Below are 105,799 nucleotides of genomic sequence, written 5' to 3'. Positions count from 1 at the left end.
CAACACCACCTCTCCGACATACACTTCCCACTCGCGGGCCGTTCGCATGTTCGCCTCCGTTGGTTGGTCCCAATTAGAGGTTTAACTGCGGACGGCCCGCATAGCATCTACAGTCGGGCTTCGCTGCGCGTTGGCGAAGCCCCATAGGGTGCGTCTTGGACGCACCGATACGGGCGTTCGGACGGTACGCCCGGTGCGGCGAGCCGCACCCTATGAACGTCTTCTCGGCGCCCGAAGGTCGCTTTCGCTGTTCCGACTCCGGCCTTTCCCGGCGCCCGGTCACTCCGGGCGCCGGTACAATGGCGGTTTTTCCGAGCGCCGCGGAGCCGCCATGTCCGACCACAGCCTGACCGCCCTCTCCCCGGCCGACGGCCGCTACGCAGGCAAGGTCCACGCCCTGCGCCCGGTTTTCTCCGAGTACGGGCTGATCCGGGCCCGCATCCGGGTCGAGGTCGAGTGGCTCATCGCCCTCGCTGCCGAGCCGAAGATCAGCGAGCTGCCGGCGTTCTCCGACGCTGCCGTCCAGCACCTGCGTCAGCTTGCCGACGGTTTCTCGGTGGCCGACGCCGAGCGGGTCAAGGAGATCGAGCGCACCACCAACCACGATGTCAAGGCGGTCGAGTACTTCCTCAAGGAGCGCCTCGAGGGCCATGCCGAGATCGGCCCGGCGCGGGAGTTCATCCACTTCGCCTGCACCTCCGAGGACATCAACAACCTCAGCTATTCGCTGATGCTGCGCGAGGGCCGCGACAGCGTCCTGCTGCCGGCGCTGGACCGGGTCATCGACACCCTGCGCGGCATGGCCCACGACCACTCGCGGCTGCCGATGCTCTCGCGCACCCACGGCCAGACCGCCTCGCCGACTACCGTGGGCAAGGAGATCGCCAATGTCGTCGCCCGCTTCAGCCGCCAGCGCAGGCAACTGGCAGCGGTTGAGCTGCAGGGCAAGATCAACGGCGCCGTGGGCAACTTCAACGCCCATGTCGTCGCCTATCCGGAGGTCGACTGGCCGGCGCTGGCCGAGCGCTTCGTCACCTCGCTGGGGCTGCACTACAACCCTTACACCACGCAGATCGAGCCGCATGACTGCATCGCTGAAACCTGCGACGCCCTGCGCCGCATCGGCGTCATCGGCATCGACCTGTGCCGCGACATCTGGGGCTATATCTCGCTGGGCTACTTCAAGCAGGCGGTGAAAGCCGGCGAGGTCGGCTCCTCGACCATGCCGCACAAGGTCAATCCGATCGACTTCGAGAACGCGGAAGGCAACTTCGGGCTTGGCAACGCGCTCTGCGAGCACTTCTCGATGAAGCTGCCGATCAGCCGCTGGCAGCGTGACCTCACCGACTCCACCGTGCTGCGCGCCCTCGGCATGGCCTTTGCCCACCAGCTGATCGCCCTGGAGGCGCTCTCGCGCGGCCTCGGCAAGCTCAACGTCAACCCCGAGCGCCTGGCCGCCGACCTCGACGCCGCATGGGAAGTGCTGGCCGAGCCGGTGCAGACGGTGATGCGCCGCTACGGCCTGCCCAATCCCTACGAGCAGCTCAAGGCGTTGACCCGCGGCCAGGGCATCGAGCCCAAGGCCCTGCGCGACTTCATCGCCGGGCTGTCGATCCCGGTCGAAGCCAAGGAGCGGCTGCTGGACATGAGCCCCGCCGACTACACCGGCCTCGCCGGTCGCTTCGCGGGAACCGTGTGAGGTGAAGGGCGCCCTGCCGATCGAGGTCCGGGCCGGCAAGCACGGCGTGCTAGGCATGCCGGCGTCGCGCTTCCTCGCCGACTACTGGCAGCGCCACCCCCTGCTGGTCCGCGGCGCCTTCGCGCCCTGGGATGACCCATTGACGCCTGAGGACCTCGCCGGCCTCGCCTGCGAGGAGCTGGCCCTCGCCCGGCTGATCCGCCTTGATCGCGAGCGCGATGACTGGCAGGTCGAGCAGGGCCCGTTCGAGGAAGACCGCTTCCCCGGCCTGCCCGACCACGACTGGACCCTGCTGGTGCAGGACGTCGACAAGTGGGACCCCGACGTCGCCGCCCTGCTCGGCCCCTTCGGCTTCCTGCCGCGCTGGCGGCTGGACGACGTGATGGTCAGCTTCGCCGCACGGGGCGGATCGGTCGGCGCGCACACCGACCACTACGATGTGTTCCTGATCCAGGGCCGCGGCCGGCGGCGCTGGCAGATCGACGCGCGTGCCGACGCTGCCCAGGCCATGCGCGAGGGCCAGGCACTCAAGCTGCTGCAGCGCTTCGACCCCAGTCACGACTGGGTGCTGGAGCCCGGCGACATGCTTTACCTGCCGCCCGAGGTACCGCACTTCGGCGAGGCGCTGGATGCCTGCATGACCTTCTCGGTCGGGCTGCGCGCGCCTTCCGATGCCGAGCTGCTCGCCGACCTCGCCGACCAGCTCGCCCAGGACGAGGACGGCAGCCGGCGCTATGCCGACCCGGGCCGCCCGCCGGCGCGCGACCCGGGCCTGGTCGATGACGACGCCATTGCGCGGCTGCGCGAGCGGCTGCGCAACATGGTGGAACTCGATGATGAGGCACTGGCCACCTGGTTCGGCGGCATGATCACCCGCTACCGCTCGCCCGGACTTGCTGCCGCGCCGCCGCGCAAGCTCGGCGAGGCCCAGCTGCTGCAGCGCCTGCAGCGCGGCGACCGACTGCGCCCGCACCCGTTCGCGCGCCTGGCCTGGGTGCGCCACGGCCGCGCGGCGTTGGCCTTTGCCGATGGCGAGTCGCTTCCCTGCGACCGCAGCGGCGCCAGCCGTCTGTGCAGCGGCGAGCCCCTGGCGCTGGCCGACTACGAGGCGCTGAGCCCGGCCGCCCGGACGCTTGCCCGTGAATGGCTCAATGCAGGCAAACTGGTCATCGAGCGAGAACGGGGAGCGGGCTGATGGGCGAGATCGCGGGCGGATTCTTCGTCGAACCGGCGGATCCGGCGCGCGATCGCAGCGCCATCGTCGGTCTCCGCGAACGGGTATTCCGCGCCGAACTGGGCGCCGGCGACGAGGTGCTCTGGGATGCCGACGACCCGCACTGCGGACATGTGCTGGCCCGCGAGGACGGCGGCCAGGCCATCGGCTGCGGCCGGCTGGCTGCGAATGGCGGAATCGGCCGGCTCGCCGTGCAGCGCGACTGGCGCGGCCGCGGCGTCGGCAGCGCCCTGCTGGTCAGCCTGATCGATCTTGCCCGCCAGCGGCGGATGCCGCAGGTGCACCTGCATTCCGAGCCGGAGGCGCGGCCGTTCTACCTGCGACACGGATTCGCCACGACCGGCGAGGTGCTCGAGGAAGCCGGCATCCTTCACCATACCCTGCGCCTCGACCTGAAGGACTCGCCGCCTCTGTACCGCAGCGCCCCACCACGCGGCGCGGAATCCGAGGAGATCGAGCTGGACGGGCTCGCCGCCTGCCGCGACGCCCTCGGTGTCCTCCTCCATGATGCCCGGCGGCAGCTCTACATCCACACCCGCGCGCTTGAGCGCGAGCTGTTCTCCGGCGAGCCCCTGATGCAGGAAGTGCGGCGCATCGCGACCGCGGGTCGCGGCGCCGAGATCCGCATCCTGGTGCAGGATCCGGACACCGCCCTGCACGATGGCGCCCCCCTGCTGGCGCTGGCCCAGCGCCTGTCGAGCAGCCTGCTGCTGCGCCAGCCCATGGAAGAGGTGGAATCGCCCTTCGCCGGCGCCTACGTGCTCAACGACGCCGGTGGCCTGCTGTTCCGGCCGATCGGCAGCCGCTTCGAGGGCTGCTTCCAGCGCCACGCACCCGGGCGCCACCGCCAGCTGATGGAACACTTCCGCCAGGCCTGGGATCGCGCCAGCGCCGCCGGCAGCCTGCGCGCGCAGTCCTTGTAGGGAAGGGGCTGGGAGCGGGACGCAGGACGCGGAATCGTGTAATGAAGTGGATCCCCGCTTTCGCGTAGGTGACGAAGCGGTGCCGGACGCGGCGGCACGCCCCTTCGTCTCCCGCCTCAACCTGCCGGCGATCAGGTCCTATCCGCCCCGCCTCACCCGCATGCGAAGCTCCGGGGCGCCGCAGAACAGCCGTGCGCCCTGAGGTATCGAAGGGCGAACCGACAGCCTGCCCCGGCGCATCCATCCAGTGCCCACCCCTCCCGCCCCCATCGACCAGGCCACCACAGGGCCCGTCCGGCAGGACGCCACCCAGATCGAGTTCGAATAGGAACCAAACCTGAAGCCACGGGTGGTGCCGTGGAACCGTTCATCCCCGCTATAATCGCGGGCCCCGACGCCAGCCGCTGGCGACACCCTTCCTCCCACAGGACCCGGTACTGCCCCAGACCACCGGGCAAGGCGAATCGTGAACAGCCTGATCAAGCAGTTTCTGCAGACTTCGCACATCTCCGGCGGCAATGCCGCCTTCGTCGAACTGCTCTACGAACGCTACCTGGTCGACCCGACCAGCGTGGATCCGGCCTGGAAAGCCTATTTCGACGAACTGGGCGGCCGCGAGGGGGGCGACGTGCCCCACGGTCCGATCATGGAGCAGGTCGCCCGGGCCGGCCGCCAGCGTCGCGGCATCGCCGTCGCCGGCGCCGTAGACAACGAGGCCGCCCGCAAGCAGGGCGCGGTGCTCAAGCTGGTCACCGCCTACCGCTCGCGCGGCCATCTGCAGGCCGACACCGACCCGCTGGGCATGGCCACCAAGCTGAGCGCGCCGGATCTCGGCCTGGACTTCCACGGCCTGACCGAGGCCGATCTCGACACCGAGTACAGCACCAACACCTTCGGCGGTCCCGAGCGGATGCGCCTGCGCGACCTGCTCGGCCATCTGAAGGCCACCTACTGCGGCCCGATCGGCGCCGAGTTCATGCACATCTCGGTGGCCGAGGAGCGCCGCTGGGTCTACGAGCGCCTCGAGCGCGCCGGCGGAAGCTACGGCCTCGACAAGGCCGCCAAGCGCCGCGTGCTTGAGAAGCTGACCGCAGCCGAGGGGCTTGAGCGCTACCTGCATACCCGGTACGTCGGCCAGAAGCGCTTCTCGCTGGAAGGCGGCGAGAGCCTGATTCCGCTGATGGACGAACTGATCCGTCGCGCCGGCAGTGGCGGCGCCCGGGAGCTGGTCATCGGCATGGCCCACCGCGGCCGCATCAACGTGCTGATCAACACCCTCGGCAAGTCGGCGCAGATGCTCTTCGACGAATTCGAGGGCAAGGGCAAGCACGACGCCCCGCTCGACCCGGCCCACTCCGGTGACGTGAAGTACCACATGGGCTTCTCCTCCGATGTCGCCACCCCCGGTGGCCCGGTGCATCTGGCCCTTGGCTTCAATCCCTCGCACCTCGAGATCGTCGACCCGGTGATCACCGGCAGCGTGAAGGCGCGCCAGACCCGCCGCGTCGATACCGATCGCAAGCTGGTCATTCCGGTGCTGATCCACGGCGATGCGGCGTTCGCCGGCCAGGGCGTGGTGATGGAGCTGTTCCAGATGTCGCAGGCCCGCGGCTTCGCGGTCGGCGGCACCGTGCATGTGGTGATCAACAACCAGGTCGGCTTCACCACCTCGCGCCCCGACGACGCCCGCTCCACCCTGTACTGCACCGACCCGGCCAAGATGGTCGGCGCCCCGGTGCTGCACGTGAACGGGGACGACCCCGAGGCGGTCCTGTTCTGCGCCCAGCTGGCGCTGGACTTCCGCCAGACCTTCAAGAAGGACGTGGTCATCGACCTCGTCTGCTACCGCAAGCACGGCCACAACGAGGCCGACGAGCCGGCCGCGACCCAACCGCTGATGTACCAGAACATCCGCCAGCGCAAGTCGACCCGCGAGAAGTACGCCGAGCGGCTGGCCAGCGGCGGCATCGTCAGCGCCGATGACAGCAAGCGCATGGTCGACGACTACCGCGAGCGGATGGACCGCGGCGAGGGCGTGGTCGAGCTGGTTTCCGGAGTCATCGACGAGTTTGCCGTCGACTGGACGCCCTACCTGCACGGCTCGCTCGAGGCCGAGATCGACACCCGCGTACAGAAGGAGTCGCTGGTCCGCCTGGCGCAGAAGATCAACACCCTGCCCGAGGGGACCACCCCGCATTCCCGCGTCGGCAAGGTCTACGAGGACCGCCTGAAGATGGCCGCCGGCGAGATCCCGATGGACTGGGGATTCGCCGAGACCCTCGCCTACGCCACCCTGCTGCGCGAGAATTACAAGCTGCGCCTGGTCGGCCAGGATGCCGGCCGCGGCACCTTCTTCCATCGCCACGCCGTGGTCCACGACCAGAAGACCGGCGAGGCGCTGATGCCGCTGCGTGAGCTGGTCAGCAACCCGACCCACGCCACGATCATCGACTCGCTGCTCAGCGAGGAGGCGGTCATGGCTTTCGAGTATGGCTACGCCACCGCCGACCCGACCACGCTGAACATCTGGGAAGGCCAGTTCGGCGACTTCGCCAACGGGGCCCAGGTGGTCATCGACCAGTTCATCACGTCGGGCGAGGCCAAGTGGGGCCGGCTCTGCGGGCTGGTGCTGTTCCTGCCGCACGGCTACGAAGGCCAGGGGCCGGAGCACAGCTCGGCGCGCCTCGAACGCTTCCTGCAGCTGTGCGCGCTGAACAACGTCCAGGTCTGCACCCCGACCACGCCGGCGCAGATGTTCCACATGCTGCGCAGGCAGATGAAGTTCGCGACGCGCAAGCCGCTGATCGTGATGACTCCGAAGTCGATGCTGCGCCACAAGCTGTCGGTGTCGAGCATGGACGACCTGGCCGAGGGCCGCTTCCAGCGGATCATCCCCGACTCGCGTCTTAGCGAGGCCAAGAAGGCCAAGCGCGTCGTGCTCTGCGCCGGCAAGGTCTACTACGACCTGCTGGAAGAGGCCGACAAGCGCGAACTCAAGGATGTGGCCATCGTCCGCGTCGAGCAGCTTTTCCCCTTCCCGCGCGAGGAACTGGTCGAGGAACTCAAGCGACTCGGCAGCGCCAAGGAAGTGGTCTGGTGCCAGGAAGAGCCGCGGAACCAGGGCGCCTGGTACCAGATCCAGCACCATCTGCGCTTCTGCCTGCAGGGCAAGCAGAAGCTGTCCTATGCCGGGCGCGTCCGTTCGCCGGCGCCGGCCTGCGGACACTTCGCAACCCACGTCAAGGAACAGGCCGCCCTCGTCGACGCTGCACTGGCCCAACCGCAGGAAGGCGACATTCCCGCCGAGTGAGCCGGCGGCCCACCCCACACGTTTCGTCCGGCCGGCTTGGCCGCACTCCCCCTCCCGTTGAGGAAAGCGATCCATGAGCATCGAAGTCAAAGTCCCAGTGCTGCCCGAGTCGGTGTCCGACGCCGTCATTGCCGCCTGGCACAAGAAGGTCGGCGACGCGGTCAAGCGCGACGAAAACCTGCTCGACCTGGAGACGGACAAGGTGGTGCTCGAAGTGCCGGCCCCGGTTGACGGCGTGATCGAGGAAATCCTCTTCGAAAGCGGCGACACCGTGACCAGCCAGCAGGTGGTGGCGAAGATCAAGGAAGGCGCGGCGGCTTCCAAGTCGGAGTCGAAGTCGGAGTCCAAAGACGACGACAAGAAATCCGATGCGAAGAAGGACGACGGCAAGTCGTCCGAGTCGAAGAAAGAGGCCGCCAAGCCGGCCAGCAAGGCCGACACCTCCGAGCTCTCTCCTGCCGGCCGCCGCGTTGCCGAGCAGCACGACATCGACCCGTCCAAGGTCGAGGGCACCGGCCGCGGTGGCCGGGTCACCAAGGAAGACCTGGTCAACAGCATGAAGAGCCCGGCCCAGGCCGAGGCCCCGTCGAGCGCCGGCGGCGCGCGCCCGGAGCAGCGCGTGGCGATGACCCGCATGCGCGCCCGCATCGCCGAGCGCATGATGCAGTCGAAGAACTCGATCGCCATGCTGACCTCGTTCAACGAGGTCAACCTCGGCCCGGTCATGAAGATGCGCAAGGCCCTGCAGGAACAGTTCGAGAAGACCCATGGCGTGCGCCTGGGCTTCATGAGCTTCTTCGCCAAGGCCGCGGCCAACGCGCTGCAGCGCCACCCGATCGTCAATGCCAGCGCCGACGGCAACGACATCATCTACCACGGCTATGCCGACATCTCGATCGCCGTCTCCACCGAGAAGGGCCTGGTGACCCCGGTGCTGCGCAACGTCGAGCAGATGAGCTTTGCCGAGGTCGAGAAGTCGATCGCCGACTACGCCGAAGCCGCGCGCAAGGGTGGGCTGAAGCTGGAAGACCTGCAGGGCGGCACCTTCACCATCACCAATGGCGGCACCTTCGGCTCGCTGATGTCGACCCCGATCGTCAACCCGCCGCAGTCGGCCATCCTCGGCATGCATGCCATCAAGGAGCGCCCGATCGTCGAGAACGGCCAGGTCGTTGCAGCGCCGATGATGTACATCGCCCTGTCCTATGACCATCGCATCATCGACGGCAAGGACGCGGTGCTGTTCCTGGTCGATATCAAGAACCAGCTGGAGAATCCGGCCAAGATGCTGCTTGGGCTCTAGCGAGCCCGGTGATTCGTGATTCGTGATTGGTGATTCGCAAGAGCGCACACCGGTCAGGCTCGCGAACACGCCTTTGACGAATCACGAATCACCAATCACGAATCACGGACACGATTGAAATGAGCGAGCAAAACTACGACCTGATCGTCATTGGCGCCGGCCCCGGCGGCTACGTGGCGGCCATCCGCGCGGCACAGCTGGGCATGAAGGTGGCCTGCATCGACGCCACCCGCGGCAAGGCCGACGGCAAGATGGCCCTTGGCGGCACCTGCCTCAACGTCGGCTGCATCCCGTCCAAGGCCCTGCTCGACTCCTCAAGGCAGTTCCACAACCTGACCCACATGTTCGGCGACCACGGGATCAGCGCGAAGGACGCGAAGATCGACGTCGGCACGATGATCGGCCGCAAGGACAAGATCGTTAAGCAGTTCAACGGTGGCGTGGCCCAGCTGTTCAAGGCCAACAAGGTCACCGCGATCCATGGCCACGCGACCCTGCACAAGGACCGCAAGGTCACGGTGAAGGACTTCGACGGCAAGGAATCGAGCTATACCGCCACCAACATCATCCTGGCCTCGGGCTCGGTGCCGATCGAGCTGCCGTTCGCCAGATTCGACGGCAAGCACGTGGTCGACAACGAAGGCGCGCTGGACTTCGACGAAGTGCCCAAGCGCTTCGGCGTGATCGGCGCCGGCGTCATCGGCCTCGAACTGGGTTCGGTGTGGAAGCGCCTCGGCAGCGAGGTGACCATCCTCGAAGCCCTGCCCGACTTCCTCGCCGCCGCCGATGCCGACATCGCCAAGGCCGCCCAGCGCGAGTTCAAGAAGCAGGGCCTGAACATCCACCTCGGCGCCAAGGTCACCAAGGTCGAGGTCAAGAAGAAGGAAGTGCACGTCACCTACGAGGACGGCAAGGGCGAGCAGAGCGTCGTGGTCGACAAGCTGCTGGTCTCGGTCGGCCGCCGTGCCTTTACCAAGGACCTGCTGGCCGACGACTGCGGCGTGAAGCTGACCGACCGCGGCATGATCGAGGTCGACGACCACTGCCATACCGGCGTCGACGGCGTCTGGGCGATCGGCGACTGCGTGCGCGGTCCGATGCTTGCCCACAAGGCCAGCGAGGAAGGCATCGCCGTGGCCGAGATGATCGCCGGCCTGCCCGGCCACATCGACTTCAACACCGTGCCGTGGGTCATCTACACCGAGCCCGAGGTGGCCTGGGTCGGCCGCACCGAGAAGCAGTGCAAGGACGAGGGCATCCCCTACAAGACCGGCAGCTTCCCCTTCGCCGCCATCGGTCGCGCCGTGGCGATGAACGAGACCGCAGGCATGGTCAAGGTGATCGCCCACGCCGAAACCGACCGCATCCTCGGCATGCACCTGTGCGGCGCCAACGTCTCCGAGCTGGTCCACGAGGGCGTCGTCGCCATGGAGTTCAAGGGCTCCGCCGAAGACCTCGCGCGCATCTGCCACGCCCATCCGACGCTGTCGGAGGCCGTCCACGAGGCGGCGCTGGCCGTCGACAAGCGGGCGATTCACAAGGCCAACTGACGTTGGCCCGTGATTGGTGATTCGTGATTCGTGATTCGTGATTCGTGATTCGTGATTCGCAAGAGCCGGGCGTCTGTCGGCATCCCTCGCGATCGACGCAGAACGAAAGCGAAACGCCTCCCGCGAACAGCCCCTTGGGTGGTCAAGAGAGCCCGCTTCAAACGAATCACCAATCACGAATCACGAATCACGAATCACGGCTCTCAAGCATGAAATCCCTCTGCGTCTACTGCGGCTCCAACGCCGGCAATGATCCGAAGTTCGCCGAGGCGGCGGTGGAGCTGGGGGGGCGTATCGCGGCCGAAGGCATGGGCCTGGTGTACGGCGGCGGCAATGTCGGCCTGATGGGCATCGTCGCCGACGCCGTGCTGGCGGGTGGTGGCGAGGTCACCGGGGTGATTCCCGAGCATCTGATGAAGTGGGAGGTCGCGCACAAGGGCCTGACCCGCCTCGAGGTGGTCGGCTCGATGCACGAGCGCAAGCGGCGCATGTTCGATCTCTCCGACGGCTTCGTCGCCCTGCCCGGCGGTTTCGGCACGCTGGATGAGATGTTCGAGATGCTCACCTGGCGCCAGCTCGGCCTCGGTGACCGCCCCTGCGCCTTCTTCGATGTCGATGGCTTCTACGACCCATTGATCGCCATGCTTGATCGCATGGTCGACACCCGCTTCCTCCACCCCGACCAGCGCCAGGATCTCTGGCACGGCCAGGACATGGACGCCCTGTTCGACTGGCTGCGCACCTACCGCCCGGCCCAGGCCGACAAGTGGATGGACGAGAAGCGCCGCGGCGACCTGCGCTGAGTCCCCCTGCCGAAGGATCTCTTCGGGCGCATAGCAGACATTCATAGGGTGCGGCTGGCCGCACCGGGCGTACCGTCCGAACGCCCGTGTCGGTGCGTCCAAGACGCACCCTATGGGGCTTCGCTGACGCCCAACGAGGTTCGACTGTGGGAGTGCCCTTGGGCGCGACCGCGGAGTTCCGCTCTGGCCGCGGTCTGTAGTGAATCCGTAGCGCTCCGGTCGCGCCCAAGGGCCCTCCAACAATTCGACTGCAGCAAGGCCTGCTTTGCGGCGCAAACTGGACCCTGCGGCACGGTTGCATGTATGAGCCAGCTTGCTGGCGATCGTCCCGTCCGGGGCAACTATCGCCAGCAAGCTGGCTCCTACATTCGGGTTTTGCGGTACGTCTGCTTCGCGCCCATTATTCGCCTTGCTGCGACGTCGCGGGAAACGCCCGCTTGGACGCGTTGCGCCATGGCGATTCCCGGTCAGGCGCCTACTATTTGCCGATGGATGCGACGGCCTCGCGATTGTCGACGGGGTCGGTGAGCGGAACGAAGTCGCTGCGCGGACGCGTCCAGCGTCCCCCGTTGCCGCCGGGATAGGTAAGGTCGGACTCGATCACCAGCTGCCCAGGCGTGCGGAAATGCAGCAGCGCGCTGCCGGCAGGCTGCGAGGTCACCGGGTTGGCGACGGCGTCGCAGTCGGGGCAGAAGCCGGTGAAGCTCGACAGCGGCATGCGCAGGGCATCGTCGGCCGGGCCCTGGCCCAGCGCCCAGCGCAGCACGCCACCTGCGTCGTAGTAGTACAGCGCCATCGCGGTCACCTCGCCGCGCCGGGCAATCGATGCGCCGTTTCCGGGCTCGCCGGGCGGGAACCAGGATCCGGTTACTTCGACCCTGGCCTCGCTGCCGCCGAAGTCCAGCGCCCGGATCGGCTCGCTGCTGCCCATGCTGCCGTCGAACTGCCAGAGCAGGGTGGCGGCCGTATCTGACTGGAATTCGATCGACACCTCGCCGACCCGGGTGTTGGTGATCGTGCCGTCCTGGGTGTTGCGGGTTGCGGTGAGCAGCTCGGCCTGCCAGCGCCGCCCGGTCAGCGGGCCGGCGGCAAGGTAGGCGATCGGCTCGCCGTTCTGCTGGTAGGTGTACCAGAGCAGGGTCAGCACGTTGCCGCTGGTCTGGATGTCCAGACCATGGCCGTCGCGCTCGGGCTGCCAGAAGCCGCGCCAGGGATTCACACCCTGCTCCACCGGACCGACATCGCAGCGCGCCGTGGCGCCCTCGGTGAGGGTCTGCGGACGCGGCGCACCGCGCTGATCGACCGCGCCGCAGCCTTCCGAACTGTCGAGCAGCACGCCGGACGGCATCCGCCAGGCCAAATCCGGGCCGCTGCGCGCGGCCACCTCGACCGGCACGCTGCGGTCGGTCGGAGTGGGATCGAAGCAGCGCGTCAGGCGGCGGTTGAAGACATTGAAGCCGACGCTGCGCACGCCATCGCAGTCCGCCAGCGGCTGGGTCACCGGACCGCCCGCGTCGTAGAGCACGCTACCGCCGATCGACGCCCGTCCGCGGATGAACCAGAACGTCAGCGGATCGTAGGCCACCTCGCGCAGGCTGGACTCGACGTCGCGGCCGGTCATCAGCAGCGCGGCAAAGCCGTCCTGGGGCAGGGGCGCCATGCGCTCAATGTCGAGATAGCTGCTCGACTCGATGTCCGCCGAGGCCACTTCCAGGGCGCCGAAGTCACCGGCGCGGCCGAGACTTGAGATCGCCGAATCGATCAGCGCCGACTGGCGCATTTCGAGCCGCCCCACGCCGCGCGCGGCCGGTCCCTCGGCATCGCGCATCACCACCCGGTGCAGGGTGAGGTCCTGGCCCTCGGCATCGACCAGCAGGGTGCGCACCGCGTCCGGTCGCTCGCCAGTCAGGCTCAGGTCACGCAGTTCCACCTTGCCGCTGCCCTGCAGCCGGGCAAGGCTGCAGGCGCTGCCACCGGGGACGAGCCGGGCGCGGTTGCCGTGGACCACCAGCGGCGCCTGCATGTCGAACTGCTGGCAGACGGTGAGCAGGTTGGTCGGGCCGACATAGTCCTTCCCACCATCGAGCACCAGCTCGCGCAGAGCAGCCGTGCCCTCGGCGACGCGCTGCAGGCCACGGCGGGCGTCCTCATACTCGCGCACCACCACCTGGCCCGGACGGTCATTATCCAGCACCTGCACCTCACCGGAGAACAGCAGGGCATCGGTCGAACCCTCCGGCTCGACCTGCCAGGACAGGCTGCGATCGCCCTCGGCCAACACATCATCTTCCACCGGCAGGGCGAGCAGGCGCTCGCCGGATTCGCCGCTGGCCCAGCTCACGCTGGCCTCGGCGAAGCCGCCTACCCGTCCCTTCACCTGCAGGGCACCGCCCGCATCGCTGGCCGGGCGCAGCAGGCGCAGGCGGAGGCGGTCGCCCTCTCCCACCACGCTTGCCGGCTCGACGGCCAGGCTCAAGGCCGCAGGATTGCCCGACTCGCTGACGGTCAGGGACGCGGTCATGCGATCGACGCCGCCGATATCGCCGTCCACGCCGGCGGCATCCTCCCACTCGCTCCAGGCCCCGTCCTGCCAGTCGGCCGGGGTTGAGGGATCGGCATCGAGGCCGAGCCCCGCCATGTCGGTCGTGGCCACCTCGAAACGCTGCATGCCGCCGGCCGGCGCACTCATGCTGAAGCGGAAGGTGTCGTCCCGGTAACGCTCGAAACCGGCGTCGCCCAGCCAGGTGCCACTGCTGGTGTCGACGCCCTCGGTGCCTTGCTGGGTAATGCGGCTGACGATCGGCGCGGCGACGGTGCTGAGCCCTGGCAGCGAGGCCACCTGCCCATCGGCGTTGCGATAGCGCATCGGCTTGCTGAACACCAGTTCGACGCGCAGGGCTTGCCCTGCCACGACGCTGCCCGGATGGCTGCTTTGCAGCGTGCGGCGACCGCTGGCCGGGTCTCGCACCCAGCGCTGCTCCTGCAGCAGCGCACCGCTGCCGGCGTCGAAGACCCGCAGCGCCTTGAGGTGCGGCGGACCGGACATGAAGTAGAAGCCGACCAGGAAGCTTTCGGCCCAGGCCTCGCGGACCCGGCGAACCTGCGAGTCGGGCAGGACGAAGCCGCTGTGGCTGGCACCGGTGCCGCCGTACTCGGCACCACTGCCCTGCGGTTCCAGCTCAAGGGTCATCGACGGCACCAGCCACTCGTAGGCGAAGTACTCGGCGGCGACTCCGATACCGGAGTTCGGCGGATCGGGAATATCGCGGTAGAACGCGTTGTTCGGCTGACCGCTGGCGGTCGGCACGCTGGCGTGATGGCTGCTCAGCAGGGCGAACAGGCGTGACTGGATCTGGTTCAGGCGTGTACGCCCGGTATTCGAGGAGAAGAACACCCTGCTGAAGCTGTGCACGTCGACGCCGAAGCGGATCCGGCTGGGTGGGGCCAGCTGCGAGGCATTGACCAGGGCCTGACTCTCCGGCTCGGAGTGCGGGCCGGCGCCGCGGAACGTCAGCTCGTTGGGGTTGGTCAGCTGGCCGCCGTTGGTGACCGTGCCCCAGAACGGCGGGTGGTTGCGGTTGAGGTCGGTGCCGCGCAGATGGTCGCCGAAGGTGGAGAGGATCTCGTCGACGCCGACCATGTTCTTGCGCCGCATGCGGCCATCGCGTGGCCACTCATTCGGCGCCCGCGGGTCCTGGCCGATGATCACCTGGTTCGGAAAGCGCTGGGTCTGCAGGAAGCCGTCGATGTTGTGCACGGGAATGATCACCAGCCGCGCGTTGTCGAGCAGGTAGCGCACCAGCCCGCCGTCATTCGCGCCCTCCACCATGCGTTCCACCAGATACGTGGAGACCTCGGGCGTGCCCCATTCGCGGGCGTGGGTCGAGGCATTGATGAAGAAGGCCGCTTCGCTGCGTCCTTCCACGTCGACCCCGTCCGCATCGGACACAACATAGGCCCGCACCACCCGCCCATTGGCGGTCTGGCCGACATCGTGGCCGGTCAGATCGGCGGAGTCCTCGGCCAGGAAGCGCAGCCGGGCATCCAGGCTGGCGTAGTCGCGGAAGCCATCGACCGGGGTCAGCGAGGCCACCGGCGTCGGCACCGGGTAGCCCAGCGGAATCCGCTCGGCCCCGGTCTCGGTATTGGTATAGGTGTGGATGACCTGGGCCCCGGCGCTGCCCACGAAGGCCAGTGCCATGCCCGCAAGCAGGGCGCGATCGAGGCGGATCATGGCTGCACCTCCGCCGGCAGGGCCCAGCGGGCGCGCTTGGCGCCGTCATCGATCAGGATCAGCACCCGGCGCCAGCCGCCGCGCTCGGCCGACTTGGACAGTCCGGCATGCAGGGCGTCCAGCGTATCGAGATGTTCAGGATCATCGGCAAGACGGGCGAGCGCCGCGGCGGTCGAGTCGCGACGCGCCGGGTCGGCCAGGCGGTCCCGCAGGGCCTCGATGCGGCCCGCTTCCAGCAGGCGCGGAACCAGGACCAGGGTCGCGGCCGAGCCCAGTGCCGGGTCGGCCTCGCGCGCGGCCAGCACGCGCTCGGCCGCATCCGCGGGCAACTCAGCGGCCAGCTGGATGGCCCGCTGCCGCGAGGCGGCCCCGCCATGATCCAGGGCATGCTCAAGGTATTCGGGATCGGGATGGCGCTGCGCCGCGAACAGCCAGATGGGGGCCGGCAGTGCCTCGCCCGGGGTGTCTGCCAGCGTTTCCCGCACGCCAGCAAAGGCTTTCGGTGAGAGCCGCAGCAGGGCCTCGCCGGCAAGCCCGACCCGCGCCTCGTCGAGCGTCGCCGCCTCGGCAAGAGCCGCATTCGGATCCGTGCGCCAGCGCGCCACCCAATCGTCGCGGATCGCCGCTTCGGCCCAGAGCCGATCGAGGTCGCGGGCGCGCTGGGCGATATCGAACATCGGCAGGTAGGCCTTGGCGCGGGTTTCCTCGTGCTGGCGGAACACCTGAACCGGCTGGGACGCAGCCCAGTCGACCAGCAGATCGATCGCGGGCGGCGGCGCCCCGTGCTGCAGGCGGGTCAGCAGATCGGCCACCGCCGATTCACGGACCAGCGGGTCAGCCTCGGCCTGCAGCAGCTCAAGCGCCTGCGCGGCGCGACCGGCGATCGCCGCGCGATAGACGCGCTCGCCGAGGTCGGCGGCGACCTTGTGCACCTGGGCGCCCCGGGCCTCCGACCAGAGCACCGCGTCCTCGGGCAGCTCGGTGCTCACCGCACCCGCCGCCCCGACGCCCGCGGCCCAGACCATGACTGCCATCAGCTTGCGCAACACACCGCGTCTCCCACCGCATTCGAATCCCGCGAGCCTGCAGCGGTTGGCCGGAGTGTGTCCAGTGTCTCGCTGAACGATTCACCGAATCGCACAGTCCGCACAGCGCGGCAGCAGGAAATCGCCCCACCCCCATCAGGATTGCTGCGCTGCAGCGGACGACGTGTGAAGCACGTCGAGGAATCCGACACCAGCATGCCGAACGTCGCCAGCGGCACGCAGTATCTATCGCGTTCTGGCGCCGACTTCCCCTAGAGTGCGAGGCACGTCGCCCGCATGGAAGGTCTCGATGAAGCACATCGCCTGCGTTGTCTCGCTCATTGCCTGTTCGCTGATGTACCAGCAGCCAGCGGAGGCTGGCCGACCCGACCAAGGCAAACAGGCCTCCGGTGCGTGCGATCAGGGCGCCAGCATCGGGGCAGGTTCGGCTAACGAGCCTTCACAATGCACTTCGGCGAAGAAGACTGGCACGCCCACAGGGAAGCCGGTCTCCAAGGGTGCACCGCTCTACAGCTTCATCGTAGGAGACGGTTCGGGAGGAGGAGGAGGCGGCGGCGGCGGACCAGGCGGCGCGGGAGGCGGAGACGACGATTCGATCTCTTCACTTGGCAGCCAAGGAAACGTGCTGATCGGCGATGGCTCGGGCGGCGGCGGCGGTGCCTCACCCGCCGGCTCGTTCATCGGTGGTGGCGGCGGCGCAGCGGGATCCGGCAACGACACCCTCATTGGCAATGCAGCGAACGACATCCTCATCGGCGACGGCTTCGGTGGCGCCCAGGGAGGCTTCTACGGAGGATTTGGTGGGCTTGGCGGCGGCGGCGGCGGCGGCGGCGGCGGCACCTGGAACGTCGGACCACCAGGCGCGGTTGGCGGACTGTGCGCCGGCGGCGGCGGCGGCGGCACCAAAGGAGGCGCAGGCGGACCGACACTGGTTGCGGGCTGTGGCAACCCAGGAGGTGGCGCAGGCGGCAATGGTGGCGCATCCCAGGCGACCGACTCCGGGGTAGTGGGGCCAGGCGGAGGCGGCGGTGGCGGCCGCGGCGGCGGCGGCGGTGGGTTCGGTGGCAGCGGAGCCAGTGCTGCAGGCAATACGCAGACGCACACGTTGACGGGCTCGGGAGCGCAGGAGGCATTCGCCTACTTCACCGAAGCCACGATGCGAACCCTGGCCACCTATCCGGCAGGATTCGGCAACGGCGCCGACACGCTGAACGGCAAGGGCGGCAGCAACGAGCTCTTCGGCCTGGGAGGCAACGATACCTTCATCATCGACTCCAGTGACAACGCCACCCGAAACCGCATATGGGACTTCACCCCCGGCGATCAGATCCTGCTTCAAGCCAACGGCGTCACCCAAAGCACCATCGCGGCTATCAACGCGTCCATCAGCGGCCTGACCGTGGGTGACTTCGACGGCGATGGCAGTGCGGACGACGCGCGTTTCCCCTGGGGGGCCGGGCAGGTGGATGTGATCAACCCGCCGATGTACTCCATCGGCGGGACGGTGACTGGACTGCCCGCCGGCAACAACGTGGTACTCCAGCTCAACGCCGGCAACAACCTCACCGTCGGCGCCAACGGCGGCTTCAGCTTCCCGACGAGGCTTTTCGACGGCACAGCGTTCTCCGTCACGGTGCTCACGCTTCCCGCCACGCCGAACACCGCGTGCAGCGTCGGCGGCGGGAATGGCACGCTGTCGGGCGCCAACGTCACCAACGTCACGATCACTTGCACCACGACCTACACGGTCGGGGGCACGGTCAGCGGTCTCGCCTCCGGGGCTACCCTCACCCTGCGCAACAACGGCGGTGACGATCTCGCGGTGAGTGCCAACGGGGCCTTCCAGTTCTCCACGCTGCTTGCGAATGCCAGTGCCTATAGCGTGACCGTCGCGATCCAGCCTGACGGCCAGACCTGCGAGGTCAACAACGCCTCGGGCACGATCGCCTCCGCCAACGTCACCAACCTTGGGGTGGTGTGCGCGCGAAACACCTTCAACCTCAACGATACAGGCGAGACCCGCTGTTTCGATGACACCTCAACACCGACAGGCACCGTGGGCGTAGACCCGACGCCGGAGGCCACCGGCTTCGAAGGTCAGGATTGTTCGTTCGGCGCAGCGGCGGCAGATGCTGCCGGTGCACAGCTGAAGATCGGCGGAGCCAGCGTACCCGGCCGGGACTACACCAAGATCTCCAACAGCAGCGCTGCGCTGCCGGCGAGCGCATCCCAAGGCGCCGGGGCGAACGACTGGGGCTGCACGCGAGACAACGTAACCGGGCTTATCTGGGAACTGCGTCCTAACGACTCCAGCCTGCGCGACCGGGACCATCGGTTCTCATGGGCGGGCAGGACCAATGACGAGGGCGACACCTGCAACGGCCAGACGGCCAGCTGCAACACCGACGCCTACGTCGAGGCTGCAAACAGCGCAGGCCTCTGCGGATTCAACGACTGGCGACTGCCAACTCCCATCGAGCTGCTCAGCCTGGTGGCGTTCAAGGGCAGCAGCAGCAATCTGATCGACGAGACCTGGTTGCCCGACCAGGATGATGCCCAGGCCTTTGCGGGGTTCTGGACCGATCAGGGCGCACTCAACAGCATCATCTACCCTCCCACCGCTGGGACGCCCCCCGTCGCCAACGGCGCCTGGCAGGTGAGTTTCGACATTGGCCGGCCGTCGGAGGACAGCGTTACGACGGCAAGGCACGTGCGTCTGGTGCGCGGCAGCAAAGTGTCCACGACCCAGCGATTCATCGTGTCCGACGCGCGGGTGGCCGGAGAGTTCACGACCACCGATGCCCTGACCGGTCTGGAGTGGAAAACCTGCCAACAGGGCCTGTCCGGCAGCGATTGCACGACGGGAGCCGAAGCCCAGTTCACTTCCTGGAGCGCGGCACTGCAGGCCGCCGGAGAAACCTTCGCCGGCAAGAGCGACTGGCGACTGCCCAACATCACGGAACTCGGCTCCATCCGGGATTTTGAAACGGAGAACTTCGCCACCCTGGATCAGGCTGCCTTTCCCAACAGCAACCAGGGCTTCGCGACCTACTTGTCCTCCAGCAGCGACCCGGCATTTCCCGACTCTGTGCTGCTCTACCGCTTCCAGAGCACGCTGGCGATCCAGAGCGGCTCGAAGTCTGGCTCCGCACCTGTTCGCCTGGTGCGCGGGGGCAACTTCCTTGGTGCTTACACGGCGAATGCGGATACAACGCCGGATAGCTTCAGTTTCGCCAGCGCAAGCGCGCCGCTCTCGACCCTGGTCGAGTCTGCGGCGATCACGATCTCCGGCCTGGGTGCCGACGTCCCTGCCAACGTCACCGTGAACGGCGCCACTGAATCGGCCTACTCGGTCAACGGCGGCCTATGGCTGACCCGCGTCGGCGCGGTCAGAAACGGAGACTCCTTGCGTGTCCGTCACCGCACCGCCGGCGCTGCGGCTGCCACGGCGACCACCACGGTGAATATCGGCGGGGTATCGGCGAATTTCGTCTCCACTGCGGTAGGCCCACCCACGGCGCCGCTCAACGTCGTCGCTTCAGCCGGAAACCGTCAGGCCACGGTGAGTTTCGATGCACCCGCCAGCAACGGCGGTGCAGCCATCACCCGTTACACGGCAACCAGCACGCCGGCCGGGCGAACCGGAATCTGCAGCGTGTCCCCGTGTACCGTTGCGAATCTCAACAACGGCACCAGCTATACCTTCACTGTGGTCGCCAGCAATGGCCTGAGCGGGCCCGCCTCCTCGCCTGCCAGCAACGCGGTCGTACCGCAGGCACCACAGACGATCACCTTCGGCGCACCACCTGCGCTCGTCGCAGGCGGCAATGCCTTCGTCAGCGTATCGGGCGGTGGATCAGGCAACCCCATCGTGCTGACTTCGCAGACGCCATCGGTCTGTTCCGATCCCCAATCCCAACAGGTGATCGGCCTCGTCCCGGGCAGCTGCACGCTCGCCGCCAACCAGGCAGGGAGCGCGGCCTATCTCCCAGCGGCCGAAGTCACCTTGACGTTTACGGTCGGCAAGGGGCCGCAGACCATTACCTTCAATCCACCAGCACAGGCATCCGTAGCTCAGGGAAGCTTCCAGGTCTCCGCAACCGGCGGGCCCAGCAGCAACCCGGTGACCTTCAGTTCCTTGTCCACCGGCATCTGCACCAGTGGCGGCACCAATGGAGCCACGATCACCGCATTGGCGGTGGGCACTTGCCAACTGCGGGCATCCATTGCTGGCGATGAAAACCTTGAGCCGGCATCGGTCGACCGGAGCATCACGATCGTGGCGAACTTTCCGCCGACGATCGCCTTCGTCTCGGCCTCGCCGCGACTCAACTTTCCGATCAATCACAACGCCTTCCTGCCGCCGTTTGGTGCTTTTGACCACGAGCTGGTGGTGAATGACCCCGACGTCGCTCCCGGATCGACCTTCCAAAGCTCGGGTCTCACCCTCTCGGCATCGATCAGTGGCGACCCGGGCGGCAGCCCGGCCACCGCAATTGACCTGTCTGCCTACCGATCGCTGACCGAGCGGACCCAGCCCGGCGGCACCACTTCGCGGCCGGACGGCAGCTTCGGAGCCTACGGAACGATTTCCGCGCGGCAGTGGCTGGATGCGAGCGTCAGCATCACCCTCGAACCGGCAGCACTTCCCGATCCCGGGCAGCGGACAATCACCTACACAGTGACCGACGCCAACGGCGCCAGCGCCTCCGTAGTGCGCACGATCGAACTGCTTGATCTGAATCAGCCGCCTACTGCCAGCTACATCAGGTCTTCACTCGAGTCCTTCAGCAGCGCGGGCGAGTACACGATTTCGGGTTTCGTGAGATCGGCGAATGCTGGAGCCGCCAACGAGGCGGGCCAGACCGTTGAGCATGTGGTGAGCGTGATTCCCACACCGGGCAGCTTGCTTACCCCGACGAATGTCCGGATCGAGGGCAGCAATCTGAAGTTCGACGCCGGCCCGATCGAAGGCGGCTCGACCCAGCGCGACACCACGGCACTCTGTACCTACCCCCGCGACAACGGCCCCGGGGCGTGTAGCGTCCCCGCCAACGCCTGCCAGAGCCCTATTCAACCGCTGATTGTGGCCTCCACAGAAGGCCAGCGTTGCGGAAGGGCCCAGCGGAGCACCCTTGTTCACAACGATGGATCAACCGCTGCAATTTTCTACTACATAGATCTGCTGCAATTTGACTCGTTGTTCTCGAGGTTCAGCCGCTCCGAGAGCAAGGGAGGAGCCACCACGTCGCTCGACGCCACCTATCGCTTTGAGGTCAGTAATTTGGGCGGGGGTGCGGCATCCGGCGCGAGGATCCTGCTGCCGCTGCCGGCCCAGGCGGCCAGCGCCACATGGACCTGCACCGCAACCACGTCAGCCTGCAGCCCCGCCAGCGGAAGCGGCGCGATCGATCTGCTGGTCGACCTCCTGCCCGAAGAGAGCGCGGTGATCTCTCTGCAGGTGCGGGCCAAGACCGGTGCGGCCTATCTGGAACTGAAGCCGGAAGTCCGGTTGCCGGCCGGGAACCAAGGGCAGGTGCTCGATGCGGGGCGATTCGTCATCAGTCCGGTTTCGAACAGCTTCATCCACGTTGGCGGCTTCGAAGGACCGGCACAGCCGTAGAACCTTCCCTTCCCAGACTGACCACAGCCCTGCGCGTCTCCGCTCACAAGCGGAGACGCGCAGCAGGTGCCTGCTCTGCCGGCGGCACAAGAAGCGAGCAAGCGCATCTCCCAAGCGGGGCCAGTGCGGCCCCGGGCCTGCCGTGAGTAGAGTCTGTTCGTCCGGCTTAGACCGGCGCGGCCTCGGCTACCGGCTCCACCGTCACAGCCACTCGCGGCAGATGCGCGCCGCCGCCCAGAATTACCCCGCGCTGGGGTGAGACGTCGCCGAAGTCGCGGCCCCAGCCGAGGACGATGTGCTCGGTGTCGGGGATGACGTGGTTGGTGGGGTCGAAGTCGATCCAGCCCTGCTTCGGGCAGCGCAGGGAGACCCATGCGTGCGAGGCGTCGGCGCCTACCAGGCGCGGTTTGCCCGGCGGCGGATGGGTGAGCAGGTAGCCGCTGACGTAGCGCGCCGGCAGGCCCAGCGCGCGCAGGCAGGCGATCATCAGGTGGGCGAAGTCCTGGCAGACGCCGCGACGTTCTTCCAGCACCTGGGCCAGGGGCGTGGCGACCTGGGTCGCCCGGCTGTCGAACTCGAACTGCTCGTGGATATTCGCCATCAGCGCCTCGGCTGCGGCCAGCAGCGGACGGCCGCGCGGAAAGCAGTCGGCGGCGAACTGGCCGAAGGCCTGCTTCACCGGCACGTAGGGCGACTGGAAGCGGAACCGGCTGGCCTCCAGCACGGCGGCGTCGGGGACGAATCCGGCGTGGTAGCGGTACAGGCTGCAGGCCTCTTCCCAGGGCGGCGAGTCCTCGACGTTCACCGGCGCCCGCGGCGTGATCGACACCTGCATGGCCATGCGCACCGAGAGCGCGGCATGCGGGCGGTCGAACTGCAGGCGCACCACCGGATTGCCGAAGGCATCGAGGGCCTGCTCCTGGCGACCGGGCTCGGGATCGCAGTCCAGTGACCAGTCGATCACCCGCTGCCTCGGCAGCGGCCGCGGCGCCAGATGCAGCAGCTGCTCGGACAGCGACACCGGCGCTGCGTAGTCGTAGTGGGTGTCGTGCAGCACGCGATAGCGCTGGGCGCGGATCGAGGGCAAGGCGCTCATGTCGACCAGGTCATCTGGCTGTGGTCGTCGACCTGGGCGAAGTAGCGCGCGACCAGGCGCTCGGAAAGCACGTGCAGGGCAGTGGACAGCGCGCCCAGCAGCACCGACAGCTCGCGCGCCGGCTCGCTTCCGGGGCCCGCCAGCAGGCCGCTGACCTCGAAGCTGCGCAGTCGCTCGCGCGTGCCTTCCAGGCCTTCGATGGCGCCCTCGGGAGCGGCCGAGAAGCCGATCTGCGCCAGCGTTGCGGTCAGTCGCTCGAGCTGGAACAGCATGGCGTGCGGATTGTCCTCGTCGAGCAGGAGCAGGTCGAGGACCGGCATCAGCTGCGGCGAGGCCAGGTAGCGGGAACGATAGGTGATGGTGACGTTGCCCAGCTCCAGCCACCAGCCCAGCGCAGCGGCGTCGCGGGGCGGCCCTTCGAGCAGGGGCAGGACCTGGGCGATCTGCGCCTGCAGGCGCTCCAGGCTGCGCCCGACCATCAGGAAGCGCCAGCTGTCATCGCGGGTCATGTCATCCAGCGCGAAGCCGCTCAGCGCCGAAAGGGCGGTGAGCAGGCGATTTAGGAAGGCCGATGCCCTGCCCTCGCCGAAACCCGCGGCGCCCAATGAGGCCGCATCGCGCTGGATCTCCATCACCGTGCGCCAGTTCTCCATCGACAGCCGCGCGCGCACCTCGGACGCCGACCAGCACAGGCGGCGCAGGTTGACATGCAGGCTGTTCTCCCAATCGACGTCGGCGATCGCCCGCAGCAGGTCGGCGGCGTCGGCGCCGCCAGTGGGCACCCGGCCGAGCTGCCGGGCAAGGCCCAGCCCCATCTCGAAGACCTGCGGATCGAGGTCGTCATCGATGCGATTGAGCAGGCTGCGCAGCAGGCGCGCATGGACGTCGCAGCGCTCGGCGTAGCGGCCGAGCCAGAACAGGTTCTCGACGGTACGCGAGAGCAGGTGCGGGTCGCGACGTACCACGCTGTCGATTCGCCGCAGGCTGGGCGCGGCGCGCTGCGGTGCGTCGGCAAACACCCAGGTGTCCTTGCTGCTGCCGCCGCGCTGCATCGAGACCACTTCGGCACCGCCCGGCTGGGCGACACGGGTCAGGCCGCCGGGCATCACCTGGAAGCCTTCCGACGTGGCCACCGCGTAGACGCGCATGGTGACCGCGCGGGCGACCAGGGCATCGCTGCCGTCTCCCGGCCAGACCGGCGCCTGCGACAGATGGACCTGCTCCTGGGCCACGTAGGCACCCGGCCGGCGGCGCAGCCGCGCACGCAGCGCGCGCAGGCCGGCGCGATCCAGATCGGCGCCGTAGACCGGCTCGAAGCCCTGCGAGGGATAGGCGCCCTTGATCACCAGCTGCGGCAGCTTGCGCAGGGCATCGCGCAACGTGGCCTCCTCGCCGCACCACCAGGTGGCCACCGAAGGCAGGGACAGCGGCTCGCCCAGCCACTTCTCGGCGATCGCCGGCAGGAAGCCCATCAGGCCCGGCGACTCCAGCACGCCCGAGCCAAGCGCGTTGGCCACCACCACCCGTTGCGCGCGCACCGCGTCGAGCAGGCCGGGCACGCCGAGCGCCGAGTCGGCCCGTAGCTCGAGCGGATCGCACCAGTCGTCGTCGAGCCGGCGCAGGATGGCGTGCACGCGCTGCAGGCCGCCGAGCGTCTTCAGGTAGACCGTCGCGTCGCGGACGGTCAGGTCCTGCCCCTCGACCAGGGGAAAGCCGAGCTGACGGGCCAGGAAGACGTGTTCGAAGTAGGTTTCGTTGAAGCGGCCCGGCGTCAGCAGCACGATGAGCGGCGGCTCGCCGTCGTCCTCGCAGCGCTGCAGCAGGCTCTCGTGCAGGGCGTCGAAGAAGCCGTCGAGGCGGCGGATGCCCAGCTCGCGGAACAGTTCGGGAAAGGCGCGACCGACGATGTGCCGGTTCTCCAGCGCGTAGCCGGCGCCGGAAGGCGTCTGCGTGCGATCGGCCAGCACCCACCAGCGGCCATCCGGGGCGCGGGCGAGGTCGGCGGCGTAGACGTGCAGCCAGGCATCGCCGCGGGGGCGCACACCCTGCGCCGGCCAGAGGAAGTTGCCGTGGCCGAAGACCAGATCGGGCGGCAGCAGCCCTCCCGAGAGAAGCGTCTGCTCGCCGTACAGGTCGGCCAGGACGCGCTCCAGCAGCCCCGCACGCTGGGCGATCCCGGCAGCCAGCGGCGCCCACTCCTCGGACGTGATCAGCTGCGGCAGCATGTCGAGGTCCCAGGGGCGGGCGTCGCCCTTGGGGTCGGCATAGACGTTGTAGGTGACGCCGTTTTCCTGGATCTGCCGGGCGACGAACTCGCAGCGCTCGCGCAGGCCCTCGGGCGGGATCTGCTGCAGCCGGCGGATCAGCGATTGCCAGTGCGCGCGGGGCCGCCCCCCTTCATCGAGGCAGAGCTCATCGTAGCGATCACGGGCTGGGCGGTAGCGCGCGAGCAAGGGATGCATGACGTCCGGAGCGGGAACCCAGCCGCAGTGTGTGCCCAGCCGCCCCGCTTATCCAGCCCGCGCGGGTATTTCCCCAAGGCCGGGGAAAAACGCCAAGGGACCTCCGGACTCAGTGCAGAAAACCGCCCTGGGGGTGGAACGGCTTGACGACGTCGTGGACGAACTGGATCTTGCGCAGCGCCGTGTACGGCAGGGCAAACGGGTACGCATCGCCCTGCCCCAGGCTGCGGTTGAGGCTGTTGGCGACCAGGGTGAGCGGCGTCCAGCGCTTGAGCAGGTCGATGAACTCCGGCGTCAGCGAGGACGACTCCGGCAGCAGCGCGAGCATCCGCGAGTCGTCGAAGGCCCCCACCTCCAGCTGCCAGGCGCGGGCGGTCTGGATCAGGTCGACCATGTGCAGGTAGTGAGCCCAGGTCTCGGCCCAGTCCTCCCAGGGATGCATGGTGGCGTAGCCGCTGACGTAGGCCGACTGCCAGTCCGCCGGCGGCCCGTTGTCGTAGTGGCGCTGCAGCGCGGCCGAGTAGTCCTCGCGCTCATCGCCGAACAGCGCGCGGAACGGCTCCAGCAGGGGCGAGTCCTTGATCAGCAGGTCCCAGTAGTAGTGCCCCGACTCGTGGCGGACGTGGCCGAGCAGGGTCCGGTAGGGCTCGCGCAGATTGATCTTGCTGCGCTCGCGCTCGACCGGGTCGGATTCGATGGCATTGATGGTGATCTCGCCCGAGGCGTGGCCGGTCAGCACCGGGCGGTCGGCGTCGAGCTGGCGCAGGAAGTGGAAGGCCAGCCCGCGCTCGGGGTCCTCGCTGCGCGGGCGCACCGGCAGGTAAAGATCGAGGACATTCGACATCCAGCTGCGCTTGGCGGCCTCGAGGTCACGCCAGGCGGCCTGGTTCTCGGGCAGCGACTGGTCGGGCAGCGAGACGGTGAGCCGACAGCACAGACAGATCGTGTTCGGGTCGTCCTCGCGCAGCATCCAGTTGCAGGCGCAGGCGGTCTGGAAGTTGGCGCAGCGACGCCAGGCCTCATCGCCGCGGCCATGACGCAGCAGCCGGCCGTCAGACTGCAGCCAGAACGTGCCCTGGCAGCGCTCCTCCGCAAGAAAGCCCAGCTCGGCCTGGCACTGCACGCAGGCGCTGCTGCTCAGATAGGTCAGCGCCCCACAACTCTCGCAGCGAAAAACTCTCATCGGCTTCAGCTCGTTCTGGCAATACGACGCAAGGTACCGCGTGAACGGGACCGGGCGCTGAACATGGGCGCGATGCCGCCCCGGCGCATCCCGCCGGATGGGTGCCCCGGTTCCTCGCAACGGGAGGGAGCGCCACCCATGACGATGCGCCGTAGTCGTCGACAGGTACGCGAGATGTCGATCCGGACAGGCTTGGTTGGTGTCCACAAGGGGCGCGAAGTTCGCATTCGCCCCGGCCCCGCTGTAGGAGCCAGCTTGCTGGCGATAGGCGCCCCGGACGGAACGATCGCCAGCAAGCTGGCTCCTACACGCAACGTCGCTGCCAGGTCCGGTTTGCGCTGCAAAGCAGGCCTTGCCGCAGTCAAATTGTGGGAGTGCCCTCGGGCGCGACCGCAGCGCTACGGATTCACCACAGACCGCGGCCAGAGCGGAACTCCGCGGTCGCGCCCAAGGGCACTCCCACAGAATATCGGCCCATTTGATGAACCGTGGCGAATGCGAACTTCGCGCCCCTTCTTCGCATTGCTCAGCCGGTTCGGGCGATTGAACGCTACGCGCGGTGCGGCGAGCCGCACCCTATGGATGCTCAATCGCCACTTGCTACGACGCCGACTCCGATGACCTGCGCAGGTCGAGCGTGAACGGGAATTCTGGACTGGCCTGCGCGTCGGCGGTGACGGCGATGCGGCCGCTGCTGTGGCCGATGCGGAAGAAGCGCGCCAGCCGCCGGCTCTCCGCCTCGAACGCGTTGACCGGAAACCCGGTGTAGTTGCGTCCACCCGGATGAGCGACGTGGTACTGGCAGCCCCCCAGCGAGCGCTGTGACCAGGTATCGACAATGTCGAAGGTCAGCGGGGCATGCGGAGGGATGTTGGGATGCAGGGCGAGGGTTGGCTGCCAGGCGCGGTAGCGCACGCCGGCGACGAACTCGCCGACCTGGCCGGTGGGCCGCAGCGGCATGGGCCGGCCGTTGCAGGTGAGCAGGTATCGATCGGGCGGCAGTCCGGTCAGCTTCGCCTGCAGTCGCTCGACCGACGAATCGACGTAGCGCACCGCGCCCCCGGCAGCGCCCTCCTCACCCATCACATGCCAGGGCTCGAGCGCGTGGCGCAGCTCCAGCTCGATGCCCGCCAGCGCGTAGTCGCCGACCCGCGGGAAGCGGAACTCCAGGTGAGGGGCGAACCACTCCGCGCGCAGCGGGTAGCCGGCGTCGCGGGTCTCGCCGATCACCTCGTCCAGATCCCGCTCGATGAAGTAGGGCAGCATGAACCGGTCGTGCAGTTCGCTGCCCCATCGGGTCAGCCGCGCAGGCCGGTAGGGATGCTCCCAGAACCGGGCAACCAGGGCCCGCAGCAGGAGCTGCTGGGCCAGGCTCATCCGCGCATGCGGCGGCATTTCGAAAGCGCGCAGCTCGAGCAGTCCCAGGCGGCCGGTGGGGCCGTCCGGCGAGTACAGCTTGTCGATGCAGAACTCGGCGCGATGGGTGTTGCCACTCACGTCGATCAGCAGGTTGCGCAGCAGCCGGTCGACCAGCCAGGGCTCTGGATCGGCGCCGGGCTGCGGCATCTGCTGGAAGGCGATCTCCAGCTCGTAGAGCGCGTCATTGCGCGCCTCGTCGATGCGCGGCGCCTGCGAGGTGGGCCCTACGAACAATCCCGAGAACAGGTAGGACAGCGAGGGGTGGTTGTGCCAGTACGCGATCAGCGACTGCAGGAGGTCCGGCCGGCGCAGGAACGGCGAATCAAGCGGCGTCGCCCCGCCCAGCACGAGGTGATTGCCACCGCCGGTGCCGGTATGCCGGCCGTCGACCATGAACTTCTCTGCGGTGAGGAGGGATGAGCGCGCCGCGGCATAGAGGTGCGTCGTGCGATCAACCAGCTCAGCCCAGCTCGAGGAAGGCTGGACGTTGACCTCGACCACACCCGGGTCGGGGGTGATGCGGAAATTCTGCAGGCGCTCGTCGCGGGGCGGTTCGTAACCCTCGATGACGACCGGGTGGGCGAGCTCGGCCGCGGTCGCCTCGATGGCCGAAACCAGCTCGAGGTAGGCGGCCAGCTCCGACAGCGGGGGCATGAACAGGTAGAGGCGCCCGTTGCGCGGCTCGACGCACAGGGCCGTGCGCACCAGGCCCGCCGCTTCGCCGCCCTGCCCGTCGGTGCCGGCAGTGCCGGCGCCCGGCCCCGCCGTCGTCGGTGCGGCATCGCTGTGCCCGTCGCGCCCGGCCTCTTCTGCGACGGCCGCCCGTTCCGGCGCACGCAGGCGGGCGTGCGGAGGCAGCGGCGATGGCGGGGCGGCGGGATCGCGCGGGTGGATCCAGGGGTAGTCGTTGGGCGCCACCCAGGGCTGCGAGTCGAGTGGCAGCCGATAGCCGATGGGCGAATCGCCGGGAAGCAGCAGGCAGGCGCCGCTCCGCAGGTACCAGGCTCCGCTGCGCCAGGCCCCGTCCGAATGGGCCAGCGGCAACACGTGACCCACCACCTGGCCAAGCCCCTGGTCAAAGACCTTCATCAGGCGGGCCCGCTCCAGCGGATCGGTCAGGCGCGGGTCCGAGGGCTCGACGTTTGCCGGCAGGCAGCGCTCGCGCCACAGGTAGTAGAAGTGGTCCTCGCAGGCGGGTATCGCCAGCGATCCGTCGACTCCCAGGCGTTTCGCGAGCGCCTCGAGGAAGCGCGCGGCCAGGTCGGCATCGGCACCGTGGTCGTCACGCTCGTTCGCCAGCCAGCGCGCATCGTTCCAGATCGGCTCGCCATCAGTGCGCCAGAAGCAGGCCAGCGACCAACGGGGAAGCTGTTCGCCGGGGTACCACTTGCCCTGGCCGAAATGGGCCAGGCCCTTCGGGGCGTAGCGCTCCTTGAGCTGCCAGTACAGATCGCCCGCCCGTTCGCGCTTGGTCGGCCCCAGCGCCTCGGTGTTCCACTCCGCGCCATCGGGGTCATCGATGGCCACAAAGGTCGGCTCGCCCCCCATGGTGAGCCGCACGTCCATTTCCTTCAGCCGCGCATCGATCCTGTGACCGAGCGATTCGATCTCCTCCCACGCTTCGTCGGTATAGGGCCGGGCGGCGCGAGGCGCCTGGGCGATGCGTTCCACCGCCATGGCGTGGTCGAACTCCACCTCGCACCTCTCGTGCCCGCCGCTGATGGGCGCCGCCGAGGCAGGCTCCGGGGTGCAGGCAAGCGGGATATGCCCCTCGCCGGCCAGCAGTCCGGAGGTGGGGTCCAGCCCGATCCAGCCCGCGCCGGGCAGGTAGACCTCGCACCAGGCGTGGAGGTCGGTGAAGTCGGTTTCCGGACCGCTCGGGCCATCCAGGGACTTCTCGTCGGCCACCAGCTGGATCAGGTAGCCGGAGGCGAACCGGGCCGCGACACCGAGATGGCGGAACAGCTGGACCAGCAGCCAGGTCGAGTCCCGGCAGGACCCCGCGCCGCTCTCGAGCGTCTCCTCGGGCGTCTGCACGCCAGGCTCCATCCGGATCAGATAGCGCACGTCCTCGCTGATCTTCTGGTTAAGACCGACCAGGAAGTCGATGGTGCGCTCGGCCTTGCGCGGAATGCCGTCGAGGTACTCGCGGAGGCGCGGGGTCAGCGGAGCCGCCTTGAGGAAGGGCCTGAGCTCCTCTTCCAGTTCCTCGGCGTAGGGAAACGGAAACTGCTCGGCCCGCGGTTCGAGGAAGAAGTCGAAGGGATTGAGCACCGACATCTCGGCAACCAGATCCACCTCGATCCGCAACTCGCGGGTCGGCTCGGGAAACACCAGCCGCGCCAGGTAGTTTGACTGGGGGTCCTGCTGCCAGTTCAGGAAGTGCCCCTCCGGCAGGATCTTCAGCGAATACGAAAGGATCCGCGTCCGGCAGTGCGGCGCCGGGCGCAGGCGTACGGTCTGCGGCCCCACGGTGATCGCGCGGTCGTAACGATAGGTGGTGAGGTGCTTCAATGCGACATGGATCGACATGGCTCGACTCGCTTGAGGCTCGAAGCCATCGTCTCACGTCAGGGCGACAGCAGTTCACCTGCGTGATCCCCGGCGCGGCGCCTTGCCGCGCCAGTACGGCCTGACGCGCGTTCCACGCAGCCATGACGTCAAGCTCAGGCGCGAGGCACTCGACTCGTCAGGGCATCGCGGTGTCGGACAACGCCGAAGGCGGATTCCGCAGGGCGAATCGCCGCGCTTCGCCTGGCCCGAGCCCTCACCAGGTTCCGGCGGGCCCGGCGCGGGACCGGCTCAATGGCACACGGAGGAACCGCGGCTCAGTAGCTGCACTGGAAGTACAGGACGTCGTTCTGGTTCAGCGCGACGGTCTGGCCAAGGCTGATGGTGCCGGACTTGCGCAGGTGGATCTCGTCGCGGTGCAGGCGCAGCTCGTCGTCCTCGCCCAGCTTGACGTAGGTGCCATTGGTGCTGCGGTCGGCGATGATGAAATAGCCCTTCTTGAACTCGATCAGGGCATGGTTGCGGCTGACCCACTCGGTCTCCACGACCAGGGAGTTGGTGCCGTCGCGGCCCATCGAGAAGGGCTGCGAATTCTCGTTGAGCTCGATGACCTGACCACGGAAGCGCAGGCTGAGCTTGACGTTGGTGGTGCCGCCGTCATCGATGCGGATCGCCTTCTGCACCGTGGTGACGTTGGAGGTGTCTTCCTGCCAGATGATGTCGACGATCTCGATCGGCAGCAGCTTGCCGCTGACCCGGGCGCGGCCCAATGAACGCGAACGGATGTTGCCGGCGTTGGTCAGGTTCTTCAGCGTGGTAGCGGTGGTGACGATCTGCTCGCGCTTGGCCAGCGAGGCCATGCGCGCCGCGGTGTTGACCGAATCACCGAAGACGTCGCCGTCCTCGACCAGGGCATCGCCGTGGTGCAGGCCGATGCGGATGCCGATGTTGTCCTTGACGAAGTTCATGTCGTGCATGACCCGCTTCTGCATGTCGCAGGCGGACAGCACGCCCTGCATGGCGCCGGGGTAGGTGCACATGACCTCGTCGCCGATGGTCTTGATGACCCGGCCACCGTGCTTGTTGCAGACCTCGGTCAGGGCGGCCAGCACACCGGCGATGATCCGCCGGGCCTCGACGTCTCCGCGTTGCTCGAACAGCTTGGTGCTGCCGGCGACGTCTGCAAAGAGGGTGGTGAGCTGGGTCGGCTGACTCATGGGCTGGGATGATAGGGGAAGCCGGCTGCGCCGTCACCCGACCCCAAAGGGAGGGTGCCGGCGGCCTTCGGCCGGGCCCTGTCCTGCGCCCTGTCAGGCTGGCCGCGGGGTCGGGGCGGTGGCCTCCTGGCCCAGCTCACGGGCCGCGGCGACGATGTCGTCCTCGCCGGGCAGCACCAGCAGGGCGGCGCCGGCCAGCGGAGTGTAGGTATCGGCCCCGACCACCCGGCGCAGCGGCAGGTCGCCCAGGCCGGCCTCGACCAGGGCGGTGATGATGCCCTCGCCCACGCCGGCGGCGCGGCGGCCTTCGTCGACCACCAGGACGCGCCTGGCCCGGCGAGCCTGCTCGACGATCGCGGCATCGTTCAGCGGCACCAGCCAGCGCAGGTCGAAGACGCGCCCCTTCCAGCCGAGCTCCGCCTCGATCCGGCGCATTGCCTTCAGGCTCATCGGGACACCATTGCCGAAGGTCAGCACCAGCAGGTCCTCGCCCTCGCCGTAGACGCGCCCCTCGCCGAGCTCCATGGCCTCGCCCGGCGCCGGGTAGGCAGTCAGCCAGCCCCCGTCGCCGGCCTCGTACAGATCCTTGGTCATGTACAGGGCGATCGGCTCGAGAAAGGCACAGACCCGGCCGTCGACACGGGCCAGCGCGGCGAGGGTTCGGAGCATGGTCGCGGCATCGTCGCCGCGGCTCGGGCAGCCGACCACGAGCCCGGGGATGTCGCGCAGCGCGGTGATCGAGTTGTCGTTGTGGAAGTGGCCGCCAAAGCCCTTCTGGTAGCCCAGCGACGCGATCCGCATGACCATCGGATTGCGGTACTGGTCATTGGAGAAGAACTGCAGGGAACAGGCCTCGCCGCGGATCTGGTCGCAGGCGTTGTGGAAGTAGGCGAGATACTGGATCTCGGGGATCGGCAGCATGCCGAGGTTCGCGAAGCCCTGGGCAAGGCCGAGGATGATTGTCTCGTCGAGCAGGGTGTTGAATACGCGCCGCCCGCCGAAGGCCTTGTGCAGACCCTTGGTGACGGTATAGACGCCGCCCTTCTGGGCAACGTCCTCGCCGAACAGCAGCGACTCCGGGTACTTCGCCAGCAGGTCGTGAAGGGCCTGGTTGATCTGGATGGCGAGATGCTTCGGCGCCTGCCTCTCGGGCAGCCTGGCCTCGCTGCCGAAGACCTGCAGGCGGCGCTCGTCGTAGTCGGCCCGCTTGGCTTCGGCGCGGACCGCGTCGGGCGTGTACGGGGCCAGGGGACGCATGACCTCGGCCAGGCTGGTGATCTTCGGCTTGCGATCCGCCTCGGCGGCGGCTGCGAAGCAGCGCTGGCGCATCGCCTCGTAGCGCTCCATCACCTCATCGGCGTCCATCAGGCCGGACTCCATCGCGATCGCCGCCGAGCGCAGCAGCGGATCGGTCGCCTCCACCGCCACCAGCTCCTCGATCGAGCGCCATTCGATCTCGAAGTCGGTGCCGGCGTGGCCCATGATGCGGGTGGTCTTGAGGTGCAGGAAGGTCGGCCTGCGGGTGCGCCGGCAGTGCTCGACGGCGCGCTGCACGGCGCCATAGCCGGCGGCGAGGTCAAGGCCGTCGGCGAAGAAGTAGTCGAGGTCAGGGCGCTGCTGGAAGTTGCGCGCGATCCAGCCGGCCGGGGTCTTCACCGAGATGCCGATTCCGTTGTCCTCACAGACGAAGAGCACCGGCGCCGGCAGCTTCTGGTAGGCGGTCCAGGCCGCGGTGTTGAAGGCGGTCTGCGCGGTGGCATGGTTGCTCGAGGCATCACCGAAAGAGCAGATCGCGATGCTGTCCTGCGGGATCGGCAGGCTGTGACCGATGCGCCGCGCCTGCTCCACGGCCATCGCCGTGCCGAGCGCCTTGGGCAGGTGCGAGGCGATGGTCGAGGTCTGCGGCAGGACCCAGAGCGGCTTGCTGCCCCAGACCTTGTGCCGGCCGCCGGAGGCCGGGTCGTCCTGGCTGGCGGCGAAGCTCAGCGCCGAGTCCATCACCGGGTCCATGCCGGGCAGCTTGCGGAAGCGCTCGGCCATGAAGCCGCCGGAACGGTAGTGCAGGAAGGCCGGGTCGGTGTGACGGGTGAGCCGGGCAACCATCGCGTTGCCTTCGTGGCCGCTGGAACCGATGGTGTAGAAGACCTTGTCCTGCTTGCGCAGCACGCGGGCCATCAGGTCGAGGTGGCGGGAGACCAGCTGCGATTCGAACAGGGCGAGAAAATCGGCCGCGGTGCAGGCGCTGCCCGGCAGCACCGGCTCGTCATCCGCCGGCCGATCGCGCACCTCCCCCTGCCAGGCGCGGACGAACTCGGTGAAGTTCACGTCGCAGACTTCGGCGCGGTTGAGATTGCGCATGCGCGCGGGGATGGGGGTGGCGATGGCAGCCATGCGGAGCGGACCTGCGAATGTGAAAGCCGCGTATTGTAGGCCGGCGCGGCAGATCGCGTGCGCGCTGGGGGTGGGTGCAGTCCGCGGTGGGCCGGGGGTTGCCCTTCGATACCGCAGGGCGAACGGCTTCCGGGGCGCCGGGGCCGGGCTAGAAGCCGCGGTCGCTGAAGGCCTCGAAGCGCAGCGGCAGGGCCTCGGTGACGTCGCGGCTGCATTCGCTGTCGCGGGTCACCGGCCACTGGATCAGGAAGCGCACCGGCTGGCCGGTTTCGCCGATGGCGGCCTGGATCAACTTGGCGGCCCGGGGGTCGTTGTACCAGGACTCGGTGATGATCCAGTCCAGCGCGCCCCAGCCCTCGTCCTCGAGCTGGCGCTGGTATTCGCGGAATATCCAGCCCTCGTCACGGCCGCCGGTTTCGCCGTACAGGCTGAAGCCGAGCACCGGCGGGCGCTGGCTGCCATAGATGTAGTCCATGTGCTTGGCGCGGGCATCGATGCGGGTACGGTCACTGTCGCTGACGAAGGAGAAGCCCAGCGTATTGGCAGTGCCGAACTCGGCGACGTAGGCGCGCCAGACGAAGCGTGCGTAGTCGCTCCAGTCCTCGAAGTGCGGGACGTCGTCGACGATCACCGAGCCGACATTGCGCGCCCGGGGCATGCCCTCGGCAAACAGGTCGGTGCGATGGCGCAGTCCGGCTCCGGTCAGCAGCGGCTCGATGGAGCGGATCAGCGACCAGTTCTCGTCGCGCAGGGAGTCGTTCCAGCCATCCTCGTTGCGCACATCGTTGGCGCCCTGCGGGTGGTAGCGGAAGATCACCTCGCTGAAGGCCGCGAAGCGGAGATCCAGCAGGTAGTCGAGCAGGTTCTGCTCCATCTGCGGATGCAGGCGGCCGCCGGTCGAGTCGAGCACGGTGCCGGTCACCCGGCCGTCGGGGCTCGCGATCGGCGAGCGCTGGTGGTAGAGGCTGACGCTGATTCGGTCCTGGCCAGCGGCACGCAGCCCGGCCAGCTGCTTGAGCACGCGCGTCCGCACCCCGGGAAGGTGGTAGTTGGCGATGATGCCGAAAGGCTCGCGCTCGCAGCCCGGCCCCAGCGCATACCAGTTGTGCGTGCTGCCGCCACGGGCCATCGCCCGCGGCGGATCGAAGGCGTTCTTGAACACTCGCTCGGCGGGCCCGGTCGCGCCGGCCAGGCCGGCGACGCACAGGGCGATCGCGGCGAGGCCGGAGGCTGCAAGGGGGCCGGCGCCGCGCCGGGGGCGATGGGTCAAAACGCGTTGATCCCGGTCAGCTCACGACCGACCACCAGCTGGTGCACGGTCTCGGTGCCCTCGTAGGTGATCACCGATTCGAGGTTCAGGGCGTGGCGGATCGGGCAGTACTCGGTGGTGATGCCCGAGCCGCCGAGGATGTCACGCGCCTCGCGGGCGATGTCCAGAGCCATCCGCACGTTGTTCCACTTGGCCAGCGAGACCTGGGTCGGCTTCAGGTTGCCGGCGTCCTTCAGGCGACCGAGCTGCAGGGACAGCAGTTGCGCAAGGGTGATGCGCCGGGCCATGTCGGCCAGCTTGATCTGCACCGCCTGGGTCGCGGCGATCGGCCGGTTGAACAGCACGCGGGTCTTGGCGTACTCGGTCGCCTCGGTCAGGCAGGCCTGGGCGGCGCCGATCGGACCCCAGGTAATGCCGTAGCGGGCCTGGGTCAGGCAGCCCAGCGGACCCTTCAGGCCGCGCACGTTGGGCAGCCGGTTGGCGTCGGGGATGCGCACGTTGTCGAAGAACAGGCCCGAGGTCACCGAGGCGCGCAGGCTCATCTTGCGGTGCACTTCCTGGGCAGTGAAGCCGGGGGTGTCGGTGGGCACGATGAAGCCCTGGATGCCGTCCTCGGTCTGCGCCCAGACGATGGCGATCTGGGCGAGATTGCCGTTGGTGATCCACATCTTGGCGCCATTGATGACCCAGTCACCGCCGTCGCGCTTGGCGTGGGTCTTCATGTTGGCGGGATCGGAGCCGCCGTGCGGCTCGGTCAGGCCGAAGCAGCCGATCACCTCGCCGGTGGCCATGCGCGGCAGCCACTCGCGGCGCTGCTCCTCGCTGCCGTAGGCGTAGATCGGGTACATGCACAGCGAGCTCTGCACCGAGACGAAGCTGCGGATGCCCGAATCACCGCGCTCCAGCTCCTGGCAGATCAGACCGTAGGAGACCGCATTGAGTCCGGCGCAGCCGTATTCCTCGGGCAGGGACGAGCCCAGCAGGCCGAGGCTGGCGATCTCCGGCAGCAGCTCCTTGGGGAAGCGACCCTGGTCGAAGCAGTCACCGATGATCGGCAGAACCTTCTCGTCGGTGAAGCGGGCGACGCTGTCCTGGATCATCTGCTCTTCTTCGGAGAGCAGCGAGCGGATGTCGAACAGGTCGGTCGGGTTCAGGGCCATGGCTACGGTACCGGTCGGGAAACCCGGCATTTTAGCCCGGAAGGGGTGTGATGCGCCCGTGTCCGGCCCTGAACCCGCGAAGCCCGGGTGCTGCCTCAGCCGCGCCCGTCCCGAGGGGCCGTCGCGGCCGGGTCCTGGGGCAGCAGGCTGCTCAGCGGGACCGAGTTGCCGGCCGGCTGCTCGGCCAGGCGCGAGGTACCGGAACGGTCCTCGTAGCGCCAGCTGACGTCATAGGCGACCACCGCCGGCTCGGTACCGATCTCGATCTTCGGACCTTCCGGCTTGACCACCATATGCCGGCTGGCGCTGCCGCCGTCCGGCGTGCGGTAGGTGACCTGGAAGCCATTCGGCTTGTCGACCGTCTCGGTGATGTCCTTGCAGACGGTCTCGACGTCCTGGTAGCGCTGGCCACCGACGTGTCGACGGTCGATCTCGCGGCCGGCCAGGGCGCCGCCGACGGCGCCGGCGACGGTGGCAGCCTGGCGACCGCTCCCGCTGCCGACCTGACTGCCGAGCAGGCCGCCGACCACGGCGCCGATGGCCGCGCCGTCCTTGTCACCGAAGCGTTCGGGACGGCGTCGCTCGACCACACGATCCTCGCAGGCCTGGCGAACCTGCTGCTGGGTCAGGGTGACCGGAGTGACGGTCAGCACCTCGGCGTAGACCGGACGCTGCTCGGTGACCGGCGTCACCGAGACGACTTCGGCCATCGGCTGGCCAATCTGGCCGCAGGCGGTCACGCCGACCAGCAGCGCGGGAATGATGAGTGCTAGGGGCTTGCGCATTGTTGTTCGCCTCTGAAGGGGGACTTGCCGCCACTCTCACCGCCCCTGGCTGAACGCCGCCTCACCTTGCGTTTCACTGCTCGTGGTAGCGTGAAATGCAAGCCAAACGGTCCGGAGCGTCCGCATGCGCCTGAACCCCATCTCGCTGCTCGGTGACTACGCCGCCGACCTGCGGTTTCCCACGCTTTTCAAGATCACCCTGCTGCTTGCGCTGGTCAGCTGGCTGTGGCCGTTCGACCCGATCCCGTTCATCGACGAGATCCTGACCGCGCTGGCCACCGTGCTTTTTGCAAGCTGGAAGCGGGAGCGCAGCGAGAAGAATCCGCCGCTGGAACACGACCCGCCGCGGCAGTGAGCTGGTTCGACAGCCATTGCCACCTGGATGTCGACGAGTTCGCCGAGGACCGTCCGGCAGTCCTCGACCGCGCCCGCCGCGCCGGGGTCGAAGAGCAGCTGGTGCCGGCCATTGATCGCGCGCATTGGCCGGCCCTGGCTGCCCTGGTGGAAGCCGAGCCGGGCCTGTATCCGGCCTACGGACTGCATCCGATGTTTCTCGACGAGGGCAGCGACGACGACCTCGCCGCCCTGCCCGGCTTTCTGGACCGCCACCCGGCCGCGGCGATCGGCGAGTGCGGCCTCGATCACTATGTGGAAGGCCTCGACCGCGAGCGACAGCTGCGGGTCTTCCGCGGCCAGCTGCGCCTCGCCCGCGAGCGCGACCTGCCGCTGGTGGTGCATGCCCGCCGCGCGGTTGATCTGGTGATTGCAGAGATCCGCAATGTCGGCGGGTTGCGCGGCGTGGTGCACAGCTTTTCCGGCAGCGCCGAGCAGGCGGCCCAGCTCTACCGCCTCGGCTTCTCGCTGGGTCTCGGCGGGCCGGTGACCTATGAGCGCGCGCGTCGACTGCGCGCCCTCGTTGCGGAGATGCCGATCGACCACCTGCTGCTGGAGACCGATGCCCCCGACCAGCCGCCGAGCTGGCGTCGCGGCCAACGCAACGAGCCCGGCGAGCTGCCGCGGATCGGCGCCACCATCGCCGCCCTGCGCGGCATCGCCCCGCAGGATCTGGCCGTCGCCACGCGCGACAACGCGCGGCGCCTATTCGTCCGCTGAGGCTGCGGCCCGGGCCAGCAGCAGCTGGATCGCCCGACCGGCCATGGCGAAGGCGAAACTGCCGGTTATGTGTGTGGCGGCGCCCAGCCCCGCCCCGCAATCGAGCTTGAAGGCGGCATCCTTGCCCAGCTGGGGTCGGGTGCCGCAGACGCTGCCATCGGCCTGCGGATAGCGCACGTTCTCCAGCGAGTACACCGCCGGCACACCGAAGTAGCGGTCCGGGTTCTTCGGGAAGTTGAACTCCTGGCGCAGCTTCTTGCGGATCAGCGCGAGCAGGGCGTCATGTTCGGTGCGCGAAAGGTCGCGCACCCGGACCTGGGTCGGGTCGGTGCGGCCGCCGGCCGAACCCGAGACGATCAGCGGCAGCTTGCGGCGCCGGCACCAGGCGATCAGCTCGACCTTGCTTCGGAAGCTGTCGCAGGCATCCAGCACCAGATCGACGCCCTCCAGCAAGGCTTCAAGATTCGAGGCTGTGAGCATCTGCGCCAGGGGCTCGACCTCGGCCTCGGGATTGATCAGCCGCGCCCGCTCGGCCAGCAGGGCGACCTTGCTGCGACCGAAGCTGCCTTCCAGCGCCGGCAGCTGGCGGTTGACGTTGCTCTCGCAGACGTCATCGGCATCGATCAGGCGCAGGCGACCTACACCGCTGCGCAAGAGGGCTTCGACCAGCCAGGAGCCGACGCCGCCGACGCCGACCACGACCACCCGCATGCGGCCCAGCGCGGCCACGCTGCCATGGCCATACAGGCGGTCGATGCCGGCGAATCTCGGGGGGGCGGTCGCGTTTTCCACTCGTCCTGGGGCGGGGGGTGCTGGATCGGGCGGCAAGGGTAAAGCATTCTGCCCTTCCCCTCTTAGCGGAGACCGCGCGTGAAGGCACTGGCCTGGATCCTTCTTGGACTGATGATCGGCGCATTCGCCACGCTCAGCGTGCTCAATGCCCTGCGCCCTGCGACCGCCTTCCCCAAGGGCGTCATGGCCCTGTTCGGCCACCACCTCGGCGCGGCCCGCGACCAGGTCACCGCCGGAAAGTGCGATGCGGATCTCGCCCGCCACGTCGAGGCACTTGCCATCCTGTCGCGGGACGTGCGCCCGGCCTTCCTGCCGATCGGGGAGCAGGACGAACTGTTCGGCGACTACGCGGACAAGCTTCAGCAGGCTGCCGAGTCGGCCCGCCAAACCGCGTTGACCGACTGCGCCGAGGCCGGCGAAGCCCTCGGCCGGATCGGCGACAGCTGCAAGGCCTGCCACCGCGATTTCAAGTCGTAGCCGACCCGGCTCCGACCCGCGGACGCCCACCTCCGTAGCGGCGGATACTCGTGACATAAAGATCCTCAGACAGGTAGCACTACCGTCCGTCGGATAGAGATCCCCCTAGGGTGAAACCCCTATTGTCAGCGTGAACGCGACCTGAATAAATCGACCCTGCGCTCGGTGCCCGCGCACTCCGTACGTCCTGACGCAAGACCAGCGCCCGACAGGGGCCGGCGACTGGGGGCGCACCGTCATCCTGTTGGGAGTCTCACATGCGTTCCGTGCTCGCCGCGGCTCTTGCCGCTGCCCTGCTGTGCCCGCTCGACCCGGCGCTCGCCGCCGGCAATACCGACATCCGCTTCGACGGCGAAGACCTGGTTTCTGCTGCCGAGATCCAGGATTGGCGCGCCAACCCGGCCAACCGCTCGATCCGCGCCTTCCACCTCGACCGCGGCCAGCTGTCCAAGCGCGGAGGCTCGATCAGCCTGCAGCTGGCCCCGGGGCTGTCGCTGGACGTCACCGAAGTGCGCAGCCGCCGCGACGAGAGCGGCCTGCTGATCTGGGAAGGCCTGCTTACCGATCTCGCCCGGACCGGCAAGTCCGGTGAGGTCGCCTTCGACCCGATGAACAGCGTCACCCTGGTCGACAACCACGGAAAGCTGACCGGCAGCGTCCGCGTCGATGGCCAGCTCTACAAGATCCGCCCGCTGTCCTCCGGCGGTCACGCCATCATCGAGTTCGATGAGACCCTGGTCCCGGCCGATCATCCCGAGGGAGTCCACGTGCCGGACGGCCCGCTGGCAGGTGCCCTCGCCCGCGGTGAGTTGCAAGGCGACAGTGCCAAGGCCAACACCACGATCCGCGTGATGAGCGTGGCCACCACCGCGGCCAAGAACGCCGCCGGCGACATCGTCGGCCTGGTCAACCTGTCGATCACCGAGGCCAACCAGAGCTATGCCAACTCCGGCATCAGCATCACCCTGCAGTCGGCCGGCGTCTACACCGCGAGCTACACCGAGTCGGGCAGCTTCAGCACCGACCTCGCACGCATCCGCGGCACCACCGACGGCTATCTGGACAGCGTGCACAGCCTGCGCAACCAGCAAACCGCCGATGTGGTGATGTTCTTCATCAACAACAGCAGCTCCTGTGGCCTGGCCTCGGCCATCGGCGCCAGCGCCACCACCGCCTTCGCGGCGGTGCATTGGGACTGCGCCACCGGCTACTACAGCTTCGGCCATGAGATCGGCCATCTGCAGGCCGCCCGCCACGATCCGGCGAACGACCCGTCAACGACGCCCTACGCCTACGGCCATGGCTACCAGGCGCCGTCGAAGGCTTGGCGCACGGTGATGGCCTATGCCTGCACCGGCGGCTGTCCGCGCATCAACTACTGGTCCAACCCGAACCGGACGTATGGCGGCGTCGCCATGGGTACCGCGGCCACCCACGACAACGCGCGGGTACTGAACAACACGCGGGCTTCCATCGCCGCGTTCCGCTGAGCCCCAACTCCTGCCGCGGCGCCCTGGCCGCGGCAGGAGCCCCCGCCGTTCGTCGGCCCGTCTGCGGCGGCGCAGCAAGCCCCCTTCCGCGCAGCGCAGCGCTCGCCCAGCCATGCACTGCGGCAACGCAGCAAGCCCCCTGCCCTTTGGTACAGCAGGCAGACCCCGCCACCGGGCCTAGCGTGAGCTCGCGCACACAGCGCGATGATCGGGGAGGATCGTTCGATGCGGATCTGTTCTGGACTGCGGCAGCTGACCGCGGTGGCGATGCTGATGCTGGCCGGTGGCGCCTTCGCGCAGTGCCGCGACAGCGTGGTCCTGGTGCATGGCAATACCGGCTCGCCCTCGGATTTCAACAACACGGTGAGCGAGCTGCAGCGGCGCGGCTACGCCGCCAGCCAGATCCACCGACCGGCCTGGGGCAGCCGCAGCTGCGCGGCCTGCAATGACCACTACGGCAGCGAGGAGGCCCCGGTGCTCGACGCCATGATCGAGGCCATTGCCGGCTCCTGCACCGGCCGGGTCGACGTCATCGGCCACTCGATGGGCGTGACGCTTGCCGGACGGGTCATCAAGCGCAATGGACTGCGCGGCTATGTGCAGAGCTTCGTCGGCGTCGCCGGCGCCGTACGCGGACTGTGGAGCTGCGGCAGCTGGCCGTACAACGTGTGGACCAGCACCTGCGGCAGCTGGGGCCTGTCGGTCGGCAACCCCTTCCTCAACGACCTGTACGGCACCCGTTTTGCCGACCGCGTGCACTCGATCAAGTCATGGTCGGACCAGATCGTCTGCAGCACCGGCGTGTGCACCGTCGGCGGCGTGCACAGCTCCTCGATCTGGGGCGAGAACAGCAGCACCACCTATGCGCTCGCCCACTACAGCCTGCTCACGCAAACCGCCGCGCGACAAGTCGACCTGATCCAGTAACCGGGGCCAGGGGGTGAGGCAGAAAAGGGCGCGAAGCAGATATTCATAGGGTGCGGCTTGCCGCACCGGGCATACCTTCCAAACGCCCGTATCGGTGCGCCAAGGCACACCCTATGGGGCTTCGCTGACGCCCAACGAAGCCCGACTGTGGGAGCGTCCTTGGGCGCGACCGCGGCGTATCGGATTCACCAGACACCGCGGGCAGAGCGGATCTCCGCGGTCGCGCCCAAGGGCACTCCCACAATTTGACTGCGGTAAGGCCTGCTTCGCGGCACAAACCGGACCTGGCAGCACCGTTGCATGAGCCAGCTTGCTGGCGATCGTCCCATCCGGGGCGCCTATCGCCAGCAAGCTGGCTCCTACATTCGGGTTCTGCGGTACGTCTGCTTCGCGCCCGCATTGCGCCACGGAAGGGGCGCACATCACTCTACCGTCGGCAAAAAAACCCCGGCCGGAGCCGGGGTCACGGTGCGGCTATCCGAGGGGCGGCCTCAGACCGCTTGCACCTCGTCGGCTTGCAGGCCTTTCTGGCCCTGCACGACCTTGAAGCTCACCTTCTGGCCTTCCTGGAGGGAACGAAAACCCGTGCCCTGGATGGCGCGGAAGTGGACGAATACATCGTCGCCGTTCTCGCGGCTAATGAAGCCAAACCCCTTGGCATCGTTGAACCACTTGACGGTTCCGATCTGACGGTCGGACATGAAACTGCTCCTCGAAGCTAATCAAAAACCGCGGTCTCCCCGCGCGGACTTACTGCGTTGCAAGGAGCACCGTCTGCGTCGGTGGCGATGATGCGGATCACGATCAGCCCATCGGGTCTCGATGTTCCAGGACCCATTGCAATACAGTGACTTCGAGTCTAACCAAACTTTAATGCAGGGTGAAGCGCCTGGCGAAATGGCCTGGGAGCGGGCCTGCAAGCCTGTCCCAAGCGATCCGAGCAAGTGCTCCAGAAGGCCCTGAGAAGGTGTGCCCATCCCTGCACCCGGAGGCATTCCATGCGCAGCATCCTCATGCTGGCCACCCTGCTCGCCGCCCAGGGCGTGATGGCGGACACCGTAACCATCGGCAACCGCGACAGCGCGGGACTCATCCGTGCCCTGCAGCAGGCGGCGCAGTCAGCTGGACCGCATTACATCCGGCTTCACCCCGGCGGTCTCTACACGCTGGACCTCACCGACTCCGAAGGGCTTGCCCTGCCAGCCATCCGCAGCCAGGTGGTCATAGAAGGGCGCGGCGCAGAGATCCGTGGCTGGAGCCATCGTCCGATGCACTTCTTCCACGTATCCGCCGGCGGCGAGGGGATCATCCGCGATCTCACCCTGGCCGAGGCCAACCAGGGTGCGATCCGCAATCACGGCAGGATGCATCTCGAGCGGGTGACGATCAGCGACAGCCTGGCGCGGGGCGAGCATCCAATCATCGCCAATCATGGCTCGCTCAGCCTCGAGGACAGCCGCATCGAATACAACGTGGTGCACGCCCCGGAAGGCACCGCCGCCCTGCTGAACAACGAGGGAACGCTGGAGGTCGAGCGCACAAGCCTGACCGGCAACCGGATAACCCGCACCCAGACGCGCCCACTGTCAGCGGCCGCCTTCGTAAATCGCGGCCAGATCCACGCCGAGGGCGTCAGCCTCGCCGACAACCTGTTCAACGACCTGCTTCCCGACAGCGCGGAGCTGCAGTCCGTGCTGAACCTTTCCGGCGGGCGGATCAGCGGTTCGGCACTCAGCGCCCGGTAGCGCCCGGCGGAATGGCGCCCAGCGAGGACAGCCAGGCGGCGAGATCGGCAGCCTGATCCTCCCTCAGCGCCTCCATGCGCTGGCCCCCGCCGGTGGGTGGATGGTGGCGCTCCCCGGCCGAGAAGTAGACCAGCTGCTGGCGGAGGTAGGGCGCGGCCTGTCCGGCAAGGCGCGGAATACTTCCACCACCCACCAGCTCGTCGCCGTGGCAGGACCGGCAGTCGCGGCGCTCGGCAAGCCTCGCCCCACGCTTGACCGCCTTGGCCGGCTGCAGCGTCGGCGCGGACTGCCAGGGCCGCGCGCCGAGCTCGGCGGCCAGCTCGGCGACCTGCTCTTCCCCGATGCCACGGGCCAGATCCTGCATCGGAAAACTGGTCCGCATGTGGTGCTTGAATCGCCGCAGCTGGATTTCCAGATAGGTCCGGTGCTGGCCTTCGAGAAGGGGCGCCAGGCCCTCCCTGGCGCCCGGGCGATGGCAATCCAGGCAGGGCGCAATGTCCGCAGCCATCAGGCAGGGCGCGGCGAGCAAGAGCAGGACCATCGGAATGCAGCGCATGGTCGGCCTCCGTAGGGATTGCCGAACAAGCTAGCGCACTGATCCCCGCCCCATCTTGCGCAGGATCAAGCCTGCAGAGCCCGAAGCGTGACCGCGGGCGGCGCGGCAATCACGCTGCGGGTGGCCAGCAGCCCGGTCACCGTGACGCCCAACACGCCCACGAGCGCGCCACCGAGGGCCACGCTCCAGTCGGTGCGCCAGGGCAGGTCGAACACCTGTGAGGCGATCAGTCCGGAGATCATCGCTGCGGCAAAGGCCGCGGTGGCCCCGGCGATCAGGCCGATCGCCGCGAACTCGGCCAGGTGCGCGCCGCGCAGCTGGCGTCGGGTCGCGCCGAAAGCGCGCATCACGCCGCCCTCGAGCAAGCGCTCGTCCTGGGTGGCGCTGATCGCCGCCACCAGCACCAGCAGTCCCGCACCGAGCGTGAAGTAGAAAACGTACTCGACCGACGTGGCCACCTGATCCGCGGTGCGCCGAACCTGGGCCAGCACGGCATCGACATCGATCACACTGATGTTGGGGTGGCTGCGCACCAGACCATCGACCTGCTGCTGCCCGGCCGCTTCGACATGAACCGCCGAGATGTAGCTGGCAGGGAAGCCCTGCAGCGTCGGCGGCGACATGACCACGAAGAAGTTCGGGCGGAAGCTTTCCCAGTCCACCCGACGCAGGCTGGTGATCGTCCCGCTGACCTCGCTGCCGGCGATTTCGAAGCCGACCACGTCGCCAAGCTCCCAGCCCAGCGCACGGGCGAAGTCCTCCTCTACCGACAGTTCCGCTGCGGTGCTGTCCGCCGCCCAGTACTGGCCGGCGACCAGCGCGTTGTCCGGACGCTCCAGCGCATCGGTGAAAGACAGGTTGAACTCGCGCTCGGCCAGGCGCTGGGCCCGCGGGCCGCGATCGGCGTAGTCGGCGCGTCCGACCGCCTCGCCGTTCACCGTGGCCAGACGGCCGCGGACCATCGGGTGCAACCGCGCATCCGTCGCCCCCGCCGCAAGCAGGGCCTGACGCGCATCCTCGACCTGATGCGGCTGGATGTTGATCAGGAACCGGTTCGGTGCATCGGCAGGCAACGCCTCGCGCCAGCGCTCCAGAAGGTCGGTGCGGACCAGGGTCAGAAGCAGGACCACCATCAGCCCAAGACCCAGAGCCGAGACCTGGACCACGCTGCCGGCCGACCGCCGCCCGAGGCTGGCCAGGCCATAGCGCCAGATGCCGGAAAGATGACGCCGCGATCGCCGCAGCACGAAGATCAGCGCGAAAGCGAGCGCGGCAAGGGCCACCAGGGTCAGGGCGATGCCGCCGAGCACGATCACGGCGAGCTTCGGGTCGCCAGCCTTCCACCACAACAGGGCGCCCAGGCCAACGATGCCGAGCGCAGCACTGAGCCAGGCCGGCACCGAGGCGGCGTCCAGGTCGCGACGCAGCACGCGCATGGCCGGCACCTTGCGCAGCGCGAGGATCGGCGGCAGGGCAAAGGCAAGCAGCACGGCCATGGCGACGCCGAGGCCCTGCGCCGCCGGCAGCCAGCCGGCCGCAGGAATGGCAAGGCCCAGCTGGGCCGCCAGCCAGCCGGCGAGCAGCGCCTGGGTCAGATAGGCGAGCAGCAGGCCGAGCGCGGTGCCCAGCACGCCGAGCCAGAACAGCTCGCCGGCGTAGATCGCGAGCAGGGTGTTCTGGCTCGCGCCCATGCAGCGCATCACCGCGCAGCCATCGAGCTGGTGTTCGACGTGGCGACGCGCGGCCATGGCGATGGCGATGCCGGCCAGCACCACGGAGACCAGGGCCGCAAGCCCGAGGAAGCGGTCGGCGCGGTCCAGCGCGCGGCGGATCTCGGGGCGGGCATCGGCGGCGGTTTCCAGCCGCTGGCCGCGGTCGAGACCGGCCTTGCGGGCCGCCACCCAGCGTTCCACTGCCGCCGGCTCGCCGGCGACCACCACCCGGTAGGTGATTCGGCTGCCGAACTGCTCAAGGCCCGTCGCCGGAATCTCGTCGATATGGAAAAAGGCCTTGGGCGCGGCATTGAAGTAGTCGACCACGGCGTCGGGTTCGTCGAGCACCAGGGCGCTCAGCCGCAGCTCGCGCTCGCCGACAAAGACCGGATCGCCCAGTTTCGCGTCGAGCTGGCTGGCGCCGGCGCGGCTCAACCACACCTCACCGGGCCGCGGCGAGGCCTCGGGGACCACCCCGGGGCCGCCTGCCTCGCGCTGGATGCGGAACCCCCCGCGCAGCGGGTAGCCATCGTCGAGGGCGCGAAGTTCGGACAGCCGCAGGGTCTCGCCGACCCGCAGCATGCTGGGAAAGCTCATCAGCGCCGTGTGGGACAGGCCGGCCTCGGCTGCCTCCGCGCGCACCGAAGGGTCGATCGGCGCATCGGCGCGCAGCACCGCATCGCCGCCCAGAAGCGCATTGGCCTGCAGGTCGAGCGCGCGACCGGCACGGTCGGTGACAAAGCCAACGCTGCTGACGGCCATGACGGCCAGCACAAGGGCGGCGAGCAGCACACGCAGTTCCCCCGAGCGGAGATCGCGGCGCAGAAGGCGCCCGCCCAGCCGGAAGCCGATCATGCAAGCCGGCCCGAGGCGAGGCGGATCTGCCGACCGCAGCGCGCGGCAAGCCGCTCATCGTGGGTCACCAGCACCAGGGTGGTGCCCTGCTGACGATTCAGTTCGAACAGCAGGTCGGCAACCTGACGGCCGGTCTCGGTGTCGAGGTTGCCGGTCGGCTCGTCGGCGAATAGCAGGGCCGGCTTCGAGGCGAAGGCGCGAGCCAGGGCCACACGCTGCTGCTCGCCGCCGGACAGCTGCCGCGGATAGTGGTGCAGGCGATCTCCAAGGCCCACGCGGACCAGCAACTGGCGCGCTTCGGGTTCGGGCTGGCGGTGTCCGGCCAGTTCCAGCGGCAGCATCACGTTTTCCACGGCGCTGAGCGAGGGCAGAAGCTGGAACGACTGGAAGACGAAGCCGACCCGGGCGGCTCGGACCCTGGCCCTACCATCCTCATCGAGCCGGGAAATCGGCTGACCATCCAGCCAGACGCTGCCGGTGCTGGGCGTGTCCAACCCGGCGAGCAGGGCGAGCATGGTCGACTTGCCCGAACCTGAAGCGCCGACCACTGCGACCGCCTCACCGCGCTGCACCTCGAGCGAGACATCGTCCAGAATGACCAGTTGGCCGCTGGGCAGGGCGACCGTCTTGCCGAGCCCCTCGGCACGGAGCATCAGGGGGGCTTCATCTTGCGAGCGCATGGGCTCGGCCACACTTGCGGACATAAGCGATCAACCGGCAGGAGGAATTGCAACGATGCCATCACCTTGGCGCAAAGCGACTGAACAATTCGTCATGGTGGCGGCCCTCACGCTGCTCGCGCTGGCGGCCCAGGCCACGCCCCGCCCTACCCTGCTGGTGATGGGCGATTCCCTCTCGGCGGCCTATGGTCTATCGGAGGATCAGGGCTGGGTGGCCATGCTGGGCGAGCGCCTGGCCGAGCGCCAGCCGGCCTGGGAGGTGGTCAATGCCAGCATCAGCGGCGAGACCACCTCGGGGGGGGCTTCGCGCATCGCCCATGCCCTGCGCCAGCACCGGCCGGATCTGGTGCTGATCGAGCTGGGCGCCAATGACGGACTGCGCGGCCTGCCCCTGGAACTGGCCGAGGCCAACCTGCGCTCGATGATCGAGGCCAGCCGGAAATCCGGCGCCCGGGTGCTGCTGGTGGGCATGCAGATCCCGCCCAACTACGGCCCACAGTACACGCGCGGCTTCATCGACATGTACCGTCGCCTGGCTACCGAGCAGGACGTGTCCCTGCTGCCCTTCCTGCTCGAACCGATCAGCCGTGGCCTGGTCCATTTCCAGGCCGATCGGCTGCATCCGAATGCCGAGGCACAGCCCATCATCCTCGACCACGTGTGGCAGACTCTCGAACCCCTGCTCGACGCCGACCGGCCCTGAGCCCGGCGTTTCACCGGACCGACCGAATTGAGATCGCTTGCCCTGCCTTGCCTGTTGGGCCTCCTGCTGGCCTCGACGGCTGCTTCCCAGACCCTTGAGGGATGCCGGGCCATCGGCTCCGACCCCGAGCGTCTGGCCTGCTATGACCAGATCGCGGAGCGTCACCTGCGCGAGCGAGCCGCTGGGGGTCGCGTGGAGGATCTCTACCGCAGCGAGCCCGACCTCGCCGCCGCGCCCGACTCCATGCTCGACCGGCGCTGGGAGCTGGACCCCGAATCCAAGCTGGGCATCTTCAATCTGCGCGCCCACCGCCCGATCTACATCCTGCCGGTATTCCTCAGCAACCGACCGAACAATCGGCCGAACAGCCCGAATCCGGCGAATACGGTGGACGAGTCGCTGGACCTGCGTTCGCTCGAGAACAAGTTCCAGGTCAGCTTCAAGACCAAGGTATGGGAAGGCCTCGTCGGCGGTCAGGGCGACCTGTGGTTCGGCTATACACAGAGTTCGCGCTGGCAGCTGTACGAGGAGGACGTCTCGCGACCCTTCCGAGAGACCAACTACCAGCCCGAGATCGACCTGATCTTTGGCTTTGACGAACCGCTGCTGGGCGGCTGGCGAGCCCGCATGCTGGGCATCGGCTACGCGCACCAGTCGAACGGACGCAGCCTGCCGCTGTCGCGCAGCTGGGACCGGCTGGTGGCCACCGCGGCCATCGAGAAGCCGGGCTGGGCAGTGGTGTTCCGACCCTGGTACCGGCTGCCTGAAAGCAGCCGGGACGACGACAACCCGGACGCCAACGACTTCCTCGGACGCGCCGAGCTGCAGGTCGTGCACCAGCGCGGTGCACACGAGCTGGCCTGGCTGGTCCGTCACAGCCTGCGCGGCGGCGAGCGCTCGCGCGGGGCGCTGCAGTTCGACTGGAGCTTCCCGCTCTACCGCAACCTGCGCGGCCACCTGCAGCTGTTCGAGGGTTACGGCGAGAGCCTGATCGACTACAACCACCGTGCGACCTACCTCGGCATCGGGCTCAGCCTGATGCCCTGGTACTGAAGCCCCGCCTTCCATCGCCCTCGCGATTCCGCTCGGCGGCAAGTAAGAAATTTTTACTCCCCACCTTGCAAACTGCGATGGCCATCGCGGTTCCTGCGGGTTTACCCCCAGCACACTCTGCCCGCCCCGTTCGGCGCGTGGGCAAGATCTCCTTCACCTGGGGTGTCCCATGCAGAGCATTACCCGTTGGGTCCTGGCGGCAGCCGCCGTCCTGGGCTCCACCGCGGCCACCGATACGGCGGCGCAGAGCATCTTCCGCGACAACTTCGAGCAGCCCTACTCGATCCCTGCCAGCGACGCGGAAGCGGCCCGCTTCCTCAACCAGGCGACCTTCGGCGCCACGCCGCAGACGATCAGCCAGCTCAAGTCCTCGGGCACGGTGAGCTGGGTCAACCAGCAGATCGCCCTGCCGCAGACCCTGGCCCGCCCCTTCCTCGAGTCGATTACTGCCGCCGAGAACAATTCGGGCAGCGACCTGTCGCAGACGCATCGCGTGCACCGCTGGGTCGACACCGCGGTGACCGCGCCCGACCAGCTGCGGCAGAAGGTCGCCTGGGCGCTTGGCCAGATGATCGTGGTCTCCGACCAGGACGGCGGCCTCAGCGGCGAGCCGATCATGATGGCCGAGTGGAACGACCTGCTCGTGCGCAACGCCTTCGGCAACTTCCGCACCCTGCTCTCACAGACGCTCCGCTCGCCGATGATGGGCCGGTATCTGACCCATCTGCGCAACCGCAAGTTCGAGATCGAACCGCGCTGCTATGACCAGCGCAGCCCGATCGACAACCGGCTCGGCAGCAACCCGCCCTATCACAGCTGCACCAGCAGCGATGCGACCAACAATGGTGCTCTGCCGCCGCGGATCGCCGCCTATGTGCTGCCCAGCGGCGGCCTGGTGGCGCCGGACGAGAACTTCGCCCGCGAGGTGATGCAGCTGTTCACCATCGGCCTGATCGAGCGCAACGCCGACTTCTCGCCGTTCCCGAACGCGAGCAGCCCGCAGGTCACCTACGACCAGAACACCATCACCACCCTGTCGCGGGTGATGACCGGTCTGTCCTACGCCTGCTCGGGCAACCGGATCGTGGCCGGCAATCTGATTCCGCGCAATTGCAACTGCACCGGCACCGATTGCAGCTTCCAGAACGGCAATTTCTTCAGCACGCCGGGCTCGCTGTCGATCAACGGCGAGAGTGGTCTGGTCCACCCGGACCGCTACGAGCCGATGATCTGCTACCCGCGCTACCACGACACCGGTCGCGACCGCATCGGCTTCCAGCTGCCCGGGACCGCCGGCGAGAACCCGGTCGGCGCCACGGTCGAACTGGACACCGCGAATGGGCAGAGCATCCCCGGGGGTACTCCTGGTCGCACCAAGGTGCTCGAGCTGGGCGGAACGCCGATGCTGACCTACAACGAGGTCGGCCCGGGCCAGTCACGCAGCGATATCAACTGCGATGGCCTGAACACCAACTCGCCGGCCGACCAGAAGGCTGCCTGCCTCAGCTACTGCGACAACAGCCTCGACGCGGCGATCGACCTGTTGTTCCACGAGCCGAACACGGCGACCATGGTCGCCCGCCACATGATCCAGCGCCTGGTCAGCTCCAACCCCTCGCCCGGGTACATCGAGCGCGTCGCCAACGTGTTCGCCAACAACGGCAGCGGCACCCGCGGCGACCTGGCCGCCGTGGTCCGCGCGGTGCTGTTCGACGCCGAAGCCCGCGAGCCGGTTGCCGACACCGCGCAGGCGCTGGAGCGCGGCAAGCCGCGCGAGCCGCTGCTCAAGCTGATCCAGATCTGGCGCAGCCTGGGTGCGGTGTCCGGCGACACCCGCTCCGACGGCTACCGCCGCTGGGCCCGTTTCGCCAACGGCTGCAACAGCGGCAGCTGGCCGCAGTGCGCCTATCTGCAGCGCCCGCTCGGCGCGCCGACGGTGTTCAACTTCTATGAGCCGGACTATCAGGACCCGGGCGTCAACGCCAGCCGCGCGGCGGACGACAAGCTGTTCACACCCGAGCTGCAGATCATCAACGAGGCCTCGGCCGTGCTGACTGCCAACGACCTGTACACGCAGATCTGCGCCGGCTGGGGCAACAACTGCCACAGCCGCATGACCTCGGTGCCGACCGGGAACGCCTACTTCCCCGCCGCGGTGCTGGACGCCCTGCCCGGCGCGAACTGCGGCACAACCTGCAGCGCCAGCCAGGATGCCCAACTGATCGACGCCCTCGACGTGCGCCTGTTCGGCGGCACCATGAGCGGCACCCTGGGTGACGTGAACAACCCTGCCAGCGCCGCAAACACCGGCATGAAGGGCACCCTGCTGCGCTTCCTGCAGCTGGGCATCACCGGCAGCATGGGGGAGTCGAATCCGCAGGACGCGCGCCGCCGCGAAATCCTCTACCTGCTGCACCTCGTGTCGGTCTCGCCCGACTTCGCCACCCAGCGCTAAGGAGCCCGACATGTCCCGCAACGCTTCCTCGCGCCGCAACTTCCTCCGTGCCAGCTGCGGCGTGCTCGCCTGCGGCGGTGCCCAGGCGCTGTTTCCGCAGCTCGGCCTGATCCCCTCCGCCCTTGCCCAGTCGGTGCCGGCCACCGGCTACAAGGCCCTGGTGTGCCTCTACCTCGCCGGCGGCAACGACAGCTGGAACCTGCTTATGCCGGGCGGCGGCAATGCCTGGAACCTCTACCGCGACGCCCGCAATGGCGTCTACGCCACCGGCAATACCAGCGGCCTCGCCCTGCCGGCTGCCAATGGCACCGGCTTCATCGCCAACCAGACCACGCCGGCCGCGATCGGCATCAACGGCAACGCCTACGGCGTGAATCCGTTCTGTCCCGAGCTCGCCCAGCTGTACAACGAGGGTCGTCTGGCCTTCCTGCCCAACATCGGATCCCTGGTCGAGCCGATCACCCGGGCCACCTACTCCGGCAGCGGCGCCCGCCGCCGTCCGCCGCAGCTCTACTCGCACAACGACCAGACCTCGCTGTGGCACACGGGCGGCAACAACCTGCAGGCCACGCGCGGCTGGGGCGGGATGGTCGCCGGACGCACCTCGAAGCTGGCCTCGGAGATGAGCGGCCTGCCTCCGGTGATCACCCTGTCGGGGCAGACGCGGTTCCTCAATGGCACCTCGACCATCAGCACGCCGCTGTTCCCCTTCACCCTGTCGACGAGCAGCACCAGCCCGGCGGCTTCGCTGATCGAGTACGGCATCAGCAACCGCAACGCCAACCAGTTCCAGACCGCACGTCAGTCCTATCTCGACGAGCTGCTGGAAGCCGCTTCGCCGCAGCCGTTCACCGATGAGTACCGCTCACTGGTGACCCGCTCGATCGAGCTGGCCAATGACGTGATCAACCCGGCGTTCGCCACCATCGCCACCGATGACCCGGTGAACGCACCGTTCAACGGCCTGAGCGGCAACAACCTGTATTCGCAGCTGCGCCAGATCGCGCGGATGATCAAGGTCAGCACCGACGCCAGTCTGGCCAATCCGATCAATGCAAATCGCCAGGTGTTCTTCGTCAGCATCGGCGGCTGGGATACCCACGACAACCAGATCAGCTCGATCGGCGCAACCGGCCACCACGGTCGGCTGCAGGTGGTCTCGCAGGCGGTCAACGCCTTCTTCCGCTCGATGCAGGCGATCGGCCAGGCCAACAACGTCACCCTGTTCAGCGCTTCGGAGTTCGGGCGCACGATCAACTCCAACGGCAACGGCAGCGACCATGCCTGGGGCGGCGTGCAGTTCGCCGTGGGCGGCGCCGTCAATGGCGGTATCTACGGCCGCTACCCGAGCATCGCCTTGAACAACTCGCTGACCAATCCCGTGGCCGGCAGTGACCCGACCCAGGGTGAGTGCTTCTCCCGTGGGCAGTTCCTGCCGACGACGGCGGTCGACCAGCTCGGCGCCACCCTTGCCCGCTGGATGGGCGTGGCCGACAGCGACCTGCCCTCGATCTTCGCCAATATCGACAATTTCGCCAGCGGTCCCTACGCCAATGCCGCGGCGACCCCGACCTTCGCCCACTTCAGTCGCACCATCCCGGGGCTGATGAATGGGATCTAGGCTCGCCGCCATGGTCGGCCTGGCCGTCGCGCTGCTCGCCGCCCCCGCTGCCCGTGCCGCCTGGCCGGCGGGCTGCGAGGACCTGTCCGGAGAGCCGATCAACTTCAATGTTGATTGGCAGACCGACATCAAGCCGATCATCAACGAGTCGATCTCGGCAGAGGGCCGCTGCACCAGCTGCCACAACATGGGCCAGATGGACGGTAACCTCGACCTGACGGACCAGGGCATCGATGCAGTCCACAAGATCGTCGGGATCTACGTCCTGCCCGGCGATCCACAGGGCAGCGTGCTTTTCCAGAAGGTCAACTGCGACTCGCCGCCCTCCGGCGGAACGCGCATGCCGGCCAGTGCACCGGGCTTTGCCGGCGTGCCGCTAAGCTTTGCCCAGCAGGCCCTGATCTATGACTGGATCGCACAGGGCGCACCGGGGAAGGACCCCAACGAGGCCTCCGAGCCACCCAAGGACTTCCTGTTCCGCGACGGCGTCGAATCGCTGCGTTAAGGGCAAGGCGCCGCGCCTCGAACAGCGCAGCGTGCTGCACTGCGCCCCACGACCGCGAAGCGCATCGAAGCCCTTCCGGGAGCGTCCTCGGGCATGACCGCGGGGTCTCCGTCTATCCGATCACCGCGGTGACCTGAAGCGCCGCGGTCGCGGGCAAGCCCACTCCCACACGGCCGCCGAACGCGGCGGAGCACCTGAAACGCTTCGGTCGCGGCCACCTCCGCTCCTGCAAGACGGCCGGACTCCTCGGGCTGCGCGAAGGAAGCAGAACCGCGGCGCCCCGTCCTGCCCGATTCACTGCCCAGCGGCCCTAGCCGTGCCCGACGCCTCTCCGGCGCCAGCCGCCCTCTGGCGGATGGCGCAGGTTGACCCACAGCACGAGGGCGAGGAAGGCGCTGTAGGCCACGCTGAAGGCCCAGGGCGGCGCCCTCACGTAGAGCAGCTCGCCGAGCCAATGGGCAATGAAGTCACCCTCATAGGTGACGCCTCCGGCGCGGGCGCGCAGGGCCATCTCCCAGTCGGTGAGTGGGCAGAGCCAGCCGGCCCAGGCCTCCAGCACGACGATGCCAAGCACGAGCAGATGCGCGATGCGCACGCGCCGCCTCCGCGCCCAGCGCCAGCCCAGCCGCAAGCCGACCGGCAGCAGCAGGGGCACCGTGATCACGAAAAGCACCAGCGCGACATGGAGGGCGAGCACGGCGTCGGCGGCGAGCGCGAAGTGGACGGGCTGCACGGATCAGGGCGCCTCGCCGGTCTCGAACCCGCTGCCGAAGATCCGCCCGGGATCAGCCCGCTCCATCGCGCCGATATCGGCGGCCAAGAAAGCCGTCACTCGCGTGAGTGCGCCGCCCGGCGCCGGAGCCTGACGCTGCGGCTGGAACGTCGGCACAGCCAGCGACCCGGCGACCGCGTAGTCCGCCGGCCCCTGGGTGTCGGCGTTGGCCGCATCGCGCAACGGGCTGTCCAGCGTGGGAACGAGGTCGGAAGCCGCGGCCGCCGTGAAGCCCGGATCGGCCCCGACCACCGTGCCGGTGAACCCCGCGGGCAAGAAGGTCGAACCTGCGTCGACGTGGTTGTTGCGGCCGATGATGCGCGAGCCGAAGCTCCAGTCTGCCTCGACCTCGCGCACGATCCGCAGTCCGGAGCCGCCCTCGCGGTGGAATACGTTGTTATGAGCGGCCAGCGACTCGATGCCGTGGAACAGCCGGAACACGGTCGGGGTATCGTTATTGGGGTGGCGCCTGACCACGGTGTTGTGGACGAAGCGGTAGCGGCCCCGGCTCTGTCCCGTGCCGTCGCCGCCGAAGCGCAGGATGGATGAGAACTCGGCAGTGTGGACGATGACATTGCCGACGATGTCGGAATCCTCGCGGACCAGGGCTTCGCTCCAGCCGGCCGGCGCACCGCCCGGGTCGGGACCGATCAGCTCGAGCTCGTGGTAGAAGCCGCCCTCCAGCCAGTTGTGGTAGATCTCGTTGCGCTCGGCGCGTGACTTGATCAGGTTGCCGCCATTGGCGCTGTGCACGTAGCTGTGCTGCAGACGGAACACGCTGCCGGGAAAGGCGACCTCGTCGGTGGCCATGTAGATCGTGTGGTTCCGGTCGCCGGACCCGGCGTCCCAGATCTCGCTGTACTCGATGGTCAGCGACCCCGAGCCCTGGTCGGCGCCGAGGACCCCATGCTGCGGGCAGCCGTGGATACGTGCATCGCGGATCACCACATCGTGGCTGTGATGGAAGAAGCAGCGGAAGGTGCTGACCGGCGAGGTGGTCCCGGTGATCTCGAAGCCCTCGAACACCACGTGGTGGGCGCGCAGCTCGATGCTGTTGAAGCCGCCCTCGATGATCGGCCTCTGCCCCCCGCTGCGCAGGCCGCGAAGGACCACCGGATTGCCGGGTGCGCCGCCATCCGCCTCGGGCATCACGATGCCTCCGGGGTAGCGCGCACCGTCTCCGTCGACCTCGACGATGTCCCCGGGCCCCAGGTCCACCGCGTTGAACAGCGAGGTCAGACTGGTATGGCCGCGCGTCGGACCGACCTGGTAGGTCTCTGCCTCGGCGGCGACCGGGGCGAGGCCCAGAAGACCGACCAGGGCGATGTTGGGTTTCGCTGGCATGTGTCCGGGCCCTCCTTGCCGGCACAGTGTAGGCCCTGCCCCTCAACAGCCGCGCCCGCTTGGGCTATGGTTCCGTCCCGCCCGTCGCCGCTGACTGCATGCGTTCACCGCTTTCCTTCCTGGCCGAAGCCATCGCCCAGCGCCCGCTGCGGCTGGTGGTCGCGGTCTGCGCCTGGCACCTGCTGTTCTGGGTGCTGGCCCCGGCGCTGGGCTACCGGATGCTCCCGCTGGACACCCTCGAGCTGCTCGGCTGGGGCCAGGAATGGCAGCTCGGCTACTACAAGCATCCGCCGCTGGGGCCCTGGCTGGGCGAGGGTTTCCTGTTCCTGGCCGGCGGGCGGCTGGACTCGCTCTACCTGCTTGCCCAGCTCGGCATGCTGGTCACCTTCGTCTACGTCTACGCCACCGCACGGCTGTGGCTCGACCCGCTGCGCGCGGCGCTGGCCGTGGCCCTGCTGGAAGGCTCCTACTTCCACACCTACCTGACGCCGAACTTCAACATGAACAGCCTGCAGCTGCCGCTGTGGGCGGCGCTCGGGTACCACTTCCTGCGCGCGCTGCGCGAAGGCGGCACAGGCCACTGGCTGCTGTTCGGCGCGCTGGCCGCGCTGTGCCTGCTCAGCAAGTACTCGGGCCTGCTGCTGCTGGCGGCCTGCCTCGCCGCGTTCCTGCTCGATGCGCGCGGCCGTGCCCAGCTGCGTCGTCCCGGCCCGTGGCTGGCGGTCGTCGCCTGCCTGCTGCTGCTCGGCCCGCACCTCGCCTGGCTGGGCGAGTACTGGCGGCTGCCCTGGAACTACCTGCGCGGCTTCGGCAGCGCCGGGGCGGGCCTGTCGGCGCATCTCTTCGAACCGCTGCGTTTTGCGCTCGGCGCCCTGGCGGGCCTGCTGTTCTGCGCCATCCTCTGGCTGCCCCTGCGTCTGGCCAGTCGTCCGGCGCCGCCACCGGCGGATCGATGGCTGCTGGCCGCCCTGCTGTTCGGTCCGCTGCTGCTCAGCACACTGTACGGCCTCGCCACCGGCAGCCGCCTGAAGTCGACCTGGGCGTTTCCGTTCTTCAGCCTGATCGGGGTCTGGGCGATGCTGCGCATCCCGCCCGAGACTGCGCGCCGGCGGCTACCGGCTTTCCTGCTGGTGCTGGCCGGCGTGCTGGCCCTCACCTGCAGCATGCACCTGCTGTACAAGACCCGCTGGGGCGACTCCAAGACCCGCTTCGATGGCGCCATGCTGGCCGCCCAGGCCGAACGCTACTGGACAGCTCATGCCAACGGCCCGCTGCGCATCGTGATCGGCGACCACATCGACACCGCCATCGTGTCGAGCTATGCCGGCAGCCGGCCATCCATGCTGATCGAGGGCGATTTCACCCTGTCACCCTGGCTGCGCCCCGCCGACGTCGAAGCCTCAGGCGCGCTCTACGTCTGCCGACTGGGCAGCGTCTGCCCCAGCAGCTGGGAGGCCCGCCTCGGCGCGCGCCACGAGCGGGAGATCGAGGGCGAGCGCTTCGTCTTCGGCATCGTCCGCCCGGGCCCGCCCCCCGACTAGGGAGACTATGAACAAGTCCAGCGCCCCGCGCCGGAGGTTGTGCAGCCGGCCAGCAAGGCGCGCGGCGCAGGGCGTGGTGGTGCCACGGCCAAGACGCGCAACACAGCTGGATGGCTGCACAATCCCGGCCCGAAGGGTTGCCACGGTGTGCGCCCCCACCCGCGTTGGCCACCTTGAACGTGGCACCACCACGTCCCGCGGCGTCCGCCTTGGTGCGAACGCGCACCGTGGCAACGCGGGGCACGGGACTTATTCAGAGGCTCCCTAGGTTGCCGCCGCGCGCCGCGCCACCTATCTTGCCGCCGGTGAAGCCACGCCCAGCCCCCCCTCCCTACCCCAGGTTTGCTCGAAGCGCCGCCGTGCTCGGGTTGGCCGTGGTATGGACCCTCATCCTTGTTCCGCTGTGGCGCTCGGAGCTGCTCGCCCTGCTCTGGCGCACCTTGGGCGCGGCCGCGGTGGCGGGCGTCCTGCACCTGCTGGCCGATCGCTGGGGAGCCGCGCTCGCCGAGCGCACCCGGCGCGCGCTGCAGGCGATCCTCGTGCTGGCCGGCATTCCCGCGATGCTGCTGGTCTTCTACCTGCTCGACACCGGCCCGGGGCGGCCACCGCTCTGGCAGGACCTCGGCCGGCTCACCAGCCTGTACGTGCTGGCCATCACCGGCGTGCTGCTGGCTGGCATCGCCCTGCTGCTCGATGCCTGGCATCGCGCCCGCCAGCTGCGTCAGGCGCAACGCGCCATCGATGCGGCGGCGATCGAGCAGACCCAGCGCGAACTCAATGCCGCCCAACTGCGACTGCTGCGCGGCCACATCAAGCCTCAGCTCGTGTTGGACCTGATCGGCGAGGCGCGCGATCACCTGCGCCGCGGCTCGGCCGATGCCGACGCGCAGCTGGGACGCCTGCTGGAATACCTGCGCGGCGCCCTGCCCCGCCTCGAGGCACAGCGCAGCACGCTCGGCGCCGAGCTGGAGCTGGCCGGCGGCTACCTCTCGCTGATCTCCGAGCGCAGTGCCGGCGCGCTGAGCTGGCAGGCCGACATTCCCGAGGACATCCTCGAGACGGGCTGTCCGCCGCGGCTTCTGGTGGTGCTGGTCGAGCAGGCAGTGCGCCTCGGCATCGGCCTGCCCGATGGCCGCGGCCACGTCGACCTCTGGGCCCGCAGCGCCCGCGACCGCTGCGTGCTGCGCGTCGGCGACAGTGGAACCCTGGGTGAAGGGCGGCACGCGGCGATCGAGGCCCTGCGTCGACGCCTTGCGCTTACGGAAGGGGACAGCGTGCGCCTGCAATGCTGGCAGCGCGAGACCGGCGGCAGCGTGGTCGAGGTCGACTTCCCCTGCGAGCCCGAGACCGGCTAGCAGGGGAAGCGGCGGCCAGGGTCAGTAGCGCCGATGCTGGGCGTCATGCTTCTCGCTGGCAATGCGTGCGCTCTCGCGGTCCTGCATGTTCTCCAGGCGCTGACGCTCGTTACGGGTCACCACGCCATCAGCGCGGGCCACGGCCTGCGCCAGGTCGACACGCTGCTGGCCACGCTGCAGGCGCCGCGCCTCGGGACGGGTGAGTTCGCCGCTAGCCACGCCATGGGCGATGCGGGCCTCCTGGCGGTTCTCGCGGTGTTCGGTGCGCGAGCCGGCCTCGGCAGAGGTGGCGGAAAGGCACAGGACGGCGGCGGCTGACAGGGCAATGGTGATGATGCGCATCGGTCACTCCTCGGGTCACGGCGGATGGATCTCCGCCTTCATCCGCCACAACGCGCCGACGCCGCTCGCGGTTGACCCGGAACAGCGCGGCATCCGGCTGCGGTTCAGCCTGGCGGGGGCGATAGCGGCCACCGATCTCGTGGCTGGCCTCGCATGTCTGCAGCCCTTACCAGGCGGCAAACCGGCTAGGATCGGCCGCAGCACCGCCGTGATGCAGCCATGGAACCCCGAGCGTGATCCACCCGCACAGCCGCGAATTCGAAAGCCTCGCCGACGTGCAGCGCCTGCTGCTGCCCGACGCGCCGGAGATCCGCGGCCTCGACCACGCCGTGCACTATCAACCCGCCTTCATCGCCGCCGGCGACTACTACGACCTGATGCCGCTCAGCCGCTTCATGCCGGAGGGCTGGGCCGACCAGCACGGCGTTGACGCCTGGGGCGTGATGATCGCCGACGTCTCCGGGCACGGTCCCGCGGCGGCGATGGAGGCGGTGCAGTTCGACGCCATCCTGCGCACCTACCGTGGCGACGAACCGCCACAGGGCCCGGCCGGGGCCCTGACCTACGCCAACCGTCACTTCTTCTCGCGACGCCCGCGACGGCACTTCATGACCGTCTTCGCCGCCCTGCACCGCCCGGACCTGGCCCAGCTGCAGTGGTGCTCCGCCGGGCACCATGCCGCACTGCTGAGGCGGGGAAACGACGTGTTTAGGGTCGGCGAGGAGGGCGACATCCCGCTCGGCATCGACCGCGACTACCGCTTCTGCAACCGGGAGCAGGCCATCAAGCCTGGGGACGCGCTGGTGCTGTGCACGGATGGCGTACTCGAGGCCCGCGACAGCAGCGGCACGCCCTTCGGCCTGCATCGCGTCGAGGCCCTGCTGCGCCAAGCGCCGGACCCGGCATCGGCCATCCGCGACACCCTGGTCAACGCCCTGCACGCGCATCAGGGCGGCGCCGTCGGCGAGGATGACCAGACCCTGCTCGTGCTGCGCTGCCTGCCCGCGGCGGACTAGCCGGCCACCGCGCCGTCGCGCAGCTGCTCGAGCGTGACCACGCCCAGCGTGTTCAGGTGGGTGGACTCCAGCACCACGCGCGGCGCTGCCCCGGCGACGTAGGCCTCCTGCCAGCGCCGTGCGCACAGGCACCAGCGGTCGCCGGGCTTGAGTCCCGGGAAGGCGAACTCCGGCCGCGGCGTCGACAGGTCGTTGCCGGCCTGTCGCGAGAACTCGAGGAACTCGCTCGTCATCACCGCACACACCCAGTGCATGCCCGCATCGTGGGGATCGCTGCGGCAGCATCCATCGCGGAACCAGCCGGTCAACGGATCAAGACTGCAGGGCTGCAGCGGCGTACCCAGGACATTCAGCGCGCTCATCGACAAGGCTCGAACAGGATTGACCGCATGCTATCGCGGCGGCAGGCACGGGAAAAACCCGAGTGTCACATCCGCCCACTCGGCGTATGCGTAGAAGGACATGCCGCCTGTGGCGCAATGCAGTCCTGGAACCTTGAACCGCTTCACACTTTTCTGCGCGCTGGTCGCCGCCTCCCCCTTCTGCCTCGCCGCCAGCGCGCAGCCCGAGCCTGAGCTGGCCGAACTGATCGCCAGCCTGACCTCGCGGGAGGTCGCCGGCTGGCAGATCTCGAAGTCTGCGGACGGCAGCACGCGCATCGACACCGCGGACGGTTTCCAGCACGTGGCGCTGGCGGCCCAGGAGGGCGGCGACCTCCGCCTTGGCTGCGTAGCCAGCCTGGACGAGGCCAAGTCGTTCTTCGGTCGCGACCTGCGCACGGGCAAGGCGCTGGGCAGAGACCACGACTCCGACGAAGCTTTCCTTCACGAGACCGAGATCGCCGCCCGCCACGGCATGTCGCCTGCGGAGTACCGTTTCTACTCCGAGCTCATCAGCGGCTGGAAGTCGGGCGGCGCCAAGGCCGGCGCGACCATCACCATCGTCAACAACGACGGGGCGAACGAGGGCTTCAATTCCACCGCCGCCCAGCTTCTTCCGGCACCGGGCAATGACGGCAACGCCAACCTCGGCGCGCAGCGCCTTGCGCTGTTCGAGGCTGCCGCGGACATCTGGGCCGCCTTTCTCGACAGCGAGGTCACCATCCAGGTCGGGGCACAGTTCAATCCCCTGACGCCCTGCTCCACCTCGGGCGGCGTCCTGGGCAGTGCGGGTGCCGCCTCGCTTTACCAGACTTCCAATCCGAGCCTCGGCGTAGAGTTCACCAGCACGGTCTATCCGGTCGCGCTCTTCAGCAAGCAAAGACGAACCGACGTCGATCCCGGGGTCGACATCAACACCACCTTCAACTCCGACGTCGACGCCGGCTGCCTGGGCAGCGGCACGCGGTTCTATTACGGCCTCGACAACGCCACGCCCGGCGGAACGGTGAATCTGTTCGTGGTGCTGCTGCATGAGCTGGGACATGGACTGGGCTTTGCCAGCTATGCGAACTCGAGCGGCGCGCGGCCCGGAAACCTGCCTGATATCTGGGCTCGCTACCAGTACGACGCCACCAGCGGCAAGACCTGGGACCAGATGACCGATGGCGAACGTGCGGCCTCGGCGATCAACTTCGGCAACCTGTTCTGGAACGGCAGCAACGTGAAGCTGGCCGGCGACTACCTGAGCGCAGGCCGCGATGCCCCGAGTGGACGCGTGCAGCTGTATGCGCCGAACCCCTACGAGGGTGGCTCATCGGTCTCGCACTTCGCCAAGGTCGTGTCGCCCAACGTGCTGATGGAGCCCTCGATCAACGCCGGTCTATCCCTGGACCTCGACCTTACCCGCCAGCTGATGCGCGACATCGGCTGGTTCCGCGACAGCAATCTTGACGGCGTGGCCGACAGCATCGGCGATGTCTCGGTCGGCGGCGCGACGCTGGAGCCCGGCCAGATCACCACCATCAGCTGGACCCAGACCGCAGGCTTCGATCGCAACGTCACCATCGAGCTGTCGACCGATGGCGGCAGCACCTTTCCCACCCTGATCGCAGAGAACGTCGCCAATACCGGCAGCCGCAGCTGGACCGTGCCCAACACGCCCACCACCCAGGGCCGTGTGCGGGTCCGCGAGCACGACTTCGTGGCACCCGCCGGGGTCTCCGCCAGCAACTTCACCATCGCCAGCAATACCGCGCCCAGTTTCACGCCGGCGGCCGCGATCAGCCGGCAGCGCGGCAGCGTGGCCGGCGCTGCGGTCACCGTGGGCACGGTCAGCGATGGCGAGACCGCGGCCGGATCGCTCGGCGTTTCGGCCATCTCGGGTGGCAGCAGCAGCGGGATCAGCGCCAGCTCGGTCAGCAACAGCGCCGGCACGGTCAGCGCGGTGGTAACCGCAGCCTGCTCCGCCAGCGCCGGCACCCTGCGCTTCGAGGCCTCGGACGGGGCGCTGACCGGCACCGGCGATCTGCAGGTCAACCTGAGCAACAACACGGCGCCGACGCTCGGCTATCCGGACAGCAGCGTCACCGGCGGCGCGGGCGCTACCGTCAATCCGAATCTCGGCCCCAGCGACAACGGCAGCATCAACGCCCTGACCGTCCTCAGCCTCGGAACCTTCACCGGCAGCGCCTCGGTCAACGCATCGGGCGTGGTCACCCTCGGCAGTGCCGCGCCGGTGGGCACCCACACCCTGACCATCCGCGCCACCGACAACTGCTCCATCAGCACCGATGCCAGCATCAACCTGACCGTCGAGAACTCCGCCCCGCTCTTCGCGCCCTCAGCAGCCATCTCGCGTCAGCAGGGCAGTCCGGCCGGCCCGGCGGTCACTGTTGGCACGGTGAGCGATGCGCAGACCGCGGCCGGCAGCCTGGCGGTCAGCGCCATCGCTGGCGGCAGCGGCAGCGGCCTGCTGATCGGCTCGCCCGCCAATGCCGCAGGCACGGTCAGCGCCACGGTGGCCGCCAGTTGCACCGCAAGCACCGGCACCCAGCGTTTCCAGGTGAGCGACGGCGACCTCACCGGCACGGGCGACCTGCAGGTCAACGTCAGCGCCAATACGCCGCCTGTCCTCGCCTATGCCGGCACCAGCCTCGCCTTCGGCACCTCGGGCAGCGTGCTGCCCTCCACAGCGCCGAGCGACAACGGCAGCGTCGCCAGCCTTGTCGTCGCCTCCACCGGAAGCTTCACCGGCAGCGCCAGCGTGGATGCCAGCGGCGAGGTCAGCCTCGGCAATGCTGGCCCGGTGGGCGTACACACCCTGACCGTGCGCGCCACCGACAACTGCGGCGCCATCCACGACGCCACGCTGCAGGTGGAAGTGCCCAATTCGGCGCCTCAGTTCACCCCGGCCAGCGCGATCAGCCGCCAGCAGGGCAGCCCCGCCGGCGCCGCGGTAGCCGTCGGAACGGTCAGCGATGCGCAGACCGCCGCCGGCAGCCTTGTGGTCAGTGCGGTCCCGGGCGGCAGCGGCAGCGGCCTCGCGATCGGCAGCCCCGCGAACAGCGGCGGCAGCATCAGCGCCACGGTCGCGGCCGGCTGCTCGGCCACCCCCGGCACCCAGCGCTTCGAGGTCAGCGACGGCGATCTCTCCGGCACCGGCGACCTTCAGGTCAATGTCAGCGCCAATACACCGCCGACGCTGGGCTACGGCAACCGGAGCGTGGCGCTGGCCGGCAGCACCACCATCGCTCCCGCCAGCGGCCCCGCGGACAACGGCAGCGTCGCCGACCTGCAGATCCTGAGCACCGGCACGTACCTGGGCGGACTCAGCATCGATGGCGCTGGCGTCCTCAGCGTCTCCAATGCCGCCCCCGCCGGCAGCCACACCATCACGGTACGCGCCACCGACAACTGCGGCGCCGTGCGCGACGCCAGCTTCCAGCTCGGCGTGAGCCTCACCAACTCGCCCCCCAGCGTGACCCCGGCTGCGGGCATCGCCGTGCAGCAGGGCAGCCCGGCAGGGCCGGTGCTCCAGCTCGCCAGCGTCAGCGATGCCGAAACCGCGGCGGGCGATCTGACCGTGAGCCTGGGCAGCGGCGGTTCGGTCTCAGGCCTTTCCACCAGTGGCTTGCGCAACGACGAGGGTGCGGTGTCCGCCGTTCTTTCCGCGACCTGCTCGGCCAGCACCGGCACCCTGCAGCTCATCGCCGACGACGGCACGGACAGCGCCAGCGGACTGGTCGATATCGACATCCTCCCCAATACCGCGCCACAGGTCGGCCAGTACGCCGACCCGCTGGTGGTGCTGACGGGCAGTACGCTCAGCCTGCTGCCGGACAGCCTCGCCAGCGACAATGGCAGCGTTGATCTGGTCAGTGCGCTGGCCACCGGTTCGCCCGGACCGCTGAGTCCGGCCGGCAACGGCGGCGAGCTGCGGATCGAGGCGACCGGGTCGCCAGGCGCCTATCCGGTGGAGGTGCGGTTCCGCGACAACTGCGGCGCCGAGACCGTCCGCAGCTTCACCCTGCTGCTCACCGGCGCATCGATCTTCGCCAATGGGTTCGAAGCGCCTTGACGGCGGCCTGACGGCGATGCGGGCAGCCTGCACGCATGACCAGTCCATCGACGCCTCGCTCCGTGCTCGCCCTCGCAGGCTTTCTGGCCCTCAGCTTCGCCGCTGCGCTGGGCGGCGCGCTGTTTCCGCCGGACGAGGACTACGCCCGTCTGGTTCGCCCGTCCTTTGCGCCGCCGGGCTGGCTGTTCGGGCCGGTCTGGACCCTGCTCTACGTGATGATGGCGGTCGCTGCTTGGCGGGTATGGAGCAAGACTGGCGCCTGGTCTGCCCCGCTGCGCGCCTGGTATCTGCAGCTGACCCTCAATGCCGCCTGGACGCCGCTGTTCTTTGGCCTCGGCTGGCGAGGGGTCGCACTGCTCGAGATGGCCGTGCTGTGGGCGCTGATCCTGGCCACCGCCCTGCGCTTTCGCCCGCACTCGGGCCTCGCCTTCGGCCTGATGCTGCCTTACCTTGCCTGGGTCAGCTTCGCGTGGGTGCTGAACGGGGCATTCTGGTGGCTGAACCGATAGCTCCACTGCAGCGGACATCATGAGCGCGTCGGGCGACGCGCTCGACTGCCTGATCGTCGGGGCCGGCTTCAGCGGGCTTGCCATGGCACGCGCGCTGCAGCGGCAGGGCGGCCAGCGCTATCTGGTGCTTGAGAAGGCCGAGTTGCCCGGCGGCACCTGGCGAGACAACCGCTATCCGGGCGCCGCCTGCGACGTGCCCTCGCACCTGTACTCGCTCTCCGACGCGCCCAACGCGCACTGGACGCGGCTGTTTCCCAGCCAGGCCGAGATCCTCGGTTACCTGCGCGAGCTGGCCTCGCCGATCGAGCGTGAAGGGCGCCTGCGCTACGGCGAACGGGTGAAGGCAGCGCATTGGGATGCGCAGGAGGGTCTGTGGCAGGTGCGCTGCGCATCCGGCGCCATCTTCCGCAGCCGCGACCTGGTATTCGGCACGGGCGGGCTTCACCACCCCGCCTGGCCGGGGCTTCACGGCCTTGATGACTTCGCCGGCCCACTGCTGCACAGCGCGCGCTGGGACGCCGGGTTCAACCCGGCCGGCAAGCGGATCGGCGTCATCGGCAGCGGCGCCAGCGCGGTGCAGATCATCCCCGAGCTGGCTCGCGACGCAGCGGAACTGCACGTGGCGATGCGCACGCCGCCCTGGGTCCTGCCGCGCCCCGACCGTCGCTTTCCCGAGTGGCTGCAGGGCCGCTTCGCGGCATGGCCCTGGCTGCGCCTGGCCGTGCGCTCAAGCGTGTTCGTGCTGCTGGAGGTGCTGGCCCATGCGCTGATCCATCCGCGTACGGCCTTCTGGGCGCGCTGGCTAGGCAACCGGCTGCGCCGCCGTCAGGTTGCGGATCCGGCCCTGCGCGAGGCCCTGCGCCCCGACTATCCGGTAGGCTGCAAGCGGGTATTGTTCAGCAGCGACTTCTATCCCGCGCTGTGCGCCCCCAACACCACGGTTCACCGCGGGGCCATCGCGGCAATCGACGCCCGCGGCTGGCGCCTCGCCGATGGTCAGCGCGTCGATCTCGATGCGATCGTCTGCGCGACCGGCTTCGACCCGCTGCGCCTTCGCGAGGACATCGAGATCACCGGCCGGGACGGCCATTGCCTGTCCCGCGACTGGGCGGATCGACCGGCGGCGCACCTCGGCATCGGCGTGGCCGGCTATCCCAACCTGTTCTTTCTGCTCGGCCCCAATACCGCCCTGGGCCACAACTCGGTGCTGTTCATGATCGAAAGCCAGGTCCGCCACATCCAGGCCCTGCGCGCACTGCGGGCGCAGCGGGGCGCGGTGGCGGTCGAGCCGAAGGAAGAAGTTCAGCGCGCCTTTCTGCTCGGGCTCGACCGGCGCTTCAGCGGCACCGCCTGGAGCGCCGGCTGCACCAGCTGGTACGTTGATGCCCGGGGCCGCAACATCGCCCTCTGGGTCGGCCCGGCGCTGGCCTACCGCTGGCGCACGCGCACGCCGCGACCGGCGGACTATCTCTTCTCGGACGGGCCCGGGGAATCGGCCTGATCGCGCGGTCCCGGGCAAGAGCATTGAGGTCCGCGAAGGACGCGAAAGCCGCGAAGTCGGGCATCGATAGATTCATCAGCGCCCACAGCCATCATCGCTGCAGCGAAGCGCGTCCTGCCCCTTCCCTTGTGCGCAGCAGTGGCTCAGGCGGCGCAGCCGCCGTTGCCGCGAAGCGGCTAGACCCCGACTCCCCGCTCCCAGCTCCCGGCTCGTCGCAATCCCTCACACCATGGTGACACCAGCACCCCGCTCTGCCGGTAAGGTCTGCGGCCGTCCTTCACGCCAAGCGGAGCGTCCGATGTCGCAAGCCCGAGTCCTTCTGCTGTTCATTGCCCTGCTGCTGGCCGCATCGGCGGCTCAGGCGCAAAGGCAGATCGAGTTCGCCGACTACCAGCTGCCCGAGAGCGGCGCGCTGGCGATCAGCGTAGCCAAGGGCCTGCCCGACGGCGGCGCATTCGCCGAGCTGGATGCGCGGCTGGAGGGCGCGCTGCGCCGGGCAGCCAACACCGCGGGCTTCAGTGGTGACCGCGGCGTGGTGCTGAACCTGTTCGGCATCGGGGAGTTCGAACAGCTGATCGTGATCGGCACCGGTGTCGATCCGGTCGATGCCCGGCTGCTGGAGGACGTCGGCGGGCTGGTCGGCCAGCTCGGCCTGCTCAGCGCGGCGCCGCACCTCGACCTCGCCTGGAACATTGCCGACATTCCGGCTGCCGGTGCTCACCTCGCCTTTGGCGCCGAGCTCGGCCAGTACACCTTCCGCCGCTATCGCAGCCCGGCACCCGACGCGCCGAAGCTAGGCCAGGGCTCACTGCGCATTCTCGGGGCCGACCCGGCCGCCTCGCGCAAGTCATGGGAGGATGACTGGCAGCACGTCGCCAGCGGCGTGCGCTTTGCCCGCGACCTGGTCAGCGAACCGGCCAATGTCATCTACCCGGAGAGCTTCGTCGAGCGTACCCGCGAAGCGTTCCGCGGCCTCGACCGGGTCAGCATCGAGGTGCTCGACCAGGCCGCTATGGAGCGTCTTGGCATGGGCTCGATCCTCGCCGTCGGCCAGGGCAGCGCGCGTCCGCCGCGGCTGATGCTGGTCCGCTACCGGGGCGCCGCGGATGATGCCGAACCGCTGGCCTTCGTCGGGAAGGGGATCACCTTCGACACCGGCGGCATCTCGATCAAGGGCCGCGACAACCTGTGGCGGATGAAGTACGACATGAGCGGCGCGGCAGTGGTCACCGGGGCCGTGCTGGGCCTTGCCCGACGCGGCGCCGAGGTCAACGCGATCGCCGTGGCGGCACTGGCCGAGAACATGCCCTCGGGCAGCGCCGGCCGCCCGGGCGATGTCATCCGCACCCTGTCCGGCAAGACCTATGAGGTGATCAGCACCGATGCCGAAGGCCGCATGGTCCTGGTCGACGCGATCACCTACGTGCTGCAGCAGGACAAGCCGCAGGTGCTGGTCGATATCGCCACCCTGACCGGCTCGCAGGTGACCGCGGTCGGCGATGAATATGGCGGCCTGTTCACCCGCGACGAGTCCCTGGCGACCGCGCTGCAGCAGGCCGGGATGCGCAGCGGCGAGGAACTGTGGCGACTGCCCCTGCATCCGAGCTATGCCAAGGATCTGGAGTCGCCGATCGCCGACCTGCGAAACGGCGGCAGCAGCGGCAAGGCCGGAGCCGGCGTCGGCGCCTTCTTCATCGGCAGCTGGGTGCCCGAGGGCCAGGCCTGGGCGCATCTGGACATCGCCTCGATGGCCTGGCGCGACGACGCCCCCCTTCCCACCGTGCCGCTGGGCGCCAGCGGCTTCGGCGTGCGCCTGATCGACCGCTACGTCCGCGAACTTGCCCAGTAGGTCGGCCGTTCGGCGATCCAGCGCGGCAGGGCTATCCTGCGCACGGCCCCATCCCCTCGGAGACACCCCGCATGACGGCACGACCAATTGCCCGCCTCCTTCTCGGCCTCGCGGCCAGCCTCGCACTGCCCGGCGCGGGGGCGATGGAGATCCGCACGGCGGACGAGTTCGCCGTGCTGGCGCCGCGCGAGCGCGTGGCCGTCGAGAACCGCATCCTGCGCGAGCGCCTGGACACCCTCCTGCCCCGGCTGATGGCCGAGACGGAAATCGATCTCTGGCTGCTCATTGCCCGCGAGTACAACGAGGACCCGGTCTACTTCAGCCTGGTCCCGCAGCCCAGCTTCGCCGCGCGGCGCACCACGATGCTGGTTTTCCATCGCAAGGCCGACGGCAGCGTGGATCGCCTGTCGGTGAACCGGTATCCGCTGGGTGAGCCCTACGACACCGGCTGGTCGGGCGGCGATCTCGAGGCGCAATGGAAGGCCCTGGCCGAGCTGATCGAAGAACGTGACCCGGCGCGCATCGGCATCAACGTCTCCACCGACTGGGCGGTGGCCGACGGGCTGAGCCATGGCCTGCATCAGCAGCTCCTTCGCGCCCTGCCCGAGCGCCTGCACGCCCGCATCGTTCCGGCGGAACGCCTGGTGGTGCGCTGGCTGGAGACGCGAAGCGCCAGCGAACGGCAGCTCTATCCGCAGATCGTCGCCCTCGCCCGCGGGGTGATCGCCGAGGCCTTCTCCAACCGGGTGATCACGCCGGGGGCGACGCACACCGACGATGTCGCCTGGTACATCCGCCAGCGCTTCGAGGCCCTTGGCCTGCGCCCCTGGTTCATGCCCAACGTGAACCTGCAGCGAGCCGGCGGAGAGTGCGCGCAAGACGCCGACTTCTGCGGAGAGTCCGGCATCATCCAACGCGGTGATGTCCTCCACACGGACGTCGGCATCTGCTATCTCAAACTCTGCACGGATACGCAGGAGATGGGCTACGTGCTGCGCATGGGCGAGTCGGCGGTGCCGGCGGGCCTGCGCTCGGCGCTGGCCGAGGGCAATCGCTGGCAGGACCTGTTGACCGCGGAGTTCCGGACCGGCCGCAGCGGCAACGCGATCCTCGCCGCAACGCGTGAGGCCGCCGGCAAGGCCGGAATCGCCAGCACCACCTACACCCATCCGCTCGGATTCTTCGGCCATGCTCCGGGGCCGACCATCGGAATGTGGGACAACCAGGGACCCACCGCTGGCCAGGGCGACTGGCCGCTATATGCGGATACCGGCTACGCCATCGAGGGCAATGTACGCGTGGCGCTGCAGGAGTGGGACGGCCAGTTCGTACAGATCAAACTGGAGCAGAGCGCGCTCTTCGACGGAACGACCGTCCACTATCTCGCCGGGCGGCAGACCCACTGGCATGTCGTGCGCTGACGGGCCCGCTCGCTGCGCATCCGGGCTCGACCAGAGATGTCCGCCAAGCCAGCGCTGCTGATCGTCTGGCACAGCCAGACCGGCGCCTGTGAGCAGGCCGCGCGGGCGGTGGCCGAAGCAGCGCGGCAGGCAGGCGAGATCGAAGTGAACCTGCTTCACGCCGACCAGGCCGATGCCGCCGCGGCACTGGCCTGCTCGGCGGTCGTGGTGGTCGCCGCCGAGAACCTTGCCGCCCTCAGCGGCCGGATCAAGGACTTCTTCGACCGCAGCTACTACGGCCTGCTCGGGCGTGGCGAGGGTCTGCCCTTCGCGAGCATCATCTGCGCCGGCAGCGATGGCGAGGGTGCGCAGCGTCAGCTCGACCGCATCGCCCTCGGCCTGCGCTGGCGCCGCGTCGCCGAACCGATCCGACTGATGATGCACGCACAGACGCCCGAGGCGATCCTCGCGCCCAAGCAACTCACCGCCGAGCAGCGCGCAAGCTGCGAGGAATTGGGCCGGGCCCTGGCCGAGGGACTGGCGATGGGGATCTTCTGAGTCGAGACCGACGTCAGGCGGGCGGCGGAGGCGGCGGCGTTGGGGGGGGCGAGGCTGGGCTGGACCCCGCACCCTGCGTGCGGGCGCGCTTGGCGCGCTTCCTGCTCCGCTTCTTGCCACTGTCCGTGTCGTCGTCCTCGTCCTCCTCCGCGGCCTCGATCTCGCGCTGCATGGCCGGGAACAGCCAGCCGCCGAAGCGATACAGCCCCCACAGTGCGGCCAGCACCAGGCCGGCCTTGAACATACCGTGGCTGGAGAACATGAAGACCGGCCAGATCACGGACTGCACGAAGTTCATCAGCGACTCCATGCTGAAGCCGATCAGCCAGTCCTGCAGCAGCGAGCGCAGCAGCTGACCGCCCAGTTCGAACTCGCCCAGGGCCTCAAGCAGGTCGTGGACCTCCAGCTGGATGAAGCGACCCAGGCAGAGCAGGCCGTAGAAGCCCTGGCCACTTTGGGCAATCGAGGACCTCAGCCGCTTGCGCACACCATCGCCCAGCAGTTGCGAACGCGGATGCTGGAGCAGCATCAGTGCGGCGTATACCAGCAGGAAGCAGCCGACGAAGCCGGCCAGCCCCTCCTCCGGCAACAGGCCGGCGATGCCCAGGCCGAGCAGGGTCATGCCGACGAGCAGCATGCCCGCCACCAGCAGCGGCCACTCCTCGCGCGTGCCCTCGCCCAGCGCAACCACCCAGGCGGGTGTGGCCCCTCGCTCGCTCAACGCACCCTCTCCTCGATTCCCAAGCCCACCCCAAGACCGGGCAAGGCTGTCAAACGTGACCGGCGCGGGCAAGCGCGGGGCGCCGCCCGATGCCGGGACAGGTGCGAGAAGGGCGCAGCGTTCGCCTTCGCCACGGTCCAATTGCGGGAGGGGGCTTGCCCGCGACCGCAACGCTACAGAATCACCACAGACCGCGGCCAGTGCGGATCTCCAAGGTCGCGCCCGAGGACGCTCGCACAGAAGGCGCGGGCGTTCGAGGGCCGAGATGAAAGCGACCTTCGCGCCTGAGTCGCCCGCCCGCACGCACGCCACGCCCTTTCGCCGGGCACAAAAAAACCCCGGACGCGAACGCCCGGGGTTCTCTCCGCGCGGACGGCGAACCGTCCGCTGCGGCGGATCAGACCGCCTGGACCTGATCGGCCTGCAGGCCCTTCTGGCCCTTGGTCACCACGAAGCTGACCTTCTGGCCTTCCTGCAGCGAACGGAAGCCGGTGCCCTGGATGGCACGAAAGTGGACAAACACGTCTTCGCCGTTCTCACGGCTGATGAAGCCAAACCCCTTGGCGTCGTTGAACCACTTGACCGTACCGATCTGACGATCCGACATGATGATTGCTCCTGGAACGTGGTGAGAGTTTTAGACGGCGGGCTCCCTAAGCCCGTCGACGCTTTTCTGCTAGGACCCCATTGGGACGCGATCAACTGCGGCAGATCTGCTGACTCACCGCGCATCCGTCACGATGTAGTGTGACTGGCAAATAAAGCGCCCGCACGATAACCCAACCCTTCACCAAAAGAAAAGCCCGCGGCGTGCGGCTTCCGGTAGGATGCGCGCCCCGGACCCAAGGCTCGCCATGCCGCTTCTCAGCTTCAACCAGGTCGACTTCTCGGTCGGCGGCCCCCTGCTCCTCGACAAGGCCAGCTTTTCGATCGAGCGGGGGGAGCGCATCTGCGTGATCGGTCGCAACGGCGCCGGCAAGTCCACCCTGCTGAGGCTGATCGAGGGCGAGGCCGTCCCCGATGACGGCCAGATCGTTCGCGAGGACGGGCTGCGCGTCGCCCGCATGCGCCAGGAGGTGCCGGCGGGCCTGGCCGGCAGTGTCTTCGACGTGGTCGCCGACGGCGCCGGCGACCTCGGCCATGCATTGGCCGAATACCACCGCGTCAGCCACGCCGAACAGGTCGATGCCGCGGCGCTCGCGCGGCTCCATGAGCGCATCGACGCCGTCCAGGGCTGGACGCTGGAATCGCGCATCGAGGGCCTGCTGCAGCGGCTCGCCCTCGACGGCGATGCCGCCTTCGACGCGCTGTCCGGCGGCAGCAAGCGCCGGGTGATGCTGGCCCAGGCGCTGCTCGGCGAGCCTGACATCCTCCTGCTGGACGAGCCGACCAACCACCTCGACATCCCGTCGATCGCCTGGCTGCAGGAGTTCCTCGCCGGCTACGCGGGCTGCATCGTCTTTGTCACCCACGACCGCGCCTTCCTTCGCGCCCTGGCCACGCGGATCCTCGAGATCGACCGCGGCCAGGTCAGCAGCTGGCCGGGCGACTACGAGAACTACCTGCGCCGGCAGGAGGAGCGCGCCCATGCAGAGGCGCAGGCGAACGCCGAGTTCGATCGCCGTCTCGCCCAGGAAGAGGTCTGGATCCGCCAGGGCATCAAGGCCCGCCGCACCCGCAACGAGGGCCGCGTACGGGCGCTTGAGGCGATGCGCCGCGAGCGCGCCCAGCGCCGCGAGAAGGAAGGCCAGGCCCGACTGCGCGTGGCCGAGGCCGGTGCCTCCGGCAAGCGCGTGCTGCGCGCGATGGAGGCCGGCAAGCGCTATGACGGCCGCTGGGTCATCCAACCGTTCGACTTCACCCTGATGCGCGGCGACCGGGTCGGCATCGTCGGCCGCAATGGCGCCGGCAAGTCGACCCTGCTGCGCCTGCTGCTCGCCCAGGAGAAGCCCGATGCCGGAAGCGTCGAGCACGGCAGCGGCCTCGAGATCGCCTACTTCGACCAGCAGCGCGCCACCCTGCGCGAGGACTGGAACGCCCTCGACAACGTCGCCGAGGGCAGCGAGTACGTCGAGATCGGCGGCCGCCGCCAGCACGTGCTCGGCTACCTGCAGGACTTCCTGTTCTCCCCCGAGCGGGCCCGGGCGCCGATCACCCGCCTCTCGGGCGGCGAACGCAACCGCCTGTTGCTGGCCCGGCTGTTCGCCCGACCGTCCAACCTGCTGGTGATGGACGAGCCGACCAACGACCTCGATGTCGAGACGCTGGAACTGCTGGAAGAGCAGCTGGCCGCGTATTCCGGAACGGTGCTGCTGGTCTCCCACGACCGCGCCTTTCTGGACGCGGTGGTGACCGGCACGCTGGCCATCAACGACGCCGGTGAAGTCGAGGAGTTTGTCGGCGGCTACAGCGACTGGGAGCGCCAGGGCGGCGGCCTCGGTCGCCGCCATGCCCCGCCCGCACAGGCTTCCGCCGCGGCCGGCGCCGAATCGAAGCCGGCGGCCACGCTGCCCGCATCAACGCCCGAGCGGCGCAAGCTGAGCTACAAGGAGCAGCGCGAACTGGAGCAGCTGCCGTCTCGCATTGAAACGCTCGAGACCGAACTGGCCACGCTGCAGGCGACGATGAGCGAGCCGCAGTTCTTCCGCCAGTCCGGCGAACGCATCGCCGAAACCCAGGCCCGCCTGCAGGCGCTGCAGGGCGAGCTGGAGACCGCCTACCAGCGCTGGGAAGCCCTGGAGTCGGGCGGCTGATCACCCGGACAAGGAGGCCCCGATGCCCTACACCCCGATCCTCGCCACCCTGGGCTATGTCCTCTCGCCCGATCGCAGCCGCGTACTGCTGGTCCACCGCAATGCACGCGCCGACGACGCCCACCTCGGCAAGTACAACGGGCTGGGCGGCAAGCTGGAGGCCAACGAGGACGTTGCCGCAGGCATGCGCCGCGAGCTTCACGAGGAGGCCGGTATCGAGGTCATCTCGCTGCAGCTGCGCGGCACCCTCAGCTGGCCCGGCTTCGGCAAGCAGGGCGAGGACTGGTTCGGCTTCATCTTCCTGATCGACGGGTTCAAGGGCGAGCCGCCCGCGCGCAATGCCGAGGGCGATCTCGAATGGGTGCCCATCGAGGACATCGAGCGGCTGAATCTGTGGGAGGGTGACCGGCGGTTCCTGCCGCTGGTCTTCGACGGCGACCCGCGGCCCTTCCATGGCGTGATGCCCTATCGCGACGGACGTATGCAGGACTGGAAGGTCAGCCGGCTCTAGTGTCCTGTCCCGGAAGTGCGTTGTTGAAGTCGCGACGCGGATGCGTCGTCGAGGCAAGGCGCGAGAAGGAGGCATTGCAGCGCTTTGGCGAAGCCGACCGAGCGCAGCGAAGGCGTAGCGGGCAAAGCCCGCGCTGCTGCGCAGCGGCCGAACAACGCAGCATCGGCGGCGCAGACCGAGGAGAACGCCCTGCACTGGCTCGGCCCGGCCTTGCGCCGGACCGCGCGGGCGCCGCCTTCGCGGCACCCGCCGTCCTGGACTGACTTACTTGCGCTTGGCCGTTTTCTTGGCAGCCGCTTTCTTGGCCGCCTTCTTCGGCGCAGCCTTCTTGCCCGCCGCCGACTTGCCGGCCTTGCGGTTCTCGGCCAGCTTGGCCATCAGCACTTCACGATCGGTGGTGCGCAGTTCGCGCGCCAGGCAGGCCAGCTGGAAGGCCTTGCGCTTGCCGAAGGCCGAGCAGGAGAAGCGGACGGTACGGTCACGGCCGTTCTCGCGCCACGAGGCGACGTAGGATTCACGCGGCTCGCCCGCCGCGTCGGTGCCCTCACGGGCCAGGCGCACGCCGACCACGCCGCTGCTGTTGCGGACGCTCATCGCGCCTTCCGAGGTTTTCGGCGGCGGCAGCGTGGCAGCCAGCTCGGAGTAGCGGTCGCGCGCAGCGCGCTGCGAGGCGCGCTTGCCACCATAGGCGGCGTCCGAGAAGAACTCCTGGATGAAGGTGTCGCCGCGACGGATGCGCATCAGCCAGCCGACCGCGCCGTTGGCGGGGCGATCTACGCGGGATGCTCCAGTGGGTTTTGAACGGGCCATGATCCCTCCTCCTGTTTTCGCTTTAGGGCAGATGTCGCTCCGGGTCCGGAGCCCCCGAGCGATTCGTTGCCGCTCGGTGAATCCACATGCTATTCCTATTCGAGAACCCCACACTGGGGGAATTCCCTAGACACAGGGAAACGAGCGGCTAAGAAAGATCCTAGTGTCCGAGTAAGCGTCGAAATGGAGTGTTTTTTCCCTTTCGGGGCAACCACTTGCTCAGCAACGCGCACGAGCGGCACTCCCCGGTAGGGAAAATCCCTTGGGTTCGCCCGGAATACCCGCCTGGAATGCCCACCACCCGGAATTCACGCCTTGCCCACCCCGAGTGCGCGGCTACAATGCCGGACCCCCCGCTCTCCCGGTGTCCGATGCTGCAGATTCAAGCCGCCCGAACACGCCAGCCCAGCAGCCGGCGCATTGGTCTTGCCATCGCGGGCGGCGGACCCATCGGCGGAATGTACGAACTGGGCACACTGCGCGCCCTGGAGGAGGCCATCGAGGGCCTCGACCTGACCAGCCTCGACGTATATGTCGGTGTCAGCTCAGGCGCCTTCCTCGCCTCGGGCCTTGCCAATCGGATGGACACCGCGGCAATGACCCGGGTGTTCATCACCGGCGATCGCGACGACGCCCAGTTCCACCCCGATGCGTTCGTGCGCCCGGCGTTCTGGGAGTACGCGAGGCGGGCGCTGTCCTTCCCGCGCCATCTGGTCCGCTGGTGGCGCGACATCCTGCTCGACCCGGGCAGCGCGAACCTCAATGCGGCGCTGTCCCGCCTGGGCGCCCTGGTTCCGGCCGGCCTGTTCGACAACGACGAGATCGGCCGCTTCCTCGCCGACGCCTTCTCCCGGCACGGCCGGACCAACGATTTCCGCGAGCTGCGCCGCAAGCTGCGCGTTGTCGCGGTCGACCTCGACAACGGCGAAGCGGTGCGCTTCGGCGAGCATGGCTGGGATGACGTGCCGATCTCGCGTGCGGTGCAGGCCAGCGCCGCGCTGCCAGGCCTCTACCCGCCGGTGCCGATCCGCAACCGGCAATTCGTTGACGGGGCCCTGCGCCGTACCATGCATGCCTCGATCGCACTGGAGGAAGGCGTCGACCTGCTGATCGGGCTCAATCCGCTGGTGCCCTTCGATGCCAGCATGGCCCGCGCCCACGGCAAGCATCCGGAAAGCCTGGTCGAAGGCGGCCTGCCGGTGGTGCTCTCGCAGACCTTCCGCACCCTGCTGCAGTCGCGGGTCCAGGTCGGTATGGCCAAGTACGCCCACCAGTACCGCGAAGTCGACCAGCTGCTGCTGGAGCCGAATCCCGACGACGCCGAGATGTTCTTCACCAGCGTCTTCAGCTACAAGTCCCGGCGCCGCGTCTGCGACCACGCCTACCGGGCGACCCTGTCCGACCTCAGGGCGCGACGGGCCCAGCTGGCGCCGATCCTTGCGCGGCACGGGCTGCGCTTCCGCGACGAGGTGCTCGATGACGAACAGCGCGGCGCGTTCGACAGCCTGACCCAGCAGCGCCGCCGGCATACGAACACGACTGCCCGGCTGCGCCGCGCCCTGGACGACGTCGAGACCCTTGTCTCCTCGCGTCAGCGTGGCCGCCGGCGCCGCATGCGCGGCTAGCCCGCCCCCAAGGCAAGTCCGCGGCGGCGCTTGCCAAGCACGCCAGCGCCTGCCGCGCGCGCCGATCCGCAACCCGGGGCGCCCACCCGAGAGTCTTCGAGCGAACGCCGGCCGCGCGTTGCCACCGTGAGCGAGCGCAGCGAGGCGCGCGCCTTGCTGGCCGGCTGCACAACATCCGGCGCGGGGCGCCGAAGCTCTTCGGCGTCTCCCTAGTGTGAATATTCTAGTTGCGACGCGCAGACTGGCCCCACGTCGCCGGCAGCCGCGAGAGCTGCCCACACACCGCATCAGGAGGGACAACGCATGGCCAAGCTCAAGTCGAAGACCAAGTCCAAGCCGGCCGCCAAGGGCGCCGGCAAGTCGTCGGTGAACCTGCAGGCCAAGGCCGAGGGTCTGTCGAAGTCGATCATGGAGTCCGCCCAGCAGATCTGGCTGGCCGGCATGGGTGCCTTCGGTCGCGCCCAGGAAGAGGGCACCAAGCTGTTCGAGACCCTGGTCAAGGAAGGTCAGAACCTCGAGAAGCACACCCGCAAGATCGCCACCGGCAAGGTGGACGAGGTGCGCGGCAAGGTCGAGAAGAACGTCGGCCAGGTGCGCGAGCGCGCTTCCGATACCTGGGACCGCCTCGAGAAGGTGTTCGAGGAGCGCGTGCAGCGCGCCCTGAACCGCCTTGGCGTACCGTCCCGCGAGGACCTGCAGGGCCTGTCCAAGCGCGTCGACCAGCTCAACGCCGAGCTGCGCAAGCTGAGCGCCAAGCCGGCTGCCCCGGCCAAGCCGAAGTCGGTGAAGAAGGTCGCTCCGGCCAAGGCTGCCAAGCCGGCTGCCAAGAAGGCCAAGCCCGCCGCCGCCCCGGCTGCTCCGATCCAGGACGCTACCGAGTAAGCCCCGCTACAACCGGGCGCGCACGGCGCGCCCAAGCTTGACGCCCGCCAGTCCGCACGAAATGCCGTTAGCTCCCTCCCCTACGGCCTTTCGGACTGGCGGGCTTCTTCTTTTCCGGCCTCGGAAAGAACCGGCGCGTACCGGGAGTCGCCAGCTTCAGGGCCACGCACTGCGCCGCGCGCCCAGCGTTTAGCGCCGACCTACGGGACTCCCCTGCCGCCACGCCCTCGAACCGGGCATGCTCCGTGTCGGAGCGCTCAGCGCGCCCCTCAGGACAAGGCTGGACGAGTCCACGGCCGGTCGCCCGTGCGCGGTCCGCGGCAGATCCAAGGCGTTGTGGTCGCGGGCAAGACCGCCGCTGCCGGCGGCTTCGTTGGGAAGATGACGCAGATGCGCGTCTAGGGCGCGAACAAGAGATGCATAGGGTGCGGCTTGCCGCACCGGGCATACCGTCCGAACGGCCGTATCGGTCCGCCAAGGAACAGCCTGTGGGGCTTCGCTGACGCCCAACAAAGCCCGACTGTGGGAGTGCGACCGCGAGACGCGCTCTGGCCTCGGTCTGTGGGGAATCCGATACGCCGCGGTCGCGCCCAAGGGCACTCCCACGACTTGACTGCGGCAAGGCCTGCTTTGCGGCGCGAACCGGACCTTGCAACGCCATTGCTGTAGGAGCCAGCTTGCTGGCGATCGTCCCTTCCGGGGCGCCTATCGCCAGCAAGCTGGCTCCTACAAGCGGATTTTGCGGAAGTCTTCTTTGCGCGCGAGCGGCATTCCGACACGATGCCCGGGAGCACCGTGCCGGACACAATGGCCTACCAGTGCACGCCGCGCATCAGGGCGGCGAAGGCGATCTGTTCGCTGGAGGCCTGGCCGTCACCGCCCTTCTCGCCCTTGGCTGCGGCGGAGTCGGGGAAGAGGGTGAAGGCGGTGTTCATCACCACCTCGTAGGCCTTCGGCGCGAGCGCGTTGAGCACGGCGGCGAAGATGCCCAGACGCGTGGCGATGCGGCTCGGGCGCTCGAGGATGGCCTGGCAGATCATGTCGGCGGCCTCATCCGGAGTCAGGGTCGGCACGCTGTCGTAGATCTTGGTCGGGCCGATCATCTTGGTCCGCACCAGCGGCATGTTGATCGTGGTGAAGGCGATGTTGTTGCCGCTGAACTCGGCCTGGGCGCAGCGCGAGAAGGCATCCAGCGCCGCCTTGGAGGCCACATAGGCCGAAAAGCGCGGCGAACTGGCCAGCACGCCGATCGAGGAGATGTTGATCACGTGGCCGCGGCGACGCTCGGTCATCGAAGGGAGGAAGCCCATGATCAGGCGCAGCGAGCCGAAGTAGTTCAGCTGCATGGTGCGCTCGAAGTCGTGGAAGCGGTCGTAGGACAGCGCGATCGAGCGGCGGATGGAGCGCCCGGCGTTGTTCACCAGCACGTCGACACCGCCGTGGTCCTTCAGAACCGCCTTGACCAGGGCGTCGCAGGATTCCATCTCGGACAGGTCGGCCGTGTAGGCGTGCACCTCGCCACCGGCCTTGCGCAGGGCGTCGCGGGCGGCCAGCAGCTTGTCCTCGGTGCGGGCGACGATGATCGTCTTGGCGCCGGCGGCGGCGATCTTTTCCGCGGCGGCATAACCGATGCCGTCCGAGCCGCCGGTGATCAGCACGACCTTGCCTTCCACGCGGGAGCGCAGCGATCGGTCCTGGAACAGCGCCGGATCCAGATGGCGCTCCCAGTAGTCCCACAGGCGCCAGGCGTAGTCCTCGAGCGGCGGGACGGCGATCTTCGAGCCCTTCAGCGCACGCTCCGTCTCGCGAGAGTCGAAGCGGGTCGGATAGGTGATCAGCTTGAGCACCTCCGGCGGAATGCCGAGGTCCTTGAGCACCATGCGGGTGAAGCGCTTGATCGGCGGCAGGCTGGTGACCGCCGCGCGGATCGGCAGCGGCACGAAGGCGAACATGCGCGCATCCAGGCGCATGGTCATCTCCGGCGCGTGGCCGGCACGGGCGAACATGTTCAGCACCTCGCCCACCCGCTTCGGGTCCGGGTCGGTCAGATGGAAGCAACCGCCGTCCAGACCCGACTTGTGGGCGATGTGGTCCATCGCGTTGGCGACGAAGTCGACCGGCACCAGATTGATCCGGCCACCCTCGATGCCGAGGATCGGAACCCACGGCGGCAGCGTCTCGCGGAGCTTCTTCAGCAGAGTGAAGAAGTAGTACGGCCCGTCGATCTTGTCGATCTCGCCGGTCTGGCTGTGGCCGACGACGATGCCCGGGCGGTAGATCCGGTAGGGGATCTTGGTGCACTCCTCGCGAACGACCTTTTCGGAGTCGTGCTTGGTGGCGAAGTACGGGTTGTCGAGGTCTTCGGCCTCCTCGAACATGTCCTCGCGGAAGGTGCCGGTGTAGAGGCCGGCCACCGCGATCGAGCTGGTGTGGTGGAAGCAGCGCGCCTTGACCGCCTCGGCGAGTTGCACCGCGTGCCGGGTGCCTTCGACATTGGCCACCTTCTGACTGGCCGCGTCGGCCGACAGGTCGTAAATGGCGGCAAGGTGGAAGAAGTGGTCGACCTTGCCGGTCAGCGATTTGATCTGTGCGGCACTGAGGCCAAGCTTGGGCTTGGAGAGGTCACCGGGCACGGCCACCACGCGCTTGCTGTCCCAGCCCATCTTCTCGACCAGGGCGGTCAGCTTCTTCTGCGAGCCCTTGCGCACCAGCACGTGCACCGTGCCCTTGCGCTTGAGCAGGTTGCTGACCAGAAAACGACCGATGAAGCCGGTGGCGCCGGTGACGAAGTAGCTCATGCCGATCCCCTTTCCTTGCCTGCGTTGCGGATGCCGGGCGGGCAACCCCTGCCGACCGACGAATGCGTGTAAAGATAGCCCGGTGCCGGCTCCAAGCCTAGCCCGGCTGCGACACCGTGTCCGGCCATGGGCGGCGGGTTCCGCCTCGCGTTGACCCGTCACGAAGGCGCGTGCTATCACAGGCGCCCCGATCACGCCGCATGCGGAGTGCGTACATGTCCGACCTCAATGCCCAGTTCGAGCAGGCCGCCGAAGACATCAAGAAGCTGGAGGAGCGTCCGGACAACGACACCCTGCTCAAGCTCTACGCGCTCTACAAGCAGGGCTCCGAGGGTCCGGTGAACGGCCCCAAGCCCGGCTTCTTCGACTTCGTCGGAACGGCCAAGTACGAGGCATGGGCCAAGCTCGGCGACATGAGCCAGGAGGACGCACAGAAAAAGTACGTCGCGCTGGTCAAGAAACTGACCGGTTGAGACGACGGTGGCGCGGCGCACGCGCGAGCGCATCCTCGAACTGAGCCTTGCCCTGTTCAATGAACGCGGCGAGCCGAACGTCACCACGAACCATATTGCGGACGAGCTGGAGATCAGCCCGGGCAACCTGTACTACCACTTCCGCAACAAGGACGACATCATCGAGCAGCTCTTCGCCCGCTACGAAGAGCGCATGGACCAGGCGCTGGTCCAGCCCGAGGGCCGACTGCCCAATCTTGAGGACATCTGGCTCCAGCTGCACATGGTCTACGAGTGCATCTGGGACTACCGCTTTCTCTACCGCGACCTGGTCGACATCCTCTCCCGCTCGCGCAAGGTGCGACTGCACTTCGCGCGCATCCTGAAGCGGGCGACCGAGAACGCCACCGAGGTGCTGCGGGGCCTGGTGTCGGCCGGGATCATGCGTGCAAGCAATGCCGAGGTGGAGGCGCTGGCGACCAATATCCTGGTCGTCGCGACGTTCTGGCTGAACTACAGCGGCGTACGCGGCGAGAAGGACGAGCAGCAGGCGATCCAGTCCGGCATCCGCCAGCTGATGATGCTTCTGGCCCCCTTCCTGCGCGATGCCGAACGCGTTCACCTGCACACCCTGTGCGAGGCGTACAACCGGGCCTGAGCGACGCATCGAACGCGGGGATACGACCGGGACACGGACCAGTGGCCGGTGCGGGCGCGAAGTTCGCATTCGCCCCGGTCCCGTTGTAGGAGCCAGCTTGCTGGCGATAGGCGCCCCGGACGGAACGATCGCCAGCAAGCTGGCTCCTACACGCAACGTCGCTGCCAGGTCCGGTTTGCGCTGCAAAGCAGGCCTTGCCGCAGTCAAATTGTGGGAGTGCCCTCGGGCGCGACCGCAGCGCTACGGATTCACCACAGACCGCGGCCAGAGCGGAACTCCGCGGTCGCGCCCAAGGGCACTCCCACAGAATATCGGCCCATTTGATGAACCGTGGCGAATGCGAACTTCGCGCCCAAACCAGCCCCCGTCGAACGGCGGGCGTTGCGCGAAGAAAAAGCCGCGCAGTGCGCGGCCTTCTCGTTTCGCTCCGAGGCTGCAGGCGATCAGTCGCCCATCAGCTTCTGGCGGTGCTCCCAGCGCTCCTGCGCATCGAGGCAGAGGGTGGCTATCGGCCGTGCTTCCAGACGCTCGATGCCGATCTCCTCGCCGGTCTCCTCGCAGTAGCCGTAGGCGCCGTCGTCGATGCGCTTGAGCGCCTTGTCGATCTTGCCGATCAGCTTGCGGTAGCGGTCGCGGGTGCGCAGCTCCAGCGAGTTCTCGGTCTCACGCGTGGCGCGCTCGGCCTCGTCACCGACATCGCGCACTTCCTCGCGCAGGTTGTCGATGGTCTGCTTCGACTCCTCGACCAGCTCGGCGCGCCAGTTCATGAGCTTCTGGCGGAAGTACTCGAGGTGCATCGGGCTCATGTACTCGCCGTCGCCGCTGGCCGGCTTGTAGCCCGGGGGCAGGTCGACCCGCTCCACGCGCAGCGCTGCGGCCGGAGCCTCGGCACCACCTTGGGGTTTGCTTGGTTTCACCGCTCTGGCCTTATTTCCCGTTTCGCTGGGCCGCGCCACCGCGCTGGCCTTGTTCGCTGTTGCCATTTGCTTCCCTGCGTTGCTGTTGCCGACCCTGGCCACGCTGGCCGCCGGCTTCGAATCCTTGGTCGCCTTGCTCTTGGCGGCCGCTGGAGCGGCAGCCTTGGGCGACTTTACTGCGGCCTTGCTGGCTGGCGCCTTGACGGGCTTGGCGGACTTGGCCGGTTTCGCAGCCGACCTGGCTGCCGGCTTTGCTGCCTTGCTGGTCTTGGCGGCCGGCTTGGCCGCGGGTTTGGCCTTGGCCACGCTCTTCTTCTCGACGGCCTTCTTGGCCGCCGGCTTGCCGGTCTTGGCTGCCTTGCTGGGCGCCGCCTTCTTGGCAGCCTTGGCCGGCGCAGACTTCTTAGCTGCAGCGGGCTTGCTTGTCTTCTTCGTCGCGGCCTTGGTCGCGGACTTGGCCGGCGCGGCCTTCTTTGCCACCTTCGCCAGCTTGGCCAGCGCACTGGTCAGCGACTTGACGGCGCTCTTCTTGGCCGCCGGCTTGCTGGACTTCGCTGCGGTTTTCTTCGCGGACGATTTCGTTTTCGCTGCCACGGGTCGTTTCCTGCCTGTTTTGTTGAGGCCAAGCGGCCGCGTGTTATAGCCTACCGGATCAGCCGCGGCAACCGCGGTCGCCTTTCCAGCCAAGGCCCGACGGCCCCTTCGTGACCTCTCCGATCCTGCTGCTCCTGCGTGTCTACAAGCGCTTCCTCAGCCCGCTGCTCGGTCCTCGCTGCCGTTTTTACCCAAGCTGTTCGGACTATGCAGCCGAAGCGGTCCGATTGCACGGCTCCGCACGCGGCAGCTGGCTGGCCCTGCGCCGGATCGGCCGCTGCCATCCGTTTTCCGAGGGCGGCGTGGACCCGGTGCCCGGCTCCCCCCTCGAATCTGAAGTCCAACAGGGAAAGGTCGATGATTGAGCGGTTCTGGTCCAGGCTGCGCGCTATCCAGGCGTGCGCTGCCCCGCTGTTCATCGCGCTGGCGGCGCCGGCGACGGCGCTTGAACTGCCCTCGGCCCTACAGCAGGGCCAGTTGGCGATCGGCCGGGCCCAGCCGGGCAGCGAGGTCAGCGTCGACGGACGCCGGGTGCGGGTCGATGCCGAGGGACGCTTCCTCCTGGCCGCGCCGCGCGATGCCCGCGAGCCGCTGGTGGTTGCGGTGCGGGTGCCGGATGGCGGTGCCGCCAACCACCGGGTGACAGTGACGCCCCGGGACTGGCCGGTAGAGGCCGTGCGCGGCGTACCGCCCAGGACTGTCGAGCCGCCGCCCGAGATCGCGCGCCGGATTGCCCGAGAACAGGCCCGGGTGGCCGAGGCGCGCCGCCGAGACGACGCGCGCAGTGACTTCGCAAGCGGCTTCGCCTGGCCCGTGGTCGGGCGGATAAGCGGCCGTTTCGCTGCGTCGCGCAGCTACAACGGCCGTCCCGGCTCACCGCACAGCGGCATGGATATCGCGGCCCGCGAGGGCACGCCGATCCGTGCCCCGGCGGCGGGGGTGGTGAGCTTCGCCGATTCCGACCTGTATCTGACCGGCGGCACCCTGCTGCTCGATCACGGCCATGGACTCAGCAGCGTCTTCCTGCACATGAGCCGAATCGACGTCCGGCCCGGCCAGCAGGTCGCGGCGGGAGAGGTGCTTGGCGCCGTAGGGAGCACCGGCCGCGCCACCGGGCCGCACCTGCACTGGGGCGTGAACTGGTTCGAGCAGCGCCTCGACCCACTGCTGCTGCCCGGGCTGCCCCCGGCGCCATGAACTACCGCCATGGATTCCACGCCGGTAACCATGCCGACGTGCTCAAGCACAGCCTGCTGCTGGCCCTGATCGAGCGGCTGCAGGAGAAGCCCGGTGGAGTATTCCTGCTGGATACCCACGCCGGTCGCGGCCACTATTCACTCAAGGGGGACGAGGCGCAGCGCACTGGCGAGTGGCGAACCGGAATCGGACGTCTGGTCGGTGGGTCGGTGCCGGCGCCGCTGCAGGGCTATGTCGAACGCTGCACCGAGCTGGCGGGCGAGGCCGGCTATCCCGGCTCGCCGCTGCTGATGGCAAGCTGCCTGCGAGAACAGGACCGGATGGCCGTCTGCGAGCTGCAGGAGGGGGAATTCGCCGCGCTGCGCGCCCTGCTCGGCGCGCATGCCCGGGTCGCCGTGCACCATCGCGACGGCTACGAGGCGGCGCCCGCGCTGAGCCCCCCGGCCGAGCGCCGGGGCCTGATCCTGATCGATCCGCCCTACGAGCTGCAGCGCGACGAGTTCGCCCTGATCGAGCGCTGCATCGCCACCGTGCTGGCGCGCTGGACGCAGGCGGTGATCGCCCTGTGGTACCCGATCAAGCAGCGCGTGGCCCTGCGCGCGCCGTTTCGCCGCCTGTCCCGGCTGAACGCCCGCCAGCTGCTGGCGCTGGAACTGCTGGTGCAGGCCGACGACACCCCGCTGCGGCTCAACGGCAGCGGTATGCTGGTGTTCAATCCGCCGTGGCGGTTTGCCGAGCGCGCCGCGGAAATCCTCGATGCCCTCGCCCCGCGTCTGTGCGAGGCCGGTGGCGGCACCGATTCGACCTGGCTCAAGCAGGAGGCCCCATGAAAACCCTGAGCTGGACCCTTGTCCTCGCCCTGCTTGCCGGCTGTGCCAGCGCGCCCCCCATCGCCGACGCCCCGGTTCTCTCGCCCGCGCCCTATCTTGCTGGAGAACAGATCCAGCGCTACATGGACGTCGATGTGCTCTGGGGCGGCAGCATCGTCGAGACCCGGCAGTTCGAGCGCTATGCCGAGATCGAGGTGGTCGCCTATCCGCTCGACCGGCTGCAGCGGCCGGCCCTCGATGCCCCCGAACAGGGGCGCTTCATCGCCCTGCGCGCCGGCCAGATCGACCCGCGGGAGTTCTCGCCCGGGCGCTTTGTGACCCTGCGCGGGCCGATCACCGGCGACCGCCAGCGCGAACTGCGCGGAGAATCGATCCGCATGGCCGAGGTGGACGCCCGCGAACTGGTGTTGTGGCCCTGGGACTACCGCTTCCAGCAGCCGCGGGTATCGGTGAGCATCGGCGTCTCGGGGCGCCTGTGAGCCCGCGGCCAGCGCGTCCGTGAGCGTGGCACCCGGCACCGGCAGGCACTACCTGCTGTTCGCCACCGAGCGCTACGCCGGCCCCATCCTGCAGCCGCTGCAGAAGGCGATCGAGGCCCGCGGCGACAGCCTGCGCTGGTGGTGCCACGGCGCGGCCGCCGCCCTTCCGGTGCCCCGGGAGCTGCGCGTCGATGACGCCCGGCAGGCGGTCGGATTCCGCCCGGATGCGGTGTTCAGCGCCGCCAACTGGGTGCCGCACTATCTCTCCGGCTGCAAGGTGCAGGTCTTCCACGGCTTCAACGTCGAGAAGCGCTCCGACCAGCGCGGCCACTTCCGGCTGCGCGGCCTGTTCGATCTCTATTGCACCCAGGGTCCGGCCACCACCGGACCGTTTCGCGCGCTGGCCGCCGAGCACGGCTATTTCAGCGTCGAGGAGACCGGCTGGCCCAAGCTCGACCCGCTGTTCGACGGCTCGCTGCCCTCGGTCGAGCCGAGCGCGGGTGACCGTCCGGTGATCCTGTTCGGATCGACCTTCACCCCTCGCTTGAGCGCCGCACCGGTCCTGCTCGAGACCCTGAGAGAGCTGGTCCAGCGCGGTGACCGTTACTGGCTGCTGACCCTGCACCCGAAATGTCCGTCCCCCCTGGTCGAGGCCTACCGGGCGCTGGCCGGTCCGCACGCCCGCTTCGTCGAGACCGAAGACCTGATGGCCGCCCAGGCCCGGGCCCGCGTTCTGGTGGCGGACACCTCGTCGATCGTCTCGGAGTTCGTTGCCCAGGGCCGACCGGTGGTGACTTTCCGCAACCGCGCGCCCAAACCGCACATGATCGATATCGATGATCCGGCGCTGCTCGATGCCGCCATCGATCGCGCACTCGCGCCGGATCCCGCGCTGCGGGCGGAGATCGACCGCTACGCGCAGTCGATCCACCCCTATCGCGACGGGCGCTCGGCCGAGCGCGTGCTGCGCGCCACCGACCTTGCCCTCGCCGGCCCCGACACGCTGCGGTCGCGCAAGCCGTTCAATCTCTGGCGCAGCCTGCAGATCCGCCGCGATACCGGTTACTGGGCCTGGTAGCGTCCCCCAGCCGCCTCCAGGCCAACTGGAAGGTGAATACGGCGCCGCCGGAGGCTCGCCGCACGGAAATCGGGCGAGGAGGTGTTTTGCACGCCCTTCGGCCCGCTGCCCGGGCGCCGTCTCACTCCGACGTGAGCGTCTCCCTCAGCTTCTTCGGCAGCCTTGAGCGGACCAGCTCGTAGGAGCCCTTCAGCAGGGCCTCGACCTCGCCGTCCGACAGCACGTGTCCCGGGCTGAGGCTGATCCAGTGCGCCCGGGCCAGATAGGGCGCGGGATGCACGCCCTGCAGGTCGGTCAGTTCGAGAAAGCGATCGTCGGCCACCTTGAAGCTCAGCCGCCCGCTTTGTGGCCCGTCGAGCACCAGCACCGCGAACATCTTGCCGCCCACCGACCAGACCCGATCGTGGTCCCACTTGATGTCGGTGGTCGCCCCGGGCAGACCTCGGCAGAGTCTTGCAAGCTGGTCTTCGTGCATTTCGCCTTCTCCAATCCCAACGCAGGGCAACCGTTTAGAGCATCCGCTCGGGGTTGGCTGGGCACCGTGAGGCTATGCTCTATCCCTCTGCCACCGCCCAAGACCGGACTCCGCCCTTGCCGGCGCGCATTCACCGCCATCAGCTACCCGGACGCTGGCGCGAGCAGCTCGTGCTGGAGGATGGTCGCGAACTCATCCTACGCCCGATCGAGGCGGAGGACGGCGCCGCACTGCAGCGCGGCTTCAGCCTGCTCGACCCGGAAGAGGTCCGCATGCGCTTCCTGCATCCGATGAAGGAGCTGAGCCCGGCGATGGCGATGCGGCTGGCCAACCCCGACCCGAAGAAGGAGTTCGCCCTGGTCGCGGCCGAGGCGCTGCCGCCCGGCGAGGCCCTGGTCGGCGCGGTGGCGCGGGTCGCCATTGACCAGACCGACGAGGCCGGTGAGTTCGCCCTCATCGTCTCGCGCTTCGTCGGCCGGCAGGGCCTGGGCCGCCTGCTGATGAAGCAGCTGATCCGCTGGTGCCGGCTCAAGCGGCTCGCCCGGATCTATGGCGACGTGCTCGACGAGAACACAGCGATGCTGGGGCTCGCCAGGTCGCTGGGCTTCCGGCGCAGCCACCCGCATCAGGACCCGGGCATCACCCGCGTCACCCTGGAGCTGCGGGCACAGCCAAGCACTCACTGATCGCTGCAGGCGGTCGGGTACACTGCGCGCCCCCGAAAGTCCGCAGCACCCCGCAGTGATCCGGCTTCCCGCCCTCCCCTCCCAGCACAGACGCCACTACTGGCGGCAACCCCCGACCGGCAGCGCGCTGGCCCCGGTGGTCGCCGAGCTGGCCCGCTCCCATCCGGGCGTGGTGGTGGTGGTCTGCCGCGATACCCACGGCGCGCATGCGCTGGAGGCCGAACTGGCGGCCTTCGCCGAGGGCCAGCCGGTGCTGCATTTCCCGGACTGGGAGACCCTGCCCTACGACCTGTTCAGCCCGCACCCGGAAATCGTCTCGCAGCGGGTGGCGACGCTGTACCGGCTGCCGGCCGCGCAGCGCGGCATCCTGGTGGTGCCCGTCACCACGCTGATGCAGCAGCTGCCGCCGACCCGCTTCATCGGCGGCAACGCGCTGGTCGTCGAAACCGGCGGCCGGCTCGACCTCGACGCCGAGAAGCGCCGGCTGGAATCGGCCGGCTACCGGAACGTGCCGCAGGTGCTGGACCCGGGCGACTTCGCGGTGCGCGGCGCCCTGCTCGATGTCTTCCCGATGGGCGCCGCCGAGCCCTACCGCATCGAGCTTCTCGATGACGAGATCGACTCGATCCGCACCTTCGATCCGGAAACCCAGCGATCGGACCATCGGGTCGACTCGGTGCGCATGCTGCCGGCGCGCGAGTTCCCGCTCGACGACGACAGCGCCCGCCGGGTGCGCGAGCGACTGCGTGCAGACTTCGACATCGACCCGCGGCGCTGCGCGCTCTACCAGGACCTGAAGCAGGGCGGCGCCCCGGCCGGGATCGAGTACTACCTGCCGCTGTTCTTCGACTCGACCGCCAGCCTGTTCGACTACCTCGACGAGGGCGCGCTGTTCCTGGTTGCCGAGGGTGCGCTGGAGGCCGCCGAGGCGTTCTGGACCCAGACCGGCGAGCGCTACGAGCAGCGCCGCCACGACCGTGAGCGCCCGGTGCTGGCGCCGGAAGCGCTGTACCTCGGCCCCGAGCCCCTGCGCGCCGCGCTGAACCTGCGCCGGCGCATCGAGCTGGTCGGCGAAGGCCACCCGCGGCACGGCGAGGCCGCGAAACTCGATGTGGTGCGGGCGCCGGAGCTGCCGCTGCAGCCGCGCGCCGATGATCCGGCCCAGGCCCTGCGCGGGTTCCTTGGACACTATCCCGGCAGCGTGCTGCTGGCCGCGGACTCGCCGGGCCGCCGCGAGGCGCTGATCGAGCAGCTCGCCGAGCACGGTCTCAAACCCGAGCCGGTCGAGAGCATTTCCGACTGGCGCGCCGCCGGGCTCAAGCCGCGCTGGGCGATCACCGTCGCCCCGCTCGAGGACGGCTTTGCCGCCGGCGAACCGGCCTTCAGCCTGCTCACGGAACGCCAGCTGTTCCCCGAGCGCGCCACCCAGGGCCGTCGCCGCCGCCGCGCGGTGCGCGAACCCGAGGCCGTCCTGCGCGACCTGTCGGAGATCTCGCCGGGCGCGCCGATCGTCCATGAAGACCACGGCGTCGGTCGCTACCAGGGCCTGATCACCCTGGATGCCGGCGGCCAGGCCAACGAGTTCCTGTGCATCGAGTACGCCAAGGGCGACAAGCTCTACGTGCCGGTGGCCCAGCTGCACCTGGTCAGCCGTTACTCCGGCGCCTCCGATGAGCTGGCTCCGCTGCACTCGCTGGGCGGCGACGCCTGGGAGAAGGCACGCAGGAAGGCCGCCGAGAAGGTCCGCGACGTGGCCGCCGAGCTGCTGGAGATCCAGGCCAAGCGCCAGGCCCGCGCCGGGCTGGCGCTGGAGCTGGATCGCCAGCTATACGACCAGTTCGCCGCCCAGTTCCCCTTCGAGGAAACCCCGGACCAGCTGACCGCCATCGACGCGGTGATCCGGGACCTCGGCGGCAGCACGCCGATGGACCGCGTGGTCTGCGGCGACGTCGGCTTCGGCAAGACCGAGGTCGCGGTGCGTGCGGCCTTCGTCGCAGCGACCGCGGGACGCCAGGTGGCCCTGCTGGTGCCGACGACCCTGCTCGCCGAGCAGCACTACCGCAACTTCCGCGACCGCTTCGCCGACTGGCCGATCCGGGTCGAGGTGCTGTCGCGCTTCAAGACGCCCAAGGAGATCAAGGCCGCCCTCGCCCAGCTCGCCGATGGTCAGCTCGACGTCATCGTCGGCACCCATCGTCTGCTGCAGGGAGATGTGAAGTTCAAGGACCTGGGCCTGGTCATCGTCGACGAGGAGCAGCGTTTCGGCGTGCGCCAGAAGGAGGCGCTGAAAGCCCTGCGCGCCGAGGTGCACCTGCTGACGCTCACCGCCACGCCGATTCCGCGCACGCTGAACATGGCGATGGCCGGCCTGCGCGACCTCAGCATCATCGCCACGCCGCCGGCGCATCGCCTCGCGGTCAAGACCTTCGTCAGCCAGTGGGACGGTGCCCAGCTGCGCGAGGCCTTCCAGCGCGAGCTGGCCCGCGGCGGCCAGGTCTACTTCCTGCACAACGAGGTCGAGACCATCGAGAAGATGGCGCGCGAGCTGGGCGAACTGGTGCCGGAGGCGCGCATCCGCATCGCCCACGGGCAGATGCCCGAGCGCGAGCTGGAGCAGGTCATGCTCGACTTCCATCGCCAGCGATTCAACGTGCTGGTCTGCACGACCATCATCGAGTCGGGCATCGACATCCCCAGCGCCAACACCATCATCGTCAACCGCGCCGACCGCTTCGGACTGGCCCAGCTGCACCAGCTGCGTGGCCGCGTCGGCCGCTCGCACCACCGCGCCTATGCCTACCTCGTGGTGCCGGACAAGCGCAGCATCACCGGCGATGCGCAGAAGCGCCTCGAGGCGCTGGCCTCGCTGGAAGAGCTTGGCGCCGGCTTCACCCTCGCCACCCACGACCTCGAGATCCGCGGCGCCGGCGAGCTGCTCGGCGAGGAGCAGAGCGGCCAGATCGCCGAGGTCGGCTTCTCGCTCTATACCGAGCTGCTGGAACGCGCGGTGCGCTCGATCAAGCAGGGCAAGATTCCTGACCTCGACGGCACCGATCACCATGGCCCCGAGGTCGAGCTGCACGTGCCGGCGCTGATCCCGGACGACTACCTGCCCGACGTCCACACCCGCCTGACCCTGTACAAGCGCATCGCCTCGGCCCGCGACGCCGAGGCCCTGTCGGAACTTCAGGTGGAGATGATCGACCGCTTCGGCCTGCTGCCCGACCAGGTCAAGAACCTGTTCGCCACCACCGGCCTCAAGCTGCAGGCGGAGCCCCTGGGCATCCGCCGCCTGGAGCTTGGCGAGCGCGGCGGCCGCGTGCAGTTCGTCGCCAAGCCGCCAATCGACCCCGTGGCGATCATCGGCCTGCTGCAGAAGCAGCCCAAGGTCTACGCCATGGACGGCCCCGACAAGCTCAAGCTGCGCCTTGAGCTGCCCGATGCCGCCTCCCGCTTCCGCGCCGCGCGGGAAGTGCTGGATAAGCTCGCCGGCAAGCCATAGGCTGCGGCTCGGACGCACCGGGCGTACCGTCTGGACGTCCGCATCGGTGCGCCGAGTCGCGCCAGGGGCGCAAAATTCGCATCCGCCTCGGGCCCGCTGTAGGAGCCAGCTTGCTGGCGATAGGCATCCCGGATGGGACGATCGCCAGCAAGCTGGCTCCTACATTCGGGTGCTGCGGAAGGTCTTCTTTGCGCCCGACGTCCCCCCGCCCGCGCCAGGGAAACCGCGACGGCAAGGCAGGTCCATTGAGATGATGCCGGCCCCGGATGGAACCCTTGCCCATTGGAGTCACGGCAACCCCTGTGAATATTGTCGAACACAACCGGAAGGCCTGGAATCGCGAATCCCGGGAGGGCAGCGAGTGGTGCAGGCCGGTGGGGCCGGAGGTCATCGCGGCGGCGCGTAAGGGCACGTGGTCGGTAATCCTCACGCCGAACAAGCCCGTGCCTGCCGAGTGGCTGGGCGACGTAGCCGGCCGACGGATCCTTTGCCTTGCTTCGGGTGGCGGGCAGCAGGCGCCGATCCTGGCCGCGGCCGGCGCCCTCGTCACCAGCTTTGACCTGTCCGAGGAGCAACTCGCCAAAGATCGGGCGGTGGCGCTTCGCGACGAACTGCAGGTCGTTTGCGTTCAGGGCGACATGGCAGACCTGTCAGCCTTTCCGGCGGGAAGTTTCGATATGGTCTTCCACCCTGTGTCCAACGTCTTCGTGCCCGACGTGGCCGTCGTCTGGCGCGAGTGCTATCGCGTCCTGCACGAAGGCGGAGAGCTGTTGGCCGGCTTCATGAACCCCAGCCTGTTTCTCTTTGATCACGACGAAGCCGAGAAGACCGGTTCGCTGGTCGTGCGGCACGCCCTACCGTACCGGGAGCCGGAAAGCCTTGGCGAGGCCGCGGCCGCCCTCTGGCGCGAGAGTGGTCGGCCGGCCGAGTTCAGCCACTCACTTGAAGCCCAGATCGGGGGGCAGCTTGCAGCCGGGTTCATGCTGGCCGGGCTGTATGAGGATGGCTGGACGGATGCGGCGACGCCTCTGGATCGCTGGTCTCCCCTCGCGATCGCAACGCGCGCCCTAAAGCGCGCCCAGTGAGGCGATCAAGGCCCAGCACGCGTTCTCGCTGCACATCGCCCCCGGAAGCTCGTACGTCCGGGACTAGCCCGGATGACCGTTTCCGGGGCTGCTGAGCGGGGCGCGAATAAGGAATTCGCTGCCCTGGCCGGGTGCGCTGATGACGTCGATCCGGCCGCCAAGGCGTTGCTCTACCAGATCGCGGACGACGGCCAGACCGAGGCCTGTGCCGCCGTGCTGGGCGCCGGTGGTGAAGAAGGCCTCGAAGATGCGCGATTGACGGTCTGCGGGGATGCCCAGGCCGTTGTCGCGGACGCGGAGCTCGATCGCCCCGCCCTCGATGCGGCCGCTGACCTCGATCAGGCCGGCGCTGCCGGGCGCGAAGGCGTGATTCAGGGCGTTCATCACCAGGTTGGTGACGACCTGCGCCCAGGCACCGGGGAAGCTGTCCAGCTCGATGCCGCGCGGGCAATCCAGCTGCACGCGATGCGGCAGGCGCTTGTGCTGGGGGCGCAGGCTGAGCAATACGTCCTCGAGATAGGCGGCGAAGTCGAAACGGCGCCGGCCCTCGCCGGACTGATCCACCGAGATCTGCTTGACGCTGCGCACCAGGGCGGCCGCACGCTGCAGGTTGGAGAGCAGCATGCCGAGCCCCTCCTCGCCATCTTCCACAAGCTGGCGCAGCAGCGGCTCGGCCCGCGCGGCGCGCGCAAGCACTTCGCGACGCTCGCGCAGCAGGTCCTGCAGATGGCTGGCCGCCGTCACCGCGACCCCCAGCGGGGTGTTGATGTCGTGGGCGATGCCGGCCACCAGCCGGCTCATCGAACCGTGCTTCTCGACTTCGACCAGCTGCCCCTGCAGTCGTGACAGCGCGCTGACCGTGCGTTGCAGCTCGGCGTTGTTGGCTTCCAGCTCGAAGGTACGCTCGTTGATGCGCTGCTCGAGCGATGCGTTCAGCGCGGCGATCTCCGCCTGCCGGGCCTGCAGGGTCTCGTTGAGCCGCGCCGTGCGTTCGGTGTCCGCATTGATCTCGGCATAGAGGGCGTTGAGGCGCTCGATCAGCGGCGTGAACTCATTCCTCCCCGACAACTCCATCGGGCGCAGAAGCAGACGGTCACTGCCGGGCTCGCGAACCAGGCTTTGGCGCAGCGCGGCCAGCACCTTGTCCAGCGGGCGGCGCTGCTGGCTCAGCACCAGCAGCACAAGCAGGGCGATCGGCATACCGATGACCAGCGCCCACCACAGCCAGCGCGGCAGGGTGTCGAACAGACCCTCCCAGCCCGGGCGGATCGGCGTAAGCGTGCCGAGCAGCAGGCCGGCTCGGGTAGCCCGCACGTGGACGGCATGTGGGACGCCGGCCAGTTCGACGTCGGCGAGCCGGCGGGTGCTCCCCGCGGCCAGGCTCGAATTCAGGCCGGCGGCCCAGGGCTGCAGCGCCACCGGCGTCATGGCGAGCCCGGGGTCGGCGCTGAAGGCGAGCAGGCTGCCGCTGCGCCGGTCAACCAGGAAGGCCTGCTGGCCGCCGGGCTCGGCAAGGGCGCGGATCAGCTCGCGCAGTGCATCCAGCGACCAGTCGACGGTGGCGATCCCGATCACCCGTCCCTCGGCATCGTGCATCGGTGCGCCAAGGGTCAGCATCAGGGCGCTGCTGCCACTGGCCTCGTCGTAGTAGGGAGCGCTCCAGTAGACATTCCGCGGGCGCCGGCGATCGCGCTCCCAGTCGCGCGGCAGCGCAGCGAGATACCAGCCGCGGCTGTGATAGTCGTACTCGGGGGTGCTCAGCGCCCAGGTGAAAACCACGCCGCTGCCGTCGCGATAGACAAAGGGTCCGTAGTGCCGTCGCCCCGGCTCGACTGCGCCGGGCTCGAACCACCAGCCGCCGCCGATGGCCTCGGGCAGGCGCTCGAGGCGATCGCCAAGCTGGGCCTGCACCCGAGCATGCCACGCAGGGCCTGGAGGGTTACCGCGCTGCTGGTGCAGCAGGGCACCCTGGATCGCCAGGTCGACCGCAGCCCGTGCCAGCAGTTCACCTTCGTGGTCGATCCGCTGCGCCTGCGCGGCCAGTTGGGCTTCGATTCGCTGCTGTCGGCGCGACGCCTCGCCGATGGCCTCCCAGCGGGCTGCCAGGAAGGCCATCGCCAGCAGCCCGGCGAGCTGCAGCCCCAGTAGCAGAACAGCGGTGCGTGACTGGATCGTCATGGGCTCGGCAAGCTCTAGGTTACGCATTCTAGCCAGCGCGGGGGATTGGCCGGAGTGACGCAGCCAGCGCTATAGTCGCGGGGACGCCGCCGTCGCGAGTGCTGTATGCAAGGACTCCTGCGTGGGGTCGTGGTCGCCGCCGGACTCAAGCCGCCCCGAGCCGGACGCTGCGCCCGGCTGGTCATCCTGATGGCGGTCTGCTTCATCCCCCACCTGGCCTGGGCACTGGCGGTGGAACGCCCCGAGGTACGCTACTTCCACGATGCGGAGGGCAGCCTCGACGTGGCCGGCGCGCGGGCGGTCTGGGCGGCCGGGCGGTTCGCCGGGCCGCCTCCGCCCGGCGACAACTACGGCTTCCGGCCCGGAGCAACCTGGTTCGCCTTCGGCCTGCAGAATCCGCAGGGTCGCCCGGTTGAACGACTGGTTGTGATCGAGTACACCCTGATCGACCGGTTCGAGCTGTACCGGCTGGACCAGGCCAGCGCCGGCCCGCTGTGGATCGGCGGCGACCTGCAACCCTTCGGCGCACGCAGCCTGCCGATCCGCTACTTCAACCGCAGCGTCGAGCTGGCGCCCTACGAGCGGGTCACCTTCCTGCTGCGGGTCGCCAGCCAGAGCTCGATGCAGGTGCCGGTGGTGGTCGCCGAGGCAGACCATTACCTGGCGTCACAGCAGTCCAGCCTGCTGGGTTTCGGTCTCTACTTCGGCGTCCTGGCCGCCCTGCTCATCCTCAACTCCATCCTGTTCGTCTCCCTCCGCGACCGCAATTTTCTCTACTACGTCGCCTACGTGCTCAGCGTCGGTCTGATGCTGCTCTGCCTTAGCGGCATCGGATTCCAGCTGTTCTGGCCGGACTCGCCGCGCCTTGGCAACTGGCTGGTCCTGATCAGCATGAGCCTGTCGCTGGCCAGCATGCTCCAGTTCGCACGCGCCTTCCTTGACCTGCGCCGGCGCTTCCCGCTGGGGGACCGGCTGTGCCTTGCGCTTATCGCGCTCAGCCTGATCGGGATCGCGGCGACGTTCGTCCTGCCCTACTCGCAGGTGGTGCTGCCGCTGACCCTGCTGGTGTTTCCGGTAGCGGTGCTGGTGTATGCCTGCGGGTTGGCCGTGCTGCGCAGCTATCCGCCGGCGCGCTACTTCCTGATCGCCTGGACCACCCTTCTGCTCGGCATCATGCTCTACGCCGCGGTGGCGCTGGGTTGGGTACCACGCGTGTTCTTCACCGAGTACGCGATCCAGCTGGGTTCGGCGGTGGAGATGATTCTGCTCTCCTTCGCCCTCGCCTACCGGATCAACCTGCTTACCGCGACCACTGCGCAACTCGAGGGCGAGGCGCGCGGGCAACTGGAGCGCCGGGTGCGCGAGCGCACCGATGACCTTGACGCCGCGCTGCGCCGGCTGGAGACCGCCAACCGCCAGCTGGAGGACTTCAGTCGCCGCGACGGTCTGACCGGGTGTTTCAACCGGCGCTCCTTCGAGCACATCCTGCGCCGCTGGGAACAGCAGCGGAACGGCGACGGCCGTGACTTTTCCGTGCTGATGATCGACATCGACGAGTTCAAGCAGGTCAACGACCGCTACGGCCACCTGGTCGGCGACGATTGCCTGCGCCACGTGGCCCAGCTTCTGGAAGGTCCGGTGGCTGATGCCGGGGGCCAGTTGTGCCGCTACGGCGGCGAGGAGTTCGTCGCAGTAGCGCCGCTCTCGCAGCCTGACCAGGCACAGGCGCTGGCCGAGCGCCTCCGTGCGCGCACCGCCGACCGCACCCTGATCAGCGAGGGCCGGCACATCCCGGTGACCATCAGCGTCGGCATCGCGCTACGCGAACAGGCGGCCAGTGCGCTGGACACGGTCAGACGCGCCGACGAGGCGCTATACCGGGCCAAGGCGCTTGGACGCAACCGTTGCGAGCTGGCCACCGGCTGATCGCCGGGGCGGGCACTACATGGTATGGGTGGGTTTGTCGGCGTTGAGGATGCCGGCGAGCAGGGTCTCGATCTTGCCGCGCACGGCCTCGCCCTCCACCGAATCATTGAACTGTACGCCGATCCCGGCCGTTCGGTTTCCCTGGGAACCGGGCGGAGTCACCCAGCAGACCTTGCCGGCCACCGGCAGCCGCTCCTTGTCATCGAGCAGGGTGAGCAGGATGAACACCTCGTCGCCGAGGCCGTACTTCTTGGCCGTCGGAACGAAGATGCCGCCGCCCTTCACGAAGGGCATATAGGCGTTGTAGAGCGCTGCCTTGTCCTTGATGGCCAGCGACAGGATGCCCTGCCGTGCCATGCCGCCTCCGATCATCGCCACCACTCCTGCAAGCCAAACGCCATGTTCAGGCCGTGCGGCCGCGGTGCAGGCTGCGCCAGCCCTGCAGCAGCTCGACCAGCAGCATCTCGTGCCGCAGCGGCACCGCGTAGAGCGCGCGCGCCCGGTCAGCCTGTCGCGACCACGCAGCCAGCTTGGTGAAATCACCGGCGACGGTCAAGCCTTCGCCGGACCAGCCGCGCCGAGCGACCTCGGCCACCGCGGCGCGCAGACGCTGCTCTGGCTGGTCGCCGGCCCATATCCTGCCGAGCTCGCTGGGTCCGATCCGGCCCGTGGCGAGGGCGTCGAGCTGCTCGCTGACTTCGCGGAACAGCGCCAGCCCGCCGTCCCGGGCCAGCTCAAGCGCGGCGACCGGCTGGCCGGCGGCCCACTCCAGCGCCTGGGCCGCATCCCGCGCCGCAATCCCCTCGCCCTGCAGCCATTGCCGCGACACCTCGGCGGCGGGCGGCTGCAGGATCCACTTCTGGCAGCGGCTGCGCACCGTGGCAGGCAGGCGCTGCAGCTGCGAGCAGACCAGCAGCAGATAGCGGTCGGGCGCCGGCTCCTCCAGCGTCTTGAGCACCGCGTTGGCCGCGGCCATGTTGAGCAGGTCCGCTGGCGAGATCAGGGCCACCAGGCCGCGGCCAAACTGCGGGGTCAGCGAGAACCAGTGCGACAGCTGGCGGATCTGCTCGACACCGATCTCGGTCTTCAGCCGTCCGTCGTCGCGCTCCAGCAGGCCGATGCGCCGCAGATCGGGGTGCGTGCCCGCGAGCCGCAGTCGGCAGCCGCGGCAGCTCCCGCAGGCCAGGCCCTCGGCGGGCGCCTCGCAGAGCAGGCGAGCGGCCAGTCGCTCGGCCAGGTCCGACTGGCCAAGCTCGCCGGCGCCAGCGAGCAGCAGGCCGTGGCCCAGGCGTCCGCCTTCCAGCGCCTCGGACAGGCGCTGCCAGGTCGGCACCACCCAAGGCGCGCGGCTCAGTGGCTGCGCTGCCACAGCGCCTCCAGCGCGGCCCGGGCCGCCTGAACTACCTGTTCCAGCGGTGCGCTGGCGTCGATGACCACGAATCGATCCGGCTCGGCCGCGGCGCGTCGGCGATAGGCCGAGCGCACGCGCTCGAAGAAGGCTTCGGATTCGGACTCGATGCGGTCCGGCGCGGCGGCGCGGCCGCGTGCGCGCTCCAGCCCGACCTCGACCGGCACGTCGAGCAGCAGGGTGAGGTCCGGGCGGCGCCCCACCACCTGCCGTTCCAGCTCGGCGATCAGGCTGCCGTCGAGCCCGCGCCCGCCGCCCTGGTAGGCGAAGCTGGCATCGGTAAAGCGATCGCAGAGCACCCAGCGCCCGGCGGCCAGCGACGGCTCGACCAGCTCGCGGACCAGCTGGGCACGCGAGGCGAACATCAGCAGCAGCTCGGTGCGCGCATCCATGCCGGTGCCGCCGGCATCCAGCAGAAGCTCGCGGATGCGCTCGCCCATGGGCGTACCGCCGGGCTCGCGGCTGCGAACATATTCGACTCCGCGCTCGACGAGGAAGGCCTCCATCGCCGCGATGACGGTGGACTTGCCGGCGCCCTCCCCGCCCTCCAGGCTGACCAGCCGGCCGCTCATCGCCGCCTCAGCTGGTAGCGACGCACCGCGGCATTGTGCTCGGCCAGGGTGCGCGAGAAATGATGGGTGCCATCGCCGCGCGAGACGAAGTACAGCGTCTCGCCTTCGGCCGGATCGACCGCGGCCTTGAGCGCGGCGGGGCTGGCCAGGGCGATCGGGGTCGGCGGCAGGCCGGCACGGGTATAGGTGTTCCAGGGAGTATCGGTCTCGAGGTGCCGGCGGGTCAGGTTGCCGTCGAAGGCAGCGCCGATGCCGTAGATCACCGTCGGGTCGGTCTGCAGGCGCATGCCGAGCTTCAGGCGCCGGATGAAGACACCGGCAATCTCGCGGCGCTCGCCGGCCTGACCGGTCTCCTTCTCGATGATGCTGGCCAGCACCAGCGCCTGCTCGGGGGTTTCCAGCGGCAGCCCGGGCACGCGCGATTCCCAGGCCTGCTGCAGGGCGGCGCGCAGGGCGAGATGGGCGCGCTTGAGGATATCGAGATCGGAGCTGCCACGGGTGAACTGGTAGGTCTCCGGCAGGAACTGGCCCTCCGCGGGCAGGCCCGGCGATCCGACGGCTTCCATCAGCGATTCGTCGGAGCGCCCGGCCAGGGTCTGCACCAGCACGGGATTGGCCGCCAGTGCGGCGCGAAGGTCGCGCAGGTTCCAGCCGGGGATCAGGGTGAACCGGTACTGCACCACGTCGCCCCGCTCGAGGCGCAGCAGCAGCTTGCGCGGCGTCGAGTCGTGCTCGACGGCGTATTCGCCGACCTGCAGCCGGCGCATCACGCCAAGCTCCCAGGCCAGTGCCCGCCAGTAAAGGTCGTGGCCCTCCTGGATGCCGAGCCGACGCAGGCCTGCCAGCACGTCGCGGAAACTGTCGCCGCGGCGTACTTCGAAGATCTGCTCCTCGGCGCTCATCGCCATCGGTTGATCGACGAAGGCGCGGTAATCCTGGTACAGCCACCAGCCGGCGGCGGCGCACAGGCCCAGCCCAAGCAGGCAGACCAGCAACAGGGCTCGGAAGAAGTGGCGGGTGGCGGCTTTCATGCCAGGGCGTCGTCCAGGAACGAATGGTGGAAGGCCGCTTCGAGCCGGGCGAGCGCGCGCTGCAGATCGCGCAGCGCGCCGCCGACCGCCCAGCCGCGCTGGTCGAGCTGCCGGACCGGGAGGATACCGCGGACGCTGTTGCAGACCGCAAGCGCCTCGGCCGCCATCACGTCATCGGGGCGCAGCTCGGCCTCGCTGACCAGGCCTTCAGCGAGCAGTCGGGCCCGGCAGAGCCCGGCGATGCCGGCCTGGTCGACCGGCGGCGTGAGCCAGCCGCGGCGGGTCAGGCAGAGCAGGTTGCCGCTGATCGCCGAGACGGCCCGGCCCTGGGTGTCGCACATCAGGCCTTCGTCGATCTCTGCCTCGATCCACTCCTGACGGGCCAGGACCTGCTCCAGCCGATTGAGATGCTTGATCCCGGCCAGCGCCGGCTGCACCGCCAGCGCCGTGCGACACCAGCGCAGGCGCAGCCCCTCCCGGGCTGCGCCGTCGACCTCGGGAGCCGGGCCGATGGAGACCACCCGCCTCGGCCGCGAGGGCGCGCGCACGGCGTAGCCGCGCGCACCACTGCCGCGGGTCAGCAGCAGCTTCAGCACGCAGCGGGCCGCGCCTGGATCGGCATGGGCCAGCGCCCGTTCTGCATCGCGCTGCCAGACATCGCGCTCGGGCGCGACGAAGCCGAGCACCGCGGCACCGCGCTCGAGCCTCGACAGGTGCGCATCCCACCAGACCGGGCGCCCGTCGACGCAGAGCACCGTCTCGAACACGCCATCGCCGTAGGCAAGCCCGCGGTCGTCGGCCGGCAGGCCCTCCGCCCGGCCGTCGACCCACACACCGGGGGCGATCATCCGGCCACCCCGAGCGCGCGCAGCAGGCCGCGGGCCTTGGCCCGGGTTTCCTCCAGCTCGCGGGCGGGATCGGAATCCGCCACAACCCCGGCCCCGGCACGGAAGCAGAACTCGCCGCCGCGCACGGCAAAGGAGCGGATCAATATGTTCAGATCGAAATCGCCACTGCCATCGAGCCAGCCCAGCGCGCCGGTGTAGGCACCGCGCCCCTCGCCCTCCAGCTCGGCGATGATCTGCATGCAGCGCACCTTGGGACAGCCGGTGATGGTGCCGCCGGGGAACACCGCGCGGATGACCTCTGCCAGGCCGACGCCCTCGCGGGCATCGCCGCTGACCGTGGATTCGATATGGTGGACATGGGCGTAGCTTTCCACCGCCATCAGCTCGTCGACCCGCACGCTGCCGGCGCGGCAGACCCGACCGAGATCGTTGCGCTCGAGGTCGATCAGCATGATGTGCTCCGCGCGCTCCTTGGGGTGCGCGACCAGCTCGCGGATACGGTCGGCATCATCCTCGCCGGGCTGGCGCGGGCGCGTGCCGGCGATCGGCCGCGTCTCCAGCCGCTGACCGCGACGCGAGACCAGTCGCTCGGGCGAGGAGCTGACCACCGCGCTGCCGTCCGGCAGGACCGCCAGGGCCGAGAACGGCGCCGGATTGTTGGCGCGCAGCGCGGCGTACAGCGCGTGCGCCGGGTCAGCTGCGTCGAGCCGCCCCTGCCAGCGCCTCGAGAGGTTCACCTGGAACACATCACCGGCGGCAATGTAGTCGAGCGAGCGGCGCACACCTTCGAGGTAATCCGCGGGATCGGCCTCACCCAGCTCTGCGGGCGCCGGCGCCTCCGGTCCGGCGGTCTCTGCCGCCTGCAGTACGGCCGCCTCGACCCTGGCCAGCAGCGCGCCGGCGTCGGCCTCGGCGACCAGGAAGCTGCGCTCGAGGCCATGATCGACGACCACCGCGACCGGACAGCGCCAGGCAACCGCCTGCGGCAGGCCCATCGGGTCGGCCGGCAGGCGCAGGCTGGGCTCGATCTCACCGGCAATCTCATAGGCCAGGAACAGGCCCCAACCACCGTGGAAGGGCAAGGCATGCGGGGCCGGCTGGCGCGCCGCGCCGCGCGAGGTGGCGGCGGCCAGCGCCGTCAGGAAGTCCGGCGCATCCAGGGCGGCACCGGCAAGGTCGGTGACGCCGCCGTCGGCGCGTTTCAACAGCCCCTCGCCAGCGCAGGCCAGCAGCAGGTCGAAGCGCCCACGTGGGCCGCGCGCTGCGCTCTCCAGCAGCAGCGGAAACAGCGCCGGTGCCGCTCGCTGCAGCGCCAACAGGTCCGGCGCGTGGTCAAGTTCAACCAGCAGGCCCGCGCCCAGCGGCGCGGCCGGCGACGCCAGCCCGCTCATCGACTGCGGCCGGCGTCGAGGGCCGGCTGCGGGCGGTCGGCGGGGAGTTCGCGGCAGGCCGCCTCGCTGGGGTATGCCCGACCGGCGAGGCTCATCAGATTGCGCGGAAGACCAGGGTCCCGTTGGTACCGCCAAAGCCGAAGCCGTTCGACACCGCCACCTTGATCGCCGCCTCGCGCGCGGTGTTGGGCACGTAGTCGAGATCACAACCCTCGCCCGGATTCTCGAGGTTGATGGTCGGCGGGATGACCCCGTGGTGCAGGGCCAGGATCGAGAACACCGCCTCGACGCCGCCGGCAGCGCCCAGCAGGTGCCCGGTCATCGACTTGGTCGAGCTGACCATCATCTTGTAGGCGTGATCACCGAAGGTCTGCTTCATCGACAGGGTCTCGGCCAGGTCGCCGAGCGGCGTCGAGGTGCCGTGTGCATTGAGGTAGCCGACCTCCTCGGGATTCACCCCGGCGTCCTTCAGCGCGGCGCGCATGCAGCGCGCCGGGCCCTCGCCGTTCTCGCTCGGCGCGGTCATGTGGAAGGCGTCCGACGAGGCGCCGAACCCGGCCAGCTCGCAGTAGATGCGCGCGCCGCGGGCCTTGGCGTGCTCGTACTCCTCCAGCACCAGGATGCCGGCGCCATCGCCCAGCACGAAGCCGTCGCGGTCGCGGTCCCAGGGACGCGAGGCGCGGGTCGGCTCGTCGTTGCGGGTCGACATCGCCTTCATCGAGCAGAAGCCGCCCATCGAGGTCGGCGAGGAGCCGCGCTCGGCGCCGCCGGCGATCATCACGTCGGCGTCGCCGTACTGGATGGTGCGCATGGCCATGCCGATGGAATGGTTGGCGGTGGCGCAGGCGGAGACAGCGGAGAAGTTCGGGCCCTTCAGGCCCTTCATGATGCTGACCTGGCCGGGCAGCATGTTGATGATCGTGCTCGGCACGTAGAACGGCGAGATCTTGCGCGGGCCGCCTTCCAGGTACTTGGCGGTCTGTTCCTCGATGCCGAGAATGCCGCCGATGCCCGAGCCGATCATCGCACCGATGCGCTCGGCATTGGCCTCGGTCACCTCGAGACCGGAGTCATCCATGGCCATGAAGGCCGCGGCGACGCCATAGTGGATGAACTCATCCATCTTCCGCGCGTCCTTCGGCGAGATCCAGGTGGTCGGATCGAAATCGCGGACCTGGCCGGCGATGCGGGTTGCGAACTGGCTGGCGTCGAAATGGGTCACCGGGGCGATGCCCGAGCGGCCGTTGCGGATGCTGTCCCAGGCGGATTCAAGGCTGTTGCCGACCGGCGAGACGATGCCCATGCCGGTGACGACGACGCGACGCTTGCTGCTCATGATCTCTTCTCACTCTGTTCGGCTTGCTGGACCGGCCATTCCGCCGCGGCAGCCAGGGCGACCGGACGCGGTGGCGCCGCGTCCCATGCCCGCGCCGGGCGGGTTCCGCTCGACGCATCGGCACCCTTCCGTGCCGACCCTACGCAACCGTGCGGAACGCCCCAAATGCACGGGGCCGCACGATGGCGGCCCCGCTTGGACGGTAAAGGCAGGAGCGGTCAGCTCTTGACGTGTGCCTTCACGTAGTCGATCGCCTGCTGCACGCTGGTGATCTTCTCGGCTTCCTCATCCGGGATCTCGCACTCGAACTCTTCCTCGAGCGCCATGACCAGCTCCACGGTGTCCAGCGAGTCGGCGCCGAGGTCGTCGACGAAGCTGGAGTTCGGCGTCACTTCCTCTTCCTTGACGCCAAGCTGTTCGACAACGATTTTCTTGACGCGCTCTTCGATGCTGCTCATGGGTTCTAGAACCTCCCGGGTGTTATTTGTCTTGGGTGTAACGGCCCCGGCCCGGAGGGGGCCGTGAAGGGCGCATTGTAAGGCCAATCGCCGGGGTGCAACAGCCGCCTGTCCGGCTGCCCTTGCACCATCGATGGGCAGTGCATCACGACATGTACATGCCGCCATTCACATGCAGGGTCTCGCCGGTCACGTAGCGGGCCGCCCTGGAGGCGAGAAAACCCACTGCTTCGGCGATATCGGAGGGCTCGCCCAGCGTGCCCAGCGCGATCTGCGAGAGCAGGGCCTGCTTCTGCGCTTCGGGCAGGGCGTCGGTCATGTCGGTCTGGACGAAGCCCGGGGCCACCACGTTGACGGTGATGCCGCGCGAACCGACCTCGCGGGCCAGCGACTTGGAGAATCCGATGATCCCGGCCTTGGCCGCGGCGTAGTTGGCCTGGCCGGCATTGCCGATCAGGCCGATCACCGAGGCGATCGAGATGATCCGGCCGTGGCGGGCCTTCATCATCGGCCGCATCACTGCCTTGCTCAGCCGGTAGATCGGGGTGAGGTTGGTGTCGAGGATGGCCTGCCAGTCATCGTCCTTCATCCGCATCAGCAGCTGGTCGCGGGTGATGCCGGCATTGTTGACCAGGATGCTGGGGCCGCCGAAGGTCTTGCCGACCTCCTCGATGAGCGCCTCGCAGGCGCCGGCCTCGGTCACGTTGAGCACGCGCCCGGCGCCGCCCGAAGCGGCCAGCCGCTCGCCTATGGCGGCGGCCCCAGCCTCTGAGGTGGCGGTGCCGATGACCCTGGCGCCGCGGGCGGCAAGCAGGTCGGCGATGGCGGCACCGATGCCGCGGCTCGCACCGGTGACGACGGCGATCTCGCCGGAGAGGTCGAGGCTGCTCATGCGGCGCTCCAGTCGTTGAGGGCGGCATCGAGGTCCGCCGGCGCGCCGAGGGCGCGGGAGTCGAGCTGCTTGTCGATGCGTTTGCCAAGCCCGCTCAGCACCTTGCCGGGGCCGCACTCGCCGATCCGGGTTGCGCCGTTGGCGGCCAGGGTCTGCACGCAGGCAGTCCAGCGCACCGGCATGAACAGCTGGCGGACCAGCGCGTCACGAATCGCCTCCACGGAGGGCTGCACTGCGCCGTCGACGTTCTGCACCACCGGTATCGAAGGCATCGACCAGGACAGCGTTTCCATGGCCTCGCCCAGCTTCTGCGCGGCCTCGCGCATAAGCGGGGTATGCGAGGGCACGCTGACCGCGAGCTTCACCGCCTTGCGCACGCCGCGCTCCGAAAGCGCTGCCAGAGCTGCGTCGATGCCGGCCGCGGTGCCGCCGATGACGATCTGGCCCGGCGAGTTGTAATTGGCGGCCACGGCCACCTCGGGGGCGCCGATGCCGGCGCAGACTTCCTCGACCAGGGCATCGTCGGCGCCGAGCACGGCCGCCATGGCGCCCTGCCCTGCGGGCACCGCCTCCTGCATCAGACGTCCGCGCTCGCGTACCAGGCGCGCGCCATCGACCAGCGAGAGCGCGCCCGCGGCGACCAGGGCGGCGTACTCGCCCAGGCTGTGACCAGCCAGCTGCGCCGGCTGGGCACCGCCGCCCGCGCTCCACACCCGCCACACCGCGACGCCGGCCGCGAGCAGGGCGGGCTGGGTGAACTCGGTGCGGTTGAGCTGCTCTTCCGGCCCCTCCTGGCTCAGCGCCCAGAGGTCGACGCCGGCGCCTTCGGAGGCCTCGGCGAAGGTGTCCCTGACCAGCGGGTGGGCAGCGGCCAGATCGGCCAGCATGCCCAACGACTGCGACCCCTGTCCGGGGAACACCAGGGCCAGCGGATTGCTCATGCGATGGATGCTCTTGTGTCGCCCTGAGGGCGGGAAAGCCCGGCAGTGTAGCGCCCGACCCCGGTCATCCGTCTGTACGTCGGCGTAGGGGAGACTGGCATCATGCCCACTGGAGCGGCGGCGGGGCCCGACGTGGCGACACTTGAATCGTGGTATGCAAGCGGACGCAGCCTCGAAGCGCTGGGCCGCCGCCTGTTCGTCCGCGAGGGCGGCGGCG

At 68.8% G+C, this 105,799-nt stretch carries 81 protein-coding genes and 1 pseudogene (1 of these 82 only partly in view); 45 read left to right on the top strand and 37 right to left on the bottom strand.

Annotated elements, in window-relative coordinates:
* Positions 1–331 precede the first annotated feature (331 nt).
* The 7 genes from purB to M0G41_RS14050 all read left to right on the top strand — a co-directional run bounded on the left by purB (position 332) and on the right by M0G41_RS14050 (position 10,822).
* Positions 332–1,699: an adenylosuccinate lyase gene (gene purB, locus M0G41_RS14080; protein ID WP_248210434.1), complete on the top strand. Its 1,368-nt coding sequence runs from the start codon at positions 332–334 to the stop codon at positions 1,697–1,699.
* Position 1,700: 1 nt separating this feature from the next.
* Positions 1,701–2,894 (top strand): cupin domain-containing protein, encoded by a 1,194-nt coding sequence (locus tag M0G41_RS14075; protein ID WP_425511256.1) that lies wholly within the window; start codon positions 1,701–1,703, stop codon positions 2,892–2,894.
* Positions 2,894–3,856 carry a GNAT family N-acetyltransferase gene (locus M0G41_RS14070; protein WP_248210433.1) on the top strand — a complete coding sequence of 321 codons (963 nt, stop codon included), beginning with the start codon at positions 2,894–2,896 and terminating at the stop codon, positions 3,854–3,856. The genes M0G41_RS14075 and M0G41_RS14070 overlap by 1 nt, the downstream gene beginning before the upstream one ends.
* Positions 3,857–4,322: 466 nt before the next feature.
* Complete coding sequence (locus M0G41_RS14065; RefSeq protein ID WP_248210431.1) at positions 4,323–7,166, top strand: 2-oxoglutarate dehydrogenase E1 component; 2,844 nt, start codon at positions 4,323–4,325, stop codon at positions 7,164–7,166.
* A 73-nt stretch (positions 7,167–7,239) separates the two neighbouring features.
* Positions 7,240–8,469 (top strand): dihydrolipoyllysine-residue succinyltransferase, encoded by a 1,230-nt coding sequence (gene sucB, locus M0G41_RS14060; RefSeq protein ID WP_248210430.1) that lies wholly within the window; start codon positions 7,240–7,242, stop codon positions 8,467–8,469.
* Positions 8,470–8,588: 119 nt separating this feature from the next.
* Positions 8,589–10,019: a dihydrolipoyl dehydrogenase gene (gene lpdA, locus M0G41_RS14055; protein ID WP_248210428.1), complete on the top strand. Its 1,431-nt coding sequence runs from the start codon at positions 8,589–8,591 to the stop codon at positions 10,017–10,019.
* A 209-nt stretch (positions 10,020–10,228) separates the two neighbouring features.
* Entirely contained in the window at positions 10,229–10,822 is a 594-nt protein-coding gene (locus tag M0G41_RS14050) for an LOG family protein (protein WP_248210425.1), read from the top strand.
* A gap of 478 nt (positions 10,823–11,300) precedes the next feature.
* On the opposite strand, the gene M0G41_RS14045 is transcribed toward M0G41_RS14050, so the two are convergent.
* Positions 11,301–15,056 carry a M14 family metallopeptidase gene (locus M0G41_RS14045; RefSeq protein WP_248210424.1) on the bottom strand — a complete coding sequence of 1,252 codons (3,756 nt, stop codon included), beginning with the start codon at positions 15,054–15,056 and terminating at the stop codon, positions 11,301–11,303.
* Positions 15,053–16,105 (bottom strand): hypothetical protein, encoded by a 1,053-nt coding sequence (locus M0G41_RS14040; protein WP_248210423.1) that lies wholly within the window; start codon positions 16,103–16,105, stop codon positions 15,053–15,055. Before M0G41_RS14040 ends, M0G41_RS14045 begins: the two co-directional genes overlap by 4 nt.
* A 286-nt stretch (positions 16,106–16,391) precedes the next feature.
* Between M0G41_RS14040 and M0G41_RS14035 the strand changes: the two genes are divergently transcribed.
* A complete protein-coding gene (locus M0G41_RS14035; RefSeq protein ID WP_282452933.1) occupies positions 16,392–21,725 on the top strand; it encodes an Lcl domain-containing protein in 5,334 nt (1,777 codons plus the stop codon).
* Positions 21,726–21,891: 166 nt separating this feature from the next.
* On the opposite strand, the gene M0G41_RS14030 is transcribed toward M0G41_RS14035, so the two are convergent.
* The 9 genes from M0G41_RS14030 to M0G41_RS13990 form a co-directional block, all read right to left on the bottom strand.
* Positions 21,892–22,821, bottom strand: coding sequence for a transglutaminase family protein (locus tag M0G41_RS14030; RefSeq protein ID WP_248210422.1), 930 nt, complete (start codon positions 22,819–22,821; stop codon positions 21,892–21,894).
* Positions 22,818–25,283 (bottom strand): circularly permuted type 2 ATP-grasp protein, encoded by a 2,466-nt coding sequence (locus tag M0G41_RS14025; RefSeq protein ID WP_248210421.1) that lies wholly within the window; start codon positions 25,281–25,283, stop codon positions 22,818–22,820. Before M0G41_RS14025 ends, M0G41_RS14030 begins: the two co-directional genes overlap by 4 nt.
* A gap of 109 nt (positions 25,284–25,392) precedes the next feature.
* Entirely contained in the window at positions 25,393–26,466 is a 1,074-nt protein-coding gene (locus M0G41_RS14020; protein WP_248210420.1) for a zinc-binding metallopeptidase family protein, read from the bottom strand.
* Positions 26,467–27,066: 600 nt separating this feature from the next.
* Positions 27,067–30,417 (bottom strand): transglutaminase family protein, encoded by a 3,351-nt coding sequence (locus M0G41_RS14015; protein WP_248210417.1) that lies wholly within the window; start codon positions 30,415–30,417, stop codon positions 27,067–27,069.
* A gap of 296 nt (positions 30,418–30,713) precedes the next feature.
* Entirely contained in the window at positions 30,714–31,613 is a 900-nt protein-coding gene (locus M0G41_RS14010) for an adenylate/guanylate cyclase domain-containing protein (protein WP_248210416.1), read from the bottom strand.
* Positions 31,614–31,706: 93 nt separating this feature from the next.
* The gene (locus M0G41_RS14005; protein WP_248210414.1) at positions 31,707–34,004 is read right to left on the bottom strand and encodes a thiamine pyrophosphate-dependent enzyme; all 2,298 of its coding nucleotides are present in this window, start codon (positions 34,002–34,004) and stop codon (positions 31,707–31,709) included.
* Between the two features lie 148 nt (positions 34,005–34,152).
* Positions 34,153–35,274 (bottom strand): hypothetical protein, encoded by a 1,122-nt coding sequence (locus M0G41_RS14000; RefSeq protein WP_248210412.1) that lies wholly within the window; start codon positions 35,272–35,274, stop codon positions 34,153–34,155.
* Positions 35,271–36,434 (bottom strand): acyl-CoA dehydrogenase family protein, encoded by a 1,164-nt coding sequence (locus tag M0G41_RS13995; protein WP_248210410.1) that lies wholly within the window; start codon positions 36,432–36,434, stop codon positions 35,271–35,273. The genes M0G41_RS14000 and M0G41_RS13995 overlap by 4 nt, the downstream gene beginning before the upstream one ends.
* 95 nt (positions 36,435–36,529) lie before the next feature.
* A complete protein-coding gene (locus tag M0G41_RS13990; protein WP_248210408.1) occupies positions 36,530–37,219 on the bottom strand; it encodes a glycine zipper 2TM domain-containing protein in 690 nt (229 codons plus the stop codon).
* Positions 37,220–37,343: 124 nt separating this feature from the next.
* On the opposite strand from M0G41_RS13990, the gene M0G41_RS13985 reads away from it, so the two are divergent.
* Both M0G41_RS13985 and M0G41_RS13980 read left to right on the top strand, forming a co-directional pair.
* On the top strand, positions 37,344–37,574 hold the full coding sequence (locus tag M0G41_RS13985; protein WP_248210406.1) for a DUF6116 family protein: 231 nt from the start codon (positions 37,344–37,346) through the stop codon (positions 37,572–37,574).
* Complete coding sequence (locus M0G41_RS13980) at positions 37,571–38,332, top strand: TatD family hydrolase (protein ID WP_248210405.1); 762 nt, start codon at positions 37,571–37,573, stop codon at positions 38,330–38,332. The genes M0G41_RS13985 and M0G41_RS13980 overlap by 4 nt, the downstream gene beginning before the upstream one ends.
* Here the strand turns inward: M0G41_RS13980 and M0G41_RS13975 are convergent.
* Positions 38,318–39,124, bottom strand: coding sequence for a tRNA threonylcarbamoyladenosine dehydratase (locus M0G41_RS13975; RefSeq protein WP_248210404.1), 807 nt, complete (start codon positions 39,122–39,124; stop codon positions 38,318–38,320). The genes M0G41_RS13980 and M0G41_RS13975 overlap by 15 nt on opposite strands.
* 78 nt (positions 39,125–39,202) lie before the next feature.
* On the opposite strand from M0G41_RS13975, the gene M0G41_RS13970 reads away from it, so the two are divergent.
* The 3 genes from M0G41_RS13970 (at position 39,203) to M0G41_RS13960 (ending at position 42,018) form a co-directional block, all read left to right on the top strand.
* Positions 39,203–39,601, top strand: a complete 399-nt coding sequence (locus M0G41_RS13970; protein ID WP_248210403.1) for a cytochrome c — start codon at positions 39,203–39,205, stop codon at positions 39,599–39,601.
* A gap of 257 nt (positions 39,602–39,858) precedes the next feature.
* Entirely contained in the window at positions 39,859–41,091 is a 1,233-nt protein-coding gene (locus M0G41_RS13965; protein WP_248210402.1) for a M12 family metallo-peptidase, read from the top strand.
* Positions 41,092–41,316: 225 nt separating this feature from the next.
* Positions 41,317–42,018, top strand: coding sequence for an alpha/beta fold hydrolase (locus tag M0G41_RS13960; RefSeq protein ID WP_248210401.1), 702 nt, complete (start codon positions 41,317–41,319; stop codon positions 42,016–42,018).
* Positions 42,019–42,509: 491 nt separating this feature from the next.
* Here M0G41_RS13960 and M0G41_RS13955 read toward each other — a convergent pair whose 3' ends face one another.
* On the bottom strand, positions 42,510–42,719 hold the full coding sequence (locus M0G41_RS13955; protein ID WP_248210400.1) for a cold-shock protein: 210 nt from the start codon (positions 42,717–42,719) through the stop codon (positions 42,510–42,512).
* Positions 42,720–43,016: 297 nt separating this feature from the next.
* On the opposite strand from M0G41_RS13955, the gene M0G41_RS13950 reads away from it, so the two are divergent.
* The gene (locus M0G41_RS13950) at positions 43,017–43,763 is read left to right on the top strand and encodes a hypothetical protein (RefSeq protein ID WP_248210399.1); all 747 of its coding nucleotides are present in this window, start codon (positions 43,017–43,019) and stop codon (positions 43,761–43,763) included.
* Here the strand turns inward: M0G41_RS13950 and M0G41_RS13945 are convergent.
* The 3 genes from M0G41_RS13945 to M0G41_RS13935 all read right to left on the bottom strand — a co-directional run bounded on the left by M0G41_RS13945 (position 43,750) and on the right by M0G41_RS13935 (position 47,539).
* Positions 43,750–44,319, bottom strand: a complete 570-nt coding sequence (locus tag M0G41_RS13945) for a c-type cytochrome (protein WP_248210396.1) — start codon at positions 44,317–44,319, stop codon at positions 43,750–43,752. The two genes, M0G41_RS13950 and M0G41_RS13945, sit on opposite strands and share 14 nt — an antisense overlap.
* Before the next feature lie 65 nt (positions 44,320–44,384).
* Positions 44,385–46,886 (bottom strand): ABC transporter permease, encoded by a 2,502-nt coding sequence (locus M0G41_RS13940; protein WP_248210394.1) that lies wholly within the window; start codon positions 46,884–46,886, stop codon positions 44,385–44,387.
* The gene (locus M0G41_RS13935; RefSeq protein WP_248210393.1) at positions 46,883–47,539 is read right to left on the bottom strand and encodes an ABC transporter ATP-binding protein; all 657 of its coding nucleotides are present in this window, start codon (positions 47,537–47,539) and stop codon (positions 46,883–46,885) included. The genes M0G41_RS13940 and M0G41_RS13935 overlap by 4 nt, the downstream gene beginning before the upstream one ends.
* Before the next feature lie 121 nt (positions 47,540–47,660).
* On the opposite strand from M0G41_RS13935, the gene M0G41_RS13930 reads away from it, so the two are divergent.
* The 6 genes and pseudogenes from M0G41_RS13930 (at position 47,661) to M0G41_RS13910 (ending at position 53,903) form a co-directional block, all read left to right on the top strand.
* Entirely contained in the window at positions 47,661–48,269 is a 609-nt protein-coding gene (locus tag M0G41_RS13930) for an arylesterase (protein WP_248210391.1), read from the top strand.
* A gap of 27 nt (positions 48,270–48,296) precedes the next feature.
* Positions 48,297–49,322 (top strand): phospholipase A, encoded by a 1,026-nt coding sequence (locus M0G41_RS13925; RefSeq protein ID WP_248210389.1) that lies wholly within the window; start codon positions 48,297–48,299, stop codon positions 49,320–49,322.
* A gap of 169 nt (positions 49,323–49,491) precedes the next feature.
* Positions 49,492–50,379, top strand: a pseudogene (locus M0G41_RS18915) (DUF1800 family protein); the annotation flags it as partial.
* Positions 50,380–50,724: 345 nt separating this feature from the next.
* Positions 50,725–51,777 carry a DUF1800 family protein gene (locus M0G41_RS18910; protein ID WP_425511259.1) on the top strand — a complete coding sequence of 351 codons (1,053 nt, stop codon included), beginning with the start codon at positions 50,725–50,727 and terminating at the stop codon, positions 51,775–51,777.
* A gap of 10 nt (positions 51,778–51,787) precedes the next feature.
* Positions 51,788–53,398, top strand: a complete 1,611-nt coding sequence (locus M0G41_RS13915; RefSeq protein ID WP_248210387.1) for a DUF1501 domain-containing protein — start codon at positions 51,788–51,790, stop codon at positions 53,396–53,398.
* Complete coding sequence (locus M0G41_RS13910) at positions 53,388–53,903, top strand: hypothetical protein (protein WP_248210386.1); 516 nt, start codon at positions 53,388–53,390, stop codon at positions 53,901–53,903. Before M0G41_RS13915 ends, M0G41_RS13910 begins: the two co-directional genes overlap by 11 nt.
* A gap of 310 nt (positions 53,904–54,213) precedes the next feature.
* Here the strand turns inward: M0G41_RS13910 and M0G41_RS13905 are convergent, their stop codons facing one another.
* Both M0G41_RS13905 and M0G41_RS13900 read right to left on the bottom strand, forming a co-directional pair.
* Positions 54,214–54,636, bottom strand: coding sequence for a DUF2784 family protein (locus tag M0G41_RS13905; protein ID WP_248210385.1), 423 nt, complete (start codon positions 54,634–54,636; stop codon positions 54,214–54,216).
* A 3-nt stretch (positions 54,637–54,639) separates the two neighbouring features.
* Entirely contained in the window at positions 54,640–56,019 is a 1,380-nt protein-coding gene (locus M0G41_RS13900) for a right-handed parallel beta-helix repeat-containing protein (RefSeq protein WP_248210384.1), read from the bottom strand.
* Positions 56,020–56,117: 98 nt separating this feature from the next.
* Between M0G41_RS13900 and M0G41_RS13895 the strand changes: the two genes are divergently transcribed.
* On the top strand, positions 56,118–57,560 hold the full coding sequence (locus M0G41_RS13895) for a glycosyltransferase family 39 protein (protein WP_248210383.1): 1,443 nt from the start codon (positions 56,118–56,120) through the stop codon (positions 57,558–57,560).
* Between the two features lie 374 nt (positions 57,561–57,934).
* A complete protein-coding gene (locus tag M0G41_RS13890) occupies positions 57,935–58,915 on the top strand; it encodes a LytS family sensor histidine kinase (protein WP_248210382.1) in 981 nt (326 codons plus the stop codon).
* Between the two features lie 21 nt (positions 58,916–58,936).
* Here the strand turns inward: M0G41_RS13890 and M0G41_RS13885 are convergent, their stop codons facing one another.
* Positions 58,937–59,257 carry a hypothetical protein gene (locus M0G41_RS13885; RefSeq protein WP_248210380.1) on the bottom strand — a complete coding sequence of 107 codons (321 nt, stop codon included), beginning with the start codon at positions 59,255–59,257 and terminating at the stop codon, positions 58,937–58,939.
* A gap of 233 nt (positions 59,258–59,490) precedes the next feature.
* Here M0G41_RS13885 and M0G41_RS13880 point away from each other — a divergent pair, with 233 nt between their 5' ends.
* Positions 59,491–60,273, top strand: coding sequence for a PP2C family protein-serine/threonine phosphatase (locus M0G41_RS13880; RefSeq protein WP_248210378.1), 783 nt, complete (start codon positions 59,491–59,493; stop codon positions 60,271–60,273).
* On the opposite strand, the gene M0G41_RS13875 is transcribed toward M0G41_RS13880, so the two are convergent.
* Positions 60,270–60,635 carry a DUF2237 family protein gene (locus M0G41_RS13875; protein ID WP_248210377.1) on the bottom strand — a complete coding sequence of 122 codons (366 nt, stop codon included), beginning with the start codon at positions 60,633–60,635 and terminating at the stop codon, positions 60,270–60,272. The two genes, M0G41_RS13880 and M0G41_RS13875, sit on opposite strands and share 4 nt — an antisense overlap.
* A 133-nt stretch (positions 60,636–60,768) precedes the next feature.
* On the opposite strand from M0G41_RS13875, the gene M0G41_RS13870 reads away from it, so the two are divergent.
* From M0G41_RS13870 to M0G41_RS13845, 6 genes are all read left to right on the top strand, one after another.
* Positions 60,769–64,731: a beta strand repeat-containing protein gene (locus M0G41_RS13870; protein WP_248210376.1), complete on the top strand. Its 3,963-nt coding sequence runs from the start codon at positions 60,769–60,771 to the stop codon at positions 64,729–64,731.
* A gap of 62 nt (positions 64,732–64,793) precedes the next feature.
* Positions 64,794–65,240, top strand: a complete 447-nt coding sequence (locus M0G41_RS13865; RefSeq protein ID WP_248210375.1) for a TspO/MBR family protein — start codon at positions 64,794–64,796, stop codon at positions 65,238–65,240.
* A 19-nt stretch (positions 65,241–65,259) separates the two neighbouring features.
* Positions 65,260–66,741 (top strand): flavin-containing monooxygenase, encoded by a 1,482-nt coding sequence (locus M0G41_RS13860; RefSeq protein ID WP_248210374.1) that lies wholly within the window; start codon positions 65,260–65,262, stop codon positions 66,739–66,741.
* 298 nt (positions 66,742–67,039) lie between these two features.
* Positions 67,040–68,590, top strand: a complete 1,551-nt coding sequence (locus M0G41_RS13855) for a leucyl aminopeptidase (protein ID WP_248210373.1) — start codon at positions 67,040–67,042, stop codon at positions 68,588–68,590.
* A 71-nt stretch (positions 68,591–68,661) separates the two neighbouring features.
* Positions 68,662–70,011: a M24 family metallopeptidase gene (locus M0G41_RS13850; RefSeq protein ID WP_248210372.1), complete on the top strand. Its 1,350-nt coding sequence runs from the start codon at positions 68,662–68,664 to the stop codon at positions 70,009–70,011.
* 36 nt (positions 70,012–70,047) lie between these two features.
* Entirely contained in the window at positions 70,048–70,548 is a 501-nt protein-coding gene (locus M0G41_RS13845; protein WP_248210371.1) for a flavodoxin family protein, read from the top strand.
* Between the two features lie 13 nt (positions 70,549–70,561).
* Here the strand turns inward: M0G41_RS13845 and M0G41_RS13840 are convergent, their stop codons facing one another.
* Positions 70,562–71,269 carry a hypothetical protein gene (locus tag M0G41_RS13840; protein ID WP_248210370.1) on the bottom strand — a complete coding sequence of 236 codons (708 nt, stop codon included), beginning with the start codon at positions 71,267–71,269 and terminating at the stop codon, positions 70,562–70,564.
* A gap of 397 nt (positions 71,270–71,666) precedes the next feature.
* The gene (locus M0G41_RS13835; RefSeq protein WP_248210369.1) at positions 71,667–71,876 is read right to left on the bottom strand and encodes a cold-shock protein; all 210 of its coding nucleotides are present in this window, start codon (positions 71,874–71,876) and stop codon (positions 71,667–71,669) included.
* Positions 71,877–72,123: 247 nt separating this feature from the next.
* Here M0G41_RS13835 and M0G41_RS13830 point away from each other — a divergent pair, with 247 nt between their 5' ends.
* Positions 72,124–74,022, top strand: a complete 1,899-nt coding sequence (locus M0G41_RS13830; protein WP_248210368.1) for an ATP-binding cassette domain-containing protein — start codon at positions 72,124–72,126, stop codon at positions 74,020–74,022.
* 22 nt (positions 74,023–74,044) lie between these two features.
* Positions 74,045–74,533, top strand: a complete 489-nt coding sequence (locus tag M0G41_RS13825; RefSeq protein ID WP_248210367.1) for an NUDIX hydrolase — start codon at positions 74,045–74,047, stop codon at positions 74,531–74,533.
* Between the two features lie 264 nt (positions 74,534–74,797).
* On the opposite strand, the gene M0G41_RS13820 is transcribed toward M0G41_RS13825, so the two are convergent.
* Positions 74,798–75,343, bottom strand: a complete 546-nt coding sequence (locus M0G41_RS13820) for an AP2/ERF family transcription factor (RefSeq protein ID WP_248210365.1) — start codon at positions 75,341–75,343, stop codon at positions 74,798–74,800.
* 341 nt (positions 75,344–75,684) lie between these two features.
* Here M0G41_RS13820 and M0G41_RS13815 point away from each other — a divergent pair, with 341 nt between their 5' ends.
* Both M0G41_RS13815 and M0G41_RS13810 read left to right on the top strand, forming a co-directional pair.
* Positions 75,685–76,968: a patatin-like phospholipase family protein gene (locus M0G41_RS13815; protein WP_343226493.1), complete on the top strand. Its 1,284-nt coding sequence runs from the start codon at positions 75,685–75,687 to the stop codon at positions 76,966–76,968.
* A gap of 303 nt (positions 76,969–77,271) precedes the next feature.
* Complete coding sequence (locus tag M0G41_RS13810; RefSeq protein WP_248210362.1) at positions 77,272–77,850, top strand: phasin family protein; 579 nt, start codon at positions 77,272–77,274, stop codon at positions 77,848–77,850.
* 812 nt (positions 77,851–78,662) lie between these two features.
* Here the strand turns inward: M0G41_RS13810 and M0G41_RS13805 are convergent.
* A complete protein-coding gene (locus M0G41_RS13805; protein WP_248210361.1) occupies positions 78,663–80,648 on the bottom strand; it encodes an SDR family oxidoreductase in 1,986 nt (661 codons plus the stop codon).
* A gap of 215 nt (positions 80,649–80,863) precedes the next feature.
* Here M0G41_RS13805 and M0G41_RS13800 point away from each other — a divergent pair, with 215 nt between their 5' ends.
* Positions 80,864–81,121, top strand: a complete 258-nt coding sequence (locus M0G41_RS13800) for an acyl-CoA-binding protein (protein ID WP_248210360.1) — start codon at positions 80,864–80,866, stop codon at positions 81,119–81,121.
* A 7-nt stretch (positions 81,122–81,128) separates the two neighbouring features.
* The gene (locus tag M0G41_RS13795) at positions 81,129–81,758 is read left to right on the top strand and encodes a TetR/AcrR family transcriptional regulator (RefSeq protein WP_248210358.1); all 630 of its coding nucleotides are present in this window, start codon (positions 81,129–81,131) and stop codon (positions 81,756–81,758) included.
* 443 nt (positions 81,759–82,201) lie between these two features.
* Here the strand turns inward: M0G41_RS13795 and dksA are convergent, their stop codons facing one another.
* Positions 82,202–83,269, bottom strand: coding sequence for an RNA polymerase-binding protein DksA (dksA, locus tag M0G41_RS13790; RefSeq protein WP_425511258.1), 1,068 nt, complete (start codon positions 83,267–83,269; stop codon positions 82,202–82,204).
* Positions 83,270–83,379: 110 nt separating this feature from the next.
* Here dksA and yidD point away from each other — a divergent pair, with 110 nt between their 5' ends.
* Genes yidD through M0G41_RS13765 form a run of 5 tightly spaced genes read left to right on the top strand, consistent with a single transcriptional unit; the run spans position 83,380 to position 86,853 of the window.
* Positions 83,380–83,634, top strand: a complete 255-nt coding sequence (gene yidD, locus M0G41_RS13785) for a membrane protein insertion efficiency factor YidD (protein WP_248210353.1) — start codon at positions 83,380–83,382, stop codon at positions 83,632–83,634.
* Positions 83,627–84,466, top strand: coding sequence for a M23 family metallopeptidase (locus M0G41_RS13780; protein ID WP_248210352.1), 840 nt, complete (start codon positions 83,627–83,629; stop codon positions 84,464–84,466). The genes yidD and M0G41_RS13780 overlap by 8 nt, the downstream gene beginning before the upstream one ends.
* Entirely contained in the window at positions 84,463–85,296 is an 834-nt protein-coding gene (locus M0G41_RS13775; protein WP_248210350.1) for a 23S rRNA (adenine(2030)-N(6))-methyltransferase RlmJ, read from the top strand. Before M0G41_RS13780 ends, M0G41_RS13775 begins: the two co-directional genes overlap by 4 nt.
* Positions 85,293–85,775: a Slp family lipoprotein gene (locus M0G41_RS13770; protein ID WP_248210349.1), complete on the top strand. Its 483-nt coding sequence runs from the start codon at positions 85,293–85,295 to the stop codon at positions 85,773–85,775. The genes M0G41_RS13775 and M0G41_RS13770 overlap by 4 nt, the downstream gene beginning before the upstream one ends.
* A 19-nt stretch (positions 85,776–85,794) precedes the next feature.
* Positions 85,795–86,853 (top strand): CDP-glycerol glycerophosphotransferase, encoded by a 1,059-nt coding sequence (locus M0G41_RS13765; protein WP_248210348.1) that lies wholly within the window; start codon positions 85,795–85,797, stop codon positions 86,851–86,853.
* A gap of 121 nt (positions 86,854–86,974) precedes the next feature.
* Here the strand turns inward: M0G41_RS13765 and M0G41_RS13760 are convergent, their stop codons facing one another.
* Positions 86,975–87,328, bottom strand: a complete 354-nt coding sequence (locus M0G41_RS13760; protein ID WP_248210347.1) for an MmcQ/YjbR family DNA-binding protein — start codon at positions 87,326–87,328, stop codon at positions 86,975–86,977.
* A gap of 116 nt (positions 87,329–87,444) precedes the next feature.
* Here M0G41_RS13760 and M0G41_RS13755 point away from each other — a divergent pair, with 116 nt between their 5' ends.
* The 3 genes from M0G41_RS13755 to M0G41_RS13745 all read left to right on the top strand — a co-directional run bounded on the left by M0G41_RS13755 (position 87,445) and on the right by M0G41_RS13745 (position 92,601).
* Positions 87,445–88,014, top strand: coding sequence for a GNAT family N-acetyltransferase (locus M0G41_RS13755; RefSeq protein ID WP_282452930.1), 570 nt, complete (start codon positions 87,445–87,447; stop codon positions 88,012–88,014).
* Positions 88,015–88,036: 22 nt separating this feature from the next.
* Entirely contained in the window at positions 88,037–91,516 is a 3,480-nt protein-coding gene (gene mfd / locus M0G41_RS13750) for a transcription-repair coupling factor (RefSeq protein ID WP_425511257.1), read from the top strand.
* A gap of 302 nt (positions 91,517–91,818) precedes the next feature.
* A complete protein-coding gene (locus M0G41_RS13745; RefSeq protein WP_248210345.1) occupies positions 91,819–92,601 on the top strand; it encodes a class I SAM-dependent methyltransferase in 783 nt (260 codons plus the stop codon).
* Between the two features lie 63 nt (positions 92,602–92,664).
* On the opposite strand, the gene M0G41_RS13740 is transcribed toward M0G41_RS13745, so the two are convergent.
* Entirely contained in the window at positions 92,665–94,779 is a 2,115-nt protein-coding gene (locus M0G41_RS13740) for a sensor histidine kinase (protein ID WP_248210342.1), read from the bottom strand.
* A 105-nt stretch (positions 94,780–94,884) separates the two neighbouring features.
* Between M0G41_RS13740 and M0G41_RS13735 the strand changes: the two genes are divergently transcribed.
* Positions 94,885–96,705, top strand: coding sequence for a sensor domain-containing diguanylate cyclase (locus M0G41_RS13735; RefSeq protein WP_248210340.1), 1,821 nt, complete (start codon positions 94,885–94,887; stop codon positions 96,703–96,705).
* Positions 96,706–96,720: 15 nt separating this feature from the next.
* Here M0G41_RS13735 and M0G41_RS13730 read toward each other — a convergent pair whose 3' ends face one another.
* The 10 genes from M0G41_RS13730 to fabD all read right to left on the bottom strand — a co-directional run bounded on the left by M0G41_RS13730 (position 96,721) and on the right by fabD (position 105,582).
* Complete coding sequence (locus tag M0G41_RS13730; RefSeq protein WP_248210339.1) at positions 96,721–97,077, bottom strand: PilZ domain-containing protein; 357 nt, start codon at positions 97,075–97,077, stop codon at positions 96,721–96,723.
* 31 nt (positions 97,078–97,108) lie between these two features.
* Positions 97,109–98,074: a DNA polymerase III subunit delta' gene (locus M0G41_RS13725; protein WP_248210337.1), complete on the bottom strand. Its 966-nt coding sequence runs from the start codon at positions 98,072–98,074 to the stop codon at positions 97,109–97,111.
* A complete protein-coding gene (gene tmk, locus M0G41_RS13720) occupies positions 98,056–98,685 on the bottom strand; it encodes a dTMP kinase (protein WP_248210335.1) in 630 nt (209 codons plus the stop codon). Before tmk ends, M0G41_RS13725 begins: the two co-directional genes overlap by 19 nt.
* Positions 98,682–99,716, bottom strand: coding sequence for an endolytic transglycosylase MltG (gene mltG, locus M0G41_RS13715; RefSeq protein ID WP_248210334.1), 1,035 nt, complete (start codon positions 99,714–99,716; stop codon positions 98,682–98,684). The genes tmk and mltG overlap by 4 nt, the downstream gene beginning before the upstream one ends.
* Positions 99,713–100,564 (bottom strand): aminodeoxychorismate lyase, encoded by an 852-nt coding sequence (gene pabC / locus M0G41_RS13710; RefSeq protein ID WP_248210333.1) that lies wholly within the window; start codon positions 100,562–100,564, stop codon positions 99,713–99,715. The genes mltG and pabC overlap by 4 nt, the downstream gene beginning before the upstream one ends.
* On the bottom strand, positions 100,561–101,955 hold the full coding sequence (locus tag M0G41_RS13705) for an aminodeoxychorismate synthase component I (RefSeq protein ID WP_248210332.1): 1,395 nt from the start codon (positions 101,953–101,955) through the stop codon (positions 100,561–100,563). The genes pabC and M0G41_RS13705 overlap by 4 nt, the downstream gene beginning before the upstream one ends.
* A gap of 94 nt (positions 101,956–102,049) precedes the next feature.
* Positions 102,050–103,291, bottom strand: coding sequence for a beta-ketoacyl-ACP synthase II (fabF, locus tag M0G41_RS13700; RefSeq protein WP_282452928.1), 1,242 nt, complete (start codon positions 103,289–103,291; stop codon positions 102,050–102,052).
* A 218-nt stretch (positions 103,292–103,509) separates the two neighbouring features.
* A complete protein-coding gene (acpP, locus tag M0G41_RS13695; protein ID WP_248210331.1) occupies positions 103,510–103,749 on the bottom strand; it encodes an acyl carrier protein in 240 nt (79 codons plus the stop codon).
* Positions 103,750–103,894: 145 nt separating this feature from the next.
* A complete protein-coding gene (gene fabG, locus M0G41_RS13690; protein ID WP_248210330.1) occupies positions 103,895–104,641 on the bottom strand; it encodes a 3-oxoacyl-ACP reductase FabG in 747 nt (248 codons plus the stop codon).
* The gene (gene fabD, locus M0G41_RS13685) at positions 104,638–105,582 is read right to left on the bottom strand and encodes an ACP S-malonyltransferase (protein ID WP_248210329.1); all 945 of its coding nucleotides are present in this window, start codon (positions 105,580–105,582) and stop codon (positions 104,638–104,640) included. Before fabD ends, fabG begins: the two co-directional genes overlap by 4 nt.
* Positions 105,583–105,684: 102 nt before the next feature.
* Here fabD and M0G41_RS13680 point away from each other — a divergent pair, with 102 nt between their 5' ends.
* A protein-coding gene (locus tag M0G41_RS13680) for an alpha/beta fold hydrolase (RefSeq protein ID WP_248210326.1) crosses the window boundary here: on the top strand, positions 105,685–105,799 show its 5' portion. The gene runs 794 nt beyond the window's last position; the window shows 115 of its 909 coding nt (coding positions 1–115); the start codon lies at positions 105,685–105,687; its stop codon lies beyond the right edge, outside the window.

This window comes from Pseudomarimonas salicorniae, from assembly GCF_023156535.1.
GTDB lineage: Bacteria > Pseudomonadota > Gammaproteobacteria > Xanthomonadales > Xanthomonadaceae > Pseudomarimonas > Pseudomarimonas salicorniae.
Note: the sequence above shows the minus strand (reverse complement) of the source record. Positions and strands in the feature narration are given on the sequence as shown.

Bases quoted from the DNA above. Each gene is read 5' to 3' on its own strand.
- M0G41_RS13995 (WP_248210410.1), bottom strand. From the start codon at position 36,434: ATGGCCCTGAACCCGACCGACCTGTTCGACATCCGCTCGCTGCTCTCC.
- M0G41_RS13705 (WP_248210332.1), bottom strand. From the start codon at position 101,955: ATGAGCGGGCTGGCGTCGCCGGCCGCGCCGCTGGGCGCGGGCCTGCTG.
- M0G41_RS13850 (WP_248210372.1), top strand. From the start codon at position 68,662: ATGACGGCACGACCAATTGCCCGCCTCCTTCTCGGCCTCGCGGCCAGC.
- M0G41_RS13825 (WP_248210367.1), top strand. From the start codon at position 74,045: ATGCCCTACACCCCGATCCTCGCCACCCTGGGCTATGTCCTCTCGCCC.
- M0G41_RS13875 (WP_248210377.1), bottom strand. From the start codon at position 60,635: ATGAGCGCGCTGAATGTCCTGGGTACGCCGCTGCAGCCCTGCAGTCTT.
- M0G41_RS13815 (WP_343226493.1), top strand. From the start codon at position 75,685: ATGCCGGACCCCCCGCTCTCCCGGTGTCCGATGCTGCAGATTCAAGCC.
- M0G41_RS14015 (WP_248210417.1), bottom strand. From the start codon at position 30,417: ATGTCGATCCATGTCGCATTGAAGCACCTCACCACCTATCGTTACGAC.
- purB (WP_248210434.1), top strand. From the start codon at position 332: ATGTCCGACCACAGCCTGACCGCCCTCTCCCCGGCCGACGGCCGCTAC.
- M0G41_RS14070 (WP_248210433.1), top strand. From the start codon at position 2,894: ATGGGCGAGATCGCGGGCGGATTCTTCGTCGAACCGGCGGATCCGGCG.
- M0G41_RS13885 (WP_248210380.1), bottom strand. From the start codon at position 59,257: ATGCGCATCATCACCATTGCCCTGTCAGCCGCCGCCGTCCTGTGCCTT.
- pabC (WP_248210333.1), bottom strand. From the start codon at position 100,564: ATGATCGCCCCCGGTGTGTGGGTCGACGGCCGGGCGGAGGGCCTGCCG.
- M0G41_RS14030 (WP_248210422.1), bottom strand. From the start codon at position 22,821: ATGAGCGCCTTGCCCTCGATCCGCGCCCAGCGCTATCGCGTGCTGCAC.
- M0G41_RS13740 (WP_248210342.1), bottom strand. From the start codon at position 94,779: ATGACGATCCAGTCACGCACCGCTGTTCTGCTACTGGGGCTGCAGCTC.
- M0G41_RS13960 (WP_248210401.1), top strand. From the start codon at position 41,317: ATGCGGATCTGTTCTGGACTGCGGCAGCTGACCGCGGTGGCGATGCTG.
- M0G41_RS13895 (WP_248210383.1), top strand. From the start codon at position 56,118: ATGCGTTCACCGCTTTCCTTCCTGGCCGAAGCCATCGCCCAGCGCCCG.
- lpdA (WP_248210428.1), top strand. From the start codon at position 8,589: ATGAGCGAGCAAAACTACGACCTGATCGTCATTGGCGCCGGCCCCGGC.
- fabG (WP_248210330.1), bottom strand. From the start codon at position 104,641: ATGAGCAGCCTCGACCTCTCCGGCGAGATCGCCGTCGTCACCGGTGCG.
- M0G41_RS14010 (WP_248210416.1), bottom strand. From the start codon at position 31,613: ATGAGTCAGCCGACCCAGCTCACCACCCTCTTTGCAGACGTCGCCGGC.
- M0G41_RS13770 (WP_248210349.1), top strand. From the start codon at position 85,293: ATGAAAACCCTGAGCTGGACCCTTGTCCTCGCCCTGCTTGCCGGCTGT.
- M0G41_RS14050 (WP_248210425.1), top strand. From the start codon at position 10,229: ATGAAATCCCTCTGCGTCTACTGCGGCTCCAACGCCGGCAATGATCCG.
- M0G41_RS13945 (WP_248210396.1), bottom strand. From the start codon at position 44,319: ATGCGCTGCATTCCGATGGTCCTGCTCTTGCTCGCCGCGCCCTGCCTG.
- M0G41_RS13860 (WP_248210374.1), top strand. From the start codon at position 65,260: ATGAGCGCGTCGGGCGACGCGCTCGACTGCCTGATCGTCGGGGCCGGC.
- M0G41_RS13820 (WP_248210365.1), bottom strand. From the start codon at position 75,343: ATGGCCCGTTCAAAACCCACTGGAGCATCCCGCGTAGATCGCCCCGCC.
- M0G41_RS13985 (WP_248210406.1), top strand. From the start codon at position 37,344: ATGCGCCTGAACCCCATCTCGCTGCTCGGTGACTACGCCGCCGACCTG.
- M0G41_RS14020 (WP_248210420.1), bottom strand. From the start codon at position 26,466: ATGAGAGTTTTTCGCTGCGAGAGTTGTGGGGCGCTGACCTATCTGAGC.
- M0G41_RS14005 (WP_248210414.1), bottom strand. From the start codon at position 34,004: ATGGCTGCCATCGCCACCCCCATCCCCGCGCGCATGCGCAATCTCAAC.
- M0G41_RS13915 (WP_248210387.1), top strand. From the start codon at position 51,788: ATGTCCCGCAACGCTTCCTCGCGCCGCAACTTCCTCCGTGCCAGCTGC.
- M0G41_RS13940 (WP_248210394.1), bottom strand. From the start codon at position 46,886: ATGATCGGCTTCCGGCTGGGCGGGCGCCTTCTGCGCCGCGATCTCCGC.
- M0G41_RS13935 (WP_248210393.1), bottom strand. From the start codon at position 47,539: ATGCTCCGTGCCGAGGGGCTCGGCAAGACGGTCGCCCTGCCCAGCGGC.
- tmk (WP_248210335.1), bottom strand. From the start codon at position 98,685: ATGAGCGGCCGGCTGGTCAGCCTGGAGGGCGGGGAGGGCGCCGGCAAG.
- M0G41_RS13780 (WP_248210352.1), top strand. From the start codon at position 83,627: ATGATTGAGCGGTTCTGGTCCAGGCTGCGCGCTATCCAGGCGTGCGCT.
- M0G41_RS13845 (WP_248210371.1), top strand. From the start codon at position 70,048: ATGTCCGCCAAGCCAGCGCTGCTGATCGTCTGGCACAGCCAGACCGGC.
- M0G41_RS13950 (WP_248210399.1), top strand. From the start codon at position 43,017: ATGCGCAGCATCCTCATGCTGGCCACCCTGCTCGCCGCCCAGGGCGTG.
- M0G41_RS14045 (WP_248210424.1), bottom strand. From the start codon at position 15,056: ATGATCCGCCTCGATCGCGCCCTGCTTGCGGGCATGGCACTGGCCTTC.
- M0G41_RS13775 (WP_248210350.1), top strand. From the start codon at position 84,463: ATGAACTACCGCCATGGATTCCACGCCGGTAACCATGCCGACGTGCTC.
- M0G41_RS13730 (WP_248210339.1), bottom strand. From the start codon at position 97,077: ATGATCGGAGGCGGCATGGCACGGCAGGGCATCCTGTCGCTGGCCATC.
- fabF (WP_282452928.1), bottom strand. From the start codon at position 103,291: ATGAGCAGCAAGCGTCGCGTCGTCGTCACCGGCATGGGCATCGTCTCG.
- M0G41_RS14025 (WP_248210421.1), bottom strand. From the start codon at position 25,283: ATGCATCCCTTGCTCGCGCGCTACCGCCCAGCCCGTGATCGCTACGAT.
- M0G41_RS14035 (WP_282452933.1), top strand. From the start codon at position 16,392: ATGAAGCACATCGCCTGCGTTGTCTCGCTCATTGCCTGTTCGCTGATG.
- M0G41_RS18910 (WP_425511259.1), top strand. From the start codon at position 50,725: ATGCTGACCTACAACGAGGTCGGCCCGGGCCAGTCACGCAGCGATATC.
- fabD (WP_248210329.1), bottom strand. From the start codon at position 105,582: ATGAGCAATCCGCTGGCCCTGGTGTTCCCCGGACAGGGGTCGCAGTCG.
- M0G41_RS13800 (WP_248210360.1), top strand. From the start codon at position 80,864: ATGTCCGACCTCAATGCCCAGTTCGAGCAGGCCGCCGAAGACATCAAG.
- sucB (WP_248210430.1), top strand. From the start codon at position 7,240: ATGAGCATCGAAGTCAAAGTCCCAGTGCTGCCCGAGTCGGTGTCCGAC.
- M0G41_RS13835 (WP_248210369.1), bottom strand. From the start codon at position 71,876: ATGTCGGATCGTCAGATCGGTACGGTCAAGTGGTTCAACGACGCCAAG.
- M0G41_RS13810 (WP_248210362.1), top strand. From the start codon at position 77,272: ATGGCCAAGCTCAAGTCGAAGACCAAGTCCAAGCCGGCCGCCAAGGGC.
- M0G41_RS13760 (WP_248210347.1), bottom strand. From the start codon at position 87,328: ATGCACGAAGACCAGCTTGCAAGACTCTGCCGAGGTCTGCCCGGGGCG.
- M0G41_RS13900 (WP_248210384.1), bottom strand. From the start codon at position 56,019: ATGCCAGCGAAACCCAACATCGCCCTGGTCGGTCTTCTGGGCCTCGCC.
- acpP (WP_248210331.1), bottom strand. From the start codon at position 103,749: ATGAGCAGCATCGAAGAGCGCGTCAAGAAAATCGTTGTCGAACAGCTT.
- M0G41_RS13930 (WP_248210391.1), top strand. From the start codon at position 47,661: ATGGTGGCGGCCCTCACGCTGCTCGCGCTGGCGGCCCAGGCCACGCCC.
- M0G41_RS13805 (WP_248210361.1), bottom strand. From the start codon at position 80,648: ATGAGCTACTTCGTCACCGGCGCCACCGGCTTCATCGGTCGTTTTCTG.
- M0G41_RS13965 (WP_248210402.1), top strand. From the start codon at position 39,859: ATGCGTTCCGTGCTCGCCGCGGCTCTTGCCGCTGCCCTGCTGTGCCCG.
- M0G41_RS13855 (WP_248210373.1), top strand. From the start codon at position 67,040: ATGTCGCAAGCCCGAGTCCTTCTGCTGTTCATTGCCCTGCTGCTGGCC.
- M0G41_RS13830 (WP_248210368.1), top strand. From the start codon at position 72,124: ATGCCGCTTCTCAGCTTCAACCAGGTCGACTTCTCGGTCGGCGGCCCC.
- M0G41_RS13990 (WP_248210408.1), bottom strand. From the start codon at position 37,219: ATGCGCAAGCCCCTAGCACTCATCATTCCCGCGCTGCTGGTCGGCGTG.
- M0G41_RS13735 (WP_248210340.1), top strand. From the start codon at position 94,885: ATGCAAGGACTCCTGCGTGGGGTCGTGGTCGCCGCCGGACTCAAGCCG.
- M0G41_RS13955 (WP_248210400.1), bottom strand. From the start codon at position 42,719: ATGTCCGACCGTCAGATCGGAACCGTCAAGTGGTTCAACGATGCCAAG.
- mltG (WP_248210334.1), bottom strand. From the start codon at position 99,716: ATGAAAGCCGCCACCCGCCACTTCTTCCGAGCCCTGTTGCTGGTCTGC.
- M0G41_RS13910 (WP_248210386.1), top strand. From the start codon at position 53,388: ATGGGATCTAGGCTCGCCGCCATGGTCGGCCTGGCCGTCGCGCTGCTC.